The organism is Staphylococcus sp. GDY8P119P (assembly GCF_017892075.1).
Taxonomy (GTDB): Bacteria; Bacillota; Bacilli; order Staphylococcales; family Staphylococcaceae; genus Staphylococcus; species Staphylococcus ureilyticus.
The window spans coordinates 1-115,343 of record NZ_JAESKJ010000007.1; the positions used below are offsets into that span (position 1 = coordinate 1).

At 32.2% G+C, this 115,343-nt stretch carries 96 protein-coding genes and 1 riboswitch (1 of these 97 running past the window's edge); of the genes, 35 read left to right on the forward strand and 61 right to left on the reverse strand.

The genetic code is table 11. From position 1 onward, the window contains the following. The 3 genes from KA830_RS13850 to KA830_RS09615 all read right to left on the reverse strand — a co-directional run. A partial coding sequence (locus KA830_RS13850; protein WP_210134243.1) for an Ig-like domain-containing protein occupies positions 1–232 on the reverse strand: 232 nt, incomplete at its 3' end. Next, positions 120–431, reverse strand: coding sequence for an Ig-like domain-containing protein (locus KA830_RS09610; RefSeq protein ID WP_210134207.1), 312 nt, complete (start codon positions 429–431; stop codon positions 120–122). The genes KA830_RS09610 and KA830_RS13850, both read right to left, overlap by 113 nt. A 7-nt stretch (positions 432–438) precedes the next feature. Then, positions 439–5,094 (reverse strand): Ig-like domain-containing protein, encoded by a 4,656-nt coding sequence (locus KA830_RS09615; protein WP_210134209.1) that lies wholly within the window; start codon positions 5,092–5,094, stop codon positions 439–441. 375 nt (positions 5,095–5,469) lie between these two features. Between KA830_RS09615 and KA830_RS09620 the strand changes: the two genes are divergently transcribed. Further along, a complete protein-coding gene (locus KA830_RS09620; protein WP_105873956.1) occupies positions 5,470–5,883 on the forward strand; it encodes a DUF2871 domain-containing protein in 414 nt (137 codons plus the stop codon). A 65-nt stretch (positions 5,884–5,948) separates the two neighbouring features. Here KA830_RS09620 and KA830_RS09625 read toward each other — a convergent pair whose 3' ends face one another. Further along, the gene (locus KA830_RS09625) at positions 5,949–6,689 is read right to left on the reverse strand and encodes a sulfite exporter TauE/SafE family protein (protein WP_046206959.1); all 741 of its coding nucleotides are present in this window, start codon (positions 6,687–6,689) and stop codon (positions 5,949–5,951) included. Between the two features lie 370 nt (positions 6,690–7,059). Between KA830_RS09625 and KA830_RS09630 the strand changes: the two genes are divergently transcribed. From KA830_RS09630 to KA830_RS09640, 3 genes are read left to right on the forward strand one after another with little or no spacing between them, the layout of a single operon-like run. Continuing rightward, positions 7,060–7,986, forward strand: a complete 927-nt coding sequence (locus KA830_RS09630; protein ID WP_210123098.1) for a VOC family protein — start codon at positions 7,060–7,062, stop codon at positions 7,984–7,986. A 12-nt stretch (positions 7,987–7,998) separates the two neighbouring features. Then, complete coding sequence (locus tag KA830_RS09635) at positions 7,999–9,060, forward strand: LLM class flavin-dependent oxidoreductase (RefSeq protein WP_046206957.1); 1,062 nt, start codon at positions 7,999–8,001, stop codon at positions 9,058–9,060. Between the two features lie 12 nt (positions 9,061–9,072). Continuing rightward, the gene (locus KA830_RS09640) at positions 9,073–9,639 is read left to right on the forward strand and encodes an NADPH-dependent FMN reductase (protein ID WP_046206956.1); all 567 of its coding nucleotides are present in this window, start codon (positions 9,073–9,075) and stop codon (positions 9,637–9,639) included. 201 nt (positions 9,640–9,840) lie between these two features. On the opposite strand, the gene KA830_RS09645 is transcribed toward KA830_RS09640, so the two are convergent. The 12 genes from KA830_RS09645 to KA830_RS09700 form a co-directional block, all read right to left on the reverse strand. Next, positions 9,841–14,541, reverse strand: a complete 4,701-nt coding sequence (locus KA830_RS09645) for a GA-like domain-containing protein (RefSeq protein WP_210134211.1) — start codon at positions 14,539–14,541, stop codon at positions 9,841–9,843. Beyond that, complete coding sequence (locus tag KA830_RS09650) at positions 14,541–19,985, reverse strand: GA-like domain-containing protein (protein ID WP_210134213.1); 5,445 nt, start codon at positions 19,983–19,985, stop codon at positions 14,541–14,543. Before KA830_RS09650 ends, KA830_RS09645 begins: the two co-directional genes overlap by 1 nt. Positions 19,986–20,297: 312 nt before the next feature. Next, positions 20,298–21,284, reverse strand: coding sequence for a choloylglycine hydrolase family protein (locus KA830_RS09655; RefSeq protein ID WP_064209980.1), 987 nt, complete (start codon positions 21,282–21,284; stop codon positions 20,298–20,300). A 125-nt stretch (positions 21,285–21,409) separates the two neighbouring features. Then, the gene (gene nrdG, locus KA830_RS09660; RefSeq protein ID WP_046206953.1) at positions 21,410–21,943 is read right to left on the reverse strand and encodes an anaerobic ribonucleoside-triphosphate reductase activating protein; all 534 of its coding nucleotides are present in this window, start codon (positions 21,941–21,943) and stop codon (positions 21,410–21,412) included. Further along, entirely contained in the window at positions 21,940–23,790 is a 1,851-nt protein-coding gene (gene nrdD, locus KA830_RS09665; protein ID WP_064209978.1) for an anaerobic ribonucleoside-triphosphate reductase, read from the reverse strand. Before nrdD ends, nrdG begins: the two co-directional genes overlap by 4 nt. Positions 23,791–23,955: 165 nt before the next feature. Then, positions 23,956–24,954 (reverse strand): HesA/MoeB/ThiF family protein, encoded by a 999-nt coding sequence (locus KA830_RS09670; RefSeq protein WP_204180471.1) that lies wholly within the window; start codon positions 24,952–24,954, stop codon positions 23,956–23,958. Then, entirely contained in the window at positions 24,954–25,721 is a 768-nt protein-coding gene (locus KA830_RS09675) for a thiazole synthase (RefSeq protein WP_046206951.1), read from the reverse strand. Before KA830_RS09675 ends, KA830_RS09670 begins: the two co-directional genes overlap by 1 nt. A gap of 1 nt (position 25,722) precedes the next feature. Further along, the gene (gene thiS / locus KA830_RS09680; RefSeq protein WP_204180472.1) at positions 25,723–25,923 is read right to left on the reverse strand and encodes a sulfur carrier protein ThiS; all 201 of its coding nucleotides are present in this window, start codon (positions 25,921–25,923) and stop codon (positions 25,723–25,725) included. Between the two features lie 39 nt (positions 25,924–25,962). Then, entirely contained in the window at positions 25,963–26,556 is a 594-nt protein-coding gene (locus tag KA830_RS09685; RefSeq protein WP_052722082.1) for a thiamine phosphate synthase, read from the reverse strand. A 75-nt stretch (positions 26,557–26,631) separates the two neighbouring features. Continuing rightward, positions 26,632–26,744, reverse strand: a riboswitch (TPP riboswitch). Positions 26,745–26,899: 155 nt separating this feature from the next. Beyond that, positions 26,900–28,387, reverse strand: a complete 1,488-nt coding sequence (gene xylB, locus KA830_RS09690) for a xylulokinase (protein ID WP_046206949.1) — start codon at positions 28,385–28,387, stop codon at positions 26,900–26,902. A gap of 339 nt (positions 28,388–28,726) precedes the next feature. Further along, on the reverse strand, positions 28,727–29,650 hold the full coding sequence (locus KA830_RS09695; RefSeq protein WP_046206948.1) for an AEC family transporter: 924 nt from the start codon (positions 29,648–29,650) through the stop codon (positions 28,727–28,729). A 285-nt stretch (positions 29,651–29,935) separates the two neighbouring features. Further along, positions 29,936–30,106, reverse strand: coding sequence for a hypothetical protein (locus KA830_RS09700; RefSeq protein ID WP_155390634.1), 171 nt, complete (start codon positions 30,104–30,106; stop codon positions 29,936–29,938). A 633-nt stretch (positions 30,107–30,739) separates the two neighbouring features. Between KA830_RS09700 and KA830_RS09705 the strand changes: the two genes are divergently transcribed. Beyond that, positions 30,740–31,561, forward strand: a complete 822-nt coding sequence (locus KA830_RS09705) for a helix-turn-helix domain-containing protein (protein WP_064209976.1) — start codon at positions 30,740–30,742, stop codon at positions 31,559–31,561. 49 nt (positions 31,562–31,610) lie between these two features. On the opposite strand, the gene KA830_RS09710 is transcribed toward KA830_RS09705, so the two are convergent. The 4 genes from KA830_RS09710 to KA830_RS09725 all read right to left on the reverse strand — a co-directional run bounded on the left by KA830_RS09710 (position 31,611) and on the right by KA830_RS09725 (position 34,944). After that, positions 31,611–32,177 (reverse strand): DUF4064 domain-containing protein, encoded by a 567-nt coding sequence (locus KA830_RS09710; protein ID WP_046206947.1) that lies wholly within the window; start codon positions 32,175–32,177, stop codon positions 31,611–31,613. Between the two features lie 121 nt (positions 32,178–32,298). Continuing rightward, the gene (locus KA830_RS09715) at positions 32,299–32,751 is read right to left on the reverse strand and encodes a MarR family winged helix-turn-helix transcriptional regulator (protein ID WP_046206946.1); all 453 of its coding nucleotides are present in this window, start codon (positions 32,749–32,751) and stop codon (positions 32,299–32,301) included. Positions 32,752–32,772: 21 nt separating this feature from the next. After that, positions 32,773–34,206, reverse strand: a complete 1,434-nt coding sequence (locus tag KA830_RS09720) for a YhgE/Pip domain-containing protein (RefSeq protein WP_046206945.1) — start codon at positions 34,204–34,206, stop codon at positions 32,773–32,775. Between the two features lie 264 nt (positions 34,207–34,470). Then, a complete protein-coding gene (locus KA830_RS09725) occupies positions 34,471–34,944 on the reverse strand; it encodes a peptide-methionine (S)-S-oxide reductase (protein WP_204179800.1) in 474 nt (157 codons plus the stop codon). Positions 34,945–35,079: 135 nt separating this feature from the next. On the opposite strand from KA830_RS09725, the gene KA830_RS09730 reads away from it, so the two are divergent. The 4 genes from KA830_RS09730 (at position 35,080) to KA830_RS09740 (ending at position 38,113) form a co-directional block, all read left to right on the forward strand. Then, on the forward strand, positions 35,080–35,298 hold the full coding sequence (locus KA830_RS09730) for a hypothetical protein (RefSeq protein WP_046206943.1): 219 nt from the start codon (positions 35,080–35,082) through the stop codon (positions 35,296–35,298). Between the two features lie 289 nt (positions 35,299–35,587). Beyond that, on the forward strand, positions 35,588–36,535 hold the full coding sequence (gene trhO / locus KA830_RS09735) for an oxygen-dependent tRNA uridine(34) hydroxylase TrhO (protein ID WP_204179801.1): 948 nt from the start codon (positions 35,588–35,590) through the stop codon (positions 36,533–36,535). Positions 36,536–36,798: 263 nt separating this feature from the next. Next, complete coding sequence (locus tag KA830_RS13805; RefSeq protein ID WP_256324342.1) at positions 36,799–36,921, forward strand: hypothetical protein; 123 nt, start codon at positions 36,799–36,801, stop codon at positions 36,919–36,921. A gap of 274 nt (positions 36,922–37,195) precedes the next feature. After that, positions 37,196–38,113, forward strand: coding sequence for an AEC family transporter (locus KA830_RS09740; protein ID WP_204179802.1), 918 nt, complete (start codon positions 37,196–37,198; stop codon positions 38,111–38,113). Positions 38,114–38,243: 130 nt separating this feature from the next. Here the strand turns inward: KA830_RS09740 and KA830_RS09745 are convergent, their stop codons facing one another. The 3 genes from KA830_RS09745 to KA830_RS09755 form a co-directional block, all read right to left on the reverse strand. Beyond that, entirely contained in the window at positions 38,244–39,083 is an 840-nt protein-coding gene (locus tag KA830_RS09745; protein ID WP_046206940.1) for a YitT family protein, read from the reverse strand. A 371-nt stretch (positions 39,084–39,454) separates the two neighbouring features. Further along, positions 39,455–40,171, reverse strand: a complete 717-nt coding sequence (locus tag KA830_RS09750; RefSeq protein WP_070038833.1) for a transglycosylase family protein — start codon at positions 40,169–40,171, stop codon at positions 39,455–39,457. A 568-nt stretch (positions 40,172–40,739) separates the two neighbouring features. Beyond that, complete coding sequence (locus KA830_RS09755) at positions 40,740–41,450, reverse strand: transglycosylase family protein (RefSeq protein WP_210123910.1); 711 nt, start codon at positions 41,448–41,450, stop codon at positions 40,740–40,742. A 441-nt stretch (positions 41,451–41,891) separates the two neighbouring features. Here KA830_RS09755 and KA830_RS09760 point away from each other — a divergent pair, with 441 nt between their 5' ends. Then, positions 41,892–42,560, forward strand: coding sequence for an RluA family pseudouridine synthase (locus KA830_RS09760; protein WP_064209903.1), 669 nt, complete (start codon positions 41,892–41,894; stop codon positions 42,558–42,560). Positions 42,561–42,689: 129 nt separating this feature from the next. On the opposite strand, the gene KA830_RS09765 is transcribed toward KA830_RS09760, so the two are convergent. Both KA830_RS09765 and KA830_RS09770 read right to left on the reverse strand, forming a co-directional pair. After that, on the reverse strand, positions 42,690–43,352 hold the full coding sequence (locus KA830_RS09765) for a transglycosylase family protein (protein ID WP_064209904.1): 663 nt from the start codon (positions 43,350–43,352) through the stop codon (positions 42,690–42,692). Positions 43,353–43,737: 385 nt separating this feature from the next. Further along, the gene (locus tag KA830_RS09770; RefSeq protein ID WP_204179803.1) at positions 43,738–44,244 is read right to left on the reverse strand and encodes a YfiT family bacillithiol transferase; all 507 of its coding nucleotides are present in this window, start codon (positions 44,242–44,244) and stop codon (positions 43,738–43,740) included. Positions 44,245–44,541: 297 nt separating this feature from the next. Between KA830_RS09770 and KA830_RS09775 the strand changes: the two genes are divergently transcribed. Next, complete coding sequence (locus tag KA830_RS09775; RefSeq protein WP_210123093.1) at positions 44,542–46,068, forward strand: SLC13 family permease; 1,527 nt, start codon at positions 44,542–44,544, stop codon at positions 46,066–46,068. Positions 46,069–46,199: 131 nt separating this feature from the next. Here the strand turns inward: KA830_RS09775 and fadH are convergent, their stop codons facing one another. Continuing rightward, positions 46,200–46,964, reverse strand: coding sequence for a 2,4-dienoyl-CoA reductase (gene fadH / locus KA830_RS09780; RefSeq protein WP_046206934.1), 765 nt, complete (start codon positions 46,962–46,964; stop codon positions 46,200–46,202). Positions 46,965–47,481: 517 nt separating this feature from the next. On the opposite strand from fadH, the gene lqo reads away from it, so the two are divergent. The 5 genes from lqo to KA830_RS09805 all read left to right on the forward strand — a co-directional run bounded on the left by lqo (position 47,482) and on the right by KA830_RS09805 (position 51,231). Next, a complete protein-coding gene (lqo, locus tag KA830_RS09785) occupies positions 47,482–48,972 on the forward strand; it encodes an L-lactate dehydrogenase (quinone) (protein WP_204179804.1) in 1,491 nt (496 codons plus the stop codon). Positions 48,973–49,199: 227 nt separating this feature from the next. After that, on the forward strand, positions 49,200–49,301 hold the full coding sequence (locus tag KA830_RS09790) for an SE2200 family small protein (protein WP_064499651.1): 102 nt from the start codon (positions 49,200–49,202) through the stop codon (positions 49,299–49,301). Between the two features lie 187 nt (positions 49,302–49,488). Further along, positions 49,489–49,965, forward strand: coding sequence for an IS200/IS605 family transposase (tnpA, locus tag KA830_RS09795; protein WP_204179805.1), 477 nt, complete (start codon positions 49,489–49,491; stop codon positions 49,963–49,965). A gap of 399 nt (positions 49,966–50,364) precedes the next feature. Beyond that, the gene (locus KA830_RS09800) at positions 50,365–51,009 is read left to right on the forward strand and encodes a DUF2975 domain-containing protein (protein ID WP_064209908.1); all 645 of its coding nucleotides are present in this window, start codon (positions 50,365–50,367) and stop codon (positions 51,007–51,009) included. A gap of 12 nt (positions 51,010–51,021) precedes the next feature. Next, positions 51,022–51,231: a helix-turn-helix domain-containing protein gene (locus KA830_RS09805; RefSeq protein ID WP_046206931.1), complete on the forward strand. Its 210-nt coding sequence runs from the start codon at positions 51,022–51,024 to the stop codon at positions 51,229–51,231. 223 nt (positions 51,232–51,454) lie between these two features. Here KA830_RS09805 and KA830_RS09810 read toward each other — a convergent pair whose 3' ends face one another. The 3 genes from KA830_RS09810 to melB all read right to left on the reverse strand — a co-directional run bounded on the left by KA830_RS09810 (position 51,455) and on the right by melB (position 57,730). Beyond that, positions 51,455–53,164 (reverse strand): ABC-ATPase domain-containing protein, encoded by a 1,710-nt coding sequence (locus tag KA830_RS09810; protein ID WP_046206930.1) that lies wholly within the window; start codon positions 53,162–53,164, stop codon positions 51,455–51,457. A 182-nt stretch (positions 53,165–53,346) separates the two neighbouring features. Further along, positions 53,347–56,325 carry a glycoside hydrolase family 2 TIM barrel-domain containing protein gene (locus KA830_RS09815; protein ID WP_204179806.1) on the reverse strand — a complete coding sequence of 993 codons (2,979 nt, stop codon included), beginning with the start codon at positions 56,323–56,325 and terminating at the stop codon, positions 53,347–53,349. A 13-nt stretch (positions 56,326–56,338) separates the two neighbouring features. After that, on the reverse strand, positions 56,339–57,730 hold the full coding sequence (gene melB, locus KA830_RS09820) for a melibiose:sodium transporter MelB (RefSeq protein WP_046206928.1): 1,392 nt from the start codon (positions 57,728–57,730) through the stop codon (positions 56,339–56,341). 180 nt (positions 57,731–57,910) lie between these two features. Here melB and KA830_RS09825 point away from each other — a divergent pair, with 180 nt between their 5' ends. Beyond that, positions 57,911–58,741: an AraC family transcriptional regulator gene (locus tag KA830_RS09825; RefSeq protein ID WP_210134214.1), complete on the forward strand. Its 831-nt coding sequence runs from the start codon at positions 57,911–57,913 to the stop codon at positions 58,739–58,741. Positions 58,742–58,950: 209 nt separating this feature from the next. Here the strand turns inward: KA830_RS09825 and KA830_RS09830 are convergent, their stop codons facing one another. Beyond that, positions 58,951–60,240, reverse strand: coding sequence for a YhgE/Pip domain-containing protein (locus KA830_RS09830; protein WP_204179808.1), 1,290 nt, complete (start codon positions 60,238–60,240; stop codon positions 58,951–58,953). A 160-nt stretch (positions 60,241–60,400) separates the two neighbouring features. On the opposite strand from KA830_RS09830, the gene KA830_RS09835 reads away from it, so the two are divergent. The 3 genes from KA830_RS09835 to KA830_RS09845 all read left to right on the forward strand — a co-directional run bounded on the left by KA830_RS09835 (position 60,401) and on the right by KA830_RS09845 (position 64,163). Further along, positions 60,401–61,018, forward strand: coding sequence for a TetR/AcrR family transcriptional regulator (locus KA830_RS09835; RefSeq protein ID WP_064209913.1), 618 nt, complete (start codon positions 60,401–60,403; stop codon positions 61,016–61,018). Positions 61,019–61,417: 399 nt separating this feature from the next. Further along, entirely contained in the window at positions 61,418–61,762 is a 345-nt protein-coding gene (locus KA830_RS09840; protein WP_073344805.1) for an ArsR/SmtB family transcription factor, read from the forward strand. After that, the gene (locus tag KA830_RS09845; protein WP_204179809.1) at positions 61,755–64,163 is read left to right on the forward strand and encodes a heavy metal translocating P-type ATPase; all 2,409 of its coding nucleotides are present in this window, start codon (positions 61,755–61,757) and stop codon (positions 64,161–64,163) included. The genes KA830_RS09840 and KA830_RS09845 overlap by 8 nt, the downstream gene beginning before the upstream one ends. Positions 64,164–64,362: 199 nt before the next feature. Here KA830_RS09845 and KA830_RS09850 read toward each other — a convergent pair whose 3' ends face one another. The 4 genes from KA830_RS09850 to KA830_RS09865 form a co-directional block, all read right to left on the reverse strand. Further along, positions 64,363–65,634 carry an amidohydrolase family protein gene (locus KA830_RS09850; protein WP_046206918.1) on the reverse strand — a complete coding sequence of 424 codons (1,272 nt, stop codon included), beginning with the start codon at positions 65,632–65,634 and terminating at the stop codon, positions 64,363–64,365. 207 nt (positions 65,635–65,841) lie between these two features. Further along, on the reverse strand, positions 65,842–67,026 hold the full coding sequence (gene pbp4, locus KA830_RS09855; RefSeq protein WP_204179810.1) for a penicillin-binding protein PBP4: 1,185 nt from the start codon (positions 67,024–67,026) through the stop codon (positions 65,842–65,844). Positions 67,027–67,086: 60 nt separating this feature from the next. Next, a complete protein-coding gene (locus tag KA830_RS09860; RefSeq protein WP_046206916.1) occupies positions 67,087–67,767 on the reverse strand; it encodes a M15 family metallopeptidase in 681 nt (226 codons plus the stop codon). Between the two features lie 301 nt (positions 67,768–68,068). Continuing rightward, positions 68,069–69,565, reverse strand: a complete 1,497-nt coding sequence (locus KA830_RS09865) for a glycosyltransferase (RefSeq protein ID WP_204179811.1) — start codon at positions 69,563–69,565, stop codon at positions 68,069–68,071. Between the two features lie 288 nt (positions 69,566–69,853). Between KA830_RS09865 and panB the strand changes: the two genes are divergently transcribed. Beyond that, positions 69,854–70,666, forward strand: a complete 813-nt coding sequence (gene panB, locus KA830_RS09870) for a 3-methyl-2-oxobutanoate hydroxymethyltransferase (RefSeq protein WP_204179812.1) — start codon at positions 69,854–69,856, stop codon at positions 70,664–70,666. Beyond that, complete coding sequence (gene panC / locus KA830_RS09875; protein ID WP_210123909.1) at positions 70,663–71,511, forward strand: pantoate--beta-alanine ligase; 849 nt, start codon at positions 70,663–70,665, stop codon at positions 71,509–71,511. The genes panB and panC overlap by 4 nt, the downstream gene beginning before the upstream one ends. 85 nt (positions 71,512–71,596) lie before the next feature. On the opposite strand, the gene ptsG is transcribed toward panC, so the two are convergent. The 3 genes from ptsG to KA830_RS09890 all read right to left on the reverse strand — a co-directional run bounded on the left by ptsG (position 71,597) and on the right by KA830_RS09890 (position 75,803). Further along, positions 71,597–73,612 carry a glucose-specific PTS transporter subunit IIBC gene (ptsG, locus tag KA830_RS09880; RefSeq protein WP_204179814.1) on the reverse strand — a complete coding sequence of 672 codons (2,016 nt, stop codon included), beginning with the start codon at positions 73,610–73,612 and terminating at the stop codon, positions 71,597–71,599. 181 nt (positions 73,613–73,793) lie between these two features. Further along, on the reverse strand, positions 73,794–74,630 hold the full coding sequence (glcT, locus tag KA830_RS09885) for a glucose PTS transporter transcription antiterminator GlcT (RefSeq protein WP_204179815.1): 837 nt from the start codon (positions 74,628–74,630) through the stop codon (positions 73,794–73,796). Between the two features lie 213 nt (positions 74,631–74,843). Next, entirely contained in the window at positions 74,844–75,803 is a 960-nt protein-coding gene (locus tag KA830_RS09890; protein WP_107365520.1) for a cation diffusion facilitator family transporter, read from the reverse strand. 201 nt (positions 75,804–76,004) lie between these two features. On the opposite strand from KA830_RS09890, the gene KA830_RS09895 reads away from it, so the two are divergent. Next, positions 76,005–76,781 (forward strand): 3-hydroxybutyrate dehydrogenase, encoded by a 777-nt coding sequence (locus tag KA830_RS09895; RefSeq protein WP_210123908.1) that lies wholly within the window; start codon positions 76,005–76,007, stop codon positions 76,779–76,781. Between the two features lie 342 nt (positions 76,782–77,123). After that, complete coding sequence (locus KA830_RS09900; protein WP_046206908.1) at positions 77,124–78,542, forward strand: anion permease; 1,419 nt, start codon at positions 77,124–77,126, stop codon at positions 78,540–78,542. 96 nt (positions 78,543–78,638) lie between these two features. Here KA830_RS09900 and KA830_RS09905 read toward each other — a convergent pair whose 3' ends face one another. Together KA830_RS09905 and ahlS are read right to left on the reverse strand one after the other, a co-directional pair. Further along, positions 78,639–79,766 carry a zinc-dependent alcohol dehydrogenase family protein gene (locus KA830_RS09905; RefSeq protein WP_204179817.1) on the reverse strand — a complete coding sequence of 376 codons (1,128 nt, stop codon included), beginning with the start codon at positions 79,764–79,766 and terminating at the stop codon, positions 78,639–78,641. 15 nt (positions 79,767–79,781) lie between these two features. Next, a complete protein-coding gene (gene ahlS / locus KA830_RS09910; protein WP_210134216.1) occupies positions 79,782–80,630 on the reverse strand; it encodes an AhlS family quorum-quenching N-acyl homoserine lactonase in 849 nt (282 codons plus the stop codon). A 277-nt stretch (positions 80,631–80,907) separates the two neighbouring features. Between ahlS and KA830_RS09915 the strand changes: the two genes are divergently transcribed. The 3 genes from KA830_RS09915 to KA830_RS09925 all read left to right on the forward strand — a co-directional run bounded on the left by KA830_RS09915 (position 80,908) and on the right by KA830_RS09925 (position 82,682). Beyond that, entirely contained in the window at positions 80,908–81,861 is a 954-nt protein-coding gene (locus tag KA830_RS09915) for an NAD(P)-dependent oxidoreductase (protein ID WP_204179819.1), read from the forward strand. Between the two features lie 14 nt (positions 81,862–81,875). Continuing rightward, positions 81,876–82,241: a cupin domain-containing protein gene (locus KA830_RS09920; RefSeq protein WP_046206904.1), complete on the forward strand. Its 366-nt coding sequence runs from the start codon at positions 81,876–81,878 to the stop codon at positions 82,239–82,241. A 345-nt stretch (positions 82,242–82,586) separates the two neighbouring features. Beyond that, positions 82,587–82,682, forward strand: coding sequence for a type I toxin-antitoxin system Fst family toxin (locus KA830_RS09925; RefSeq protein WP_107526155.1), 96 nt, complete (start codon positions 82,587–82,589; stop codon positions 82,680–82,682). A 156-nt stretch (positions 82,683–82,838) separates the two neighbouring features. Here the strand turns inward: KA830_RS09925 and KA830_RS09930 are convergent, their stop codons facing one another. Further along, positions 82,839–83,516: an SDR family NAD(P)-dependent oxidoreductase gene (locus tag KA830_RS09930; RefSeq protein ID WP_105873926.1), complete on the reverse strand. Its 678-nt coding sequence runs from the start codon at positions 83,514–83,516 to the stop codon at positions 82,839–82,841. 150 nt (positions 83,517–83,666) lie between these two features. Between KA830_RS09930 and KA830_RS09935 the strand changes: the two genes are divergently transcribed. Continuing rightward, the gene (locus KA830_RS09935) at positions 83,667–84,221 is read left to right on the forward strand and encodes a TetR/AcrR family transcriptional regulator (RefSeq protein WP_204179820.1); all 555 of its coding nucleotides are present in this window, start codon (positions 83,667–83,669) and stop codon (positions 84,219–84,221) included. A 191-nt stretch (positions 84,222–84,412) separates the two neighbouring features. Here the strand turns inward: KA830_RS09935 and KA830_RS09940 are convergent, their stop codons facing one another. The 3 genes from KA830_RS09940 to KA830_RS09950 form a co-directional block, all read right to left on the reverse strand. Then, positions 84,413–84,754: a preprotein translocase subunit SecY gene (locus KA830_RS09940; protein WP_204179883.1), complete on the reverse strand. Its 342-nt coding sequence runs from the start codon at positions 84,752–84,754 to the stop codon at positions 84,413–84,415. Between the two features lie 199 nt (positions 84,755–84,953). Then, positions 84,954–85,868 carry a low temperature requirement protein A gene (locus tag KA830_RS09945; protein WP_204179821.1) on the reverse strand — a complete coding sequence of 305 codons (915 nt, stop codon included), beginning with the start codon at positions 85,866–85,868 and terminating at the stop codon, positions 84,954–84,956. Between the two features lie 703 nt (positions 85,869–86,571). Further along, on the reverse strand, positions 86,572–86,805 hold the full coding sequence (locus KA830_RS09950; protein WP_187345541.1) for a YrhK family protein: 234 nt from the start codon (positions 86,803–86,805) through the stop codon (positions 86,572–86,574). 337 nt (positions 86,806–87,142) lie between these two features. Between KA830_RS09950 and KA830_RS09955 the strand changes: the two genes are divergently transcribed. Then, positions 87,143–87,238: a type I toxin-antitoxin system Fst family toxin gene (locus tag KA830_RS09955; RefSeq protein WP_107523788.1), complete on the forward strand. Its 96-nt coding sequence runs from the start codon at positions 87,143–87,145 to the stop codon at positions 87,236–87,238. A 1,151-nt stretch (positions 87,239–88,389) separates the two neighbouring features. Here KA830_RS09955 and KA830_RS13855 read toward each other — a convergent pair. Then, positions 88,390–89,730: a CDP-glycerol glycerophosphotransferase family protein gene (locus tag KA830_RS13855; protein WP_348634551.1), complete on the reverse strand. Its 1,341-nt coding sequence runs from the start codon at positions 89,728–89,730 to the stop codon at positions 88,390–88,392. 30 nt (positions 89,731–89,760) lie between these two features. Further along, positions 89,761–91,578, reverse strand: a complete 1,818-nt coding sequence (locus KA830_RS13860; RefSeq protein WP_348634552.1) for a CDP-glycerol glycerophosphotransferase family protein — start codon at positions 91,576–91,578, stop codon at positions 89,761–89,763. A 198-nt stretch (positions 91,579–91,776) separates the two neighbouring features. Here KA830_RS13860 and KA830_RS09965 point away from each other — a divergent pair, with 198 nt between their 5' ends. Continuing rightward, positions 91,777–93,267 (forward strand): glycosyltransferase, encoded by a 1,491-nt coding sequence (locus KA830_RS09965; RefSeq protein WP_210134218.1) that lies wholly within the window; start codon positions 91,777–91,779, stop codon positions 93,265–93,267. A gap of 268 nt (positions 93,268–93,535) precedes the next feature. On the opposite strand, the gene KA830_RS09970 is transcribed toward KA830_RS09965, so the two are convergent. The 9 genes from KA830_RS09970 to KA830_RS10010 all read right to left on the reverse strand — a co-directional run bounded on the left by KA830_RS09970 (position 93,536) and on the right by KA830_RS10010 (position 101,235). Next, entirely contained in the window at positions 93,536–94,543 is a 1,008-nt protein-coding gene (locus KA830_RS09970; RefSeq protein WP_204179824.1) for a zinc-dependent alcohol dehydrogenase family protein, read from the reverse strand. A gap of 503 nt (positions 94,544–95,046) precedes the next feature. Beyond that, complete coding sequence (locus KA830_RS09975) at positions 95,047–96,135, reverse strand: DUF871 domain-containing protein (protein WP_204179825.1); 1,089 nt, start codon at positions 96,133–96,135, stop codon at positions 95,047–95,049. Positions 96,136–96,141: 6 nt separating this feature from the next. Beyond that, positions 96,142–96,429, reverse strand: coding sequence for a hypothetical protein (locus KA830_RS09980; RefSeq protein ID WP_080937846.1), 288 nt, complete (start codon positions 96,427–96,429; stop codon positions 96,142–96,144). A gap of 1 nt (position 96,430) precedes the next feature. Beyond that, positions 96,431–96,751: a PTS lactose/cellobiose transporter subunit IIA gene (locus tag KA830_RS09985; RefSeq protein ID WP_210134220.1), complete on the reverse strand. Its 321-nt coding sequence runs from the start codon at positions 96,749–96,751 to the stop codon at positions 96,431–96,433. 18 nt (positions 96,752–96,769) lie between these two features. Then, positions 96,770–98,065 carry a PTS sugar transporter subunit IIC gene (locus KA830_RS09990; protein ID WP_204179826.1) on the reverse strand — a complete coding sequence of 432 codons (1,296 nt, stop codon included), beginning with the start codon at positions 98,063–98,065 and terminating at the stop codon, positions 96,770–96,772. A 36-nt stretch (positions 98,066–98,101) separates the two neighbouring features. Further along, on the reverse strand, positions 98,102–98,401 hold the full coding sequence (locus KA830_RS09995; RefSeq protein ID WP_204179827.1) for a PTS sugar transporter subunit IIB: 300 nt from the start codon (positions 98,399–98,401) through the stop codon (positions 98,102–98,104). A gap of 14 nt (positions 98,402–98,415) precedes the next feature. Further along, the gene (locus KA830_RS13865; RefSeq protein ID WP_343283702.1) at positions 98,416–99,279 is read right to left on the reverse strand and encodes a MurR/RpiR family transcriptional regulator; all 864 of its coding nucleotides are present in this window, start codon (positions 99,277–99,279) and stop codon (positions 98,416–98,418) included. Positions 99,280–99,497: 218 nt separating this feature from the next. Next, positions 99,498–100,646 carry an FAD-dependent oxidoreductase gene (locus KA830_RS10005; protein ID WP_204179879.1) on the reverse strand — a complete coding sequence of 383 codons (1,149 nt, stop codon included), beginning with the start codon at positions 100,644–100,646 and terminating at the stop codon, positions 99,498–99,500. Positions 100,647–100,668: 22 nt separating this feature from the next. After that, the gene (locus KA830_RS10010; RefSeq protein ID WP_052722081.1) at positions 100,669–101,235 is read right to left on the reverse strand and encodes a PadR family transcriptional regulator; all 567 of its coding nucleotides are present in this window, start codon (positions 101,233–101,235) and stop codon (positions 100,669–100,671) included. 213 nt (positions 101,236–101,448) lie between these two features. On the opposite strand from KA830_RS10010, the gene KA830_RS10015 reads away from it, so the two are divergent. After that, the gene (locus KA830_RS10015; RefSeq protein WP_046206883.1) at positions 101,449–102,183 is read left to right on the forward strand and encodes an NAD-dependent protein deacylase; all 735 of its coding nucleotides are present in this window, start codon (positions 101,449–101,451) and stop codon (positions 102,181–102,183) included. A gap of 102 nt (positions 102,184–102,285) precedes the next feature. Here KA830_RS10015 and KA830_RS10020 read toward each other — a convergent pair whose 3' ends face one another. Beyond that, positions 102,286–103,167 carry a mechanosensitive ion channel family protein gene (locus tag KA830_RS10020; protein ID WP_046206882.1) on the reverse strand — a complete coding sequence of 294 codons (882 nt, stop codon included), beginning with the start codon at positions 103,165–103,167 and terminating at the stop codon, positions 102,286–102,288. Positions 103,168–103,605: 438 nt separating this feature from the next. Between KA830_RS10020 and KA830_RS13820 the strand changes: the two genes are divergently transcribed. Next, positions 103,606–105,510, forward strand: a complete 1,905-nt coding sequence (locus KA830_RS13820) for an LPXTG cell wall anchor domain-containing protein (protein WP_210134228.1) — start codon at positions 103,606–103,608, stop codon at positions 105,508–105,510. Between the two features lie 175 nt (positions 105,511–105,685). Here KA830_RS13820 and KA830_RS10030 read toward each other — a convergent pair whose 3' ends face one another. Continuing rightward, positions 105,686–106,867, reverse strand: coding sequence for an MFS transporter (locus KA830_RS10030; RefSeq protein WP_204179831.1), 1,182 nt, complete (start codon positions 106,865–106,867; stop codon positions 105,686–105,688). A gap of 107 nt (positions 106,868–106,974) precedes the next feature. Further along, positions 106,975–107,793 carry an NAD(P)-dependent oxidoreductase gene (locus KA830_RS10035; RefSeq protein WP_210123906.1) on the reverse strand — a complete coding sequence of 273 codons (819 nt, stop codon included), beginning with the start codon at positions 107,791–107,793 and terminating at the stop codon, positions 106,975–106,977. Positions 107,794–107,927: 134 nt separating this feature from the next. Between KA830_RS10035 and KA830_RS10040 the strand changes: the two genes are divergently transcribed. Together KA830_RS10040 and KA830_RS10045 are read left to right on the forward strand one after the other, a co-directional pair. Further along, entirely contained in the window at positions 107,928–108,818 is an 891-nt protein-coding gene (locus tag KA830_RS10040; protein ID WP_070657038.1) for a LysR family transcriptional regulator, read from the forward strand. Between the two features lie 90 nt (positions 108,819–108,908). Beyond that, positions 108,909–109,316: a carboxymuconolactone decarboxylase family protein gene (locus KA830_RS10045; protein ID WP_064210020.1), complete on the forward strand. Its 408-nt coding sequence runs from the start codon at positions 108,909–108,911 to the stop codon at positions 109,314–109,316. A gap of 114 nt (positions 109,317–109,430) precedes the next feature. Here KA830_RS10045 and KA830_RS10050 read toward each other — a convergent pair whose 3' ends face one another. Next, on the reverse strand, positions 109,431–109,586 hold the full coding sequence (locus KA830_RS10050; RefSeq protein ID WP_204179833.1) for a hypothetical protein: 156 nt from the start codon (positions 109,584–109,586) through the stop codon (positions 109,431–109,433). Between the two features lie 58 nt (positions 109,587–109,644). On the opposite strand from KA830_RS10050, the gene KA830_RS10055 reads away from it, so the two are divergent. Next, positions 109,645–110,730 carry an acyltransferase family protein gene (locus tag KA830_RS10055; protein WP_204179834.1) on the forward strand — a complete coding sequence of 362 codons (1,086 nt, stop codon included), beginning with the start codon at positions 109,645–109,647 and terminating at the stop codon, positions 110,728–110,730. A gap of 80 nt (positions 110,731–110,810) precedes the next feature. On the opposite strand, the gene KA830_RS10060 is transcribed toward KA830_RS10055, so the two are convergent. From KA830_RS10060 to KA830_RS10070, 3 genes are all read right to left on the reverse strand, one after another. Beyond that, entirely contained in the window at positions 110,811–112,688 is a 1,878-nt protein-coding gene (locus KA830_RS10060; protein ID WP_210134229.1) for a glycosyltransferase family 2 protein, read from the reverse strand. 15 nt (positions 112,689–112,703) lie between these two features. Further along, the gene (locus KA830_RS10065) at positions 112,704–113,771 is read right to left on the reverse strand and encodes an acyltransferase family protein (protein WP_204179880.1); all 1,068 of its coding nucleotides are present in this window, start codon (positions 113,769–113,771) and stop codon (positions 112,704–112,706) included. A gap of 399 nt (positions 113,772–114,170) precedes the next feature. Continuing rightward, positions 114,171–115,343: the 3' portion of a poly-gamma-glutamate hydrolase family protein gene (locus KA830_RS10070; RefSeq protein WP_210134230.1), read on the reverse strand. The gene runs 459 nt beyond the window's last position; the window shows 1,173 of its 1,632 coding nt (coding positions 460–1,632); the start codon falls outside the window, past its right edge — the gene reads right to left on this strand; its stop codon occupies positions 114,171–114,173.

Here is a 115,343-nt window from a genome sequence, read left to right on the forward strand (position 1 = left end):
ATGGAATTTCAACTGTGTAGTTACCTTCTTCATCTGCTGTTCCTGTTGCCGTTGTTCCATCTGGGAACGTCACGGTTACTGTTGAGCCTGGCTCTGCTGTGCCACTTACCGTTGTAGCTTCACTTGTCACTCCGTTCACCGTCGGTGCTGCTGGTGCTGTCGTGTCTACTACTGTTGTCGTTGTCTGTTGATGTGTTTTTATCTTTAGCTGTAACTTTGATTTGTTCTCCACCTTCTAAATCTACATTTGATGGAATTTCAACTGTATAGTTACCTTCACTGTCTGCTGTTCCTGTTGCCGTTGTTCCATCTGGGAACGTTACGGTAACTGTTGAGCCTGGTTCTGCCGTTCCACTTACTGTTGTAGCTTCACTTGTCACTTCTTTCACCGTTGGTGCTGATGGTGCCGTCGTATCTACTACTATTGTCATTGTCTCTTCAGATGACTTTATCTTTAGAAGTAACTTTAATATCTTCTCCACCTTCTAAATCTACATTTGATGGAATTTCAACTGTATAGTTGCCTTCACTGTCTGCAGTACCTGTTGCCGTTGTTCCGTCTGGGAACGTTACTGTAACCGTTGAGCCTGGCTCTGCCGTGCCACCAATTGTTGTATCTTCGCTTGTTACTCCGTTCACCGTCGGTGCTGATGGCGCCGTTGTGTCTTTAACTGTTGTCATTGTCTCTTCAGATGTATTGCCAACTTTATCTTTAGAAGTAACTTTGATATCTTCTCCACCTTCTAAATCTACATTTGATGGAATTTCAACTGTGTAGTTACCTTCTTCATCTGCTGTTCCTGTTGCCGTTGTTCCATCTGGGAACGTCACGGTTACTGTTGAGCCTGGCTCTGCTGTGCCACTTACCGTTGTAGCTTCACTTGTCACTTCTTTCACCGTTGGTGCTGATGGTGCCGTCGTATCTACTACTGTTGTCATTGTCTCTTCAGATGTATTGCCAACTTTATCTTTAGAAGTAACTTTAATATCTTCTCCACCTTCTAAATCTACATTTGATGGAATATCAACTGTATAGTTGCCTTGATCATCAGCTGTGCCTGTTGCCGTTGTTCCATCTGGGAACGTCACGGTAACCGTTGAGCCTGGTTCGGCAGTGCCACTTACTGTTGTAGCTTCACTTGTCACTTCTTTCACCGTTGGTGCGTCTGGTGCTGTTGTGTCTTTAACCGTTGTTTTAACTGGTTCTGTTTCATTACCAGCATCGTCTGTAGATGTAACTTGTATTTCTTCGCCGCCTTCTAAACTAACTTCATTCGGAATTGCTATTGTATAATTTCCTGTTTCATCTGTTGCACCAGTAGCTGTTTCACCATTTGGAAATTTGATTGTTATTGTAGAATTTGGTTCTGCTGTCCCACTAATATTTTTATCTTGGCTAGTTACACTGTTAACCGTTGGTGGTGCAGGTGCTGTTGCATCTGTTACTGTTGTTGATCCAGCATGAGAAACATTACCAGCACTATCTTTTGATGTAGCACTGATCGTTTCTTTACCTTGTAACCCTTCATTTTCTGGGATAGTTACAGTGAAATTCCCATCTTGATCAGCTTTAGTTTCCACAACTTTGCCACTTGGGAATGTCACACTAACTGTCGAATTTGCTTCTGCTGTGCCTTTAACCTCTGTACTTACACTTGTCACATGGCTTATTTGTGGTGCATCTGGCGCTGTTGCATCTATGACTTGAGTGCTACCTTTTTGAGAAACGTTACCTGCTTTGTCCTTCGACGTAGCTACTATCGTTTCCCCACCTTGTAATCCTTCGTTTTCTGGAATATCTACTGTGAAGTTTCCATCTTGATCTGCTACTGCATCTACAACTTCGCCACTCGGGAATGTCACACTAACTGTTGAATTTGCTTCTGCTTGCCCATTCAATTGCTTACTATTACTATTGACGTCATTTAATGTAGGAGCATCTGGAGCTGTTATGTCTGTTACTATACGCGTCACAACAGGTGATTCATTACCTGCTTTATCTGTTGCTATAGCTTTAAATACTTCGCCACCTTGAAGAGTGACACCACTCGGTATATCTACTGCATATTTACCCTGACTGTCAGCAGTTGTTGAAACTTTACCACCACCTGGGAAAGCAACAGTTACTGTTGAATTAGGTTCTGCTGTACCAGTTACTTGTGTGGCTTTACTTGTTATTGGATTTATCACTGGTGCGTCTGGTGCTGTCGCATCTGTTACTGTAATTTGATCTGAAACTTCACTTGTTTTTCCACCTTTACTAGCTGTTGCAGTTAAAATAGTTCCAGCTTTCAATGGTTGATTCAATGTTAAAGAGGCTGCTGAACCATCATTGGGAATTTGAACTTTTCCAATTTCAACATTGTTATTATCTTTAACCGTAACAGTTGCACCCGCTGCACCATTAACTTTAATTACTGTATCATTGTCATCAACTGGATTAATTGATGGTGTTGGTACCTTGGAAATATCAATAACTTCGAATGTATTCACTTCATCATTTTCATAATTAGGTGAATCGATTGCGATAGTGTAGGTGCCCTCAGGTGATTGTGGTATAGATACTGAGAAAGTGCCATCAGGATTGACTGTTGATGTACCAATGACTTTTCCAGTTGCATCTAACACTTTTGCAGTTTGAGTTGCTGCACCTTCTTTTAATGGAACTGACCCAGTTACAACTCTAGCCTCATTTGTAATATCAGCCGCATCAGGTTTACCAACTAATGGTGACGTTTTATAATTGATAACTTCATCACCATCATTTTTACCATCTCCATCTGTATCTTCGTTTTCAGGATCTGAAAGTGATACTTGTCGTTCATATCGATCTAGTAAACCATCTTTATCATAATCTTGTAGTGCTAAAGTTGAAGTCCCTAACGTATTATTTATTAAAAGATTATTACTATCAGTTAAATAACCTGCGAAAGTAAAATCTTCTTTTTGTTTTGTTGTTTCTCGAATAAGATTACCTTCAGAATCATATTCCGCATCTTTAGTTAATATATTATTTACACTTTGATTTAATTTAATTACAATACGAACGCCTACTGTTTCAGGTAAAGTATTGTTAAACTCGATTAATTTATTTAAGTCATTACTAGTAATTGTGCCATTACCGATACTATCAAGCTGTAAATCAGCTACTTTGTCTCCAGCATGATAGGTCTTGTCAAAGCCTGAAAGACCTTTGTAGTCATATGTGTGTAGTTCTACTCCTTCAATATAAGGTAATAAATCTTTATCTATTTGATAGTTATATGACCATTGTTTTCCTTTAGTTTTAGAATATGCGAAAATACCATTTTTCATTATTTGTTGATCAATCAGTATTCCTCCGTGTTCTCCCACAGAACCATCATATGTAGCAGAGCCGCTACTTGCTTTAAATGCATTACTATTTTCTGGAGAAAGGTTATTTTCTAATTGACTTAAATCTTTGTCAGCTGTAGTTAAGAAATAACCGCTACTTTCAGAAGTCTTAACAATTTTATTAGATAGTGAATCTCTAACAAACATTTGATAATTCAACTTATTATTACTTAATTCTCCAGATGCATTCAAAATGTTACCCACTGTATCATCTAATTCTATTTTACCGTTAGTCGCTGTATACTGTGATAGTATTTCAGCGCCTCCGAACAAACCATCATTTGCTCTGATAAAATTAATTTCCCAAGTATTAGTGAAATCACCGTTTTCATCTTTTAATCTTATAAATTCAACAGGGGTATTTCTACCACTAGGATTAGCAGATATTTTTGTGACATGACTTGCTATTTTCGGATCCAATTTCAAATCAATTTTATAGCGATCCCCTGAATTTGAGCCTGACATGTAACTATGAATATCAAAAGGAATGACATTGCTGTCTAGAATCTTTTGTGAATCTAACTTACTTGGATCAAAAATCAATGATGCAAATGTATAGTTGTCCATATAGCCCAGTGATTTTTCAACTTTTTCATTTTGTTCTACTGCTGCTCGTAATGCAGTTGGCGTAGCCATTGAACGCAACAAAGTACGTTTTGGAGTGGCTAACGTTTTCGCTTTATCTTGTTCATTCGAAAGTTGAATAATTGAAGCCTTTAAAATTTCAATATTTATTGCTTCATCAGTTGTATTTTTATAATCAATATCAGCGTTTTCTAAAATTGCTTTAGTGTCTTCTGTTGAAAGCTGACTATTTAAATAATCTTCAACTGCCTTTTGTTTATTCTCTGTTTCTGACAGTTGTTTTGTTAATTTTGATTGTGTGTGATTACTCGTTTCAGGATTTTTCGTCATTTCTGTAGTTTTTTCATCATCAGAAGATGGTTCAGTTGATGGTTGTTTATCATTTTGCCCATCTAAATTTTCTGTTCTAGTGCCTTCTTTTGTATTATTAGAAGTGTCAGGATTTTTTTCTAGTGATTTTTCAGTTGGCGCTTCATTGCTAGATACATCTGTATCTTTTGTTGTTTCTGTTGTTGTTTCTGTTGACGTCTCATTTGTTGAATCTTTTACTTTATTGTTATCCGTTGTTGTTTCATTACTTTCAGTTGCTCTTTCTTGATCAGATTCTTCTTTGTTCGTACTATCTTCATCTAAATGTGAAGTATCACTGTTTTCATCTTGTTTTGTTTCAGATGTATCTGCTTTTTCTGTTGTTTGTTTATTCAAAACCTCATTTGTAGATTCATTCTCGTTTGTAGACTCATTAGTGTTATTATATTCTTCTTGTTGACCTAAGGTTGCGTCGTTATTATCTGGCTCTTTTTGATTCTTACTTAGATCATTATCAGTTTCTTCTTTTTGTAATCCATTTTCAGAATTTTCTGTCTTTTCTTCAGTAACATTGTTTTCACTGCGACTTAACGTTGTGTCATTTTCTTCTACACTTTTTATGTCTTGCACATCAAGTGCTTCACCTTTATCTGAATCATTAGCCTTATTATCATTCGTAATTGAGTCTAATTCAGCAGCTTTTGCTTCACTACTTACTCCAAATACAAGTGTCGCCCCAATCAATAATGATGCTGTTCCAACTGTAAACTTTCTAATAGAGTATTTATTTAACCTATTAGGTAAAAATCCTTGTTTGTTTTTCATCTTTTCCCACCTCAAAATAAACTTTATCACAATTTAATTCTACTCAATTAATTCGAAAAATCAAGATATTTCTTAAAGGTAAGTTATTAATATGAAAAAATGTCGCAAATTACAGTTGTTCGCCATTTTAAATTTATATGTTTTAGCATGCCACAATCAAGATATTTTCAATATTGTTAATTTCTATATAGTTTCAGAAATTCTGTTTTACGAACAATTTTCTCCATTAAGCATGATAAAAAAATTGTTTTAAATTGTAAAATTAATTAAACAATGAAATGCCATACAAAAATAAAGAAGTTTTCAATCGTTCATATAGAGTTCACAATCTTACATTATATTTAAATTAAACATTCATTACAGGAGGTCGTTAAAATGAAAAGATTAATGTTCAGTTCAGCATTTTATACATTATTAGGCATGCTAAGTGGTTTATTTTATAGAGAGATGTCAAAAGCAGAAAACTTTAGTGGTTATTCGCAATTAAATGTAACACATACACATTTACTTGTTTTAGGTACAATTATGTTTTTAATATTTATGGTGATAGAACATCAATTAAAACTTACTCAACACCACACTTTATTTAACTATTTCTTTTATGTCTATCATATCGGTGTATTATTAACGGTTGCTATGCAATTTGTTAATGGTATAGCAACTATGAAAGGTTTTGAAGTGAGCCCTGCTATTGCTGGTATTTCAGGATTAGGTCACATTGCTATTTCTATCGCTTTCATTTTATTCTTTGTATTATTAAATAAAAGTATTAATGTCAATTCTAAATAAACGTAGATATAATTAAAGGTCGAATCACATTTCTAAACATAGAAATCGATTCGACCTTTTGACTTTCATATTAACAATAGTAAAAAACCTAAAATTATAATAAACAAGTAAATCCATTTTTCAAAATTATGATAAGTCGTATGGTTTATAAGATACTTTCCAACAACAACTGAAATAATCAAACAAGGTATGCTCAATAAAAATAATGATACCGTTTGACTGGTCCATATTCCTCCAGATGCTTGACCGATCACTACGAATATCGCTGTAATTAAAAAATGGGCTTGTATTGTACTTCTAAAATCTTTAATATGCCAAGGCGCCATTGTGCCATAAATGACAACTGGTACACCATGTGAATTATACAAACTTCCTAATACACCTGAAATCATACCTGTTAGGCTTGGCCATATGTTAGATTTTAATATGATATTATATCTATTTTTAAAAAAGGTAATTTTTCCAAACGCATATATACCATATAATATTAAAAATAACCCAAGCATAATTTGTATAAATGAAGTTGCAATATGCTGTAAAATCAAAATACCAAGTGGAACACCTAATAAACTCCCCAACAACATTAATAATAGTACTTTAATTTTTATATTTCTATAATCTAAAAATATATTTAAACTCGCTACTGTTAGTCCAGCCAACCCCACCAGTGAAATAGATGTATGTAGGTTTAATCCTATCAATGCTAAAAGTGGCATACTCACGAGTGCTTCCCCAAAACCAAAATATGTTCTGACTAATCCACCTAAAAATATAGAAATCAAAATGTAAACTAAAAATAAATCCATGCTTTAACTCCTGATTCAATGCGTCATCAATAACAGCCATATCTCTTCTATTAATATTATGTTACTTATTAATTTATTTTGTTAACACTTACTAACGCTTATAATAATAACATTTCATAAACTATCAAATTGATTATATCAAACTTTCATTATAATATTTTAAAAATCAGAGCACGCTTTATTCTACTATCATTCATAAACGCTCAAACTTGCTTTTTTTCTATAAAGGAAATATATTATACAAAATTAGTATATTTTTTATACTGTTAGTGTTTAATCTACACGATAGTGGTTATGAGTATTGAGAAGTTTTATTACTATCATACTTAAAACACAAGCAACTAGAAAGTTTATTACGAGGAGGTATTATATGAATATCGTTGGTCACCATCACATTTCAATGTATACAAAAAACGCTCAAAAAAACAAAGATTTTTATACTCAAATTTTAGGACTAAGACTGGTTGAAAAGTCAGTTAACCAAGATAATCCTAAAATGTACCATTTGTTTTTTGGAGATGAAATTGGTTCGGCTGGGACACTATTAAGTTTTTTTGAAATACCACTTTTAGGAAAAAACCGTCCAGGAACTGATTCTATATATCGCTTATCATTACTTATACCTGACGAAAGTGCTTTGAATTTTTTTAAAGAAAGATTAAGTCAATTCAATATTACATGGACACCGTTAGTTTATTTAAATCAGCCTGCCATTACCTTTAAAGATATAGATGGTTTGGAGATCATTTTATTAGTTAATGACAATTATTATACACCGAATGCTTGGAGAAAAAATCCATATACTGAGATACCTGAGCAATACCAAATTTTAGGAATGGGTCCTGTAGAACTAAGAGTTAAAAATGCTCAAGCTACACTCGATTTTTTAAAAAATAGCTTATCATATACACTTAGAAGTGATTTAAACGAAACCGTGATGACTTTAGATCATAACGGATTATATACTGATTTTGTTATTGTAGAACAACAAGGTGAACGTGCTCGACCTGGCCAAGGTTATGTGCACCATATTGCTGTTAATACACCAAAAGATAGTGATTTAAATTCAATTCATAAAATAATAGAGCAACAACCTGAAAATAACTCAGGAATTATAGACCGATATTTTTTCAAATCTTTATATTTTAGACAAAACCATATTTTATACGAATTTGCCACGGATGAACCTGGGTTTACAGTAGATACAAAAATAGAAGATTTGGGTAAACATTTAAATTTACCAGACTTTATGGAACCACAACGTACAGAAATTGAAAATAATCTACATGAATTATAGAAAGGTGATTATATGGCACAGTTAAAAATGAATGAAAATACTCCATTAGAATTTGGACTCTACTCATTGGGTGACCATTTATTAAATCCACATAATGGAGAAAAAGTGAGTTATGAACAAAGAATTAATGAACTTATTGAAGCTAGTCAATTAGCTGAACAGGCTGGTATAGATGTATTTGGTATCGGTGAAAGCCATCAAGAACATTTTACAACACAAGCACATACAGTAGTTTTAGGTGCCATAGCACAAGCCACTAAAACAATAAAAATTTCCAGTTCTTCTAGTATTATAAGTGCTGCAGATCCTGTAAGGGTATTTGAAGATTTTGCTACTTTAGACTTAATTTCACATGGCCGAGCTGAAATTGTAGCAGGTCGTGCTTCACGAACAGGTATATTTGATTTATTTGGATTAGATTTGAATAATTATGATGAACTTTATGAAGAAAAACTTAATTTATTAATGGAATTAAATAAAACAGATAAAATTACTTGGTCAGGCAAATTCAGACCTGATTTAAATAATATGAAGATTTTCCCACGTCCAATTGATGACACATTACCTATTTGGCGTGCAGTCGGAGGACCTCCAGCAAGTGCTATCAAAGCAGGTAGGCAAGGAATACCAATGATGATTACAACACTCGGTGGTCCAGCAATGACTTTTCAAGATTCTATAGAACAGTACAGATTAGCTGCAAAAGAAAATGGTTATGATAATTCACCTGAATCTTTACCAGTATCAACAGCAAGTTTATTTTATACTGCTGACACTACTCAAGATGCTTTAAAAGAATTCTACCCGCATCTAAATGTTGGAATGTCATTTATCAGAGGTGCAGGTTATCCAAAACAACAATTTGCAAAGGCCCCTGACTATAGAGATGCCTTAATGGTTGGTAGCCCACAACAAATCATTGAAAAAATTCTATATCAACATGAGTTATATAATCACCAACGATTTATGGCACAAATTGATTTTGGCGGTGTTCCATTTAATAAAATCATGAAAAATATAGACCTTATAGGCAATGAAATTATTCCAACAGTAAAAAAACATTTAAGAAAGTAGGTCAATGATACTATGAATATTGTATTACTATCTGGCTCTAGCGTTGGTTCAAAAACGCGTACTGCTATGACATATTTGAATCAAGCACTTATGAATCAAGATGATACACACCATATTAATTTTATTGATTTAAAAGAATTAGAACTAGTGTTTAGTGATGGCAGAAATTATTTAGATTACAATGGCGATACATTATATCTTACGCAAACTTTGATGAATGCTGATGTCATTTTTATCGGATTCCCAATTTTCCAAGCTTCTATTCCCGGTACATTAAAAAATGTATTTGATTTACTACCAGTTAATGCATTTAAAGATAAAATAGTAAGTATACTTGCAACTGCAGGATCGCCAAAACATTATCTCATCCCAGAAACACAACTAAAACCAATATTAGGTTATATGAAGGCACATATTATGCAAACTTATGTATTTATAGAAGAACGCGATTTTTCAAATAATGAGATTGTAAACGATGATATTTTATTTAGGATAGATGATTTAGTTTCATCTACATTACGTACTTCAAAAGCATATGCACAAGTTTTGAAAGAAGAAGAAGATCAATATGATTTCTAATTAATGATCATCAATATATTAAAATTCACGGTTGCTAAGTTTTAAGACTTATTTTGTTTACATGATTAGGAACAAAATAAGTCTTTTTTAATTACTATATACCATTAATTTTATTAAAAAAAAAGCACTTTGGAGATTAGACTTTTAATCTAATCATTCCAAAGTGCTTATAAATCCAATGAAACTTTTTAAGTTTTAAACTTAATGTTCTGTGTTTTTATCACTTTTTAAGTATCTTCTATAAACAATCATTAATCCTAAAATTCCAAATAGAATTTCGAATGCATAAGGGTTATTTTTGTCTAATCCACTATACGGTAAATTCATATTTAAATTATTTTCTTTGTTTGGATTTACAAATAAGTTTTTGTTTAATCCTTCAAGATTGTGATGATTATTTTGAACATTAAATTGACGTGAATGCATGTCTAGCAACTTATTATTTTTAGTCGCTTTTTCGTCATTTTCAAAATGACTTGAATTATATTTGTCATTTATTTTATCCATACCTAATGACTGTTTCTTATCTAATATACCATTACTATCTATATCTTTTACTTTTGATATTATTTCAGATGTGACTTTATCTAAGTTAGTCTGTAATTCAGCAATATTTGATGTACCGTTTGGCAAGTTACTTATTTTTTCTTTTGCAATACTTCTTAATGAATCTAATTTTTCAATTAGTTTGTCTAAGTCAGCTTGTTCACTTGGCGTAATCAAACCATCTTTTCTAATTTCTTTTATTTTATTAATCACTTTTGTTTGTGCTGCTTTAGCATCAGCAATTGCTTTTTTAGCTTCCGATACTTGTTTTGTATCTTGAACACCATTACTATCTTCGTCGTTCACTCTTGGTGATGTCACTGATGGAATTTCATTTAATTTTCTTTGTAACTCTGCTTTTCCTGCTGTGCCGTTTGGTACTTTGGCTAACTTGTCTTTCACTGCTTGTTTTTCTTTATCTAATTTTTGAATCAACTGATCAATTTCTGCTTTCTCTTTTGGATTTACTAGTCCATCGGATTGAATCTCTGCTAGTTTCTTATCTACTGCTGCTTTTGTTGATTCTGTTGCTTTAATCGCTTTACTTACCTCTGATACTTGTTTTGTATCTTGAACACCATTACTATCTGCATCATTCACTTCTGGTGATGTTACGGATGGTATTTGATTTAGTTTTCTTTGTAACTCTGCTTTTCCTGCTGTGCCGTTTGGTACTTTAGCTAACTTAGCTTTCGCTGCTTGTTTTTCTTTATCTAATTTTTGAATCAACTTATCAATTTCTGCTTTTTCTTTTGGATTTACTAGTCCATCGGATTGAATCTCTGCTAGTTTCTTATCTACTGATGCTTTTGTTGATTCTGTTGCTTTAATCGCTTTACTTACCTCTGATACTTGTTTTGTATCTTGAACACCATTACTATCTGCATCATTCACTTCTGGTGATGTTATCGATACAATATTATCCAATCTTCTTTGTAACGTATCTTTACCCGCAGTTCCGTTTGGTACATTCTCTAATTTCTCTTTCGCTACTTGTTTCGCAGTTTCTAATGTTTGAATCAACTGGTCTATTGCTGATTTTTCCTCTGGAGCCACTAAGCCGTCGGATGTGATTTCAGTTAATTTTTTATCCACTGCTGTTTTTGCTATTTCAGCTGCTTCTATCGCTTTTTCCGCCTCTGATAATTGTTCTATATCCAAGATACCGTTACTATCTGCATCATTTACTTCTGGTAATGTTACTGATGTGATATTGTCTAATCTTCTTTGTAACACATCTTTACCTGGTATGCCATCCGGTATAGTATTCAATTTATTTTTCGCTGATTGTTTGATTACTTTCAATCCAAAGATTAGTCTATCAATTTCGGCTGCTTCACTTGGAGTTACTAAACCATCGAATGTTATCTCAGACAATTTTTTATCCACTGATGCTTTTGCTTTTTCCACATCTGCTATGATATGAGTCATTTCTAACAATTGGTCTGTATCTAAAACGCCATTACTATCTGCATCGTTTATCTCTGGTGACGTTACTGATGTGATGTTATCCAATCTTGTTTGTAAATCATCTTTACCCGCAGTGCCGCTTGGTACACTATTTAGCTTTTCTTTTGCAGTTTGTTTTGCGCTTTCTAATGTTTGAATTAACGCATCTACTTCAGATTTTTCATCTGGCGTTACTAGACCATCGGATGTTATTTGTGTTAACTTGTTGTCCACTGTCGTTTTGGCATGTTCCGCATTCACTACTGCTTGAGACGCTTCGGATAATTGCTCAGTATCTAGCACACCATTGTTATCTGCATCGTTCACTTCTGGTGATGTTACTGATGTGATATTGTCCAATCTTGTTTGTAACTCGGCTTTCCCTGCGGTACTATTTGGCACACTACCTAATTTCTCTTTCGCTGCTTGTTTCGCGCTTTCTAATGCTTGGATTAACGCATCTACGCTCGCTTTTTCATCTGGAGTCACTAATCCATCTGCTGTTACCTCAGACAATTTTGTATCTATTGCTGCTTTTGCCTGTTCCACATTCACTACTGCTTTTCCTGCTTCAGAAATGTGTTGATTATCTCCATTACCATCACTATCTACATCATTTACTTCTGGTGATGTTACGGATTTAATGTTATCCAATCTTGTTTGGAGCTCATCTTTCCCTATGGTACCGCTCGGTACGCTATTTATTTTCTCTTTTGCAGTTTGTTTCGCGCTTTCTAATGCTTGAATTAACGCATCTACTTCTGCCTTTTCGTTTGGAGTCACCAATCCATCTGCTGTGATTTCAGTCAATTTCGTATCCACTGTCACTTTCGCTTTTTCCGCACTTACTACTGCTTGCGTTGCTTCAAACAATTGGTCTGTATCTAATTTACCATTACTATCCGCATCGTTTACTTCTGGTGATGTTACTGAAGCGATGCTGTCTAATCTTGTTTGGAGGTCACCTTTACCTGCAGTACCATTCGGCACACTTTCTAGTTTCTCTTTTGCAGTTTGTTTCGCGCTTTCTAATGCTTGGATTAACGCATCTACTTCTGCCTTTTCATCTGGTGTTAATAGTCCATCTGAAGTTATATCTGACAACTTAGTATCTACTACGGTTTTCGCTTGTTCTGCATTCACTACTGCTTGAGACGCTTCGGATAATTGTTCAGTATCCAAGACTCCATTACTATCTGCATCATTTACTTCTGGTGACGTTACTGATGTGATATTATCCAATCTTGTTTGTAAATCATCTTTACCTTCTGTACTGTCCGGTATATTATCTAATTTCTCTTTCGCTACTTGTTTCTCAGTTTCTAATGCTTGAATTAATACATCTACTTCTGATTTCTCATCTGGTGTTACTAAGCCATCGGATGTTACATCTGTTAACTTCGTATCCACTGCGGTTTTCGCTTTCTCGGCATTCGTTATTGCTTGCGTTGCTTCAGACAATTTCTCTGAATCTAACTTACCATTACTATTCGCATCATTTACTTCTGGTGACGTTACTGATGTGATATTATCCAATCTTGCTTGTAAATCATCTTTACCCGCAGTACCATTCGGTACATTGTTTATCTTCTCTTTCGCCGTTTGTTTCACTGTTTCTAATGTTTGAATTAACGCGTCTACTGAAGTTTTTTCGTCTAGAGTCACTAAACCATCTGCTGTGATTTCGGCCAATTTCATATCCACTGCGATTTTTGCTTGTTCGGCTTTCGTCACTGCTTGCGATGCTTCTGATAATTGCTCTGTATCCAACACGCCATTACTATCTGCATCATTTATTTCTGGTGATGTTACTGATGTGATATTGTCTAATCTTCTTTGTAATACATCTTTACCTGGTGTGCCATCCGGTACAGTATTCAATTTATTTTTCGCTGATTGTTTGATTACTTTCAATCCAAAGATTAGTCTATCAATTTCGGCTGCTTCATTCGGAGTCACTAATCCATCTGCTGTTATCTCAGACAATTTTGTATCCACTGCTACTTTTGCCTTTTCCACATCTGCTATGATATGAGAAATTTCTAACAATTGGTCTGTATCTAAAACGCCATTACTATCTGCATCGTTTATCTCTGGTGACGTTACTGATGTGATGTTATCCAATCTTGTTTGTAAATCATCTTTACCCGCAGTGCCGCTTGGTACGCTATTTAGCTTTTCTTTTGCCGTTTGTTTTGCACTTTCTAATGTTTGGATTAACGCATCTACTTCGGCTTTCTCATCTGGAGTCACTAATCCATCTGATGTTACTTCTGCTAGCTTATTGTCCACTGCTGTTTTCGCTTGTTCGGCTTTCGCTACTGCTTTTCCTGCTTCAGAAATGTGTTGATTATCTACAATACCATCACTATCTACATCATTCACTTCTGGTGATGTTACCGATGTAATGTTGTCCAATCTTGTTTGTAGATCGTCTTTACCTACGGTTCCGCTCGGTACAGTGTTTAGTTTTTCTGTTGCCGTTTGTTTTGCGCTTTCTAATGTTTGGATCAATGCATCTACTTCAGATTTTTCATCTGGTGTTACTAATCCGTCTGATGTTACTTCTGCCAACTTCTTATCCACTACTGTTTTCGCTTGTTCCGCATTCACTACGGCTTGAGATGCTTCGGATAATTGCTCAGTATCCAAGACTCCGTTACCATCCACATCATTTACTTCTGGTGATGTTACAGAGGCGATGTTATCCAATCTTGTTTGTAAATCATCTTTACCTGCAGTACCATTCGGTACATTGTTTATCTTCTCTTGGGCTGTTTGTTTCGATGCTTCCAATGTTTGAATCAACGCATCTACTTCAGCTTTTTCATCTGTCGTCACTAATCCGTCTGCTATTACATCTGACAATTTAGTATCCACTGCGGTTTTCGTTTGTTCTGTATTCACTACTGTTGCGTTGCTTCGGACAATTGATCTGTATCCAAGACTCCGTTACCATCTGCATCGTTTACTTCTGGTGATGTTACTGATGCAATGTTATCCAATCTTCTTTGTAAATCATCTTTACCTGCAGTACCACTCGGTACATTGTTTAGCTTCTCTTGGGCTGTTTGTTTCGCTGCTTCTAATGTTTGAACCAACGTATCTACTGCTGATTTCTCATCTGGCGTCACTAAGCCGTCTGATGTTACTTCTGCTAATTTATTATCTACTGCGGTTTTCGTTTGTTCTGCATTCACTACGGCTTGAGATGCCTCAGTCAATTGGTCTGTATCTAACATGCCATTACTATCCGCATCATTCACTTCTGGTGACGTTACAGATGAGATACTATCCAATCTTGTTTGGAGATCAGCCTTACCTTCGGTACTAGACGGTACACTATTTACCTTTTCTTGTGCTGTTTGCTTCGTTGCTTCTAATGTTTGAACCAACGCATCTACTTCAGATTTTTCATCTGGTGTTACTAGACCATCAGATGTTACTTCTGCCAACTTCGTATCTACTGATCTTTTTGCTTGCTCTGCATTCGCTACTGCTTGCGTTGCTTCGGATAATTGCTCAGTATCCAAGACTCCGTTACTATCTACATCATTTACTTCTGGTGATGTTACCGATGTAATGTTGTCCAATCTTGTTTGTAGCGCATTTTTACCTGTAGTGCCATTCGGTACATTGTTTAGCTTCTCTTGGGCTGTTTGTTTCGATGCTTCCAATGTTTGAATTAGCGCATCTACTTCAGATTTTTCATCAGGTGTCACTAATCCATCTACTGTTACTTCTGCTAGCTTATTGTCCACTGCGGTTTTTGCTTGTTCTGCATTCACTACTGCTTGCGTTGCTTCAGACAATTGATCTGTATCTAACACGCCATTATTATCCGCATCATTTACTTCTGGTGACGTTACTGAAGTGATATTATCCAGTCTTGTTTGTAAATATTCTTTACCAGCAGTACCGTTCGGTACGCTATTTACTTTCTCTTGGGCTGTTTGTTTTGCGCTTTCTAATGTTTGGATTAACGCATCTACTTCAGCTTTTTCATCTGGTGTTACTAGGCCGTCTGATGTTACTTCTGCCAATTTCGTATCCACTGCGGTTTTTGCTTGTTCCGCATTAGTCACTGCTTGCGTTGCTTCGGATAATTGATCCGTATCCAAGACTCCGTTACCATCTGCATCGTTCACTTCTGGTGATGTTACGGATTTAATGTTATCCAATCTTGTTTGAAGATCAGCCTTACCTTCGGTACTAGACGGTACACTATTTACCTTCTCTTTCGCCGTTTGTTTTGCATTTTCTAATGTTTGAATTAATGTATCTACTGCGGCTTTTTCGTCTGGTGTTACTAGACCATCTGTTGTGATTTCAGTCAATTTCGTATCCACTACGGTTTTCGCTTGTTCGGCATTCGCTACTGCTTGAGATGCTTCGGACAATTGATCTGTATCCAAGACTCCGTTACCATCCACATCATTTACTTCTGGTGACGTTACTGAAGTGATATTATCCAGTCTTGTTTGTAAATCTGTCTTACCTGCGGTACTAGATGGCACACTATTTACCTTTTCTTGGGCTGTTTGCTTCGATGCTTCTAATGTTTGGATTAACGCATCTACTTCGGCTTTTTCATCTGGTGTTACTAATCCGTCTGATGTTACTTCTGTCAGCTTATTGTCCACTACTGTTTTCGCTTGTTCGGCATTCACTACAGCTTGGTCTGCTTCTGATAATTGATCCGTATCCAAGACTCCATTACTGTCTACATCGTTTACTTCTGGTGACGTTACAGATGAAATGTTATCTAATCTTGTTTGGAGTTCACCTTTGCCTGCGGTACCGTTCGGTACGCTATTTACCTTCTCTTTCGCCGTTTCCTTCGCTGTTTCTAATGTTTGAACCAATGCATCTACTGCTGATTTCTCATCTGGAGTTACTAAACCATCTGATGTAATCTCAGATAACTTCGTATCCACTGCTGCTTTTGTCTGTTCCGCATTCACTACTGCTTGTGTTGCTTCAGACAATTGTTCAGTATCCAAAACTCCATTACTGTCTACATCATTTACTTCTGGTGACGTTACTGAAGTGATATTATCCAGTCTTGTTTGTAAATCTGTCTTACCTGCGGTACTAGATGGCACACTATTTACCTTTTCTTGGGCTGTTTGCTTCGATGCTTCTAATGCTTGGATTAACGCATCTACTTCAGCTTTTTCATCTGGTGTTACTAAACCGTCTGATGTTACTTCTGTCAGCTTATTGTCCACTACTGTTTTCGCTTGTTCTGCATTCGCTACGGCTTGCGTTGCTTCAGACAATTGCTCAGTATCTAAAACACCATTACTGTCTACATCGTTTACTTCTGGTGACGTTACTGATGCAATGTTATCTAATCTTGTTTGTAGCTCACCTTTGCCTGCAGTACCGTTCGGTACGCTATTTATCTTCTCTTTCGCCGTTTCCTTCGCTGTTTCTAATGTTTGAACCAATGCATCTACTGCTGATTTCTCATCTGGAGTTACTAAACCATCTGATGTAATCTCAGATAACTTCGTATCCACTGCTGTTTTTGCTTGTTCTGCATTCGCTACGGCTTGAGATGCTTCGGATAATTGATCTGTGTCCAAGACTCCATTACTATCTGCATCGTTCACTTCTGGTGATGTTACTGACGCGATGTTATCTAATCTTGTTTGAAGATCAGACTTACCTTCGGTACTAGACGGTACGCTATTTACTTTCTCTTGGGCTGTTTGTTTTGCGCTTTCTAATGTTTGGATTAACGCATCTACTTCAGCTTTTTCATCTGGTGTCACTAAGCCGTCTGATGTTACTTCTTTTAGCTTATTGTCCACTGCTGTTTTTGCTTGTTCCGCATTAGTCACTGCTTGAGACGCTTCGGATAATTGATCCGTATCCAAAACACCATTACTATCCGCATCGTTTACTTCTGGTGACGTTACTGACGCGATGTTATCTAGTCTTGTTTGTAAATCTTCTTTACCCGCAGTACCGTTCGGTACACTATTTACTTTCTTTTGTGCTGTTTGTTTTGCACTTTCTAATGTTTGAATTAATGTATCTACTTCGGCTTTTTCGTCCGGAGTCACTAAGCCATCTGCTGTAATCTCAGATAACTTCGTATCTACTGCGGTTTTCGCTTGTTCTGCATTCGCTACGGCTTGAGACGCTTCGGATAATTGATCTGCATCTAGCACACCATTACTGTCTACATCATTTACTTCTGGTGATGTTACTGACGCGATGTTATCTAGTCTTGTTTGTAAATCTTCTTTACCCGCAGTACCGTTCGGTACGCTATTTACTTTCTCTTGGGCTGTTTGTTTCGCACTTTCTAATGTTTGTATTAACGCATCTACTGCTGATTTCTCATCTGGAGTCACTAAACCATCTGCTGTTACTTCTGCCAACTTCGTATCTACTGCTGCTTTTGTCTGTTCCGCATTCACTACTGCTTGTGTTGCTTCAGACAATTGTTCAGTATCTAGCACACCATTACTATCTGCATCGTTTACTTCTGGTGATGTTACGGATGTAATATCATTTATTCTTTTTCGTAATAAATCTTTATTAGTGAGGCCATTCGGTAGAGCGTCTAATACTTGTATTGCTGATGATTTGGCCTTTTCAATTTCTACATTCATTTTATCTATTTCGGCTTTTTCATCTGGTGTTACTAATTGGTCTTGCGTCACTTCACCTAGCTTTATTTTGGCTTGTTTTTGCACTTGTGTTGCTGCTTCTATAGCATCTTCTACTTTTTTGATTTTTGCTTTTTTCAAAGCTTCATTGATTGTTTCTGCCACTTCTTGGATATTAACAGCTTTATTAGTAATATTTACGCCTCTTAATACATTAGTATCTGTAGTATCACTCAAGATATAACCAAATAATTTATCTTTATTCACATCAATATATTGATTAGCGTCAAAAGAAATGTAAAATTTTACTGATCCGCCTGATCCACCACCTCTATCAGGGTCACCATTTCCGCCACTGTTTGGACGTGTATATGAATAATAACCTAAATGATCTTGTCGTAGTACAACTCTTTGTCTACCTTCATAAACTGCTACGACCTGTTTAATTTTTTTATTGAGACTATCATTTGGTCTTATCGCATAGTTTTCAAATCTATACGTTCCTCTACCTTTTTCTTTTGACAATTCCATTGTTGCTATTAAAGCTTCACCATCATGTAACACTTCATCTTTTACTATACCAAAATCATTTTTAGTTACATCATTTTGATTTGTAAATGTATATATACCTTGATAATTCGGACTGTCACGATTAACTGTTAAATCTTTCATTTTTGACAGTAGTGTGTTTATATTATTCGCTTGACTCCCTGTGATTTTTCTATTTCTTGCTACAGAATAATCCCTATTAAAAATTCTGTCATAAGCCGCTTTATTATTTTTTAATGAAGTTTGTCTAATAATATTTCTTAAAAACAGCTTTCTTTCTTCTTCCGTTAGTTCTCCTCTGTTTCTTTCTACTTCATTAAGTGCCGTCGCAATATAATCTCCGGCTCTTAATGAATTATAAGATAATCTAGGTCCAAAGTAATGGTGATTATAGCTTATTCCATTATAGTATCGATTTCGGTCGATACTTCTAGCTACTCGAGTTTTTGGAATATATTGCTTTTCTGGTTGTTTTTCATTTTTGACGTCTTTTTCGTTCGTGCTCAAACCTTTTTCTGATTCATTTTTCTCTATATTATTATTAGACACTTCAACTTTCGTTTCAGTAACTCTATTTTCCATCGAAATCAAATTTTGAGTGACTGGTTGCTCTTTTTCGTTCAATTTCGAATTACTATTTATTTTAGTATCTGTATTTTCGGCAGTTGATGATTGTTTTTTATCTATATCTGGCTTTTCAGTATCTAATGCCTTTATTTCCTCATCGTTTTTTATTGTTTCAGGTGTTTTTTCTTGTTTATCATTTTGTATATCTTGTTCTTTTACATCTGAATGGTCTGGTTGTTCTTTATTTTCAATAATAGTATCGGCATTTGACTCGAATTGTTGCGACGTTATCTCAGTACCTTCCTCAACTGATTTTGTATCTTTTGAAGCACTTTTGTTTTCTGTTTTATTATCAATTTCAGCTTGGATGGGTTGTTGTACTGTGTCATTGTTACTCTCTTTTTCTAATATATTATTAAAATTTGAATCATTGTTAGTGTTCTCTTTATCTACTTTAGGAGGTATTTCTTTCACTTCTTGTTGTTCTTTTTGTAAAGTATCAGCTTGGGCTTCTTCACTATGATGAAAAATTAATAAACTTCCTAAAAGTACTGAAGCAGTTCCAATCGTAAATTTACGTATGGAATATCTATTATTTCTCCTAGCCATATACTCTCTAAATATCCTCATTGTTATCTAACTCTCCTTTTCGATAGTAAAATCATTTTAGATGTTATTAAATTTAATGCAATTTATCTTTCTTTAATCATTATAATTTTAATTTTAATGACCAACAGTACTTATAATGCGTCAGTAAAAAAGTTGAATTTTTAAGTAAAATAGTGAGATAAAAACTTTTTTCCATCAAAAATGATTGTTATTAAACATAAAAAGACACATAAAAAACGATCGTTTTTTATGTGTCTCATATTAGTTATTGATTGTTTAAAATTCATTCTAATTAAGTGCTCGCTTTAAATCTTAATTCAAGCGATTTATCGCTAATCCATCAGTTGGCTCAAAAATAGTCATTTCTTTTTTATTCAGTAGATCTTCTGATAAATGTAGTTCAGTAATTTTATTAGAGTTATACCATTTAATATAAAATGTACGTGTCGTTAAATTTAAGACCGTCTGATATAACGTATAATGTAAATCATTTTGTTCATCTCTAACTGCGCCTTTAGGTATACTCATAATTTCCAATAATTTAAAAGCGTTAAGTATGTCTTGTTCAGGACTGTTTGCTGCTTCTTCTAAATAATTTTTCAAGTAAGCAATACGAACAAATCTTTCTGATGATGTGTATCCACCTGGTAAGCCATAGGTGCCACCTTCATTGCCTAATGATTTTAAATTAATATTAGCAAAATTTCTTTCATTTGGTTTATGTGGTGAAATGTTTATATAATTTCTTAAATTTTCATAATGCCAATTCAAATCAGGATTGTTAGTCAAAACGGCAACTGGATTGTCATTAACGACTATTTGACCTTTATCAAAAGTGAGTTCTACCGTTCTACCCGTATCATCAGAAATATGATAATGTAACGGTGGAACTTCAGAGAGATCGTTCAAAGTATGTGCCACGACATTAACATTTTGTGCGTTTTTAATTAAATCAGCTATGTTTTTGTTATAACCTAGTATCCAATTTATCACTTCATTTTGAGCAATATTCATATAGCCTGCTTTAGTTTCATTTGCATAAGAAGCATATCCTCTGAAATATTGTACTGAAACACCAACGCCATGCTCGTTAACACCATCTCCAAATAAAAATCCTTCCATATCGCTGCCAGAACCTACGAAGCCATACAATGTTTCACCTTTATACTCTACACGCGATTCCCAGTAATAGTGGCGTGGTTGAACCGCTGGATTACCTTTTAATTGATAAACAAAATCCATTGTTCGACCTAATATAGCTTGATGATTTTCAGACATAAATGAAAAACCTGTACACATTGCTCATACGCTCCTTTATTAGCAATTTGCTAAATCTATTTTTGTCTTAATTATGATTGTAATTAACTTTATATCATATTAATAGCAATTCGCCTCAATTTCAGGACACAGATATAACCACAATGTTAAATTATATACTCATGGATTCTACCATCGACTAATGATTTTTGCACATCGATCACACGTTGATTTAATGAACCTTTATAAGGTAAATTGGGTTTATATAAGTGATGCATGAAAGGACCGTCGACGAGTACATCTATAATTTTCAATAATTCATTTCTCTGAGATTGATCATTCCTTAAGTATTCAAATAAAAATCCAGTCCATACCCATAAGGTTTTGCTATGACCAAAACGTTGTCTAAATGCATGAGCACAATTGAGTGTTATATCTAAGTTACAAAATGGTTCCCCACCTAAAATACTTAAACCTTCTATATAATCAGGTTCGCAATTTTCTAATATTTCATTTAAAGTTTCAATATTAAATTTCTCACCATACTTAAAATTTTGAGCTGCTTTGTTATAACAATTTAAACATGCAAATGGACACCCTGAAACATATAAACTACATCTCACGCCTTCGCCATCTACGAAACTTTGTGACTCTATTTTGGCAATGTAACCTTGTCCATTAATGATATTTAGTATTGTCATATCGACTGGTCTTTCATGTGTTTTACTCTTGCACAAATTTCTTTATGTCTACCTTCGATTGTAGGACGTTGCACTGGATTACCTAAATAGCCACATGTTCGTTTTACTACATCTACGGTTTTAGGGTCGCTATTTCCACATTCTGGACATTGATATCCTGATGCAGTTGTTTTAAAATCACCTTTAAAATCACATAAACGACAATGATCTATAGGAATATTTGTTCCTAGATAACTAACTTTGTCATATGAATAATCCCAAACCGCTTCTAATGCTTTAATGTTATGGTCTAATTTTGGATATTCACAATAATGTATGTAACCACCACTAGCATAAAATGGATAATCTTTCTCAAAATCTATCTTTTCAAATGGTGTAATATCTTTTCGCACATCGTAGTGGAACGAATTTTGATAATACCCCTTGCTTGTAATATCTAATATATCGCCGAATTTTTCTCTATCTAATCTGCAAAAACGATCTGTTAATGATTCACTTGGTGTACTATATATACTAAACCAAATGTCGTAGCGTTCAGTCCATTCCAATTGATAAACTTTCATAGCTTTTAAAATTTGTAAGGTGAAGGCTTTACCTCTTGCAGTTTTTTCCCACTCAGGGCCATAAAAAACAGTAGCTGCCTCATACAGACCAATATAACCTATCGATAACGTAGCACGTTTGTTTTTAAATAATGACATAACACTCTCTTCATCACTTAAACGATGTTTAAACGCACCATTTTTATATAAAATTGGAGCGTTATCAGGTGTAGCTTGTTCCATACGTTTAATGCGATAAACTAATGCGTCGTGCATAATTTGCATTCGTTCATGAAAGATTTCCCAAAACTTTTCCATATCACCATCTGATTCTATAGCTATTCTCGGCACATTAAGCGTTACTACACCTAAATTACATCTTCCATTATTTTCTGCTTCACCTTGCTCATTTTTCCATACTGGTAAAAAAGAACGACAACCCATTGGCGCTTTAAAATCACCTAAAATTTCTACAGTTTTATCATAATTTAATATATCTGGATACATTCTTTTTGTAGAACACTCTAATGCTAATTTTTTAATATCATAATTAGGGTCATCTTCACTAAAATTCACACCTTTTTTAATAGAAAAAACTAATTTAGGAAATATAGCTGTTATACGGTCTTTTCCAAGTCCTTTTATTCGTGTTTTCAATATCGCTTGTTGAATTTTTCTACTATATTCATCTATACCTAGACCAAAACCAAGAGTGACAAATGGCGTTTGTCCATTTGAAGTATAAAGTGTATTTATTTCGTATTCTAGACTTTCAATTGCGTCATTAATATCTTGGGTGATTTGATAATCAACATATGCATCAATATGTGTATCATCAACAAATTGTTGTGCCAATTTTCTATGTTTTGCTTCGTTATATTTTACGTAATCACTTAATAATTCGTCTACTCGATCAATGGTACAACCCCCGTATTGACTACTAGAGACGTTGGCAATAATTTGTACAAGCTGAGCAGAAGCTGTTTGAATTGATTTTGGCGATGTCACAGATGCATTGCCAATTCGAAATCCATGTTTCAACATATTTTTAGCATCAATTAAACAACAGTTAGTGAGTGGTTGAAATGGGTGATAATCTAAGTCATGGAAATGTATATCTCCACTTTTATGTGCTTCAGCTATATGTTTAGGTAATAAGTAATCCAAAGCATATGATTTAGATACAACACCTGCTGTTAAATCTCTCATTGTAGAAAAAGTGGCACTATCTTTATTAGCATTTTCGTTAATAACTGTTGGATCTTTTGTAATAAGTTTCGTTAAATTTTGTTCTAATTTATTCATTTTACCCCTTCTTTTCTATATATTGTATATAAACATAATTTATACCACAATATATAGTGTTTCAATGTTGAGAAGAGCTGTTAACAAATATGTCACAGATTTGTTACGATTTAAGAAACTTTAATTTTTATTCTAAAATTTTTGCTTTTGAGAAATGTAAATGTCCTATTTTATGCTTTTAGCAAAATGTGTATATAATGCTTGCGCCTGTCCTTCATCTTCCAAGCCATAAACATTCATACGACCATCTTTAAATAAAGTAATATCGATTTCGTTATAAGAAAGTAATTTAGCAAAGCTATTGGTCTTTTTAATTTTGGCAGGTAGGTAATGTGCATATTCAAAAATATTTTCATCGAAACGAAGCAAAAATGTATTGCCACATTGAGATTCTATGTTTGTATGTTGAGGTTGGTTCAGTAAATCATATCTCTGATGTACACAAATGCTACAATCGTCATTTTTAAGTTGGTTGATATTCACTGTATGGTACTGGATTGAAAAAGTATCTAGCGTTATTAATTTTTGAGAGAATCCAGATGCTGTTATCCAACGTAATAATTCTGAAACTTCCATGCTAGCTACTTGGTATATAACTGTAGGTAACACACCATTAATAGAACAACTTTCTGCAGATTCTGGCATCTTATCGAGCACACATTTTAAACATGGGCCTTTATAATCAATACCATAAACGGTACCTTGACTTCCGATTGCTGCCCCATAAATCCAAGGTATCGAAAATTTATGGCATACTTCGTTAATCAAGTATCTAATTTTAAAATGATCCATGCCATCCATGACGATATCAGGATTTGATTTTCTTAAAATGTGTTCAATGTTGGTGCAAGTTATTTCTTTGTATAATGTGTTGATTTTAATATTAGAATTTATATCTAACAAATGCTTTTTTAGTGCTTCCACTTTAGGCATCATCATTTGTGCATCGTTTTCAGTATAAGTGGCTTGTCTATGCAAATTTGATAATTCTACAATATCCATATCAATAATCGTAAGCTCGCCAATCCCCATACGTGTTAATATTTCTGCACAATGACTTCCTAACGCTCCTGCTCCTACAATCATCACATGTGTTTGCGCTAGTTTACGCTGGCCTTGTTCACCAAAATTTTTATAGCGTATTTGACGAGAATATCTTTCCATCATAAAAATCCGATGCCTTCTGTTGGACTTGAAGCTTGAGCTGTGTACTTAACTGGTATTCTCCCTGCTTGATAACTCATTCTTCCTGCTTGAATACCCAATTTCATGGCTTCTGCCATTTTCCCTGGATCTTTCGCACTAGAAATTGCTGTGTTTAATAAAATGGCGTCGGCCCCTAATTCCATAGCATGACATGCATCTTTTGGTGATCCAACCCCTGCATCCACAATTACGGGTACATTGGCGCGTTCAATAATATAACGTAGATTTAAAGGGTTGTTTATTCCTCTTCCTGTACCAATAGGTGAAGCTAGTGGCATAATCGCGTGTACTCCTAATTCTTCTAAACGCTTAGCAAGTACAACATCATTTGAAATGTAAGGACACACTGTATAACCTTTTTCTAGTAAAACCTTGCACGCCTCATATGTTTCTAGCGGATCAGGTAGTAAGGTTTCCTGATCACCTATCACTTCTACTTTAATCATGTCACAAAGATTGGCATGATTAGCAATTTCTGCAATTCTTATCGCTTCCTCAGCTGAAGTTGCTCCAGCAGTATTAGGAAAAGTAACAAAATTTGATAAGTCAACTTTTGCTAAAGGATTAGGAAATTTCTCATCATATAAGTTCATTCGACGTACTGCAAAAGTTAAAACCTCTGTTTCAGATGCATTTATTGCCTCTTTTTGAATGGCTTCTGTTTCAAATTTACCAGTACCTAATAACAATCTTGAATTAAATTCAAATTTTCCTATTTTAAACATCTTATCCGCCTCCTACAAATTCTAATAATTCTAAACAATCTTTATCATTAACGACATGATTCTGAAATTGGTTTTGCTTAATTAATTTTTTATTATGTTCAACAATCACTCTTTTTTCGTCTAAACCAAGTGTTTGCAATACCTCTTGTATATTTAAAGGATTTTCAAATGTGAAATTATCACCATTAATAATGCAATGCATCATGATTCATTCCTTTCTCGCTTATTGATTAGTAAATCATTAATTTTGTGTTGTTTCATAATGTAACCATGCTCTGTGTAACGCTTGTACTGTTTTTATTGAGTGATTAAAAATAGAAATACCTGCGATACCTTGAAATCCCTTAGGCAAATGAGGCATAGTTGTTAAATTAATGCCACCTAATGCGATTACGGGAATATCACTTTTCAATGCTTCATTGACCTCACTAAATGATCTAGGGGTTAACCCCTTTTTAGACTTTGTTTCAAATACGTGCCCATAAAGTACAAAATCTAAATTTAAATCTTCTGCATATTGAATTGCATGGCTACTGTGTGTAGACATACTTATTTTTATGTCTGAACAATGTTGTTTTAAAGCACGGATTTGCTCATCATTTTCTCTAAAATGTATGCGTGATAAGCCGCAAGATTGGAGTACACGATAATCACTGTGAATAATAATTTTATCTTTTGGAAAATGTTGTTGCTTTAGTTGGTTAATCCATTCAATCTTCTCAGAAGTACACATCGGTGACCTGACGATGAGATAATCAATATAAGGTTCAACTTCACAATAATTCGCGCTATCTTTCTTGGTTAATTTATGATAATTGGTAATCGCAATAATCACTATAATCACTCCTAAAAATAAAAAAACGTTACTTTTCCAAATAGGAAAAATAACGTTAATATGAACGGACTAATACGGTTTATAACGCCACTTTTCCTACGCCAGTACAAACTGGATCAGGTTCAAGGAATTCTAGCGTATCACGCTCGTCTCAGCCTTTTGTCATAAAGGCACTTCCAGTGGTCTAAACTTATCTCTATTTAATTGATATGCATTTTATGTTTATTTCATATTTAATTTAACGTAAAAACTGTATTTTTTCAACCGTCTATATTTTTTAAGCTTTTTATTTTCCAGGAAATATCATAAGAAATAGCGACATAATTGCACCGATATTATAATTTTATTGCGATAACTTTAATAATTCTTTTGTTATTTTTTTGGTATCACCATAGATTTTTTTATATATTGCAAAATACTGCTTATATTGCATATGGTTTTCTATACATGGTTCAAATACTTTATCATATTGTATAAATTGTCTTACCATCTCAGCGGTATCATGAAACCACCCTACACCTTTTGCTGCTATCATCGCTGCACCCATACTTGGTCCCTCTTCATGCTTTAATTTATATACTTTAGCGTTGAAGATATCAGCTTGTAATTGAAGCCAAAAATCACTTTTAGCTCCACCACCAATAGAAGTCATTTCTTTAATTTTTTTATCATTTTCACGTAAATAATAGATAGATTCATATAATGCAAAAGTAATACCTTCAATAACCGCGCGAGCCATATCTTTAATCGAATGCATACGGCTTAAGCCAATAAAACTTCCTCTAATTTGACTATCCCCATGAGGTGTACGTTCTCCTGATAAATATGGTGCATATATTAAACCATTACTCCCTATAGAAGACTGTTTTGCTTCATCCAAAATTTGACTATAAGTTAAATTTGGAGCGATGTTTTTTTGAAACCATTTCAAACTATCTCCTGCAGCTAATATTACTCCCATCGCATAAGATTTTTCAGGGAGTACATGATTAAAATGATGTATATTGTGATAATAAGTACCCGTATGCTCAGAATCACACGCTAGTATCACTCCAGAAGTGCCGATACTGCATAATGTATCGCCATCGTTAATAACACCTGCACCTAATGCACCACAGGCATTATCTCCACCCCCAGCAAATACTGCCACATCATCACCCATACCTAATTCATCTGCGATTGAAGTATTGATGTATCCTACAAATTTTTGTGATTCAATTAAATTGGGACATAGTTGATATACACCATAATACTCACAAATTTTTTTATTCCAACACTTATATGCTATATCCATTAACAACGTGCTTGAGCCATCAGAATACTCCATATTTATCGTATCTGTGAATTTAAATCTCACATAATCTTTAGGCAATAAGAACACATTTGCTTTGGACCAAATCAATGGTTCGTTTTCTTTTACCCATAACAACTTAGTTAATGTAAATCCTTCTAACACAGGATTATCCATTACATATTCACCAAATTGCTGTTTTATTTGTTCGCATTGAAAAGTGGATCTTGTATCATTCCATAAAATGGCATTTCTAAGTGGTTGAAATTGATGATCAAGCAGTACTAAACTGTGCATTTGGCCAGAAAATGAAATACCTTTGATCTTCATATTTGCTAACTTTACAGAATTTAATAAGTACTTAATGCAATCTTTAGAAGCTTTAAACCAGTCATCTGGATTTTGTTCACTAAAACCTGTTTGTTGATTAATAACATCGATGGGTTCGCTGACGCTATCTAAAACGTCACCTCTTTTATTAATAGCAATGGCTTTAACAGAACTTGTACCGATATCTATGCCTAATACAATCTCTTTCACATATACCATCCTTCAATTTATAGTTATTTTCAAACTATTTATTTTAAATGTCGTTCACGCTATATTTATAGCACAATAAATTTGAAAATAAAAATTATTTTTACAAACAAAATATTTTCGATTCAATTTTTATACAATAGACAAACAAGGATATTACATGGTTTAAGTTTGATATAGCAAGAAAAGTGGCATTAAAATTTTCAGCACTTTAAATACATCAGTGATTTTTTAATTCATAAAAATTTGCTAAAAACTGAAATAAAAAACGCCAAGATTTAATTTTTATATCTCAGCGCTTAAACGTATTGGTAATGATAATTCATATAACTTTTTATTTATCTAAAATAATAATTTAGAAGCATAAATAACAATTACCACAGTAATTGAACTTAATAAAGTTGATAAAAAGACAAGTTCTGCTGCAAGTTCAGGATGATTGTCATACTCTTGCGCTATCACAGAACTATTTACTGATGTTGGCATTGCTGAAGCGATAAAAAGTGTTTGTGCAATCACTCCTTCAATACCCATGATTTTTATAATGATTAATGCGATAGCTGGTCCAATGACTAAACGTACAAATATAAAAATATATGATAGTGACCACTTGAAAGTAAAGTTTATATTCGCAATTTGTGCTCCTAGCATGATTAAAGCAATTGCAATCATCGCATCTGCCACATAATTAGCTGGCGTCCAAATAAATTCCGGTATGGGGATATCCGCATAATTTAAAATAATTGCAAGTAACAAAGCGTATAGCACTGGCATTTTAAAATACCCTAACATCGCTTTTAACTTTCCAATTTGTGCAGACTGTATTGCAAAAATGCCATACGAAAAAGTGAAAATATTTTGTAATGATAAAACGATGACTTGAACAGACATCGCGAGTGGATCTCCCTTAAACACTAAGTCATTAACTGGTACGCCATAATTTCCAGAATTAAAAAATAATACACTATTGGTTAACGTCGTAGCTTCCCCTTTATCCCTCTTGTTTATTAAAGTTAAAGCTTTGCCCACGATATATAAACAAATTATGTATATTATAAAGAAAACTACAATATATAATAATAAATGTAATTCAAAATTTGTCTTATAAAACTTTACAAAAATAAATCCTGGTACAAACACATATATATTTAATTTCGCTAAAGTTTTTAAATCTAGTGTGAACTTTTTCTGTAAGATAAATCCCAATACAATCATTATGAAAATAGGTAATAATACACTTTGTAATATATATATCATTTCACTCATTATATAACACTTCCTTGTAAGAAAATTTAACACTAGACATATTTCATTTGTGTTTAAGTTAAATTTAGATATCTGACCATTAAAATTATGTCGTTGATATACTTTGAAAATATAAAAATTAGGAGTGAAATAAAAATTGATAAATTAGAAATCAATTTTATATTTCAACTCCTATATCGTATCAATAAAATGCTAAACTTTGCTTTGTTCATACTATTTTAATATGTGCATGATTTAATGGAGCACTTTACTATTTAAAGAGGTTTATAACAATAAAATAATGAATTATTCATCTTTACGGTTATCCTCATTGCTATTAGTCGTATTATTTATGTGCTTTTGATCATCGTTATTATTTTCTTGCTCTCTTTTGTTTCGTTTTTTTTCTTCCAAAATTGACATAACTATAAAGCCAATAACCAATAGCGGTGTAAGTATACCAATCATCATCATCATTTAGCTCACCTCATTCGTTAATTTCAATTTAATGTCTATATTAACCTTTACTATCAATTTACATGTTTTTATTATCTTCCTCAATAGAACAACTTATTTTATTGCATTTTAATTTAGTTTAATAACAATCCAATTTATGCTACTTGATTTGATATTACCCCAATTTGTTTACAGCATTCTATTTTTTGGACGCTAAACTCACTAAAATGCTACTTTTATGATTCTCATTTTATGGAAATCAATACCCTATGACATCTTGCTAATTAGCTGGAATACTGACTTAATACAACGCTGAAAATATTTTCAATTATTCAGTACTTCAAAATTATTCACGAATTGTTCGAATTTATCACTATTTTTACGCTCAATAATAGAATATATTATAAACAGATGTAAAAATTATCCATTTTTTTAGTTTTAGAATTTTATTTTATTATAATTACGCAACATTAATTGACGTATTAATTTTAAAAAGAGTACTATTTAAATAAATGAAATTAAATTTAAGTATATCTACATTTCCAAAACAAATTTATTGCTCTCACTCCCAATACCTTAATACTTAATCTGATTCTCATTTTACATAAATTGATGCTAACTTTTCTAGCAACATTTAAGGAATGGAGGGTTTCAATGGATTATAATCACATCATTTATGATGAAGGTGATCAATTAGAACATTTAAATACACCTAACTTTTCCAATATATATTTGGTTATTTCAGGTATGATTCATTTCCAAAAAGTAAAATCAAATTTTATATTTCATCGAGGCGATGTATTTGTGGTATACGATTTCGAAGAAAATCTCATTGTACATCGAGAAGGTATGCTTGCTTGTATTTCAGTAAATAATTTAAGTTATCATCGTTTCACCTTAATCAATCGAGAAAATCTTCTAGAAAAATATAAATTAAGTAAGTTGATTACCGAAACTTATATTACAACTTTAAAAAATATTTTAGAAAATAATTTATTTAATGGAGACATCGGAGTTATTAAATTAATTAATTACCTCAATTCATCTCAAGCAAATATATATGGTCAGTTGACTTACTCGAATAAATTAATTAAAAACGTTGTAGAATATATTAACCAACATTACAAGCAACCATTAACGCTTAATTTACTAGCTAAAACATTTTACGTAAATAGTAGTTATTTATCTAGAGAATTTTCAAAAAAAATGAATATTTCATTAATCAAATACATTAAAAAAGTTAAAATCTATAGTTTATCTAGGGATTTATTAACAAATGGCAATAGCGAATCAATTTGGGTAGATTATGGGTTCCGTTCATACAATACTTATTTGAGAGATTTCAAAAATGTGATGCATATGACACCAAAAGATTTTATAAAACAACATAATTCTAAAAATACAAATACGAAGATAGAACCACATCAATTATATAACCAACTCCAATTAATTTTAGATACAATCAAATCTGAATAATATATAAAAAATCCAAGTTTACCTATCAAAGGCAAACTTGGATTAAAAATTAATATTTATATTTATTATCCTCGTCAGTATCGGAATAATTTTCTTTGATTTTTTCTTGTTCGTTCTCTTTTTGATTTTCAGATAATACATATGAGTTATTATGTTCATTTACTTGTGACCCATCTTTGATAAAGGGATTAGCATCATCTTCTTCATCTCTGCTATAAATAGGTTTTTGAGGTTTTCTTACTAGCAACATGATACCGGCTACTAACCATAAAATGGCAGTAATCCAGTTACCGATTAATGAAATAACACCCACAATGATTAATAAAATGCCGGCAGCTTTGGCTTTTTTACCAATTAACACTGCACCAATAATCGCCACTATAAGTAGCACAATAGATAATACTAGTCCTGCAGTTACCAAGGCACTTAACATATTAATAACCGCTTCTCCATTTTCATATGTGATTGAACTATCATCTTCCATCATTGCTTGTATCATTGCATTTTTATTGTCACCATTTCCAATTAATGGTAAGAATATTGCCAGAACAATTACACCTAATAGCTGTAAACCAATACCAATCCAGGCAAGTATACGTTCAGCTGTTCTTTTCATTATGTTTCACCCCTAATCAAAAATTTATGTTTTTCAGTTAGTATACGCTTGAAATTATATCATTTAGTATACTAATCCTGTAGCTACAAGTCCATGTATAACTCATTTAATTGCTTAGTAATTATTTACTTTTTCTAAACGCTTCATCGATTCGTTCCAATTGATTTACAAAATCTTCTATTTCTTCAAGTGAAAATTGGTTACCTAAGCGATTTTTCACTGATTCACTCATTGCTGAAGTCGCTTGTTTTAAGAAACTTTCACCTTCTAAACTTAATTGGACTAATTTAATTCTTTTATTGTTTGAGTGTGCCCTTTGCACATAACCCATTTCTTCAAGTTTACCGATTCTTTTTGAAGCAGCTGTTTTAAATATATTTTGTAGCCCAGCTAACTCATTAATCGTAACTTGACCTTTTGTTTGAATAATTCTCATCGCTTCAATTTGTTCTCTTGAAAGTAGGTTTGTGAGAGATGATTCATTCACCATTTCAATAATTTCTTTGTTTAAATACAGCATCACGATTTGAAATTTGGTTATCGCTTTCTCAATCGATGCATCTACATCATTCATCACTTTATCCCCCTTTATAAGTTACTTGAATTCGATAGAAAGTGGTAATTTTTCACGTTTATTAAACCATAATAAAACTAAATATTGTAAAATCATCATTACGATAATGATTCCGATAAGTAGAGCTACAACAAATCCAAAGTCGAAGTGACCTGCATTAGTGAATATTGCTTCTCTATATCCTTGAATAGCATAGGACATTGGTGAAAATGGATGTATCCATCTATAGAACGTTGCAGAAAGCTCTATTGGGAACATACCTTCACTTGCACTCAATTGTAAGATTAAAAGAATCATTGATATAAAGAGTCCTATTCTATCTAAGAATAATGTTAGGAATGATGTGATTGTAATTGCTGCAATAGCCCATAATAACCCTACTAATATAAATTTCCAGACATTACCAACTGACATATTAAATACAAATAATACCCAACTACTCATGAACAATGCAGATAACGCACCTTGAACAATATATAACGCAAATTTTCCTAAAGTTTGTCTTATTGAAGTTGTAGATTTATCAATCGTTTTTCTCAATGGATAAATCGCACTAAACGATAGCGCACCAACAAATAAACTTACACTTGCCATATAAGGAACAATTGTTGCACCATATTCATCAGCATTCGTCGGATTATTTTCTTTTACTTTAGTAACATCATTAAGCGCTTTTTCATTTTCGGATTCAAATGAAACATTGTTTTGCTGACTCACTGCGTCGTCTATTTTTGATTTTAATTCGTCATTATTAGCCTGAAGCTCTTTCAACCCATCTGTTACTTGCTGATTTCCTGATAATAACTTTTGAGCTGGTTGACCTACCATCGGCGCCATTTGTTGAATACCATCTGTCACTTCTTGATTACCATCAATAAGTTGTGTTTCTGCATCAGACATTTGCCCTAATGCATCAGATGTATCTTGATAACCTGATTGTGATTTTTTAGCACTAGCGAATAATTCATTCAAATAATTTGATCTAATATTATCTTTTATAGATTCAGTCACTGTATTGATAGCTGAATTTGCAGATTGACTGCCCGTATAGCTAGAGCCTGGGTTCACCTTAGTTTCCAGATTTATTTTTTTAGGATTTTCATCTAAAATTGTCGTTGCATTGGATGAAGCATTCTTGGGAACGATAATTGTTCCTACACTTTCACCTCTATTCAATTGCTTATCTGCTTCTTTTTCAGAAACAACTTGAAAATCAAACTTATCATTATCTTTTAATTTGTCTACTAAATCATCACCGATAGTAATATCTTTATTATTAAGCGTTGCTTTTTCATCATGGTTGACAACAGATATTTTTAGATTTTCTGTCTTGTCGTATGGATCCCACATTGAACCAACAAACAAAGCTACATATAGCAATGAAATAAGCGATATAGCAATTAAAGAGACCACTAACATTTTATTTTTAAAAATAAATTTAAATTCATTCAACATTTTCCAACTACCTTCCTTTAATCGTACATCCCGTGTACTATAAGATAAAAAAAGACTAAAACAAAAATATTTGTCTTAGTATAATGCGTATGACTAAGTATTTAAAGGGATGAAAATACATTAGTACACCCCATGTACTTTTAGTATATTACGCGCCTTAAATTTAAATGTCAAACCCTTTTTTCAAAAATTTTATGGTTATTTTTTATGAAAATGTTTTCAAAATATACAAAGAAGTTTTACTTTAAAATCTATATTGTTTCATCACTTTTTATACTTATTAATAAGTCCTTTAGGTATATGACAGTAGTCATTTGGAAATTTTGATAATCTGTCTTGATGTGCTTCTGCACTTTTAACATAATTCGTCAGTGGCAATACCTCTGTGGCTATATGATGATGATCTTCAATTGCATCTATGTATGCCTGTGCTTCTTTTAAATGTTTTGCGTCTTCACTATATAAGCCAGTTCTATATTTTAATCCTATATCTTGACCTTGTTGATTTACACTATAAGGGTCAATAATTTCAAAAAGATACCCCATTAAATCAGAAACAGATACTTTTTCCGGTTCAAAACTCGTTTTAATTACTTCTACATAACCATCATATTCTCCATCAAGTGTATGCGTAATACCATTTGCCCTACCAGCTTCTGTTTGAATGACACCTGGTAATGTCTTAACGAATGCCTGAACACCCCAAAGGCATCCACCTGCTAAATATACAGTTTCCATTCTATCCTCTCCTGCTTTATTTCATTGATTAATAAAAGTATAGCCACCTCAAGCATATGATGCAAACGCCTATATATTGATGGTTTATTTTTTGTTAATAGGGAAAAATTATAATAGAGAATAAGGAGGTATAACATGCCTAAAGTTAAAGAAAGATTATTAGAAGATATTGAAGAAAAGCCTTCAAGAGCTGACAGTGATTTTAATTCAGAGAAAGAAATGCAACAAAATGCTTTTGAACGATTAGGCAAAGATGTAGTGATTATAGAAACACTTTCTATTATGAATATTATCTTTGCTATCAGTACAATTAGTTTAGTAGTTGCACTTATCTTTACAAATAAAAATAAGTAAATTTATATACATGTTCTTTTCATTGATAATAAATTTGAAAAGAACATGTTTTTTATCATAATTCAAATGCTCTTCAAAAAATTTTTGACAATATTTAGTTTTACAAAATTTTTAAATTGAATATTGTTCCTTTTTTGTTACAATATAGTGAGGAGAATTTCGTCCTTTTATAAAAGCATATAGCAAACATTCATAATATCATTATGAATGATAGCCGCACGACATCACTAAACTATTAATTTTATATAAAACTATTATAAACAGAAATAAATTAGAGGAGAATAGAATTATGGATTACAGAGTATTATTGTATTATAAATATACAACGATTGAAGACCCAGAAACATTTGCTACAGAGCATTTAGATTTTTGTAAAGATTTGGAGCTTAAAGGACGTATCTTAGTATCAACTGAAGGTATTAATGGTACTGTATCAGGAACAGTTGAAGCAACAGAAAAATATATGAACGCATTACAATCAGATGAAAGATTCAAAGGAATTACTTTCAAAATTGATGAAGCAGATGGTCACGCGTTTAAAAAAATGCACGTGCGTCCTAGAAAAGAAATTGTAGCATTAGATTTAGAGCAAGATATTAACCCTAAAGAACTTACTGGTAATTATTTATCACCTAAAGAATTTAAAGAAGCATTATTTGATGATGACACAATTGTTATCGATGCGCGTAATGATTATGAATATGATTTAGGACATTTCCGTGGTGCGATTCGACCTAATATTACTCGTTTTAGAGATTTACCAGACTGGATTAAAGAAAATAAAGATCAATTTATGGATAAAAAAATCGTCACTTATTGTACTGGCGGTATTCGCTGTGAGAAATTCTCCGGTTATCTATTAAGAGAAGGTTTTAAAGACGTAAGCCAACTTGAAGGTGGTATCGCCACTTATGGAAAAGATCCAGAAACAAAAGGTGAGTATTGGGACGGCAAAATGTACGTATTTGACGAACGTATCAGTGTAGATGTCAATCAAGTTGAAAAAACTGTTGTAGGTAAGGAATGGTTTGATGGGACACCTTGTGAACGTTACATCAATTGCTCTAATCCTGAATGTAACCGTCAAATTTTAGTATCTGAAGAAAATGAAGCACGTTATTTAGGCGCTTGTTGCCATGAATGTGCTGAACACGAAAATAATCGCTATGTTAAAAAACATGGTATTAGTGATGAAGAAAAAGCAAAACGCCTAGAAAACTTTAAACAACTTGTCTAGTAAATGATGCTTTGAAACACTGTATGAACATATGATAATGTCATACAAAATATTAGACATATCTATCAAGTTAATTAAAAAATAGTCTGGGACATAAAGTTCTTGGACAAGTGAAAAAGGCAATTTCTATATTATTTCAATAGAAATTGCCTTTTTCAATACTGTTTTAATTATAGTTAGCTCATTGAGTTACTACTTGGATTGATATAGTGTCTTATTTTTTAAAGTATTTAACGTAAAAGTACATATGAATACATTGTATTTTGGCGAGACGTTTGCTGGAACAAGACAATCTGAAGACGAGACAGACTGAATCTGTCCCTAAGAAATCGAGCCAACAATATGCTGCAGTATTGAATAATCAAAGAAACACTCAGATGGATTGAATTAAATCATATGAGTGTTATTTTTCTAGGGTTTATGTTTCAGTACCTTGTCTTTTTAAAATTACTTTTTTTACATAATTAGCTACCGCACGCTTTATATTTATTGAGATTTTTACATTTCACTTACTATTTGAGCAACATAATGATAACCTTTACTTATCAATTCTAATTATTAAGATTTATTTTACTTATAATAAATATGTGCTAACGTAAAAGTAAATGAATATTGCATTATTTTTCATCACATAAAATATTTAGAGATAGAAGGTTGCTTATGTTTATTTTTATTCTTTCAGAAGTTATTTTGCCTATTTTACTTCTGATATTGTTGGGTTTAATACTTCAAATAAAATTTTCTTTTAATCTTAAACACTTTTCCACTTTAATAACATACTGCTTAATGCCGGCATCAGTATTTGTAAACATTTACCAAATTAACATTGATATACCTTTATTACTAAACATAATATATTATATTATCATTTTCAGCGTTATTTTAATTTTACTTGGCAATTTAATTTCTAAATGTCTACATTTAGAAAAAGGAGAAAGTGCTGCTCTAAAAAATAGTATTTCGTTAATGAATTCAGGAAATTACGGGTTACCAGTCAGTCAACTCGTATTTAGTCATAATCCAATCGGTGTCTCAGTCCAAATTTTCATTTTAGTATTTCAAAATTTACTCACATATTCTTATGGTATGTATAATCTATTATCAGCTAGTAAATCAATGGCAGATATCACACGCGGATTTTTACGTCTACCAGTTTTTCATGCACTTCTGCTAGGAATTATCTGCCAAGTTTTTACTGTTAAGCTTCCCAAAACGATTTTAATTCCCCTCGATCAACTCTCTGATGGATTTGTAGCTATAGCACTGATTTTGTTAGGAGCACAACTTGCCAGAATTAAAATCAACTTTTTCCATCGCGTTATTTCATGGTCACTTATTGGTCGTTTAATAATAAGTCCAATACTTTCTTTAGCAGTTATCTATTTATTAAGTTTAGACGGTGTTGTCGCACAATCACTTTTTATTGCTAGTTCTTTTCCTACTTCAAGAAATACTTCTACGATTGCCATGGAATATCAAATTGAACCGGAATTACATGCACAAATTGTATTATTTTCTACATTATTTAGTATTTTTACAGTTACCACTGTTATCTTTTTATCTCGTATCTTATTTTAAAAATTGGTAATGATAACATATTTATCCCATAACAAATGCGCATATAAAAATACCAGCCATCCAATATATAAATGAAAGACTGGTATTTTCAAATTTTTGTAGTTAATTTGAAGATATTGCTTTTCTATGCTTATTGTAATTTCATAAACCCATTTCCTAGGACATCTCGTACATCATGGATTACTAAAAAGGCATTTTCATCATGACGATTTACAATTTTTTTAATTCTAGCTAACTGATTTTGAGGAACGACTACGTAAAGTACATTCGTCTCTTTTTGTTGATATCCTCCTACACCATTTAGCAGTGTTGAGCCACGACCTGTTTCTTCATTAATTTGTTTACTAATGTCTGCATTAAAATCTGAAATAATAGTAATCGCTTTTTTAGGATTAAATCCTTCTATTACAAAAGACATGCTTTTTTCAACGATAAACAACATGACAATAGTATAAAGTACATTTTGTATAGGTAAGACAAGTAAGAATGATAAAACTATCAATGAATCAAGTATAAATAATGCTTGTGACGTTTTAATTTCGCTGTATTTGTTTATAATTTTTGCAATAACTGAAGTACCGCCCAATGTACTACGGGCAGATATCACAAATCCTGTACCGATACCAATGAGCACGCCTGAAAAAATAGTATTGATAAAATCAGACTCTAAATTTAAATTAAAAGATTCAGTAATACCCAAGAAGAATGAACTTGCAACCACAGTAATCAAAGTATAAAGTGCAGTTGTTTTACTTAGATATTTCCAACCAACACCAATTAATATGATGTTAATGATAAGTGTCGTCAACGCTGGAGAAAGACCTAAAGTATATTTTAGATTCAAAGAAATACCGACTGTACCACCTTCTCCTAAATTTGAAGCTAAAACAAAAGAATTGACGCCTATTGCAATTAAAAAAGTACCTAAAAGACAAAAACAAATATTTTTCAGATGAATTTTATATACCATTGAACCAACACCTCTTTCTATAGATTAATCTATTTTTTGAACAACCATTTTCTTAACTATACTTCGTCCATTTTGCTTTCAACACAAAAAGAAACTTTTCAGCAATAGCTAAAAAGTTTCAGAATTACAATTTCAAATTATAATTTTTTTAATACAGAAAACATAATAATAAAAATACGTATGTTTTTCAATGTATGCGGGTTATGTTGAATTATAAGTATATAATGTTTACTTCAATTTATTATAAGCTGTTTAATATTATGCTCTAATTTAATCATTTTCATGTTCCGCTAAAAAATGAAAAATCCCTAGATTCTATAAAAGAACCTAGGGACTGATGATACAATATTTCAAAATTAAATATTATTTTATTATGCAGTAACCCACTGTGAAGCACCTTCAGATTCATATAAATCCATTGCTGCTTGGTCTTGTACTGATTCTGGTGCTTCCGTTGGTGATACACCTTTATATTCATCTGGTGCTACTGAATCCCATGTACTTTGTAGGAATTGATATTTACCTGCTGCACCTGAAGATGGATTAACTGCTTTTAAGTCGCCACCTGATTCACGTTGCGCGATTTGTTTCAAGTGATCGTTCACGTCTACAGATGAACCACTTGATGCTTCACTTGAACTACCTGTTGATTGTTGTGATGAAGCTGCTTCTTGTTGTGGTTGTTGCGTTTGCTCAGTTTGAGGTGCTTGCTCTTGTGCTGGTTGTTCTGATGAATCTTGTTGTGGTTGTGTTTGGTCTTGAGTTTGCGGTGCTTGTTCTTGTTGTCCTGCATTAGTTGTTGATTGTGTTGATGCATCGCTTGATCCGTTTGAACCTTCACCATAGCTCCATGACCAATTTGTGCCATCAGATTCAAAGTTATAATTTAAATTATCTTGATTAAAGTTATAGTTATAAGCACCTTCATGTACTGGCTTAGCATTTAATTGTTCAGGGTTGTTTTGTGCTTGTTGAGCTAGTTGTGCTTGATCGATACCTTGTTCAGACGCATCTGCTGAATTTCCTGCTGCAATTCCTGTTACGCCAAGTCCTACTGCTAACGTTGAAGCTAATACTGTTTTTTTCATTATTAATAAATCCTCCCAAGAGATAATACTTTTAAATTTGCTTTTTAAATTTGTGTTTCGTTTTTTGCAAAATTACTTTTATCAAATTTGCTAGTTCCCACTGTAACATCTAGAAAAAGCTTGTGGGTTACAGTGAAGTTAAAAAAACATCTAGATTTTTTACGTCCTAATGACATAAAAGTTAAATATTACACTCATCAAAAAACCTTAGAACGCCATCATCATCGTTTTAGGGTTAGTTATATTTTCAATTTTATTGTAATGATGTTGTAATAAAAGCACTTTTTATTCTATTATTGCAAGATTTAGTTCATTAATTAATAAGTCAGCAGTTTTAAATTAAGTATTATTTTTAGTATATTATTTAAATATCTTTTTTAAAATTAACTTTTCTATTAATTTTCTACAATTAATTCTATAACTTTCGAAAATATATGTCTTTCCCTCAATGTAAAAAGGACTAATCCATGTTGTTGCTAACGGATTAGTCCTTTATTTTTAGCATGAGCTTTATATGTCACTCACTCTATACATTTATATTCATATTTTAAAATTGCATATTATCTTATTATGCAGTAACCCATTGTGAAGCACCTTCAGATTCATATAAATCCATTGCTGCTTGATCTTGTACTGATTCTGGTGCTTCTGTTGGTGATTGACCTTTATATTCATCTGGCGCTACTGAATCCCATGTACTTTGTAAGAATTGATATTTACCTGCTGCACCTGAAGATGGATTAACTGCTTTTAAGTCGCCACCTGATTCACGTTGCGCGATTTGTTTCAAGTGATCGTTTACTTCTACTGATGAACCACTTGATGCTTCACTTGAATTATCTGTTGATTGTTGTGATGAAGCTGCTTCTTGTTGTGGTTGTTGCGTTTGCTCAGTTTGAGGTGCTTGCTCTTGTGCTGGTTGTTCTGATGAAGCTTGTTGTGGTTGGTCTTGAGTTTGCGGTGCTTGTTCTTGTTGTCCTACATTAGTTGTTGATTGTGTTGATGCATCGCTTGATCCGTTTGAACCTTCACCATAGCTCCATGACCAATATGTGCCATCAGATTCAAAGTTATAATTTAAATTATCTTGATTAAAGTTATAGTTATAAGCACCTTCATGTACTGGCTTAGCATTTAATTGTTCAGGGTTGTTTTGTGCTTGTTGAGCTAGTTGTGCTTGATCGATACCTTGTTCAGACGCATCTGCTGAATTTCCTGCTGCGATCCCTGTTACGCCGAGTCCTACTGCTAACGTTGAAGCTAATACTGTTTTTTTCATTATTAATAAATCCTCCTAAGAGATAATACTTTTAAATTTGTGTTTAAATTTGTGTTTTCGATTTTGCAAAATTACTTTTATCAAATTTGCTAGTTCCCACTGTAACATCTAGAAAAAGCTTGTGGGTTACAGTGAAGTTAAAAAATATCTAGAATTTTTACGCCTCAATTACATTGATCACGTACCTCAATTCCATTCAAAAAACCAACACATCAATCAGGAACTATTATTCTACTTTTACAAATATGTAATGACAATGTAATTAGTGTGAAAATAATATTCACTTTCACCTTAATAAATAATTACTTTTTATGATTTTTAGATATAAGGAAGATTGAATTTATATCTAACTACTGATAATATCTTAATTTGGTTTAATTTTAATAATTTTATTTTAAAATTTACGAAAACTAATAATGTATATTATGTTGGAGGAATTAAATGTTCGACAATATTCTTTATGAAGATAACCATTTATTAATGGTAGAGAAACCTATCAATGTTCCTGTACAAGAAGATAACTCAAGAGATCAAGATTTGTTGTCTATTTTAAAAAATTACATAAAAGTCCAATACAATAAACCAGGAAATGTATATCTTGGTCTCGTACATCGCCTTGATCGGCCTGTTGGAGGCGCAATCGTATTCGCTAAAACATCCAAAGCGGCCTCTAGGTTATCTAATGAACTTAGAAAACAAAAATTATATAGAACATATCTAGCGATTATTCACGGTGTACCTTCAAAAAAAGAAGGTGAACTTCGTGATTATTTATGGAAAGATAGAAATAAAAACATTGTATATGTGGTTAATTCCAAGAAAAAAGAAGCTAAAGAGGCAATTTTGAATTATAAAGTTATCAAAACCATTAATCGTAAAACTTTGGTTCAAATCCAATTAAAAACAGGTCGTTCACATCAGATTAGAGTTCAATTCGCAAATCAAAACTTACCCTTATACGGAGATCAAAAATACGGCCAAAAATTTAATAAACCCGGTCAACAAATCGCACTTTGGGCATATAAACTCAGTGTCAAACATCCAACTAAAGATGAAATTATTTCTGTAACTTCTACTCCAAATGAAGGTGTTTGGAATGACTTTTTATAACTTTATGCTTAAATACACGTAACTTTATCCAATTGTTAAATAAAAAAGCTATGAAAGCTTCTCTACTGAAAGATGCTTTCATAGCTTTTATTAGTATTTTTTGATTTTAATTAAGAATTATAATTCAGATTATGCAGTAACCCATTGTGAAGCGCCAACTTCATTGTAAAGTTTTACAGCTGCAGCATCTTGTACTGATTCTGGTGCTTCTGTTGGAGATACACCTTTATATTGTGCTGGTGCTACTGAATCCCAAGTGCTTTGTAAGAATTGGTATTTACCTGCTGCACCTGAAGATGGGTTAACAGCTTTTAAGTCGCCGCCTGATTCACGTTGCGCGATTGCTTGTAAATGTGAATTAACGTTTACTGAAGAACCACTTGAAGCTTCATTTGAGCTTGATGATTGAGTTGAAGCTTTCGTAGTTGCTTCTTGTTGAGGTTGTTGTGTTTGTTCAGTTTGTGGTGCAGTTTGTTGAGCTGGTTGCTCAGTTTGTGCTTGTTGTGGTTGTTCTACAGTTGAAGCGTTAGCGCTTGAACCTTCACCATAACTCCATGACCAAGTTTGTCCATTTGATTCAAAGTTATAGTTTAAACCATTATAATTAAAGTTATAGCTATATGAACCTTCTTGTACTGGTGATGCATTTAATTGTTCTGGGTTAGATTGTGCTAAGTTTGCTAATTCTGCTTTGTCAATACCTTGTTCAGCCGCGTCAGCTGAATTTCCTGCTGCAAATCCTGTTACACCTAATCCTACTGCTAATGTTGAAGCTAATACTGTTTTTTTCATTTTTGAGTAAATCCTCCTACAAGTTTGTTTTTATATTTTTAAGAATTAATTTTATCTGTGATATTGAAACCAATTGTTATTTTTGAAAAATCCAATGCTGTTTCAACCAATTTCCAGTAAATACTATAACATCCATAAAAACCTTGTAGGTTACAGCGAAATTAAAAAAATCCTGTGCATTTTACATAATAATTACATTAAATCGAATATAAATTCGAAGATAATTTGTAAAAAAACCTATTCCTAAAGTATATAAACTAATTTTCAAACTAATTTTTCTGTAACACAATTGTAATTAGTGTGACAACTATCGTAGTTAGTTTGTTATTTATACATGAAAAAAACCGTTCAATGATTAAAATTGAACGGTCTCAACATATATTTATTATGATAATGCAATTTTAATATGCGCTAAATGATGTTCTTCATGCCAAGCTAATTTAGCAACTTTAGTAGCAACAGATATTTCTCCGCTTCCTCTTAATGTAAATGTACGATTCAAATCATTTTCTGTTAAATGATTACCAATTGCTATAATACGTTCATTTATACCTTCTAACATTTTAAGGGAACATTCTATAGGAAGTTGACTATCAGCAAGTTTAGCCCACTCATCTTGAATAAAAGGATCAACAACTGGATTCGTATCTGTTAATGCCAATTTTAAGCGTTGAAACATATTTAATTGAGAATCTGCTATATGATGAACAAGTTGTCGTACATTCCAACTTTTCTCCCGATATTGTTTGTTTAACGCTTCTTCATTTAAATGATCTACAGTTTGTCTTAATCTATATGCATACGTCTCAATTTCACTAAGCCACCGTTGGATATCTTTTAGTGTCACATAATCTGGTACTTCTAATTCACCAATTGGAAATCTAACATCCATATTAATCACCTTTTTTATTTATTAAATGTTTAATGGCATTCTTATATTTTCCATTAGTATTGCTATTACCTATTTATTATTAATTAAACTTGCAAACGATTTAATGTCGCAGTGTTGAACGCCTCTCCCATATTCATATCAAAAGTATCTTCTCATAATTACTATAAAATTTTTAAAATTAACGATTTATCATATACATAATTAGTAACTTTTTATGAACTTTCTTAAATTATAATGATACAACTTAATAAAATTTGTAATATTATTGTGAAAGATATAACAAGGGAGTGGAAATATATGCGCAAAGATTCATCTACTAAATCTACATCTCATTTTAAACCGTTTTGGTTACTCACAAGCATCACTGTCTTAATCGCTTTGTTGTTATTGCCTACACCAGAAAGTTTACCGCTTATGGCTAAAAGCGCATTAGCAATATTATTATTTGCAGTCATATTATGGGTTACTGAAGCAGTGACTTATCCAGTTTCTGCGGTCATGATTGTTGGACTCATTATTTTATTGATAGGGTTCAGTCCAGTACAAAATTTATCTGAATCACTAGGGCATCCTCAGTCAAATGGTGAAATATTGAAGGGAAATTCACTTTTCGGAACAGGTAATGCTTTAAAACTTGCTTTTAGTGGGTTTTCTACGAGTGCATTAGCTTTAGTTGCGGCTGCTCTTTTTTTAGCAACCGCAATGCAAATCACACAACTTCATAAAAGGCTTGCACTCATTGTACTATCTGTAGCAGGCAATAAGACAAGTCGCATCGTCATAGGTACAATATTAGTAGCAATATTTTTAGCATTCTTCGTTCCATCAGCAACTGCACGAGCAGGTGCTGTGATTCCTATATTATTAGGAATGATTACAGCATTCGGTGTTGCTAAACAAAGTAAATTAGCTGGACTTTTAGTTATCACAGCTGTACAAGCAGTTTCTATTTGGAATATTGGTATAAAAACTGCAGCTGCACAAAACATTGTCGCAATTAACTTTATAAATGATCAATTAAATACTGATATATCATGGGGGCAGTGGTTATTATATGCAGGACCTTGGTCTGTATTGATGTCAATTGCGCTTTATTTTATCATGCTTAAAGTGATGCCTCCTGAAGAAAAAGAACTTTCAGGCGGTAAATCTTTAATTCAACAACAGTTAAAAGCGATGGGGCCCGTAACTTCTAAAGAGTGCCGTCTTATTGGAATATCTATCATTTTATTAATACTTTGGTCTACCGAAAAAATATTACATCCTATTGATTCATCTTCAATCATTTTATTAGCACTGGCTGTCATGCTAACTCCTAAAATTGGCGTCATGTCTTGGAAAGAAGCTGAAAGTCGTATACCTTGGGGAACTATTATTGTTTTTGGCGTTGGTATATCTTTAGGAAATGTACTTTTAAAAACAACAGCTGCGCAATGGTTGAGTGATCAAACGTTTGGCATCATGGGTTTAAATCATTATCCTCTTGTAGTAACCATTGCATTAATTGCACTTTTCAATATTTTAATACATTTAGGTTTTGCAAGTGCAACAAGTTTAGCATCAGCGTTAATTCCTGTATTTATTTCACTAACCACTACCTTGGATTTAGGCAATCAGTCTGTGGGATTTGTGCTTATACAACAATTCGTTATCAGCTTTGGTTTCTTACTACCTGTAAGCTCACCACAATCAATGTTGGCCTATGGCACAGAAACATTTACTGTTAAAGATTTTTTAAAAACAGGGATTCCTATAACGGTTATTGGTTATTTACTTATGATTTTATTTAGCGCCACTTATTGGCATTGGCTCGGTTTAATTTAATGTGAAAATTATCCTTATCCATAACAAAATCGACTTGCTAAAAAACTATTATCATCAATAACAGGCTGTAACAATTAGTGTGTCACAGCCTGTTATTATTTCTATTATCTTCATAAAGTTACGCTATGATGTTAAAATGCGTTTTGGTTAAGCCATTGACCACCATCCATTGTCATACAAGCACCATTAATGTAATTTGCCTCTTCAGAAAATAAAAACTTAGCTAATCCTGCAATTTCTTCTGGTTGGCCCATGCGTCCTAAAGGCACACTGTCCAATGTTTGTTGACGTGCGTCTTCCGATAAACTAAGTTTTCCAGAGCCTCCTGTATGATCTATAGGGCCTGGCGCAATTGCATTTACGGTAATGCCATACTTTGAACCCCACTCTACAGCGAGCGTTCTGGTCATGGCTAACACACCCGCTTTTGCACTAGCAGAGTGTACAACACCTGGCCCTGAACGCCATGCATAAGTTGCCACCATATTGATAATACGTCCACGATGTCCTTGTTCAATCCATTTTTTTCCAACAGCTTGTGTACAATGCCAAGTTCCATTTAAGACAATATCTACGACAGAATTCCAACCATTAGTTGTTAGTTCTTCAGCAGCACATATAAAGTTACCAGCTGCGTTATTAACCAAACCATCTATTTTACCAAAAGTATTAATGGCTTCATCCACTGTATATTGTACGCGTTCCGTATCACGAACATCCATATCAACACATAAAATTTGTCCTTCTCGGTGTTCAATTTCCTTTTTCGTTGCTTCTAACCGTTCTAACGATCTACCTGTTATAACGACATTCGCACCTTCTTCAGCAAAACGTTTCGCCATTGCTTTTCCCATACCACTACTTCCACCAGTAACCATTATCACTTTATCTTTCATATAGAGTCTCCTTTATCAATTAAATTAGTAAGCGCTTACATTTTATTAATCAGTATAACAAAGTTTTGCCAATTTTTCTCATTAAAAGATAACCCGCAATTATTGAGAGACATCATTTTATATCTATGTTTCATATGAAACATTTTGCTTATTTAATTGTTATGTATTTAATAAGTGGTTGATAAAAACAATTGCTTAAATATAAATTCACACGTCTAAATTTTTACTTCTATACCCTTTATAATTAATTAAGACATATATAATTGAAATTTATAGATACTATAATGTAATATTACTATGTAGCAGTTATTGTCACTTATTTTAATGATTTATACTTGAAATATAGGGTAAATTATTATAAGTATGGTCACATATTCCAAATAGGAATGTGTTATATGATTAATATGTATTTTCACATGTGTGAATCGCGTAATATAATAGTAAATAAAGACATAAGATGAGTGACAATGTATGACAATTTGTTACTGATGTTATTAAGAATGAAAGGTGAGGAACTATGGCTAAAACTGAGTCAAAAGACGTCATTCTTATTGGCGCCGGTGTATTAAGTACTACTTTTGGTTCTATGCTTAATGAACTTGAACCAAATTGGAACATTAAATTATACGAACGTTTAGATCGTCCTGGTGACGAAAGCTCAAACGAACGTCATAACGCAGGTACAGGACATGCTGCACTTTGTGAATTGAACTATACAGTGCAACAACCTGATGGTTCAATTGATATTGAAAAAGCAAAAGAGATTAATGAGCAGTTTGAAATCTCTAAACAATTCTGGGGCTATTTAGTTAAAAATAACTATATCGAAAACCCTAGAGAATTCATTCATCCTTTACCACACATTAGTTTCGTAAGAGGTAAAAATAACGTTAAGTTTTTAAAAGACCGTTATGAAGCAATGAAAAACTTCCCTATGTTCGATAATATCGAATATACTGAAGATATCGAAGAGATGAGAAAATGGATTCCATTAATGATGCAAGGTCATAGCGCAAACGACATTATGGCTGCCAGCAAAATTAATGAAGGTACTGACGTAAACTTTGGTGAATTAACTCGTAAAATGGCGAGAAACCTTGAAAAAAGCCCACAAGTAGAAGTTCAATACCATCATGAAGTACTTGATTTCAATCAACGTAACGATGGTAAATGGGAAGTTCAAATCCGCAATGTAAATACTGGTGAAACACAAACACAATTAGTTGATTATGTATTTATCGGTGCTGGCGGTGCTGCTATTCCATTACTACAAAAAACAGGCATCCCTGAAAGTAAACATTTAGGTGGATTCCCTATTACAGGCCAATTCTTAACATGTACAAATCCAAATGTGATTGAAGAACATGATGCCAAAGTGTATGGTAAAGAACCACCAGGCACACCACCAATGACTGTGCCACATTTAGACACACGTTTCATTAATGGTCAAAAAACATTATTATTTGGACCGTTTGCAAGTATTGGTCCTAAATTCTTAAAATATGGTTCAAACTTAGATTTATTTAAATCTGTTAAACCAAGTAACATCACAACATTATTATCAGCGGCAGCGAAAAACTTACCGCTACTTAAATATTCATTTGACCAAATTTTAATGACAAAAGAAGGTTGCATGAACCACTTACGTACTTTCTATCCAGAAGCACGCGATGAAGATTGGCAATTATATACTGCCGGCAAACGTGTTCAAGTGATTAAAGATACTGAAGAATATGGTAAAGGCTTCATCCAATTCGGAACAGAAGTTGTAAACTCAGAAGACCATTCTGTCATTGCATTACTTGGTGAATCACCAGGAGCATCAACTTCTGTATCTGTAGCATTAGAAGTATTAGAGAAAAACTTCTCTGAATACAAAAATGATTGGGAACCTAAAATCCAAAAAATGATTCCTTCTTATGGCAAATCATTAATTGAAGATGTTGATTTAATGAGAAAAACACGTCAACAAACTTCAAAAGATCTTGAATTAAATTATTACGAATAAATTTTTGATTGCTTAAGTGTAAAAACTAAAATGAACTGAGATTAAGATTGTGTGAAACACCTATTTATGAACCTACAACCGTATATTATTTTCTGCTCGCATCTTAAGAGATGTGTCTCGATATATTTTATCGTTACTGAATGCCTGTTGGTTCCTTAATCTTTGTTGTTCATTGGTATTTTTAAAAATACTTTGTTATCAATGATTCACTTAAAGGAGCGAAATGTATGAAAAAATTATTAGTAGTTGTGGCTATAGGCGCATTAGCATTTGTAGGCCTTAAACGTTACCAACAACATGTAAACAAAGCACCAAACATTGAATATTAATAAATGACAAAAGCCATCATAGGTAAGACTTACCTATGATGGCTTTTTGTTTTTATTGGATAAAAAAACCATACGCTATGCGTATGGTGCAGTATGGTTATACCGTTGTATTAAAAATTGCATCTCTACGTGCTAAAATAATATTTGGTCAGCCAACCAAAATAAACAACACGAGGAGATGCAACTTATGTCATCAGACACAAATAGTTTAGCACATACAAAATGGAATTGTAAGTATCACATTGTCTTCGCTCCTAAATATAGAAGACAAATTATATACGGAAAAATAAAGAAAGATATTGGAATAATATTGCGACAGCTGTGTGAAAGAAAAGGCGTAGAAATTATTGAAGCTGAAGCATGTAAAGATCACATTCATATGTTAGTTAGTATTCCACCCAAATTAAGCGTTTCGCAATTTGTAGGATATTTAAAAGGAAAGAGTAGTTTGTTGATTTTTGATAGACATGCACATTTAAAATATAGATATGGTAACAGAAAATTTTGGTGTAAAGGTTTTTACGTTGATACAGTTGGAAGAAATAAAAAAGTTATAGAAAATTATATTCGTAATCAATTACAAGAGGATATCGTTGCGGAGCAATTAACACTTGTTGAATATATAGCTCCTTTTACTGGCGAAGAAACTAAGAAGAAAAAATAAAACAACCCTTTTAAGGGTTGCTGGGAAAGTAGTACATATGGCTGATCTTCTCAGAGCCCTTATCAGGGCTGGTCAGTAACAAAGGCTTATAGCCGAAGAACAAACCACCCGTTATACGGGTGGTTTTGATTATATAACACGCAAGTATAAAGCGTTGATCATCCTGAGATATTTATACTTATATCTCTTTGTATAAACTGTTGTATTAATGGCTGCACTATATCTCCATTTACTCAACCCACTCATGTTCATTGTATAATAGCATTATTATATTTCCTTTTTGTATTATCTAATGATTCAATTCGTCCTCCGATTATTTTATCGTTATTCGATAAAAAAGTATTGATTATCGATATATTTAAGTTATAATGAAATTAATCAATTAAAAGGAGCGTCAATATGTCTACAATTAAAAGCAAACGTTTTAATATTTTAATCAAAACACTAACTATTTTAGCAACCATCGCTTTAGTTTTAACTTCTCTTAGTATATTACCAATTATTATCGCAATTATAGCATTGTTAATCATTCCTTCTTCATTTATTAACACCCAATTAGACAAAGCCAATAAACCTTTTTGGGTTGATTCATTAGGACTAAAATCACATGATATTACCAAGCATGACCTAAATAGTATTACTTTTCCTAAACCATCTGTTATATTAATACTATTATTAATAATTGTATTAATTGCAATTTATATTCTGGTTATTGCCTATGTCAGAAAATGGCTTAAAAATGTTAGCAAAGGACAAGTTTTTACAAATAAAAACGCAAGCATCATAATTTTAATTTCTTACTGCTTTATTGGATTGGGTGTATTTGAAGCATTTTTTGAATTGGCAAATAATTTTATGATTTATAATTTTTTAGGACAAAATGCTAAATTGTATGCACTAATGGACAAAGATATCGAAACCTTTGCAGATTTCTTTTTTAATTTTAATTTCACACTTATTTTAGCGGGTATCGTTATTTGGATTATAGGAAATGTTTTTAAATATGGTGCATTCTTACAAGATGAGTTTGATTATACCGTTTAGGAGATTATATAAATGATTGTAGTTAGATTAGATCGAATATTAGCAGACAGAAAAATGAAACTCAGTGAATTAGCTAATGAAATTGATATTACTGTAGCAAATTTATCAAATTTGAAAACAGGCAAAGCAAAGGCGATACGTTTTTCAACATTAGATGCCATATGTAAAGCACTTGATTGTCAGCCTGCAGATATTATAGAATACACAGAATCTGAAGATTAAATCTTCATCTTTACTAATAACTTTTCTAGTTCAACAACGCTACATTAAAATTCATAGACTAGCTTATATTTATCATAGCTATACTTTTGCCGTAACTCCTGCTTAGTGGTTAGGCTCACGCTTGTGTTAGCTCAGACTAACCGGATGTCTAAAAATTTATTTAAATAGAAAACAGGAGTGGAACAAAGTAATACGTAAGTTCCACTCCCGTTTTTTGTATGTTTTAATATGTTTTAATATTCAAACCTCTATAGCGATTGAGTGCGCCACAGAATTCTTGTTTTCTCGGCAATGCAAGATTACCAGGGTGTCCTTGATGCGGTGAAATAATATCTAACCCTTTATCACTAATCAAATTAAAAATTTTATCAGCTGCTTGTGATATCGTATCTTGTTCATTTAACAAATGACTTTGATAATAATCTATCATGGTAGCTATACAGTTCGTTTGGCTAGCATCAACAAGTTGTTCTAATCCCGAAATATTTATTCGTTCTTTACCGTATAAAATTGTCTGCATGCCTTTTACTTTAAAACGTTGATCTTTGCCTTTATGTGAAAAACTAGATTTCAATGGTATTCTTTGCGAAATTTTTCCAAAGTGGCATTGTGATGCTTCATCTTTCAAGTGACTATCTTCACTAGCAATTGCTTTCGCTTTATGAGTGACGTCTTTTAATACATATTCATCCATCATTAATACTTGATCAGCCACTTCAAAGTAATCGCCAGAACCTCCTACGATGAGAATTGTTGAAACATGATAATCTTGGTATAAAGACTTTACTTTCATAGCAAAAGGTGTGATTGGTTCTTTTTCGGGTGCGATTAATTTTTGCATTCTCCCGTCTCTAATCATAAAATTTGTTGCAGATGTATCTTCATCTATTAATAATAACGACGTTTGAGATTCTAAGGCTTCCATAACATTTGCTGCTTGTGATGTACTACCGCTCGCATTTTCAGTAGAAAATTGAGTAGTATCTTTTTTACCTGGTAAATTATTTATAAATGGTTCAATATTTACTTTTTCGATACTTCTTCCATCTTCCGCACGGATTTTCATCGCATCTTCACAGGTAATAATAAGTTCACGTCCATCACCCGGAATATGGTGATATACACCACGCTCTAAAGCTTCTAGTAGTGTTGATTTACCGTGGAATCCACCACCAACAATGAGCGTAATCCCCTTCGGAATACCCATACCACTAACTGTCTTTCCACTAGGTAAATTCAATTGAATTTCAAATTCCTGTGGACTTTGGAATGTTACAGCACCAGCTAAAGGCATATCAGACACACCACTTTTTCTAGGCAATATAGAACCATTCGCAACAAATGCAACTAAATTTTGTCGTGACAGTGCCTCGCGTATAAATACCTGATCTATCATCGTAGTCACTTGATCATTTAATGCAGTTCTATTGATATGTTTATACATTAATGATTTTTCTACTATTTCAGGTAATAAATCTATAAAAATATGATGAGCAACTTTTCCTAAAATTTTTCTTCCTGCTGCTGGTAAACCTACCTCAAAGCGAACCTCAATTTCACTTTGATTAATCACTACAGAAGTACGTTGTAATATTTCTTGGCCACAGCGATCTATAAAAATATCAGGTCTCTTTTTAGAGGTTTTATCAGCTTTAAGTACATCACTAATACGCTTACTAAATGACCTTGCTAAAAAATCAGATACAGCAATCTTTTTATCTTCTGAATCTAATAATTCATCTGGTATATTGGCAATATGACGCTGCATTTTAGCACGCACTTTAGATGGTGGTGCGTAAGGATCTGCTTGTATATGATCTATAATTAAGTGAAATTTATCAAAAGCATATTCACCTTTAAGTCGTTTATATGCACCATATTTTTGTCCGTCTAATGATTTTAATAACTTCCCGAATTCCAATGTATTTTTCAAACGGAACACTCCTTCAAAATAGGTTAATACTCTTTTATTTCATACCCAAACTCCCGAACCTGTGAAACTCACTCTAATAATAAATGTTAGTTCCCTGATAAAAAGACCAAATTCCAACGAAAAGAGCCCACAAAAAGTTAGTTTTTAATCACTACTTTTTGTGGACGTTTTTAAAAATTTAATTATTCAAAATTTAACTTAAATTGAAATTGGATATGCTTGTCGTTTAATTGGTACATTTCACTTAATTCTGGTCCACAACTATTGGATCCTATACCACTTTGACCATAATCGATATATATATAAGTCTCTTCTTCTACTAATTGATCTTCATGCATCGTGTGTGTAAGTTGTTCCAATGAGTAATGTGTCGTATTAAAACTGAATGGTTGATCACTGGTTACTGTAATTTGATGTTCATCATTAGAAACCTTCGCATATGTGGTCCCATTATGACTACCTGATTCTTGTGGCTTAATATGATTACCACCATTTTGTGTGACTGTTGTATCGAAGTAGTCTAAATACGTTGCTACACCTTTATCAGAATAACTACTGAATGGGCCATTGCCATAGTATTTCACCACTTCAAATGTATGTGGTAATGTTATCTCCAAGCCAAATCTAGGCAGAAACGGCCCTGCAATATCTTTTTCCAAATCATATGTTATATTTATTGAACCATCGCTTTGAACAGTCCACGTCATTTCTCCTTGTAAAATAGGAGGAACCACATCATGAACAATCACTATTTCGAAATTAATACTGACTGCAGTGTTATTTTCTTCAACTTTATAATTTTGTACACGTGTATAAGCTTCCGCATAACCCATATATTCCCAATCTTTTCTAACATTAATATCGTTATCTATAGGTGCACGCCAAATCTTATTTTTTGTAGGATGATTGACTATGGTATGGCCTTCGTAAACAACAGAAATCAAACTACCATTTTCTTTATTAAAGGTATAAGCATAACCGTTTGCTAACACTATTAGAGAATGACTATTTTCTTTATAACTGACTGGCCCTTCCTGTACGTCTAATTCGTGTTGGTTAGTAGATTGACGTTGGTAGACGATTTGATCTTGTCCTAATTCAAAATTAATGTAACGTAAAGGCTCTTCATTTTTCAATTTATAGCGTAATAGTATATCGCTTAATTCAGCTATTTTAATATGATTGCTTAAATCTATATCTTGTGTACTATGTGGTTCAAAATTATCAACCGTAATATCAAACGATGTTTTATCACCGTTTAAAAATGTTGCTGTCGCTTCGATAGTTAAATAATTTTCTACATGACTGAAATCTAGTTGATTACGTAATTTTAATATACCGTTCGCTTCTTCTATTACTCTAACAGGTCTGTGTTCATGTTTAAATTCATAGTAACCTTCATGTGGTGTACGATCAGGGGAAACGATGCCATCCACACAGAAATTCCCATCATGAAGTTCTTCTCCAAAGTCCCCACCATATCTAAAAATAGGCTTACCATTTTGTTGACCAACTTGAATACCATGGTCACACCATTCCCATACAAAACCACCAATAAAACTATCATATTGTTCCACTAGCATTTGATATGCATGTAAATCACCTGGTGAATTTCCCATAGCATGTGCATATTCACAAAGTATAAATGGTTTATCTAAATCAGGGTCTGTAAGATACTTTTGTTCAACTTCTTCTGGTGATGCATACATTCTACTTATCATTTCCACATTGGATAAATCATATGATTTTGATTTATCTCTATGGAATGTTCCCTCATAATGAATAGGACGTGTGTCATCTAATGTTTTTACTCGTGACATAGCTGTTACAATATTCACACCAAATCCTGACTCGTTTCCCATAGACCAGGTAACAATAGAGCTGTAATTTTTAAATGGAATGATGGACGCTTCAATACGTTCTACAATTGGTTTTTCATATTGCGGATTATCTGTAATAAGATTAAAATAATCTGTATTTTCTTCGCCATAAAGCCTCACTACACCATGCGTTTCTAAATCTGCTTCACTCATTACATAAAATCCATATTGATCAGCAAGTTCATAAAACAAAGGCGACTTAGGATAATGTGCTGTACGAATAGCGTTAAAGTTACCTTGCTTCATTAGTGTTAAATCTTTCATAAATTGTGCTTCACTCATTACATATCCTGTTTGAGGATCGCTATCATGATAATTGGTTCCACGAAATTTAATTGATTGACCATTGATATAAAACTGATTATCTTGTATACGTATTTCTCTAATTCCTACTTTTTGAGTAATTACCTCTGATTTCGTAGTAAGCGTAATAGTATAAAGTGTTGGTTTTTCTGTTGACCACAATTGTGGTGTTTCAATTATAAAACGATGGCGGTTTGAAATTTCCGCTTCCTGCAACAACGCACCATCAGGACCATATAATTGTGCCTGTACACTATCCAAGCCCTGTTTATCTTCTAATTTTACGTCGACTATCCCTTGGTTTTGCAATTCATTAACACGTGTTTCAATTCTAAAATCATTAATTCGTGATTTCGCACGTTTTAAAATATAAACATCTCTGAAAATACCTGAATGGCGAAACATGTCTTGATCTTCAAAATAAGTACCATCCGAATATTTTAAAACAAGTACTTGAATCGTATTAGTTCCTGAATGTACATAGCTAGTGATATCAAATTCAGAAATTGAATGTGATATCTGACTATAACCAACAAATTGATTATTAATCCATAGATAAAAGGCACTATCGACACCTTCAAAATTCAAATGATAATCACTTTTTTCGTCGTATTCAGTCACTTCAAATGAACGGATATAACGTCCACAGGGATTAGATTTGGGTACATACGGTGGATCAAATGGAATTGGATATTGTGTGTTTAAATATTGTATTTGGTCATATCCATGTATATTCCAAACTGATGGTACTGGAATGATCTGTGACTTATCTATTTCAAGACTACTTAAGTAATCTTCTATTGAATTAAAATATTTAAAATACCAGTTTCCATTTAATAATGTGACATTATTAGTCTGATATCGCGTTTCTAGGTGGTAAGCAGACTCCTTTAGTTGATAAGGAATATAAAATGCACGTCGTGGCAAAGTGTTTACATGTTGAATATCTATATTTTCGTGAAATTGTTGTTCTAACATAAAAAGTTCCCCCTTATTTACTCATACGTTCTCTATGCTCTTTTTGACGTTTGTATTGTAGTGTTTTTTCAATATCTGTTAAAAAATCACCTTTTAAATGGAAGGCTTTATGATATAAAAATGCTGCTAAGATGACGAAAATAATTGGCAACACAATAATAAGTATGCGTAATCCATTGATGGTTAGTGCTGTTTGTTCTTCATTGGGTGTGTAGCCAAATATTGATAAACCTACACCTACAATTAATGCAGCTACTGCTTGTGAAGTTTTCGTTAAAAATGTGTTCGTAGAAGTAATAACACTTTCGTTACGTTGGCCAAATTTCACTTCTCCGTAATCAATAACATCTGCCAAAGATACTGTTGTAATACCAATCATAAATCCAGAACCAATGCGTAATAACCCTGCTCCCACAATAACGGTAATAACACTTTGTGGTACGATAAAACCTGAAATCAAAATAAATAGTAAGCCTATGATTATAAGTGATATTGCTGTATTAAAAGCCTTTGTTCTACCTACCCACTTGATAAAACGTGGCAAAGTAAGTAAACCAATCATCTCGCAAAGAATCATTGCATTAAAAATAGCAAATAAATGTTCTGCATTAACTACATATTTAAAGTAATAAATGATTGAGCCATTCAGCGTTTGTAAGCAAAGGTTAAAGGTCAGTAATACTCCCATAATTGCTAAGAGCTCTTTATTTTTAAATAAAATTCTACCAATATCTTTAAATTGTACTTTAATGCCTGTTTGTTGTTCCATTTCTTTATCTTCAGGTACTTTCCATACAGTGACACCTATTGTAAAAATAAAAACCATACTGCAAATAACCGCAAAAACAAAAATACCTACTGAATCACTACCTTTACCAAAAATATCCCCTAGTTTATGTATAAAAAATAAACCAAATGTACCTACTGTAAAGGCAGCTAAACTTGCAAAAAATCTCGGTATTACTGATACTTCTTCACGTTCTCTTGGATTATGTGTTAAATTTGGAAGCCAAGACCAATACGGAATATCCATCATCGTATAAGTCATACCCCAAGCAATATAGATAATCGATACATAGATATACATTGCCGTTTGTGGTAAATCTAAATTTGTGAATAATAAAATCGTTACAATTGCATTTATGATTGTCCCAATCACTAACCAAGTTTTAAATTTACCAAAGTTATTTCTTGTATTATCAACGATGACACCCATGATAGGATCATTAATCGCATCCCAAATTCGTGCAACAAATAACATTACACCGACAAACGCTGGACTCAAACCAACAATATCAGTAATGTAAAACATTAAAAATACGCCAACAATATTAAATATGGCATCCTTTCCAATAGCACCGAATCCAAATGAAAATTTTTGTATACCGGTCAAATGTCTGTCCATTTTCTTCACCTCTGAATTTATACAATTTAAAGCGCTTTCATAATTGTTACTACTATTTTATCAACAGCGTATACCAACTATGAATAGCATAATGATGACGATATATGGCAAAATGTTGCATTTCATAATTAAATTGTGTTTATATAAATTAAAGATTATTTATTTTAAGAGGTATGTTGGATGCAAATATTATGGAAAAAATTTCAAAAAAAGCATATTGATGCTAATTTAATAGAATGTGGTATTGAAATTGGTGTACCAAATGTTGGCTATAGATATACAGTAATAAGGGACGCTGTTTTGCATATTGTGACGAATGGAGAGGGCGTATTTGTATATAATGGTAAAGCACATACTTTAAAAGAAGGTGACATGTTTTTATTAGAGAAAGGTATGGATGTAGAATATAAACCTTCTTTTTCTAACCCATGGACGTATTACTGGATTGGCATAAGCGGAAAACAGATTTTAGATTACTTACAACGTTGCTACATTGTAGATCAACATGTTATTACAAATAAAGAAACATCTAGCATAAGACATATTATTCAACAAATATGCGACTTTTCTAAATCCATTGAAACAAATAATTCCAAAGATATTTTAATTATGCAGCACTTATATAGTTTAGTTTATCAATTACAAGAACAATTTCCTAAAGCATTTTCTGTTAATGTTGATATCATTAATGTAGATATTCAAAGAGCGGTTGCTTACATCAACTCAAACTATCAAAAAGACATTATGATTGTAGATGTAGCAAATCACGTCAATGTGACACGAAGTCATCTATTTAGACTATTCAAGAAAAACTTAAATTGTTCTCCAAAAGCATATTTAACTTATATCCGAATGTATCATGCTTCTCAATTATTAATCCATAGTAATACTTTAATAAATGAAATAGCACTTCAAGTTGGTTATAAAGACCCGCTTCTATTTTCTAAAACTTTTACAAAACATTTTAAAGTTAGCGCTACTGAATATCGTAACCAATTTTCTAACAGATAAATCTTAGCTCAACCACAAAAATGATCACTTTAACACATTCATTTCAACAGAAAAGCACAGCCACATATCGATGAAATAACTGATCACATATTTTTATTCCACGTTTTATAAATTCAACCATTACCTATTAAAAAAGCTCTAAAACGATTCATTAAAAATCGTTTTAGAGCGATGGTGTATTATATTTTATAAACTTCTGTTTTAAAAATTTAAGACGGAACTTCTGTACGTTTTGTACTGTGTTTTCTAATTATAGCTGCAATCAGTGCAGAAATAGCACCAAAAATCATGAATCCGATAAACATCCACATCGTTGTATCTAATTGAATGCTGCCATGTAAATATAAAATTTCTCTTAATGAGTTTGCATAATGTGCAAATGGATTCCAATCGACAATATATTTTTGATAAAAATCAGGCAACATTTGTTTTGGCAATGTTACTAATTGCATGCTGAAAAACATTAATAAGAAAAAGATTGGAACAGACTTCAAGCCTAACCAAGTCATCGTACCGAGTATAAGTCCGACAAATCCTATGATTGCTAATGCGATAAATGTAGCAGTTGTATTAGGCGCATTGAAATTAAAGTCTAATACTAGTTTCATAAAATACACATACGTGAAAGCTCCTACAAATGCTGTAACAATTGTCATGGCAATTTGTCCTAATGATGCAATAATACGATGTTGTATCGCTATGTTATTACTTGTTCTAAATGCAAAGAATAGTAATACAGAAATAATAATAGAACCCATCCAAACAGGCATAAACATTAAGAATGGACCATTGCCACCTGCTTGATGACTACCGATTTTATTTACTTTTTCACTATCCACTTTAACTGGGTGCGTTAAACTTTGAATATCTGATGCTTTTAAATCAATGTTTTGTTTCTCTAAAATATCTAAGCTTTGTTTAGTAATTTGTTGGTTCATTTTATCACCCATGCCTTTTAAAACTTGGGAAGACATTTGTGAAACTTGCGCGCCTGCACCATCATTAATAAATGTTTTAAAGCTTGCTTTTTGAGGTTTTATTTGTTGATTCTCGCCAGATTGTGACATTTTTTCTTGCATCATTTTAGCTTGTGCTGCTGGTATTTCTCCAGATTGAACTTTATCTTGCATTTCTTCTTTTTTAGAATCCATCACAACTTTTTGTGTTTTGCTTAAAGCATTTTTTGAAAAATCTTTTTCTATAACAGCTGCTCCAAAATATTTTTGTTCTTGCATCCCTTGTTTTAAATCTTTTTCATTATCAACTTGAATCCATTTTATTTTATTTGAATTACTATCTAGCAATTTATCTTCTAAATTTTTACCTATATTAATATTTTTACCTTGCATATCAACACCTTTATCGTTGTTAACAATTGCAATTGGAATATCTTTGGGTTTAGGGTTAAATGCTGGATAAAAAGCGACTGAAAATATTACAAATATTAGAATAGCTGCAATCGGTGCAAGCCATAATAATTTATTTTTAAAAATATTCATTTTTAATTCCCTCCTATTTAACGAACACAGTGTTGAATATTTATCACATTGTCTATTATAATAATTAGTAAGTAATATACAATATGCAATTATGTTCAAGACGTTCTTTAATGAACACTTTTAAGATAAATGTCTATTAAATAAAAAGGAGATTCAATATATGGCTGAAGACAGACGTGTTAGAAAAACACAAAATGCTATTAAACATGCATTTATACAATTATTAAATGAAAAAGACCTAGATAAAATAACGATTAGTGATATTACACACAAAGCTGATATTAATCGCGGTACTTTTTATCTCCATTATGAAGATAAATATATGCTATTAAATAAAATGGAAAATGATTATATTGAAGACTTGTCTAATACATTAAGCACAAAAGATAAATTTTATGTAGGCATGGATGCAGAAGCATTTGCTCGTATTTTTACTGAAGAAAAATTAAAAAAAATCATCCTCCATATCGATACAAACTTTGAATTCTATAAAACCATATTTATGTTAGAAAGAAGAAGCCAATTAGAAACAAAAATAAATCAAGTCATGTATGAAAATATGAAAAAACATTTAGTTACAAAAGATACGGTTGATGGCATTCCACTAGACTATTTTCACAGTTATGTAGCAGGTGCATCTATTTCTTTCATTAAATATTGGGTGAAAGATAATCGGAAAATTGATCCACAAACTTTAGTAGAAAGTTTATTTAAAATTGTATTTTATGGACCACTGCGTTTAATGGCAAAAGAACAATATAATATAAGCGAACAATAATATCTTTAATCTTGCAGTGTGGACAAGAATAACATTTTTCTATCAGTGTAATGTCCACTACTGCAAAATGAGTTGAATGTCTATATTTCACAATATCAAGCAAAAACATCAGCTTAAAAGTAAGAAATATATTCAATCCAACTCTTTTTTCATGTTTCTTTTTGTCGTTGCATGTTAACACATAATTATTGAACGCTCTTCTATATGTAATAATGGCATTATTGTATCCAACCCCATGCTTCTCTTAAACTCAACAAATATTTACTACTTTCACTTATTCCCTTCTAAAATTCAACAAATTTATATCATTTTCTTATTTTTAACGATAGTCCCTTCCATAACATATTAGAAAATGCTAATATGTTATATATTAAGTTTTACTAATATGAGGTGTTCAAAATGAATAGTAATGATTTTACATTACAGGCACGTTTTTTACATGGGCTTTCTAATAAAGTTAGATTAACTATTTTAGAATTATTAAAGGTCTCCGAAATGACTGTTAACGAAATTGTTTCAAGCTCAAAAATGAGCCAATCTAGTATTTCTCAACACTTATCTTGTCTAAAAGAATGTGGCTTAGTGACTGCTAGACAAGACGGTAAATATATTTATTACCAAATTAAAAATCCATATATTTTAGAATTATTGAGTTTGGTAGATCATATTGTAGAAGAAACAAAAGATGATATTATCACTTGTAAATACCATAATAACTTAAGAATGGATGATGCTGATGAATAAATCATCTGATGTTTGTTGCACTAACACTTGTCAAAATGCGAACAATGAAAAAGTGTCAAAAGATATAAAAAACGCTACTGACACATTACAGAAAGTTACTTTTCAAGTTAATGGTATCGATTGTAGTTCTTGTGCCACAACGATAGAAAAAGCACTCGTACCCTTAGATGCTGTTTACAATCCAAAAGTTAACTTCGCTACTGGTAAATTAACAGCCGAAGTGAGTACTGCAAATACGACAAACCAAATTATAAAAACTGTGGAAAAACTAGGTTATGATATTCAAAACACTCAACCACAATCAACACAAAACACAATATTTATGATTAAAGGCATGGACTGTGGAAATTGTGCTAAAACCGTTGAAAAACATGTTTTGAACCTTCCCTATGTAAAAGATGCTCAAGTTAACTTTTCTACAGGTAAACTTCAAGCCAATATCGATGGCCAAAATGAAAAAAATATTATAAAAGAAGTCGCTAAGATTGGCTATACTGCCACTTTACAAAACAATAAAAAAAATGATGAGCAGAAATTAAGATTATTTACTAAACCAATCATTTCTGCCATATTCATAATACTCGGGCTATTAATGTCAATAACATCTCTACCAATTGGATTTTCTTACATTTTATATACAATTGCCATATTGGTTAGCGGCATGAAACCATTTAAAAGTGCGTTTTATTCATTAAAATCCAAAAGTTTGGATATGAACGTCTTAATGACAGTTGCAGTTATTGGCGCTATGCTGATCGGTGAGTTTTTGGAAGGCGCTATTGTTATTTTCCTATTCACAATTGGTACTTTGTTACAAACAATTTCGATAGACAAAACAAGAAATTCCATTCAATCACTTATGGAATTAACGCCCAAAACAGCCAACTTATTTACCAAAGAAGGTATTATATCTAAAGATTTACATGAGATTCACGTTGGCGATATTATTCTTGTAAAGCCTGGAGAACGCATACCATTAGACGGCACTATTACTGAGGGAACGTCTAGCTTAAACCAATCACCTATTACCGGAGAATCTATACCTGTTGATAAAACAACGAATGATAACGTTTATGCTGGTTCTATTAATGAAAATGGTACATTGAAAATCAAAGTTACTACATTAGTAGCAGATACTACACTGTCAAAAATCATTAATATGGTAGAAGCAGCACAAGCAAACAAAGCACCTGCACAAGCATTTATAGACAAGTTTTCAGAAATTTATACACCTGTTGCTTTTGTATTAGCACTATTAGTAATGGCCATACCACCTATGCTTACATTAGGTTCCTGGGGTGAATGGTTCTATAAAGGACTAGAATTACTTGTTATCGCTTGTCCATGTGCGTTGGTCATTTCAACGCCTGTTGCTATAGTGACAGCGATTGGCAATGCGGCAAAAAATGGTGTACTTATTAAAGGTGGTAATTACTTAGAAGCATTAGGTTCTTTAAATGCATTAGCATTTGATAAAACAGGTACACTCACTGAAGGAAAACCTAAGGTAACAGCTGTTAAACATATGGAAAGTGATGAACAAACACTATTACAGCTTGCACTTAGCTTGGAAGCTTATTCAACACATCCTATAAGTAAAGCTATTGTGGACCACACCGCTAAATTAAATATTTCACCCAAACATGTTAAAGATTTTGAAAATATAACTGGTAAAGGTATCAAAGGTAAAATAGATAATCAAATCGTTTATGCAGGAAATCAAAGTTTGATTGAGTCCATTAATCCTAAAATAAAATCACATGCATCACTGTTTAGTCATTATGAAAAACAAGGTTACACAATCATTATCATATCCTCAACGACAACATTATATGGTTTGATCACGATTGAAGATCCATTAAGAGAAAATATAAAATCAACTATTCAACAGTTGCAGAAATACAACATTAAAAATACAGTTATGTTAACTGGCGATAATCAAGAGACCGCCAACAAAATTGCAACTCTTGCAGGTATTCGTGAAACTTATGCAAAATTAATGCCTAAAGATAAATTATCAGCAATTGAAGATTTACAAAAACGTGGTTATCGTGTTGGTATGATTGGTGATGGTATCAATGATGCACCTGCACTTGCTCAAAGTGATGTAGGAATTGCAATGGGAGGCGTAGGATCTGATACTGCAATGCAAACAGCAAATATTGTTTTGATGTCAGATAACTTGCAGCAACTTCCAAAATCTATCTCTATTAGTAAAAAAGCCAAAACAATTATCAAGCAAAATATTTACTTCTCAGTGATTATTAAACTGATTGCTTTCATATTAGTATTTCCTGGGTTATTAACTTTATGGTTAGCTGTCCTCAGCGATACTGGCGCTGCTATCCTAGTTATTTTAAATTCATTGAGATTATTAAATTTAAAAAAAGATAAACAATAAGCGAGCACAGTTCAAGTGCTCGCTTTTTATAATTTTTATATTTATATAAACTTTTTTACTACTAAAATATTATCTCAACGAATGGAGCGTCATTATAGTTTCATAAAATACACACTTCAATACACGCCATGAATACACAAAAAATGCTGGGACTTTCTATCGTCTCAGCATTTTATCTTATACGATGCAACTACACGTATTATTTTGTTTGGCGATCAATATCTAATGCAGTTGTATATTTCGGCTTTTCTTTTCTAAATAGATATTCACCATTACGTATCGAAGCAAGACAGTCAACACGTCGACGTTGTGCTTCAAATACATTTGGTGCGTCCAACACGATAAAGTTCGCTGGCTTACCTTCCGATAATCCATAATCCTCATCTAAATGCATTAATTTTGCACCGTTATAAGTAATTAAGTCGAAATTGCGTGGGAAATCTTCTTCTCGCATTAATTGTGTCGCATGCAAGCCATTATCTAAGATATTCATTAAATTGCCCGACCCTGCTGGGTACCATAAATCGACAATTGAGTCTTGACCAAAAGCCACATTAATATCATTATCTACAAACTCTTTAACACGTGTTAAACCTCTTCTTTTTGGATAACTATCTTGCCTACCTTGTAAATATAAATTTTCGGTTGGACAAGAGACAAAGTTTAAACCTGATTGACGAAATAGACCCATCATTCGAAATGCATAAGCATCATCTGCTGAACCAAATGAGCAAGTATGTGAAGCTGTCGTAGCATTTCCATAACCTTGTTTCATCACTTCAGCATTTAATATTTCTAAGAAACGCGCTTGTACATCATCTGTTTCATCACAGTGTACATCAATTAATTTATTATATTGAATCGCAAGTCTAACGATTTCTTTAATTGATTTCGTTCCTTCTTCTGGGCTCCATTCGTTATGTGGAATACCACCGACACAATCTGCACCTAATTTTAAGGCTTCTTCAGTTAAATCACGACCCGTTTTACCTTGCGCTTCAAAAGCGTACATACCATTTTGAGGAAACGCCACAACCTGAATTGTAATATTATCTTTCAATTCATCCCTTACTTCAAGTGCTGCTTTGATGCCCGTTAAATTGGGGTCAGTACAATCCGTCTGAGCACGTATATATTGTGTACCATAGCTTGCAACGTCTTTGACTGCTTGACGCATACGTGATTTCATCTCTTCTTTTGTAGTGCCTTTTTTATAATCATTCCATAAATCAATTGCTTCAAATAACGTCCCAGATGTGTTTTTGATTTGAGTGTCTTGTCCTGTAAAATAATAATCTAGATGAAGATGCGCATCTACATATGGTGGCAAGACCAAAGCGCCTCCTAAATCAATTACTTCATCCGCTTCACCAAGGTTCTTTCCAAATGTTTTAAACTTACCGTTTTCCACTAAAATTTCTGAAGCTTCATCATACTTATAAATTGATGCATTAATGAATTTTTTACGCATTCATAAAACCTCCTATACACTTCTACCATAAGCCTTAATACATGTATAAGCAATGATTACCCAGTGAATATGTTTGCAATGAATACCAACTTAATAGATTGAACTTAATTAACAACAAAAAATCTGCTGACACACGTCACACAATCGTGGTATCAGCAGATAAATCGAATGATTTAATTAGAAATATACAGATTATATTTGTGACATTTAATGCGCATCTTTGCTAAACAAATTTTTGAAAAATGCAGTAAATTTATTGTCTTCTTTTTTAACTGTAGCATCTACTTGGGGGGCATGCGAACCTTTCATAAATTGACGCTTATATGCCACATATACCTTGCCTTCTTTATTCACATTAAACTTTAAATGATCCATTTTTTTAGGAACTACATCATATAAATCCTGCTTAACTTGGTACGTTTTTCCGTTAATTTCGTGTTCGCCTTCACTTAATACTTTTCGGTATTCATATTTTTTAAATTGTTTATTAATAAGCGCATTGGCAATTTTATGGCGTTCATTTTTAGCTTTCATACTTGGATATGGCTTCACGTTGAGAATCGCTTCATTGAGACGTAAACCATTGCGTTTACCTGTTAACGCTAAACTATAACCTTCATCGCTTGTTCCAGTTTTCAATCCATCTGCACCTTTTAATTCAAATCGTTGTCCCTTTAAAGAAAGATTTTTTGTTTTTAAATTTGTTCCAAATTGTTTATCTGTCGTTTTAGAACTATATTTTAATATTTTAGGATGATCTTTTAATAAATGTTGCATTAGAATGGTCATATCATCTGCAGTAGTTTGTGTTTTACGTTCTTTTTGATATTGCTTGGGTGCATATTGTTGCAAAAGATGGTTGTCAGCACCTGTAGGATTCACAAAACGCGTATGATTCATACCGAGTTTTTTTGCCTTGTGGTTCATTTCATCTGTAAATTTTGATGTTGAACCACTCACCTTTTCCCCTAGAATTAGTGTCGCTGCATTGCTCGACTCTAAAGTAATTTGTCTAAGAAATTGATTAATAGAGTATGACTTTCCTCTCTCTAAAGGAACACTAGCCAAATCAGGTAATACAGACATTTTTTCATAATCAGAAGTGATTTTTATTTTGTCTGTAGGTTTTATATCTCCGTTTTCGATTGCATCCAATGTCAAATACATCGTCATCATTTTAGTCAACGAAGCCGGATCCGTTACTTTTTCAGCTTTATCTTGATATAAAATTTGACCTGTTTGTGCTGTCACACTAACACTTTCTGGTTTATATTGTGTACTTTGCTTAGAACTCGGTGATTTTTCTGTTTCAGCAGTTATTGTCGTTGTTGGTGCAATAACAGTTAAAGTGAGCAACCAACTTAGCATCACCACACTTAATTTCTTAAACAATGATGACCATTCCTCTCTAAAAATTTATATTAACTAATCAAGCACATTTCGAATTTGATCTTATTTTTTTGGATATAGATCTAAGTACTCTTCTAATGTTTCATTACTTTTATATAATTTTTTAGCTGTATCTTTTCCAACATACCTGATATGCCACGGTTCATATTGGTATCCCGTAATATGTGTTTTATTCTTGGGATATCTGATGATAAAACCGTACTTGTAAGCATTGTCTTTGAGCCACTGACCTTCCTCGGTCTTACCAAAAGAAGTTTTAAAGTTGGTGTCTGTATTCTCAGAAACAATGTCGTATGTCAGTCCAGTTTGATGTTCAGAATGTCCTGGTTTCGCACTATATTTATTGGCTGCTTTTTCTCCATCTCTTTGAACATATTGGTCAAATAACTGTTCTTGACTTTGATAACTTCTGAAACCACTAGCGTTTGATAATTGAAATCCTTGTTTATTACCATCATTTAAAAGTTTCTGTAATGCATGACGTGCTTTTTTATTTTCTCCAGGGTTAAAATGTTCTGGTAACGAAATATCTTTGTTCACAATTAAAATATCATCAATATACGTTACACCATGCTTCACTTCTTTGTGATGCTTATTTTCACTATTGCTACTTTGCTGTTTTTCATGATTTTTACTGTCTTTATGCTCAGCTTCATTTTCTTGAGCAGAACATCCAACTAAGACTAAACACAACATGATAATCAATAATTTAAATTTATTCATTGTTACTCCTTTTTAAAAAGTATAATCAAAACAAATATTGACGAACAATAAAATAGTTTAAAAAACAATTGCAATTAACATTAATATAACACGCTGTATATAAGAGACAAGTATTTTATTCAATTTATTAATATTTTAAATCACAACGACCAACCTTCAAATGGATAATAACAAAATAAAAACAGTGACACTGCTTTGATTAAGCAATGACAACTGTTTTTTCGTATATGTTTTATTTTGTAAAATATGCAGCAGAAACATACTGATTAATATATGATAAAGAGAGACGGAAAAAATTTTATTATTTAGTATACCCGATGTCTTGAAATAGTTTTTTATAATTTTCTACAGCTTTATCATGACTAAGTTCGGGTCTAGTCTGTACGTTATTAAATGGCTCATCGATGATTTTAGCCATACAGTCAGCAAACGCTTTAATATTATCTGGCTCAACGAGATAACCATTCACACCATGATTTATAATCTCTGACGGTCCATATCTCACATCATAAGCAATTACTGGACAACCAACTTCGATACTCTCCATGACAGTTAAACCAAATCCTTCAAATTTACTTGTTAAAAGTGAGGCTTTTGATTGTTGAAATTCTCTCAAAGGATTATTCGTAAAAGCGTTGATTTCTACTTGATCCTGAATGCCAAATTGCTCAATTAAATCCAACAACACTTTTTTCTGTCCATCTTCATCCATACCAAATATGGATAATTTCGTATCATAGCCATAATCTAAAAATTGCTTATACGCTTTAATTAAATGGTCTACTTGTTTTTGAAAACCTAATCTACCTATAAAAACAAAGCGATCTAAATTATTTTCGTTTGCAAGTGATTTATAAGTTTTAATCGAATGTGGTATTACTGATAATTGTCTTTCATCTAGTGGTACTTGGCTAAAAATATCTTCTTTTTGTTTTTCAGTTAATATTAAATATTTTTCTACTTTTTCAGAATGATTGAGCGCAAATTTATATGAACCTTTCATTTGTTGTCCATTCAAATGACTATTATGAAAAACTAAAATATTTTTAGTCGCATGTTTTTGATTTAATAATGGTTCATCTAAAAGTCTGGCATCATTAAATACCACATCATCTTCACTGAACCGATGGTCGAAATAATATTTAAATAATGCTTTTTCACTATTAAAGGATAAGTAAGGTCTATCATCTTTATAAAGTTGGATATAATCTAAACTTTCTCTCTTTGTATTAAAAAATTTTTTACAGTATATAGCTCCGTATGTATCAAAATAAACTTCACATAATTTTGAAAAAGGTTTATGCGTGTAATAAATCTTTCTATGCAATTGACCAAATTCATTATATTCCCAACGTTCTAACCGTTTTTTACTAATAGATGACATAAAATCTTCAAGTTGAACTATATTGCTATTGTCATAATATTTTCTGTACAATACATAATTATTATTTTTGTAATATCTCATAACATTTCCATCTTTAAAACTTTTACTTTCCAACCCTTCGAGTTCCCGGTCCATCGTTTGATACTTTGGTTGCTTTTTAAATTTAGTCTTTGGCGTTTCTAATAGTTTGAAACCACTCAGCCAATCATATAAATTTTCAAATTCTGTATGCTCTGTCACCTTTCCTTCATTTATAAACTTTTCATAAACAGATGGATAATTGGCATTATAATTCGTTGTTAAAATTTTACTTTTGATTCCCAATTCACTATCTATTAATTTTATTCGGCTTAGCAATGCTTTAGTTCTGCCTCCATGTACTGGTGGTAATGTGCTCGTTATTGTATAAATCATGATTTCCCCTCATTCTCATCCCTAAAATCTATTATTGATATCATTTGCTTTAATAAATTTTAAAACTAATAATTTATATTGTGATTTTACTTATTATTTACTATTTATTATAAACTAATATGTATTACACACCTAATATTATTTGCAATTTAGTCGATTTTTCTCGTAGAAAACATTTTAATTTATTTATCAAGTATAAAAGATGTATTAAATTAATTTTATTTTTTGAATACATTCGTTAATATATGATTAAATATAAAAATATTGAGACAACGGAGTTGAGTTTAATTGTTAACATTAAAACATTTAATTGATATGAAACAGCACGCAAATAAAATTTCAATGGTTACAGCTTATGACTATCCTAGTGCAAAACAAGCAGAATCTGCACAAATCGATACCCTTTTAGTTGGTGATTCTTTAGGTATGACTGTCTTAGGTTATGAAAGTACAGTTCAAGTAACAATGTCAGATATGATCCATCACGCGAAAGCTGTGCGACGTGGTGCCCCTAATACATTTATGGTTGTTGATGTTCCTTTTGGCGCTGTTGGCATCAGCGAACACTCTGATTTAGAAAATGCTATAGATTTATACAAACAAACTAATGCAAATGCAATCAAAGTTGAAGGTGCACATTTAATTGATTTTATAAAAAATTGTAATCACATTGGTCTACCAGTCGTTTCACATTTAGGACTTACACCACAAAGCGTTGGTATTACTGGGTACAAGATGCAAGCCAATACAAAAGAAACAGCACAGCAACTCATAAATGATGCTTACGCTGTACAACAAGCTGGCGCCATTATGCTCGTTTTAGAAGCTGTTCCGAGTGATTTAGCTGCACAAATCACCAAAAATTTAGACATCCCAGTGATTGGTATAGGAGCAGGTAAGGATACTGATGGACAAGTATTGGTTTATCATGATGTGCTGAACTATGAAGTGCCACACCAAGCTAAATTCGTCAAGCAATATGGAGACTTTTCCAGCGGCATAGCAGCTTTAATGCAGTATCATAAAGAAGTCAAAAACGAAATATTTCCTGATGAATCACATACGTATAAAAAACAAATTATGGATGAGGTATCAGAATGACAACATTAATTACATCTATTCAAGAAATGAGTAAACTAAGTGCAAATTTAATAGAAAATAATCAGTCCATCGGCTTTGTTCCAACCATGGGTGCTTTACACGAAGGCCATTTGGAAATGATGTCACAATCCGTAATGGAAAATGATGTTACAATCATCAGCATTTTTGTAAATCCACTACAGTTTGGACCAAATGAAGATTTTGATGCATATCCTAGGAATATAGACCAAGATAAAATTAAAGCAGCATCGGTTGGTGTAGACTATATCTTTTATCCTGAAGCAGAAGAGATGTACCCTGAAGAACCTACGATAAAGTTAAATGCTGGTAGGCTCGCCACTGTTTTAGAAGGTGCACAACGTCCTGGCCATTTCAATGGTGTCATCACAGTTGTTAACAAGTTATTTAACATTATTCGCCCACAACGTGCGTATTTCGGCAAAAAAGATGCACAGCAACTAGCTATCGTCGAAAAAATGGTCATGGATTTTAATCATCCAATAGACATCATTGGTGTTAATACAGTACGTGAATCTGATGGTCTCGCTAAAAGTTCACGCAACGTTTATTTGACGCATACAGAACGACAAGAAGCGCCTGCACTATATAAAAGCTTACAGTTAGCAAACGAACAATATCTTCAAGGAGAGCGTGATAGTGCCAAATTAATAGACACAGCTAAAACATATATTGAACAGCATACATCCGGTAACATAGAAACGGTAGCTATATATAGTTATCCAGAATTAGAAGCAATCACACACATTAAAGGGAAAATTTTCATTTCACTAGCTGTAAAATTCAGCAAAGCACGTTTAATAGATAATATGATTATCGGAGATTAATTGATTGAATGATAAGATTAATACTTTTTTTCTACAAAAAACCTCTTAATTACACGATATTGTGAATTAAGAGGTTTTATATATATTATAATTTAATTAATACTTCTCCTATATCAACTGCACCATTATGTGTTGTTTTAATCTCGTGTTCTCCTGAGTTAGTTACGATAATCGGCGTAATATCACTTTTCGCATGTGTTTTAATATAGTCTAAATCTACAGTCATAAGTGATTGACCTTTTACAATCGTGTCTCCAGAATCTACATGGACTGTAAAACCTTCTCCTTGCAATCCAACAGTTTCTAAACCAAAGTGAATTAACACTTCTACACCTGATTCAGATTTTAAACCTATCGCATGTTTGGTAGGGAAGACTAACTCTACTGTGCCATCAAACGGTGCCACAACCTCTCCATTAGCTGGATAAATCGCAAGACCATCACCCATTAATTTATCACTAAATACTTGGTCTGGTACTTCATCCAACGGTACTGTACGACCTTTAAGTGGTGCATAAATCGTTTCACCTTCAACTGTAACTGATTCATTCATCGCTTCACTTTCAATCGTTGTCTCTTCTGGTTTTGTGATATTACCAGCGATAATTTGTGCCATATCATGCTTAATTTGATCTGATTTCGGCCCAAAAATAGCCTGCATATTATTGCCTACTTCTAGTACGCCTGAAGCACCTAGTTGTTTCAAAATTTCAACATCTACTTGAGATTTTTCATTAACTTCTACTCTTAAACGTGTAATACATGCGTCAAGATGTTTAATATTTTCTTTTCCACCCATTGCATCTAAAACTTTAAATGGTAACTCACTTACTGATACAGAATTATTTTGCATTTCTTTATCTTCTCTACCAGGCGTTTTATAATTTAATTTTTTGATAATAAATCTAAATATAAAGTAATAAAGTATTGCATAGACTATGCCTACTGGAATAACAAGCCACCAAGCTGTCTTATTAGGTAAGATGTTCAACAGTAAGAAATCAATAAATCCACCTGAGAAAGTATAGCCTAAATGTACATTCAATAAGTACATAATTAAGAAGCCAAAGCCGTCTAGCACTGCATGAATAAAGAACAAGAGCGGTGCTACAAATAAGAACGAAAACTCTAACGGTTCTGTTATACCTGTAAGAAATGATGTTAAGGCACCTGATAACATCAGACCACCAACCACTTTACGATTTTCTTTCTTCGCTGAATGATAAATTGCTAGAGCAGCAGCAGGTAGTCCAAACATCATTACTGGGAACTCTCCACCCATGAATTTACCAGCTGTCAGTGGTACATTTTCAGTGATTTGAGCAATAAAAATTCGCTGATCTCCATGAATAATTTGTCCAGCCGCATTTTTAAAACTTCCAAATTCAAACCAGAACGGTGCATGAAAAATATGATGTAAACCAAATGGTATTAACAAACGTTTAATAAAGCCAAATAAGAATACGGCTATTCCTGTATTTGATTCTAAGAGACCTTCACTGAATGCATTTAAACCATATTGAATGGTTGGCCAAATCCATGCCATCGGAAATGCAAGAATGAAAGAACACGTTGCCATCATAATCGGTACAAAGCGTTTACCAGCGAAAAACCCTAAATAACTTGGCAATGAAATATTATAGAATTTGTTATAACACCATGCAGCCAACGCCCCAATGATAATCCCTCCAAACACACCTGTCTGTAAGGTAGGTATGCCTAGTACATTTGCATAACCACTAGCAGCATCACTGACATTATCTGATGTAATACCTAAAAATGCACCCATGGTTTTATTCATAATCATAAACCCTACAAATGCAGCAATCGCAGCAACACCATCTCCGCCAGCTAAGCCGATAGCCACGCCTAATGCAAAAATCATAGGTAAATTATCGAAAATGACAACCCCTGCGCCTTCCATCATTTGAGCAACATGTTGAAATCCATCTGCTTTAATAAATGGGAGATAAGATTGTAAAACGTCTCCTTGTAAAACTGTCCCAAAAGCTAATAACAAACCAGCTGCTGGTAGAATGGCCACAGGTAACATCAAAGCCTTACCTATACGTTGAAGCTGACCAAAAAATTTCTTCCACATAATATATCCTCCATTTTCAAGAAACTATGTAACGTTCATGTACAAAACATAATATATTATAAGTCTCTATATTTTTGCGTCAAAACAAGGTCAAAGGCACAAAAAAAGGCATGAGTAAATAAACTGAGCTTTTGCTCTGTCTAAGTACTCATGCCTGATCGAATCAGTTACACGTGCTTATTTATTGTTGTGTTAAGTGGTTGATATGTAACGTTAAATAAATAACTTCTGCTTCGTATACCGTGACACCTAACTGTTTTTGCATCATTTTCATTATTTTGACAGCAACATTATAGCACAGCGGATAATGCGCTTTCAACATCTTTTCAAATTCAGTTTGCGACTTGATCGTTTCCCCTATACTCAGTCTTCTAATTAAAAATTGAATATGTCTAATAAATCTTTGATATTGTACAGACGTCGTATCAATAGATTGGTGTAAATCATGCTCCACAATTTGAATACATTTACTGATTAAATCATTAATTTTATTCATTTCACTTATTGTTAGCTTTTCCATATTAGATGCAATATGTAATGCTATAAAACCAACCTCATCTTCTGGAAATTGAAGTGACAATACCGAATTGAGTTTATAGATAACTGAAGCAGCTATTTTATAAGCTTCAGGGTATAGATGTCTCGTTTCGATTGCAAAAGGGTTATTAATATATTGATTTTGCATGAGTCGTTTATATGCAAATATAATGTGATCCGTTAACGCTACAATTAAGCGATTATCATCAATTTCTAAATCTGTATTAGTAATCATATTAATCGCTTCAATAATCGCTTGAATGACAGAATCATCGGCATGTTCAATAAGTGCTTTATAATGTTCTTGTTGCTTTTTCTGTTCTAGCGCATAAACTTTTTCTATCATTGTCTCATCATCTACAACCATCCCTGGTCTCTTATTGAACCCGATTCCTTTGCCAATAAGTACCACTTCACGCTCTTGATGCATACAAATAATAACATTATTGTTTAATGGTTTTGTAATTTGATATTGACCCATCATATACACCTTTCTAAGTTATTGCTTAAAATTATATAGTGTATTTCAATAAATTAAAACTAAGAAGATGTAGCTCTTTCAAATTAATCATATTTTATAAAAAAGATGGTGTTTTTCTCTATCGTGATAATGAAAGCTTATTTAAATTTTATATTTCTCTCTGTCTATATAATCATACATTCAACAAATTAAATTTCTACAAACACTGAATAGTTATGATTTCAAATTTTCATAATATGTCTTAGAATGACTATTGATGCTAAGGTTTTCAATTTGTAACGTTGTGTGCTTGATATTGTATTTATTTTCCAATAATTTAGAAACATTATTTATGACATTAAATGATTCATCCTCAGACCGAGCACTTAGTACAACATGGGCACTTAAAGAAAAGTGTTCCGTGGTTATACTCCACAAATGAAATTCATGAACATCATCAATCCCTTTTATACTTTTCATATCAGCAATTAATTTATCAATATCGAACTTTTCAGGCACAGCTTCCATCAATACAAACCAAGCATTTTTAGCAATTTTCCATCCACCACGTAATATAATTAAGGAAATGATGATACTGATGATTGGATCTATCATCTGCCATCCTGTTATGTGGATTAACACGACAGCAACAATAACACCGATTGAGTTTAATAAATCCCCCATGAAGTGCCATAATGCGCTTTGAACATTGATATTGTCTTCCTGTTTTAAAGAACGTACAAGCACGATTGTCAAAACGATATTAACGAATAAACCAATCGTGGCTATGATAACCATAACACCACTTTCAATTGGTTGTTGATAAATCATACGCTTAACTGCTTCATACAGTATCCATAATGAAATAATCATTAATGCTAAACCATTTAAAAAAGCAGCTAATATTTCTAATCTCAGATAACCAAATGTAAAACGTGACGTAGGCTTTTTCGTTGCAAAATATATCGCAACCATAGACAAACTTAACGCGATAACATCACTTAACATATGAAACGAATCAGATAACAATGCTAAAGAATTTGAAAGTATGGCACCGACAAACTCTACTATGGTAAATATCAGTGTAATAATAAATGTTATCCACAGTGTTAATTTAGAGTTTTGTTGCTTTTTCCGATGATCAACGTGATGAAAATATTCTCTCCTACTCAATAACTTTAGCCTCCTATTCATTTTAACTATACTAAATTATACCTTCTTTCTAAAATGAATTATACTATTATTTTATATTAAAATATAAATATTATTAAATTGTTTGTCTTTCTATAATCGAACTCCCACAAAAAGAGCATATATAGTACAATTAAATCCTTTATTTTACTAATCCATTGAACAAATGTAAGCTAAATATGATATAAAAAGGGAGGCAAACATATGTTAAAAGACAAAATCGCAATTATTCCAGGTGCAGCGAGTGGCATTGGGTTGGAAATTGCTCAGGTGTTTTTAAATGAAGGTGCAAAAGTTGTATTTACCGATATTAATCAAGATGCATTAAATCGTACAGTTGAATCATTTAAATCAAACGGCTTTGATTGTATTGGTGTTACTGCGGATGTTTCTAATGAAAAAGATGTAGAAGCATTAGTGGATAAAACCGTAAAGCAGTATGGACAAATTGATATTTTAATTAACAACGCAGGTCTTCAAAACGTGGCAAATATTGAAGATTTTCCAACTGATAAATTCAAACAAATGATAGATATTATGCTAGTTGGTACTTTTATTATGACAAAGCATGTACTTCCGCTAATGAAGCAACAACAATACGGACGAATTTTAAACATGTCTTCTATCAACGGACTTGTAGGATTTTCTGGCAAATCTGCTTATAACAGTGCCAAACACGGCATCATCGGTCTAACAAAAGTTACAGCTTTAGAGGCAGCCGAAGATGGTGTGACAGTCAATGCGATCTGTCCTGGATACATTGATACACCACTCGTTCGAGGCCAAATGAATGACCTTGCCAAAACAAGAAATGTGAGTGTTGAACAAGTATTAGAAGACGTACTATTCCCATTAATTCCACAAAAACAACTTGTAAATATTCAAGAAGTTGCTGATTATGCTGTATTCATTGCTAGCGATAAAGCTCAAAGTGTCACTGGACAAGCAATCGTAATTGACGGCGGCTATACAGCACAATAATTTTTAACAATTACAAAGACAATTGCTTTATTTAAAATTTGTAAAGCAGTCGTCTTTTTATAATATATATGAGCATGCGCGCACAGTACGCGCAGACAAACCGAAGACTTCCTGAGTGTGTAAACCCCCATATTAGCTATGTTCCCATGATCAATTTTCGTATAAGTACATAAACTGATTTCTAGTTTTTCTAATATACCTCAAAACTTCGAATAATTTAATTCACAAAATGAATCATTCAGCATTTAATTGTCTATAACCTTTTTTCTTTACATATCTTTTTTATAAGTATAAATTGATAACTGTAGTAAGTAACCTGTATGGAAAGAAGGAAATTGTAGTATGCAAAACTCAATAAAGTACCGTAAATTCATTTTACCTTTAGTGATCGGTATACTTATTTGGCTGCTCACCCCTTTCAAACCAGATTCACTTAGTATACAAGCTTGGTATATGTTTGCTATTTTTGTGGCAACGATCATTGCTTGTATCACACAACCAATGCCTATTGGAGCTGTATCTATACTAGGTTTTACTGTCATGGTAATTACAGGCGTCTCTGATATAAAAAATGCCGTACAAGGTTTTGGCAATAATAGTATTTGGCTCATTGTCATAGCTTTTTTTATTTCAAGAGGCTTTGTGAAGACAGGCTTAGGACGACGTATCGCATTACAATTCGTTAATCTTTTTGGTAAAAAGACCTTGGGACTCGCGTACTCACTCGTAGGCGTAGATCTTATATTAGCACCGGCAACACCTAGTAATACTGCACGTGCAGGTGGTATTATGTTCCCAATTATTAAATCTTTATCTGAATCATTTGGCTCAGACCCAAAAAAAGGTACAGAAAGAAAAATGGGTGCTTTTCTAATTTTCACTGAATTTCAAGGTAATTTAATTACTGCTGCAATGTTTTTAACTGCGATGGCTGGTAATCCGCTCGCACAAAACCTTGCAGAAAGCACTGCGAATGTACATATAACATGGATGAACTGGTTCTTAGCTGCACTTGTGCCAGGCTTGATTTCTTTGATCATAGTACCGTTCATTATTTATAAAATATATCCACCCAGTATTAAAAAAACACCAAATGCTAAAAACTGGGCACATAAAGAATTAATGAAAATGGGTAAAATATCCATTCCAGAAAAATTTATGATTGCTATTTTTATCATAGCACTCGCTTTATGGATTACTGGAAGTGTCATTCAAATAGATGCTACATTAACAGCATTTATTGCACTTTCACTCTTACTCATTACAGGCGTTTTAAATTGGAAAGATATTTTAAATGAAACTGGCGCCTGGAACACATTAATTTGGTTTTCAGTGCTTGTATTAATGGCTGATCAACTTAATAAACTGGGCTTTATCCCTTGGTTAAGTAAGTTAATTGCATCCAGCTTAGGTAATTTTAGTTGGCCAATCGTGCTCATATTATTAATTGTTTTCTATTTTTATTCACACTATCTTTTTGCAAGCGCAACGGCACATGTTAGTGCGATGTATGCTGCACTATTAGGAGTCGCTGTCGCCGCTGGTGCACCGCCATTATTCAGCGCTTTAATATTAGGTTTCTTCGGTAACCTATTAGCTTCAACAACACATTATAGTAGCGGTCCTGCCCCGATACTATTTTCTGCTGATTATATAAGCCAAAAACGTTGGTGGACAATGAATTTTATTCTCGGTATTGTTTACTTTATCGTTTGGATTGGCATAGGATCAATTTGGATGAAAATGATTGGTATCATGTAATATGAACTCACAGCTTTTTTCTATTATAAAAAGGTTAAGTTGTTTGTTGATTTTACGCGCAACTTAACCTTTGTTTTATATATTTTGAATTATTAATTAAGACATTTTGATAATAATTCTACCGGCATCGCCATTTGCTAACTGATCAAAACCTTTATTAATCTGATCTAATGAGATGACATCACTGATTAATGGATCAATATTAAGTCTGTTTTGACGATATAAGCTCACGAATCTTGGTATATCACGATCAGGAACACAACTTCCAACATATGAACCTTTAATCGTCCTCTCTTCAGCAGCTAACGTTACTTGTGGAAATGAAAATTCTGCTTTTGGATCAGGTAAACCTGTGGTCACTGTTGAACCACCCCGTTTTGTTATCGCGTATGCTACTTGCATTGCAGGTACTACACCTGCTGTTTCAAACACGTATTCAGCGCCACCTGTTACATATGTTTTAACATCATCAATCACATTTTCATCACTTGAGTTAAACACTGCTGTTGCACCTAAAGTTTTAGCAATTTCAAATTTATCTTCGTTAATATCTAAAGCAATAATCTCATTAGCACCAGCCAGTCTCGCACCTATTATAGCATTGAGTCCAATGCCACCAAGACCCACTACCGCTACGTTACTCCCCGGTCTAATCTGAGCTGTATTTATAACAGCACCTATGCCTGTAATGACAGCACAACCAAACACTGCTGCTCTTTCATAAGGAATTTCTGGATCTATTTTAACTATTGAATTTTCTGAGACAACAGCATATTCTGAAAATCCAGAAACACCTAAATGATGATGTATGACATCTTTTTCTTTAGATAGTCGGAACCCACCTTCTATCATCTCACCTTTCTCATTGGAAGCTGCACCATTTTCACATAATGCAGGTCTTCCTTCACGACATGGTATACATTTACCGCAACTAGGGATAAAAGTACAGACAACGTGATCTCCAACTTCAAAATCACTAACACCTTCACCTAGTTCTATAATTTCACCTGCAGCTTCATGGCCAAGAGCCATAGGCATTGGTCTTGGACGACTACCATTAATCACTGACAAATCAGAGTGACATAAACCCGCGGCATGAATTTTAATTAGCACTTCATTTTGTTTAGGGGCATCAAGGTTTAAAGTTTCTATTTTTAAAGGCTTCTTTTTTTCATATGGCCCTTCAACACCCATTTCATATAATACTGCAGCTTTTGTTTTCATTGCTTCACACATCCTTTACTCATAATAACCATCCGTAGACTTTCTAAAAGATTCAAATTGGTTACCATCATGGCCAAACCAAATCTCTGCATTCTTTTCTTGAGCAAGGCGCTTAATATATTCCACTGAATTTGCCCAACCAACTGAATCATAAAGAATACCAGGTGGTTGTAATTTAGGTTCCATACTTTCTTGTGTGTAAATAGCATCAGAGGCTAAGATGAGTGTTCCTAACTCTTCAGTTTCAATTTCCAAACCAATCATTCCCCAGGCATGTCCACTACCAAAGTTAAGTACTTTCACACCATCTACAAGGTTTAGATGTGCTTGATCTCGCGCTATAGTTTGCCAAGTCAAATCACTTTTAATCCAAGCATCGATATCACTCCAAATGTACGCACCTTCTTGTTGATTACGCGCATAGCACTTCATTGCACCACTGAATTCATCATCGTGAACAATTACAGTCGCATTAGTAAAATACTCTAAACAACCAGCATGATCAAGATGTAAATGGGAAGCTACAACTATATCCACATCTTTAGGATCGACACCTAATTGCTCTAATCTATTTGGTAAGTGACATGATTCATCAGAAAAATAAGGGAACGCTTTTTGTGTTGCATTAATCCATCGTCCTTCCTCGCCCATTGAATTCGGATTACAAGCAGTATCAAATAATATCTTAGCATCAGGATGATCTATAAAAACGGTATAAATAGGAAATTCATGTAGTTCATTTTCTTTATTTGGACTATCTAATGTCGCTTGGTTTGAATTTGCAATCATTAAATTTTTATCCATTTTCATTCGCCTATTATCCAACACATATATTTTCATACGGTCTTTTTTTATATTCACCATACCAATCACCTCTTAGTATAATATTACACTAAAATGTAAGGGTTTTCCATAAATATACTAATACTTGCACTCAACACTTATATAAAAATGAATTATTATATTTTCACTTGAAATTCAATCAACTTTCGACACTTTTCTACGTACAAATGCAGTTTGTCCATATCTCACAAAATACACATCATACTTTGGCACTTTTTACATACCCAAAACACCAAATAATGCTAAACTTAAATTAAAAATTGTGAATGTTTTCACATAATAGGAGGAGACGATTTTTATGAAGAAGATTTTTATCGCAGGTGCTATCCCAGAAGCCGGGCTTAATCAACTAGAACAACATTTTGATGTAGATATGTACACTGGTGAAACGCTAATTTCCGAAGCATTATTAATAGAAAAAATTAAAGATGTTGATGCATTAATCACTTTATTATCTACTAACGTGAGCCGAAAAGTTATTGAAACTGCACCAAAATTAAAAATCATAGCTAACTATGGTGCTGGTTTTAATAATATTGATATTGAAGCTGCGCGTGAACACGATATCAATGTGACAAACACACCCATTGCTTCAACCAATTCAACTGCAGAGTTAACAATGGGTATTTTACTTGCTGTTGCAAGACGTATTCCTGAAGGAGATCAACTTTGCCGTAATGAAGGATTTAACGGTTGGTCACCGTTATTCTTTAGAGGACGTGAAGTATCTGGTAAAACAATTGGTATTATTGGATTAGGTGAAATTGGTACTGCCGTTGCAAGACGTGCTAAAGGTTTTGATATGAATGTGCTTTATTCAGGTCCTAAACGTTATGAAGATAAAGAAGCTGAATTAAATGCAGAATATGTTTCACAAGACGAACTTTTAAAACGTTCAGACTTTGTAACTTTAAACTGTGCATATAATGAAAAGTTAAAGCACATGATTGACTATAATGCGATCAAAAAAATGAAACCAACTTCATATTTAATCAACGCATCAAGAGGTCCAATTGTTTATGAAGAAGAATTAGTAAAAGCCCTAGAAGAAGGTATTATTGAAGGTGCAGCACTTGATGTGTTTGAGTTTGAACCGAAAATTACTGAAGCACTGAAATCAATGAAAAACGTAGTTATCACACCACATATTGGCAATGCAACATTTGAAGCAAGAGACATGATGGCTGATATTGCAGCATCTAACGTAGTTAAGCAACTGAGCGGTGAACAACCAAACTATATTGTAAACTGATAGGAGTGAGAAATATGTCACAAACATCCAATCGCTTTTTTAAAATAAATGAGTTACAACATTTTTCTGACGATGCAGCGAAAAAAACCATATTTTATGAAACGCGACATTCAGCTGGTGCGGTTTGGTGTCTTAAACCAGGACAATCATTACCTTGTCACACACATAAAGATGCAGATGATGTTTGGATTGTACTACAAGGCGAAGGAACATTTTTCACAAATGATAATGAACAAAAACCCATTAAAGCCGGAGATATATTCGTTTCATTCCCAGGAGATGCGCACGGCATGACTAACACCGGTGATGAAGACTTTGTCATGTTAGGTTTTGCTACACCAATGCCATTGGACTTCAACCCATATGAATGTGCACAATAAGCGCGATGTATTTTAATTATTATAAAATTAAAACCACCTGTTTCACGGGTGGTTTTCTTTTGGGCTATAAGTCTGCTTTAGTGGCTAGGGCTCTTAAGTGGTATTTGACTTACTTTAATAACACTTATATGCACCCTTATATTCTTTAACACTTGATTTATGTATTTTTATCATGTTTTTTCTTGCTCTTGTATATATATTTCTGTTATTGCTTCATTTATCCCTTACTTTACTAGCATCATTCAACTTGTGGGAAGTAGATGTGCTTACATATTTACCAATGATATAATAATGAAGTCGTCGTTCTACTTCTGTGTTTTAACTAACATGGAAGGAGGTGACACCATGTTTAACACTCTATTTGTAGTACTTATAGCGCCTATTATAGTAGGCGTTATAGTCACGTTGTTTTCACATTGGTTAAATAAGCGTGATAAATAATCCGACGGCGACATAACCAAATACACCAAAAAGAGCCCGATAACTATGTCCGTAGTTATCGGGCTCGATGTTCACCATGTAAACACTCTATTTGTTGTTTATATTATAACATCATAGTGAGTAGGAATGCAAAATGATTTAAGTGCGATACACTATTTAGGAAACATCAAATTTTTTTATGCCTTTTGGAAAGGTTTCTTCAAATTTCCCTTTTTCTTTGTATAAATCATACCAGGCCTCTGCAATAGAATCTGGATCACCTATTGTTCCAGGTTCTATCAATGTTCCTATTGCAAGATGTCTTACGATTATCTCTTTATCTTCCAGCTCATTGTAAAGATTTTCAGCATAATTACGCAATCCAGCTCCTATAATGCCAGCATTTCCAGCAAAGGGTAACGGGAATATTGTAGATACACCTGTTGTAAATAGGATTGATCCACTTCCTTTATTTATCATATCTGGTAAAACTTCGTTAACTAACTGAATTGATGGGAATAGATAAGTTTTTGACATTTCTGATATACTCTCTGGTGTAGTTTCTAATATATTTGTAAAGCTATCTTCTTTTGCATAAGGGCTAAACTCTATGACATCTATAGAACCGAATTCAACTTTAATTGCTTGGATAGATTGTTTTAATGCTTCCAAGTCTGTAATGTCAGCTGTAAAAGTTTTCACCTCAATGTTTAAGTTACTCAGGTTTTCTTGAATAACTTCTAATTTTTCAGTATTTCGAGATATAGCTGCTACTCTAAATCCTTCAGAACCAAACTTTTTAGCTAGTGATAGTCCTAAACCAGTACCTGCGCCTACAATAACAAACGTCTTCATTTAAGCAGCTCCTTGTTTGTGATATATTAAAGCAACAAAACGTTGCTATAAATAAAATATACAGTCAGTAAAATGATTTAACAATCAACAAACTATACTTAAATGTTGCTATAACAACAAAACTTTTAAATCATTGAGGAAGTGTTTCAAATGGCAGAAAAAGTAAAAAATTTGAGAATGACACATACGAAACAGTCATTAATTAATGCCTTTTTTAGTTTGGTTAATAAAAAAGATTTTGAGAAAATAACAATAGCAGATATCACAAAAGGTGCTCAAGTAAACAGAGCTACGTTTTATGCGCACTTTGAAGATAAATATGATCTAATAGACTATATTATGGAGGATTTTGCTACAGTTTCTATTAAAAACTATATCTCATTTGATATGACTTTTAATCAAGAAAATATAAGCCAACTCATTTTAGCAGTTCATGATTTTTATAAAGAACCTAATATTGAATGCAGAAGCAGCTATGCTGGGTTAGCATTACCTCAAATGAGAGAAAAAATATTAAGAGAATTGAAACTTGTTTTATCAGAGAGCCTGAACGACAATTATGCAGATAGAGAAAAAGTCATATTTGTTCCTATTTTTGCACAAATGATTCATGAAGGTGCATTACAGTTAGTTGATAGTAATAATACGGCAGAGAAGGAAACATTAGCTAAAAAAATTGCATTATTTATAATTGGGAAAGCTTAATCGTTTTTAGTTATTGAAAATAAAAAGTCGACAAGCATAAGTGATTCAAGTTGCGAAAAAATGTATGCATTAAGGACGTCCTTTGATTCAACAAATGTTAAAAAAATTATCTTGATTTAATATCTATGAATGCAAATAATGCTTCTCATAGCGTCTCAACTTTCATAAAATGTAATTGAATTAAAATTTTATCAAATGCGCAAGAAAAGAGTGTGCAAATGCACACTCTTTTTATAAAAGATATTCTTTTCAGTTTTCCGTCCATTTTCTTCAACTTCTGTTTTTGCTTTTTTAAAAAACATATCATAAATAAAAGATAAACCAGCTAATATGAAACCTAAAGATAACAAACCATTTAAATTTTTATTTTCATAGATATTTATTAACCCCAAATTACCAATCTTATTACCGAATTGATTAAGATGAATATTTAAATTCATATAGTCCAATAATGTAGTTATTAAAAGAATAATGAAAATAATAATCATAGCATCTTTAATTGCTTTAAAAAGTTTAGTTTTAATATTTATCACCCTATAATTCTCAATTTTATAAAATTGATTTTTCCAATACCTCTCACTAGAAAATAGTTTTCTTAGTATATACGTCTGCCCTGTTTTTTGTTGTAGGAAGGTTTCCAAAATAAAACCACTGCCATAAGTTGTAAAATAAATGACTCATATTTTTTCTATAAAGTTAAAGAACTATAACAAGAAAAATAAAAAGGATAATTTATGCTTTATGCTTATGCAAGCCTATATTTGTTAATATACTGGCTATAAATAAAACTAAGAATAGTATGAATCCATATATTTCAGATATATTCAGTTGTTCATTAGATAACTGTTTATTCATTATTAAAAACATCATATCTAATGAAAATATTAATAATAAATGTACATAAATTGTTGTAAATCCTGTTTTGTTTGTTGTGTTTTTATCTGTTGATTTATAATGATGAACATATATAACAAATAAGCACGTAATAAAGGCGAAACATAATACATATAAAATATTTAAATGGGCTAATTCAATATTTTGTATTAATAAAACTAGACCTTCACCAAATAATAAAATCACTAATAAGCTTAATCGTTCAGTCAAATGGTTAAAAAATATAGGGTTACGATATGAAGTTTTATAAAAGAGTAATGGAAAGACTGCTACGATAAAAATCCCTATAAAATACACGACAAAATTAATCGGTGCCGGCAACATTATAGATATTATAGAAAGAATAATTGTTAATAATAAACCAATCGTATACACTTTAACCAATTTCATATCTATTCGCGTATTGGTAAATTTATAATTAATAAAGTATTGTATAAAAACACTTAGATATACCAAGGCTGACATTAAAACAAATGGAAGAAATGTTTGTTGAAAATCGCTATTTATAGCTTTAGACAATATAACGATTAAATACATATCTATAAATACAAAGATGTATTGATACCATTTTTGATTGAAGAACCTATTAACTAAAAGAGTACGGTAAACCCATATAGAAAAAAAGACGAGAAAAAGCATGAAGCTTTTTCCTAGTTCTTCTAAAGACATTAAATTATGTGAAATGCCTTCTGCAGTCTGATTAATCGTAGATAAAATATAAACAAATATTAAATCAAAAAATAATTCTGTCATGCTGACTTCTTTTTTCCACTCCTAAACCTGATCTTTTAATTATTCAAAAAGAGTTCCCCTCAGTTCATCTGTTTGATTATCTATACCTTATAATCCATTACTAGTTAATAATTTTCTAATTTTATCATATACAACAACTGATTTTATAAAGATATTTTTTATTTTAACATTGAAATTATAAAAAATTAACTTCTGATTTACGTAATATTGTAATGGTGTCTTTTTATTTTAAGGTATCCCGATATTAACATGAGCAACTCACCTATTTTAGGTACTTTAGTTATATGGGCGCCTTCATATAATGATTTGTCATAATTATAGAATTTACCTTTATCATCAATTCTAAGTCTAGCAAACGTTAAAGCAATGGCTACAGGAGTGATGATTTTTTGTTTTGACGAATTGATTTAACAATTCTCTGGTTCACTTAATCGTTTTCCAACAATTTAAATTTTTCTTCTAATGTTTGAAGTCCGTGATCTATAATCTTTTGTTCAATTAAATTTTTTGATATTCTAAAAATGTATTTTTTCGCTTCATTTTTGTGTCACTTTCTTGATGATATAACTCCTCAATTTCTTTTAATCAATTTTCTAAATGAGCGTCCCTTTTAGGGATTCATCTTGCCAAAGATGAAATACAAGTACGTCACACCACTTTTGATTATCATCATAAATTCTTTGAAACTACATAACTATCATATTCACTCTTTCTCATTTTCCATTACTTTATTAATATGTATGTCATGTATTATAGAAATAATGGGACGTATTAACATTTGAATACTACCTATTACAAATAATATTGTGCCGTAAAAAGTTGTGCTCTCGTTAAAAAAGAAAAAACTACCAATCAAAAATATGATTCCTAATAAAAGATCATTTAATTGATAGAATAATTTATATATGGCACTGATTTTAATAGTCACATGTCTCATTTGTAAATCGACTTCATGTTGATTGTTAGAGCCTAGTTTTGATATCCGTTTCATAATTCATTACCACCTCATTAATAATTTTCAAAATTTAATTAATAATGTATTTTATATTATTATGACAGTTGTGTGAAACAAGATAAAATAGTTTTACTTAACAACCATGCTTTTGAGGAAAACTCAAAGAAATTAAAGAAAGTTCGAAATAAGGAGAATCACACATACATTTACATGCTGAAAACGGTGATATTGAAGGGTATGATTAGTAACTCAGATGATATAATAATGACGTCGCCTATCTCTCAGGCGTCTATTTGACGTAGAGAGGAGGTGCTAATCTATGCTAGAAATCCTTGTTCAGATCACGGGCACAGTCATCAGTGGTTGTATTATCGCGTTATTTACACGTTGGCTACGCAAGCGCGATGATAAATAGGCGACTAGCCACACCAAAAAATCCCCTCACTATTGCGAGTAGTGAGGGGATTGGTGTATCCATGCTAGTTTCCTTGTTAAGTGTATTATAACATCATAGCGTGGAGGAATGCAAAAAAACATAGTCTTAATGGACATAGTAAAACATAATAAAAATGATGTTTCATGATTTTAATAAAAGATTATCTATGAATTATAAAGGAATGATGTTTTTGAACAAATGCAGATTTCTTTTTATCAATATCCAACTATTACTAGTTTTTATAAAAAATTTGATTCAAAAAATGAATAATGTTTATATCATCCTCTAGAAAGCCAATCTATTTTAATATTTGTCATACCTAAAATGTATTATGGAAGACAAATAGAAACTATTAAAAATTTGGAATATGTGGTGATAACGACATACAAGTTATTCCTTATATATCTAAAAGCGAACCAAATAAAAAGGTGATTTCAAAACTATAATGAATACTTTGACATAGAAAGTACATTAAATTTGTTTAATTCTATCTAAGTCTGTTCTTGATTTTTTAAATCTTTATACTACTTAATGTCTTTTCTATGAGTCTTGAGAGAAAATAGATAATAATCTCCACTCAATTTATTGCGTGGGAATGTTTCGTAAGCGAAGATTCTAAAGATACTAATCAAAAAGAAGATAATGAACAGCCAATAGAAGTACAACACAAAGATACAGCTGAAGAGAAAAAGGATAACAGTATAAACCAAAAGTATTAGCAAAAGAGGATAACCTCTCTGAATAAACAAAGTGTTATTTTGATTATAGGAAAGAAAGACTGCTTAAAAGGGTTTGTACTGAACCCCAAAAATTGTACTTTGGTTTATTGTAATATTTCAAAGATTTGTTTCCTAAAATTTTTAAGAGACAAGCCTATGAATTTTGATTTTAAGAAGATATAAATGAAAAATAAAAAAAGTGTTATTAATAATTAAAAATTATTTGATGAGATACGAGGCTTAAAATAAACTAATTCTTATGATTCTATCAATATTGAATATGAAGAAGACTTATTAGAAAAATGGGAGTTAATTAAAAACATTGAAGGTATCGAAATAGAAAAATAAAAACAAGCATAAATCATCTTTAAGATGGTTTATGCTTGTTTTATTTAAAAGGGTACTTCTATACTATTTGAAAAATTTATGAACAATAATTTGAGCAGCTGTTCCATTTTCATATGAACAAAACTTATCATAAAATTTTTCATACCTCATTTGATATTTTTGCTGAATTTGTTCAATGTTTTTAATAGATTTTATTAATGATTCATTTGTTTTTATAAGAGGCCCAGGAGCTTCATTTTCAAAATCAAAATAAAATCCGCGTAAACTATTTTTATAGTGTTCTAAATCATAAGTAAAGAATAGCATAGGTTTTTTTGTATTAGCGAAATCAAACATTACGGAAGAATAATCAGTGATACAAATATCGGTTATTAAGAATAAATCACTGATATCATTATATTTATTGCCGTTAATCACAAAATCATCTAAAGAACTATCTAACTGTAAAGCGTTACTAATAATAATATGTGGTCTTAGAATTAAAATATAATCTTCACTAAGTTGTTCTTTCATCTGTTGTAAATCAATTTGTAAGTTAATGATATGTTTTTTAGCTTTATTAATTTCATCGTCACGGAAAGTTGGTGCGTATAGAATGATTTTACGTTCATCTTGAATACCTAAACGTTGTTTGATTTTTTCCTTTTTATTATTAATATATGCTATATCTTTATTGTAAAATATATCATTTCGTGGATAACCAACTTCTAATATTTCTTTGTGAAATTCAAAGGCTGATCTGAAACATCTAGATGCGTATGGGCTTGGTGAAACTAGATAATCCCAATGTTTAATTGCATTATTAACACGGTTTTTATAGTTAGCGTCTCTACCTTCAAAACTTTCAACATCATTTAGCATTTTCTTAAGTGGTGTGCCATGCCATGTCTGGATATATATTGTATCTTTAGGTTTTGTAATATAATGCGGAAAGTTCTGGTTATTCACCCAGTATTTTGCACGGGATAAATAATGAAAATATTCTGGTGATAAACGCTTTACCGTTGTAACATTAGGATCATTAAATGGAAATTGTTGATTACTCACCCATATAATTTGGTAAGCGTCACTATATTCTTTTAATTTATCGTAAATAGCTTTTGGGCTATCGCTTACAGACTTACCTACGTTACTTTCAAACACAATCAGGTCTTTTTTAACTGGAACTACCTTGGAAATAGCTGAGTTATATTTATCCATTACGTTAAAATATTTCTTACTCTTCCTAAAGCGTTTGAATAAATGTTGAGATAAAATATCATATTTTAATTTACTCTTTAATCGATTAGTTGTTTTGTAATTTTGAACAGCATCAAATATCCTTTGACTGTTGTATTGATCACGATATTTGATGAACTGATTTGCTTTCATTTCAACATTTTTATCGATTTGATAATTATTCATAATCATCTTTTTTAATTGTGCTTCTAAATCTTATTGATTATTAACTATAGTACCGGGCAATTCATTTTCTATATCAAGATGTGAAGGTTGCTTACCTAAAAATCTATCTTTATCAAATTGATAATAAATTACTGGTTTATTTAAAAAGCTAAAGTCAAAAGCAACACTTGAATAATCTGTTATCATTAATTTACTTTCTTGGATTAGTTTTTGAACATCGATGTCGCCCTGTTTAACGCTTGTAATATACGATGGAACATTAAACAATTGAATGAAAGGTTGCATATTAGGATGTAAGCAGAAAATAACTTCACTTCCATTATCCACGATATTTTTAATATTAGGGCTATTTAATAATTGATTTATTCTTTCTAGATATTCTGAATCTACTATCTGTTCCCAGTTGATTAACCAATCTCTCCATGTTGGAATGATTAAAATTTGATTTTTAATTGTAACTTTTGGATTAAAAAGATTGTCAAAACGAGCTAAACCTGTCACAGTAACTTGACCACTATCAAATTTCAAATCTCTAACAACAATCTGCTTTTCTCTCTCAGAACTTGTGATAAAAAGATCTACATTGAAATCTTTCAGTTGGTTACCATTGATATTTGATAAATTTTTAGCACCTAACACACCGTGTTGTAAAAACACTCTAGTAGCTTTAATTTTTTTTGTATAAACTGCACTATTGGTAGGAAATATTAATTCTGGATGGTGTGTTGTACATATATAATCGGCTTGTAACATAATGTTGAAATGTTCTGGGGATTTGTAATAAATGACATTACCAAAAGGAAGAACATTTTGGGCTTCGCTAGAATCTTCTTCTATAATATAATACACAGGTAATTCTGGATGATGTATCCGCATATATTTAAAAAAGTGAAAACCATTATCTTGAGCTTTATAAGATTTTTCCCCAATAACCCAAACTTTTGGACGATTTTTTTGGAAAGGCAATTTCATGTTAGTTTTTTTAAAATTTTCGATATAAGTTAGATAGCTATCTATTGTATATCTGTTAATTCTAAATGAAAGATTTCGACCTTTCATAGTAAAGTAAGGAGTAATAGATATAATATCATTTTGATAATCCGTAATAATTTCACCCTTTAGAAAACGTTCTATTAAAATTCTCGGATTTCCTATTTTTATTTTTAAAGGTACAAACGATTCTTGAATATCAATTTTTAAATAGATATCAATAACATCTCCAATGATAAATGAATGCTTCATGAATTTTATTAACTCGTTGTATATATCAACGGAGAAATTAAATGTAGAGGTATTGTTATTTTTACTATCTATAGTACTTGGTAAATAGACTTCTGATTCCCTATCAGTAAAACGTGTTGTCAAAACAAGACTAGTTTTTTGAATTGTAGAGTTAATAATAGAGAATTGACCTTTTATTAACGCCTGATGATTATTGAATTTCAGTTTATCAATATGTCGTCTTGAAAAAAATGCTTTTAACGGAGTGTAATTCGTCATAGTGAAATGTAAAAATCCATTTTTAGTAATATATGGATAAATTGTATTGACACCATCTGAAATTTTCTCCAAATTATAAATAGATGTATGCTCATTAGCAACTTCTATATTTTTTTGTTTCTTGCGCTTATTTTCCAACACTCCCAAAGTTAAGAAAATCTTAGTTTCATTAAATTCTTTAAAGATGTCTAATACTTCATTTAAATCAATTTTAAAATTAAAAGACTCATCAATTGATTTGTAAAAAATAGATTTAAAGCTGTTTTTTACATATAGTCCTGTAATGTTTTCGTTTTGTGAATCGAAAGAAATATAAAGTGTATTGCCTTCTTGTTTTATATATTGCAAGATAGTACTCCTCCCTAAATTATAGTATAATAAGTATATGAATAGAATATACTATTACATTCAAGTCTACAATCTAATTTTCTGAAATGTTATAAAATAATAATAATAAAAGAAACTATATATAAATAATAGTTGATACTTTAACACGGACAAAATAAAAGAAATTATATATGATGTTATTAAAAAAGAGGTGTGAATTTGAAAAAAATATACTTATTGATTAATTCTTTAGAACTAAATCGAGGAGGACTTACTAAGGCTAATTTACAACAAGCTAGCATGTTTAGTGAATTAGGTTACGAAACTTGTATACTGACATTTAATTATAATTCCGATTATAAGAATATTATAGAAGATATTTATGATGTATACGAGGTAAACAAAAAAGTTGAAATAATAAATATGTACGATTATTTTAGAAATGAAGATCAGATAGACCCAAAATTCAAGTCATATAAAAATCTAATAAATGATGATTCGATAATTGAAAAAAATGACAGTAAAGACATTGTTAAAATATATGAAAATGGGTTATATAAAAAAAATATATCTTACAGAAATGATGAATCTATTAAAAAAATAGATTACTTCAATAATGCAAATTATCGAAGTAAAGTAGAATTTTATGCTCCTGAGGGATACATAGGTAAAATATCATATATGGATTATAATTTAAATAGACCTAGACAAATGACTTTTTATAATAGTATTGGTAGCTGTTATTTACGTAAAACAGTAAATCCTGAAAACGGGTTAGCTACTAAAGTTGATTTAATAAAAAAAGGGCAAATAGTTCACTCTTTTAGAAGTGATAGACAATTAAAGTCTTATTTTGTAGAACAAATTGTCAGAAATAATGAAGACTCTGTCATTATTTCTGACGCACGAAATACAGATGAAATCTTAGTTAATACGAAAGGAAAAGGAATAAATAAATACATTAGATTACATTCTAATCATTTAGACACTAATGGGAATTTAGATAAGACAGTAAAATACTCAATAGAAAATATTAAACATATAGATTCATTAATAGTATTAACAAAACAGCAGAAAGAAGATATAGTTAATCGCTTTGGTCATTTTGAAAAGGTTAAAGTTATCCCTCATGGAATAAAAACTTTTCCATTATTAGAGTTACATAATAAATTGAATAGGGACAAAATAGTAGTAATTTCTAGGTTAGTTGGATTAAAACAAATTAACCATATAATAGAAGCTATCAAGTTAATTAAAAATAAGGTGCCAAAACTTACATTAGAGATTTATGGAAATGGAAAAGAATTAGAGAATTTAAAAAAATTAGTCGCTACTTATAAATTGGAAAAAAATATTTTATTTCAAGGATATACTAATAACCCAATAGAAGTTTATAAGAATTCTTTGTTTTCATTAACAACTTCTAAAAGAGAGGGCTTCTCGTTAGGGATTTTAGAAAGCATGTCTTGCGGAACACCTGTAATTTCATATAACTTTAAGTACGGCCCTGATGAAATAATAAATAACAATGAAAATGGGTTGCTTGTTAAAATGGGCGATATAGACGATCTTTCAAAAAAAATACTATATTTATATAGTAACCCAAACAAATTAGAAAGTATGAGCCAAAAAGCAAGAGAAAAGACAGAAAATTGTTTTTCAATCGGAAAAATTCAAAATGAATGGCGTCAACTTTTTGAAAAAGAATAAATGTACCATCTTTTTATAGCCTCCCCTAAATAAGCACTTGGACAGTCTTATAAAATGCAGTTTTTAATAATATGTTAAAAATAATTGTTATTTGAAACACATTTTGAAACGATTAAGAGACCCCTTTAAAAGGAGTCTCTTTCGATATATTTTTTGAACATTTTTAATACTGTTTATATTAATAAAAATAGATGAGGTGTAATTGCGCATAACTTTCACTTACATTAAACAAATTGAATCTTAAGATAATAAAATTATTCCTTCCATGTTATATTTTAATCACTACTTTTCCAAAAGTATTTTCATATAAATGTTGATATGCACCAACTACATTATTAAAATCAAAAGCTGAATCAATAACAGGGTTAAGATTTAAATGGTTTATATCTTCTATCATTTTGTTATATAAATCGTGATGGTTTGTATTAATACCAAAAGTTTGAGCTTGTTTTTCCGCTAACTGCATAAAATTAATTTCTGCTATAGCACTTTCTAGAAAACCTATAAAATATATTTTTCCTTTCTTAGCTAGTAATGATATAGATTTTTGAACGTTACTTCCACCTACAACTTCCAAAATATGATCTACACCCATATGATTTGTTATTTCTAACACTTTATTCTCCCAATCTGGATGGGTAGCGTAGTTTATAGCATGTGTCACTCCGTATGAATCCAGCTTACTTAATTTATCATTACTACTACTTGTTGCTATAATATTTGCCCCTATACTGGCTGCAATCTGAATACCAAATAGCGAAACGTCTCCAGTGCCTTGTATTAATACTGTTTCATTTGATTTTAAAGCTCCATAATGAACTAAAGATAGCCACGCAGTGAAGGCAGCTACAGGTAACGTCGCTGCTGTTTCATAAGATAAATTTCCAGGTAATAATACAACATCATCTTCGTCTAAAACAACGTACTCGGCAAGGCCACCATCCAATGGACCTCCTAATGTAAGTTTGTCATCACTTGAATTTAAAGTGCCTTTAGATGACTTAGCATAAAGTCTCGAAATCACTTTATCGTTCACTTTAAATTGCGTAACCTCTTTACCTACCTGCACTACTTTCCCTGAAAAATCTGAAGTAGGAATAAAAGGAAATGTTAATATATCTGGTGCATAATTTCCCTCAATAATGGCACGATCTCTATAGTTTAAAGAAATGGCTTTAACTTCAATTAAAACTTGGTTATTGCCAACTTCAGGCGTTGGAACGTCAACCATTTTTAAGTGTTCCAATCCAAAACCTTCTAATTGCCAAGCTCTCATAATTTTTCCTCCTTAAATATTTAAACTTAATATATATTCAATATCAATGTTAAACAAATAACCAACATTACTAAAAGAAATAGACTTATAACAATATATAGATATGATAATAAATCGTATATTGGTTGCTATTAATTGCGATATTTACAACAATAACCAATTACATAGAACCACCTAAAAGTTTTATGATAATTACGGCTTTTGATGTAATTTCAACGACAGAATAATTTGTGAATTGGATAAAAAACGCTGTACATAGAAAAACACCTCCGTACGATTCATTTATAATGAATTTAACGAAAGTGCCTTTATTCTAGTCTCACTGATTGGGTTTCAATTCAAAATTTTTCTATTGCTTAGTCTCTTTTCGTAAGTGCATGTCATGCTTTTTGTGAGAAACAACTACTTTTCACACTTATCGATTACTGCATAATCAATTTATTTTTTATAATCTTTCCACTTATACTTAAATAACCAAGCAGTCACGCACTATAAAACAAAGATTATGATATCACTTTTAATTCAAAAGACTGCCAAGGTTTTAATAAATTTAATAAGAAATGTTCTTCTTTTTTTACATGTCCGATAACATTTTTATAACCATGATTTTCCATATCTTGTAATGCGATTTGCAGCTCCCCTTTGTAGTGACCATATTGTTCATTACAAATCACAATATCACCTTTTTTAATTTGTTTTGTGTTATTTGGCGGGAATGGCTCATCCTTATAATGAACGCGACTCATCGTTGACCGTATAACATAATCTGAAATATCCCCCCGATTAAAATGAAATTCCTCTTTCACAATAGTTTCATCTAATCCAGTAATATCGTTATTTAAATAAACATCAAAACTAGGCATTGCTAAATTAATTTCTGAAAGTGATTGTAACTCAGATTCAGAAGCAAATGCATTACCAATAATAAAATCATCTACTAAATTCGTCATTAATAAATGCTTAACTTGTACTGTTATAGGTAAATTCCTATGACTTTCTAATGTCGGTAAGCCTTCCATAATTATCCAAGGCCCTACTGTTGCTTCTTGTGAAGTAACAAAAGCTGCAGTGTGAACATTATTTCTTTTATAAACTTCACTCGTATTTACAAAATGTTGATATGATAAACCAGTATAGGTTTGAGGATAAAAATTGTGACAACCTACAAGTTTGTCTAAATTAGGTTGATAACTTAACACATCTTCAATAAACGTATCACTTACACTGATGTTTAACTCTACATACATATGCTGTTTGTTATAACTCAGCTGCGCTATTTCTTGAGCTGAAAATCCTGCATCAACACGTACTCCTGATACACCTAGTGTTTTAAAAAAGGACAAATCATCACGTTTTAAATTCAATGCTTCAAAAACTTTATGGTTAATATCCGCAATCACTGTCATATCATTCTCTTTAGCAACGCTTACCACTGACTTAAATTTATTAAAAACCGCTTCTTCATCACTTTTAACCGAAAGTAAATTTGTGAAGATGCGCTTAAATCCGAATTTTGCACTCATTTTAATATAGTCACACATTTCTCCTAAATCTGATTGGGTCGGATAAACTGATATCCCTAAATTATGCATATATATTTACTCCTTATTTGATTTATATATAATGCCACGCATTTGACGTTGCTCAATCAATACACGAGATTTTTCAAAAAAGAGGATACTCGTAAATATTAATAAAAGTAATATTATTCCCCATCCAAACAAATTAATATTTTCAAATATAACTACAGGGACAACGACGATAAATGGTATACCTATCAGTAATAACCATCTATTAAAATGAAATTTATTGACTATAAAATGGGCTATTTTATAAAAGCAAAATATGAGTAAAAATAATACTATTAAATAAATCAATCGCATCATATTAACACTTCTCTTCTAATTTTTGATATAACTCAATCATTTTTTCAATTAAATTTTTCTCACTAATCGCTGTCATTAAATGGTCTTGTGCATGTATCATCAATAAAGATGTTTGTACTTTGTCACCATTTATTTCAGACTGTATTAATTCTGTTTGTATATTATGTGCTTTACTCATTTCTTGCTTCGACTCTGCCATCAGTTCATTCGCTTGTTCAAAATTAAATGCGGTAGCCGCATCCAAAGCTTCATATTCTAAACTTTTTGCATTACCACCATGTGAAATAATTTCAAAAATAATTTGTTCGTTTTGTTCACTCATCAAATCTCCCCATCTCAATTAATCGTCGGTATAATCATCATTCGTAGTGCCTTGTTCTTGCTCTAACATTTTACGCTCGTACATTTTAAAGAACGGATAATATATGATTACTGCAACTAAAAGATTAAATACGACTAACACCAGTGCTCTCCAGTCACCATTCGTTGCAAATAATGCCCCTAAAGGCCCCGGTAATGTCCATGGCGCAAGTATCGTGATTTTAGCTATCAAACCTAACTTAAATACAAAATAAGTAATCGTCGTTAAAATAAGTGGAATCCCTATAAACGGTAACGCAAGAATCGGATTCATAACTAACGGCGCACCAAATATAAGTGGTTCATTGATATTAAATATGCTCGGTATAATGGAAAAACGTCCTACTTTCTTCAAATATTCAGATTTTGAGAATATCATCAATATACACAAACTCAGTGTCGCTCCTGCACCGCCTATCCATACAAACCACTGGAAAAATGGTTCGACAATAATATGTGGTAATGGTTCCCCAGCAGCCTTAGCATCTATGTTTTGATCTAATAATGAAAACCAAATAGGTTGGAAGACTGCCCCCATTACTGCCACACCATGTATACCTGCTGACCATAAAAGTACAATGAAAAACACAGGAATCAAAGCACCTAATAAACTATCACCAGCAAAATTACCTAAAGGTTCAAAGATTTTATTAATAATGGCATTTAAATCTATGTTTAATATCACTCTTACAAACCAAGAAATAACGATAATGACAATTGCAGGTACCAAAGATTCAAACGAACGTGCAACAGATCCCGGAACTTGATCCGGCATTTTAATCGTAAACCCTGACTTCACTACGAGTCTCATCATCTCAACAGCAAATATCATTGAAATGATTGCTACAAATAAACCAGAACCACCTAAATCTGCCATAGGCAACACATAACCCACAGCATCGCTTTTAGGTAATTTATCATCTAAGTTGAGCGGTAACGTCATCATTAAAAATGTTGCTAGTGAAAGTAATCCACCTGCTTGGCCATCCATTTTATATGATTTTGCTAAACTATATCCCATTGAAAATGCAGCGTAAACTGCCATCAGTCCCAACGTCATTCTATTAGCGATCATTATCTTCTCAGCATGCGGTTCTACTAATTTTTCTAAAGCTGGTATGGGAGGAGACGCAAATAAAGTAAAGAACGATCCAACTATGATAAGTGGTAGTGTTGCAATAATACCATCACGAATAGAAGTTAAATGTCGTTGCTCAGAAGCTTTGGCCATGGGTGGCATTAATACCTTTTCAATCCATTTCAAAAATTTCTGCATAACATACACCCTCTGTTTACTTATTTAATTTAGTACTTATACATACGCTTTTATTTGCTTTAAAATTTTAGGTGCGCCAATCGGTGTATAGCCCATTGGATCTATGACATCTACAGGTTTATTAACTGCTTCACCGACTTTTTTAAATTTATCTAATCGATGTCTCACTTGAGGTGCTACTAAACCTAAGTCATAGTCACCAATTTCATTTTCAAATGCTTCGGTACCAACTGCTACGATTTCCAAATCAAAATTTTCTTTTGCCGCCTCTTTCTTCACAGCATCAACAATCATAGAACTAGACATGCCACCTGAACAAACCATTATTACTTTCATAAAACAACACCCTTTCAATATTTTCTTTTTTTAACTTTAACTGCTTGCCGTGTACGCTCTAATAATTTCGTATGTCGTTCATAATCTCTACTGGCTAATGATACAAATAAAATATCTATGACATTGAGCATAGCTATACGTGAACTCATTGCTGCACTTCTCACTGGCTTTTCTGAAGAGCTATAAAATAAGTTAATATTGGCTAAGTCTGCCACATCATTATTGCTATATTTAGTTATGGAAATAATTTGAGCCCCCGCTTTATGCGCTAACGCTAATGACTGCAAAATATCTTCTGTTTGGCCAGTGTTAGAAATAGCAATAATAACATCATTTTTTGTCACATTGGCACTCAATGTCGCTTGCTCATCATAGCTCTTGCCAACCTCACACCACTTATCAATGCGTGTGAGCTTTTGCTTTAAATCTTCTGCAATAATTGCTGAAGCACCAATACCAAACACACAAATTTTCCTAGCCTGATGTATCATTAAAGCCGCTTTTTCTAACGCTACTGGTGATAAAATTTGAGCTGTATTCCTTATCGCTTTAGCATTACTTTGAGAAATACTGTTAATCACGCTTTCATTGGAATCAGTAATATTGAGTTCTTCATAATCATCTTCAATTTCATTATGTCTATTTAACGCCATAGCAATTTCCATCTTTAAATCTTGAAAGCCCTTACATTTTATTTTTTTAGATAACCTAACAATCGTCGCTTCACTGACATTTGTTAGGTCTGCTAAATGTTGTATTGAACTGTTGATCGTTCTATGCGGATAATCGATGATATACTGTGCCACTCTATATTCCGAGGGATTCAATGTCGCTAATGATGATTCCAATAATATTAAAATATTACGAATGACTATCACCCCTTTTTAAATATTGTTTCACCTTAGCTACAATTTACAAAACATTATTTCGTGTGTCAAATTATATTTTGTTTGTAAAATGATACTTTTGGAAATATTGCTTTTCACAAGCTGAATTTAGATCTATGTATGTTTAAAGGTTTACCTCCATTTTGATTTAGAGATAAACCTTTGATATTACGCAACTGATATTAAGTTAAATATATGATATGAATAATTTATGATTCACTGAGTTGTGCTTCCATATCTATAAAGAAGTTTGCCATCTTTTCTGCGCCATCGTTTGAAAACATTAGCTCTAAATTATCTTGAGACGCTTGAGCATGAACTTCTGAAACTTCAAACATTTTCTTTTCATAAGCCTTCAATATATCAATAACATTTTCTTTATTTTTGAATGATTGTGCTAACAAATATGCATCATATAATGCCATATTGACACCTTCTCCTGCAAACGGACTCATTAAGTGTGCAGCGTCACCAATAAGTGTGATATTAGGCTGTGTTATCCATTTCAAACCAATTGGCAACTGATAGATACGACGAAATTTAATATCATCATAACTATATGCAATATATTTTTTTAATTCTGTACCCCAATCACTAAATTCAACTAATAGTCTTTCTTTTAATTTTTCTAGTGATAAAGCACGATATTCATCTAGCATTTCATATGTTGTCTTAAGACTTACATAGGCCATAATACGACCATCGCCATTACGTTGTCCTAGTATCGCTTGATCTCCTCCTAGTCCCATAACCTTTCCATTTTTATTAAATGCCAAAAGGTCTGGATGTTCTTTTTCATTCGAGTTCATTTCTATCATAGATATACCAGTGTACGTTGGTTTAGCATCTGTTAAATACGGGCGAATTTTAGAAAAGGCTCCATCTGCCCCTATTACTAATCCTGTCATCACTGTCTTCCCATTTTCAAAAACGAGTTCAATTTCCCTATTATCATGTTGTATTAACTTTTCGTATTTATAACCATATTTAATATTTGTAGGGTTAATTTGCGCAATGATGATATCGCATAACTTACCTCTATCAATTTCGGGTCTACTACCTTCTTTTCCTGCGTCTTCGTCGAACAAAATCGTGCCATCTTTACGCACAATTCGTGTATCCTCTCCTTCAAAGCGCGCATGCATTAGAAAATCTTCAAAAATATTAGCTTCTTTCAATGGTAACTGACCACTGTCTTCATGAATATCTAATGAACCACCTCGGTCAGCATGCATATTAGGGTAACCACGTTCATAGATTGTAAATGGTAAGCCTTGTTGTTGTAGAAGTAATCCTAACATTAAGCCTCCTGGCCCCCCACCAATAATCGCAATATGATTTAAATTTTCTTTTTTCATTTTTACACCTTTTTCATTATTTTTATTTTTCTTCAATAAAATTCATTAGCTTTGTTTCAGTTTCTTTGATTAATTGTTGAAACTGCTCATATTTCTCTTCATTTTTCATTGCACTTTGTCCTGCTAACATAAATGATTGGAAAAGTGCTTGTAACTCATCACGTGATTTTTTCATCTTGTCAATATCCATATTTTTGAATTGTTCCATACGTTTTGTAAATTCATCATTATCAATATTGTCCTCTAAAAATGCCTTACCTTCTTTTGTTACTGTATAGATTTTTTTCTTTCCTTCTTTTGATACAGAAACAAATCCACGATCTTCTAACATTTGAAGAATAGGATAAACACTGCCTGGACTTGGCGAATAAAATCCTTTAAATTGTGCCTCAAGATCTTTAATAATTTGATAACCGTGTTTGGGTTCGGTTAACAATAATCGTAAAATGCTATATTGCAAATTTCCTTTTTTAAAAAAGCGGTCCCTGCCGCGTGCGGCTGCAAACATCTTTTCAAACCCTTGTCCAAATCCACCTTCTCCGTGTTGCATCATGATATGTCTTCTATTGTGAAATGATCTATTAAACATTTATTATCATCCTTCCATTTCGATATATCGAAATATTAAACGATATATCGTTACTCGTCAAGAGATATATCGAAAAATAATAACCGTTGCTAGTTAGATATATTCATAATCCTAAATTTGCTAAAATCAATACTTCATTTTAAAATTGGTTTGAATGTAATATTGAAATTTCAAAATTACAATAAGTGCTAAATATTTTAATGGAGTGATCTTATGAATCATAATATTGAATCATTAAAAAATATCATCGATACTTCTAATAGCATTACATTTTTTACAGGAGCAGGTATATCTGTCGCAAGTGGTATTCCTGACTTTCGTTCTATTGGCGGTTTATATGAAGAAATTTCAAAAAATGGTTACTCACCTGAGTATTTATTAAGTGAAACCTATTTCCAAAATGACCCTGAAGGCTTTATTAATTTTTGTCATGATTATTTACTGTTTGCTGATAAAAAACCAAATATCGTTCATCAGTGGATTGCACAACTTGAAAAGCATCAACAATCCCTTGGTGTCATTACTCAAAACATTGACGGTCTACATTCAGATGCTGGGAGTTCACACACAGATGAACTACATGGTACACTAAACCGATTTTATTGTATTAACTGCGACCAAAAATATTCTAAACAATACGTGATTCACCACAACTTACGTTATTGTGAAACTTGTGGCAGTCCCATCAGACCGGATATCGTACTTTATGGAGAAATGCTAAACCAAGACACGATCTTTGACGCCTTGCATAAAATCAAATCTGCTGACACGCTCGTTGTTTTAGGTTCTTCACTGGTCGTTCAGCCTGCCGCCGGTCTTATTTCAAACTTTGAGGGTCAAAACTTAGTTATTATTAACAGAGACCCTACACCTTATGATAGTGATGCAAATTTAGTAATTCACGATGATATGGTCTCAGTCATTAATGAACTGTTTGCGATATCGTAAAATTCCAAATAAATTAGTGTGCTCGCATAGTTTAAAAAATAAAAAGCGTACCTACATGCACGATTAACATGTAGATACGCTTCTTTATTTATAATTACATTATTATTCAACTTCTGGTTCTTCAAATTTTGCCAGCGTTGGTTTTGGTGTAGAAATACCTTCTTCATTAAAGTAATGTAAAACTTCTTTACGCAACAATCTTTGACCCGGAAAATGCATGCCTGGCTTCACATGAGCTAATAATTTAATAATCATTTGATTGCCATCGATGCTGTCTAATCCTAATAAATCAGGTGCTGCGACAAACATATCATATTTATCTTTTAATGTTGGTAAAAAGTCTAATAATTTTTTCTCAATCATTTCATAATCCTCTGATGGCGAAACGGGTATCATCACAAGTGGTGATACATCTGTTGCAGAATAATTGACGATTTCACTTATTGTTCCATTGGGTAAAGTATATATTTCACCTGTATCTGATTGTATACGTGTGGATCTTAAACCAATCGTTTTAACTGTACCTTCCGCAATCGTTACACCAGAAGCATTAATTTGCACATAATCACTCACATCAAATTGTCCTTCAAATATAATAAAGAAACCAGTGATAATATCTTTGACAATTGTTTGTGCACCGAAGCCGACCGCTAGACCGACTACACCGGCACCGGCTAAAATCGCCGATACACTTATCCCAAAGCGTGACAATATTGAGGTGAGCACGATAAACCATACAACATAGCTAACTAAATTTTGAACTAGTGTAGATAATGTCTCACTTCGCTTAATTTTATAATGTGTTTTTTTCTTTGCATTCGCTTTGAAGAATTTCGTCACTAATTTCTTCGCAATGGCAATCACTATAATACCCATCAAAATATATGCCGCGATAATTAATATATTGACTAAGAGTGATTGATAAAATTCTACCTGTGTAAGTGGTTCAATCAACTTCATAAAAAATTGCTTCAATTGATTCATATTGTATTTCCTCCATTCTTAGCTCGTTATACGGTTGTGTTACAATACATCAAATAGTAGTGATTTATTAAGAAATTGCTTTTCCCATTACAAAAGTTATCATACTTTAATAGTTATCTAAACCCTTTACGGTTTCGGACAACTTGCTTTAACATAAAGTGACACTTTTATTTCAATATGAAGTCTAAAAGCAGGATAGATATTCACTATCCTGCTTTATTTTGTGTAAATATAAATTATAAAAAATCTTTAATGATTGATTACTTTATCTGTCATTCTTAATAAAAAATAACATTATAGCAGTCTTTAATATTTAGACGTTTAACAACTTTTGTATTTTTTAATAAACTTTGCAAAATTATATTGCTTTATAATAGATTGTACTGTATAAATAGTAAAGAATGATGTAATTTTATAAATTGGGATGGGAATGATTTTATGAAAAATGGTAGTTTTCAACGATTTTCTTTAAGAAAGTTTAAAATTGGTACTGGATCCATATTACTGGGTACATTTTTAATGGTAGGTATGCACAATGAAGCAAATGCTAGCGAACTAGATTCAACACAAACAGCTCATCAAACATTCGTCGAGGATAACAATAAGATAACCACTAAACCTAATGAATCAACTAATCAAAATGATAATAAAACAGAAATAACAGAATCAGAGTCCTCAGCAAGTACGAATGATATGACTGAATCTACAAATACGACAGAAGAAGTCACAACACTAAACACTAATGAAAATACATCCGATGTAAATCAACCCGAAGTAACAAACAATACGCCAACTTCTTATGCTGAAAATCAATATCCTACCCAAGAAACGACTTCAAAGACAGTTGAAACTACGTCAGATATAAATAAAGATGCTGATAAAGATGGCAATTTAACATATTTCCAAGAACAAAACGGCTATATACCACAACGTACTCAAACTGTTCAAAATGGTGTCAAAACAGGTAAAAATTGTACTGCGGACGAAGTAACTACGTCATATACAAATAATGTTGATTTAAATGCAAAAAGTATCATGGATACAAATTTAGATGACTATTCGAATAATGGATACCAAGAAAAAGTTAAAAATCCAAATAATCATCCAAATGCGGTAGATACAGAAAATTATGGTCCTGGTAATTTAGAAATTCAACATTGGCAAGATGGTCCAAATGAAGCTACTAAAACACAGTATTGGAGAGCCGTTTTCGCTACTGATTATGCAATAGACAACGCCGAGATGAGAGTTACACTACCATATGAAAATGTAACCACAACAGACGTATCAAACTGGGTAGTAAATCGATATTACCCTGCAGTTTCAACTAACGGTATGAGTAAGTATCAACATATACTAACTCCGGTAAGCGTAACATTTAATGGTAATGTAGCAATTGTCAATTTTGGTAACATCGAAGCCAATAGTGCTTATGGCATAATGTTTACTAAACAATTTGATACACCGCAAAATTTGAGTAATGGATTACTTTCTACAAGTGCAAATGTAGGTGGAACGTGGAACGAAGATGACCTCCAAAGACAGTTAGAATTAAAAAAAGAAAACATGCGAACGCAAGGTTTTACCGAAGATGAAATTAATAATGCGCAATTAGATTATCTAAAAAGTAACCTAAGTCCGAAGCAAATTGAGTATATAAACGAAGTCTGCGAAATCCCGGATAATCCTAGTAACCCAGATAATCCTAGCAACCCGGAGAATCCTAACAACCCGGAGAACCCTAGCAATCCGGAGAATCCTAGCAACCCGGAGAATCCTAGCAACCCGGAGAACCCTAGCAACCCGGAGAACCCTAGCAACCCGGAGAATCCTAGTAACCCGGAGAACCCTAGCAACCCGGATAACCCTATTAACCCGAATAATCCGGAAAATACTCACAACCCAGACAACTCAGATAATCTGGACAATCCTAGCAATCTGGATAACCTAAACAATTCGGATAACCCAGGTAACCTAGATTATTTAAATAATACAGATAGATCTGAATTAATGAATAACTCAAACATTTCCAATAATACAAAAGGCTTAGCCACTTTCAACAACAGTGATTTAATAGGTAATCCGGAAAAATTCCATAATTCGAACTACAATTCTATTTCAAATATGGTTTATAACTCAAATAATCACGTAACATCTAAATTTATGTATCCCACTTTAGAAACAGATGTGACTAAAAAAAGTACCGATTATTCTGATAAAAATCAACTACCAAATACTGGACAATTACAAGATAAAGCAAATCCATTATTAGGCGCAGTCGCAGCAATTTTTGGTGTTATATTCATCCTATTCAGACGTAAAAGCATACGAAAAGAACGCTAACTTTAATCCATAAAACAAAGCCTAATCTAACATGCTAACCTTCAGAAAATTATAAGTGAAAAATTTCTATTATAGTAAAAACGAATTAAAAAGCAACGTACAATGTCTTATTGTACGTTGCTTTTTATAAATAGTAATTCAATTAACAAAAAAGTTATACTTTAAAAATGTTTGACTAAAAGTATTTATAATCATAGCGTCCATAAAATAAATAGTATGGAATGATTAACAATAACATCAATATGCCCAATGCAATATATAAACCTGCATAATTTAAAAATGGCACGATTAATCCTAAGAAATAAGGACCAAATCCGAGGCCTAAATCAAAGAAAATAAAGAATGTTGAGATTGCTAAACCTATATTTTGAGGCTCTGCAACTTTAACAGCAATCGTTTGATGTGCTGAAAATAAATTACCATAACCTAAGCCAATAAATACCGCAGCAATTAATAAAAGATATCCTGATGCTGAAAATCCAAGTAAAACCATACCGATAAAATATAAAATAATGCATGGGTATACAATGATATTTGCACTTTTATAGTCCATTGCTTTTCCTGTAATTGGTCTAGTTATCAGAACAACGATTGAATACACAATGAAAAATACACTTGCATAGCTTACAATATCTCGTTGCTCTGCAAAGAAACTTAGAAAAGAAATCAAACTACTATAGCCTAAAGCAAACAGTAAAATTAAAATACCAATAGGTAGCGTTTTTAAATCAATAAAATTTGAAATATGCCATTTATTTAATTTAGTTGATTCTGGCTCTGAATTTTTTTGATTCGGGATAGACGTCATACTTGCAATTAAAAGGGAAATAACAGCTAAAATAAAACATAAAATGAAGATTACAGAATAGGAGAAATTTTGATTTAAAATTAATCCTAAAAAGGGACCGATGGCTGTAGCAATTGATAAGCTCATACTAAAGTAACCAATGCCCTCACTTTTACGTGAATTGGGTGTAATTTGTGCAACGATTGTTCCTACAGCGTTTGCTGCAATACCCACCGCAAAACCATTTACAAATCTACTAAATAGTAATAATCCGATATTTAAACTTACAAAATACAATAACGTAGTCAGCACAAATGCGATTAAACCGATAATTAATATTTTTTTCGAGCCTACTTTATTGATGATATTACCTGTTAATAATCTACCACCCACAGTTCCTATAATATAAATACCTGAAACTAAACCAGCAATTGATGCTGAAGCATTAAATTTTTCTGCAGCAAATGATGCCATGGTAACTATCAATAAATAAAAAATTGACATTAGTAAAAAATTGACACACAACATCATAGTATAGTCCTTCGACCATATTCGTTCTTTTGTTTTCATTATTTATTTGACTCCTTACTTTTAACTACTTAACTTTGTTATTATTTTCACATGAAGCATTAAAAAATAAAGACTATTGAATTTAGTCTTTATTTTGAAATACAATATTAATTTTCATTATCCATAGAATTGTGCAATACATTTAGTACAAGTCCACTTACTGGTACAAAAGTTTTACGTTTAGTCGATTCTGAAATCACAGAAGTTAAATCTTTATAAATTGCATCTAAAGTACCGTTATTTTTATATTCTTTTATTTCACCCCAGTTGTTAGCCGCCCAACTGTTGCCTGTACTAACTTCTACTATTTTAAGAATATCGGACTCTTCTAAACCATAGCTATCACCAAATTTAACCGCTTCAGAAATACCCACCATATTAATACCTAATAAAAGGTTGTTCGCAAGTTTAGCAGCCTGCCCTGCACCAATTTCTTCTCCTAAATCAAAAATATGTTTACCCATAGCTTCAAAATATGGATGTAATGTTTTTCTAAGTTCATTTTTACCTGAAGCAAATATGGCTAAACTACCATTGTCTGCTCCTGATAAACTACCACTTACTGGAGCATCGATAATATTGAACCCTGCGTCTAATACATCTTTTTCAAGTTCAGACATAATCGTTGGATTTAAAGTACTCATAACTACGACAGTAACACCTTTTTTATCTGCAGAAGTTACGCCATCTTCACCAAATATTACACTTTCTGTCTGTTCTCTATTTCTTACCATAGTTATAATTGCATCATCTACTTGATCTACTACTTCTTTGATTGAATCACAACCAACAATACCTTCGTTTTCTAGTTCTTTTATTTTGTCTTTATTTAAATCATAAGCTAATACTTGATAACCAGCTTTTTGTAAGTTGATTGCCATTCCAGCCCCCATATTACCTAAACCAACAAAACCTATTCTTTTCATAAAAAATGCCTCCGCTTTATTTATTGATCTTTAGTATACTTCTATTGTAATATGACCACCGATATGCGTAAAATATATAAAAGGAATTATATATATGAATAAAATTCATAACTTTGTGTGAAGGAGTGATGTTTTTGGATATAAGACAACTCAAATATTTTATAGCTGTCATTGATCATCAAGGGTTTTCTCGAGCTGCAGAATCACTATATTTATCTCAGTCAACGTTAAGTAAAGTGGTGAAAAATTTAGAAGATGAGTTAAACACCACGCTAATTGATCGTTCTAATCAAAAAATAGAGCTTACAGAATCAGGAAAAGTTGTATATCAACAAGGTTTACAAGTGTTATTATCTTTAGAAAATATATCTAATGAACTATTTGATATTGAAAATTTAAAAAAGGGTCATATCAATATTGGTATACCACCGATTACAGGTACGTTATATTTCCCTAAAATAATCAAATCTTTTAATAGTTTGTATCCTAATATTGAAATCAACATTACAGAAGCTGGTGCACATAAAATTAAAAATGAATTACTTGATGGTTCAATCGATATAGCAGTATCTATGAAATTAGATAATGACGAAAATTTAGAAATACTGCCTTTAGTTAGCGATCCTCTAGTACTTTATGTAAACGACCAACATCCATTTGCGCAAAAAGAATCAATTGAAATATCTGAGCTTAGAAATGAAAAAATAATTTCACTTGATTCTGATTTTGAACTACGCAAAATGTTCATATATGAATGTTACAAAAACGATTTTAAACCAAACATTATTTTTGAAAGCGCACAATGGGATTTTATGCTGTCTATGGTTAATGAAGATTTAGGTGTAGCAATCATGCCCTATTCTCTTTTGAAATTATTGAATTTAAAGCATATTCAAACTATACCTATCATAAATGATGCATTAACTATGGATGTGAATTTCTTAATTAAAAAACAAAAGCCCATATCACCACCATTGCAAGCATTTATAGAATTTAGCCAATCACAACTTAGCGACATGAAATAAAGTAATGGTCATTATTCATATTATGAACTTAACGAATAGAACGTACGTCCTTATAATAAAGATATAAATAATCATTGGAGGTCGTATCAATTGGAACAAAATCGTAATGAAATTGGTCAAAAAATTATGGATGATTTAACAGCAACAGATAACGCTAATATACCAACGCATGCAAATATTGAAGAAGAATTAGGAGATGTAGCCCCAGGTTTAGGGAAATATGTTACTGAATTTGCGTTTGGAGATATTTATTCTCGAGAAGGATTAGATTATAGACAACGTGCAATTAGTACAATATCCGCACTTGTTACGCTAGGTACAGAACCACAACTGGAACTGCACATTAATGTAGCACTAACAGTTGGTTTAACGCCTCAAGAAATTTCAGAAACTATTATGCATTTATTACCATATGTAGGTTTTCCAAAAGTGTTAAACGCCTTGAAAATTGTTAAACGTGTATATAAAGAACGCGGTGTTTCATATAGTTCAAAATAAAATTTTAATTTAATGATTACTCCAAAAAGTAAACCTCCCTGTTATAAGGTGGTTTACTTTTTATTTTTAGCGTTACTAACTATAGCTATATACTCATATAATTTGAGTCCATTTTCAATACTTTGCTTTAAAGTTAAATAATCCATTTTCTCTTACGCTAATCATTCTTACTCCATCATAAATTGCTTTAGCTTTCAACCCATATTTCGTTTTATATGATACGTCATAACCTAGTGATAATCTTTCGTATACACCTTCTAGATTAAACAAACAGTATGCTATATAATAAATGGATGTGTGTATTTTTATTTTTTGAGGGGGGAGCATTTTGAAGTATATTGAAGAAATACCTATTATTAGGTCTATCGCAACACTATTTATTGTATTTGTTCATCTATCTATTTCGTACATAAATAACGAAAACAGTCAGATTATGGCAATTACTGCAGGATACATTAGTCAAATTGGACGACTCGGCACTCCTGTTTTCGCAGTTGTTAGTGCTTTTTTACTAACGCACTCTGTCTTGAAACGTGGTTTTGATTTAAACTATTTTGTAAAATCACGATTCACTAAAATATTTGTACCATACATAATTTGGACAACTGTTTATTTATATTACTTAGGAGTTGTTGAAGTAAACTTAGATAGCAATAAAAACTTTATAGGATATTATTTATTTGGAACTGGAAATTACCATTTATATTTTATACTTACCGTTCTTCAGTTTTATGTTTTATTTCCAGTCTTACAAAAAATTAAAAAAGGCTTACCATTATTACTAACATACGCTTTCTCTACAATACTCACTGTATTCTGGCAGTTAAACTACGAACAATTTTCAATTGATATACCAGTTATAGGTACTTTTGTTATGAGTAGAGCGTTTATTTTCAATTGGATTTCTTATTTTATTTTAGGAATCATTTTCGCTAAATACTATGAAGAGATAAATATGGGGATTAGAAAGTATAAAACCTTATTATTACCTTCTATTTTAGTCATTTTTATTTCATTTTTAATCTTTATTGATTTAGATCATTTTGTGACATCATCCCATCCAATGTTTTTATTATATACACCATTTTTCTTAGCATTTTTAATTTATTTTTACCTTATTGTCAGAAAAAGTAAATTAATCATGCAGATACTAACATTAATCGGTAATTACTCTATGGGGATTTATTTAGTTCATCCTTTAGTAAAATGGGTCGTAATGAAAATACCTGTTTTTGATAATAGAGACAGCCTATTACTATACAGTTTTTCATTTATTATTATAGTTGCTATATCCGTGATAATTATTAATTTACTTATTAAAATTCCTAATGGAAACTACATTGTCCCAGTACCTAAAAAATCAAAATTTGTAAGTAATCACACTAATTACTTGAATCGTGAAGCAACGCATTAACTTGACCAACGCCTATACTTTTCTTAACAAAAAAGGCTACTAAAACCAGTACTTCCGGTTATTTAGTAGCCTTTTAAATATTATTTTATAACTTCAACAAAATCTTTATTTGCTGTTAAGTAATTTCCTTCTTGTGTAACTAATCGTGGTGTTGATTTATTCGTATAAGCAATATTAGCGATACTAATTGTGTCTCCAACTTTAAGTGTTTCCAATGGCTCACTTTTGAATATTCTAGAATGATATAACTTACAAACTTTTTTAATTTTAATCTCATTAGGAACATCTGTAATATATTTATGATGGTTGTCCATGTTAATCTGTGCCACAAAATCTTTATTTGCTGTGATCACACTATCATCTTCAAGAATTAATCTAGGTGTACCATTTGATGTTAACTGAACATCTTTAGGCACTACTTTCATACCTGGATTTAAACTCATGAGCTTCGTTTCAAATTCAATATCACGATATACATTTGTTTTTTTAAGCGTCATCAATGGTTGTTCTGATGCCGTTAGGAAATATTTTCCTTGGTATTTTTCCCTCAACTTATTGACGAACTCTAACTTGAAGCTTTGTCGTTTCATTTTATAAATGTCATTATTACTCGGGTAAGAAGCGTAAACTAAGGCGATATCATTCGTTTCACCAAATTCGACACCGAGGTTAACATCTATCTCTTTCGATTGCTTAAATTGTTCCTGGGGTATATAAATGCTTTTATCTTTATACACATAATCAACATGATACACGTTCATTGCGTTATTAATTTCAATTAATTTCACACCATTGATTTGAACGTTTTCTGGTTTCAATACTTTAATCACTTCATATAATTCACCATTTAGCATTTGTGTACCTTCATACACTGGATAACAACGCACTGGTGTTGGTTCTAAAATAGCGCAATTACTGTCAACTTCCATGTAAATTGCATCTTTTTTCATATAATAACGCCAATAACCATAAACAAGTGCTTCTGTAAAATTTAAAAAAGCTCCCTTATCTTCTTGATGATAAAGTGTATACATAGCTATAAAGTTTTTGTTACTAATAAATTCCTTCATATCATAACCATATTCATTTATCATCTGTTCTACATCATCAAAAATAGCATAGAACGTTTGCTTATTATCAGACTTTAAAAACGTCTTTGTATGCAACAACCTTCTAAAGAAGTCTACTTCCACCATTCTTGATAACATCATTTTTTTCAGAGACTCAGATATATTCATCTTACAAATACGTTTGGTTATATCCACATTCAAATAAGCTTTATCTACCACTGAGGTCTCTTTCACAAGTGATTGATTTTCATCGTATCTGTTCACATGATAAACAGGTATCGTAGACATCGTAATGTTTTGAATCTTAGAAATAAGATCGATGAAAAATAATTTATCTTCACCAAATTTCATATGTTCAAATTGAATCTGATTATTAATTACAATATCACGTTTAAATACTTTACCCGGTGGCCCTACTGCTCTAAAAATCTTTTCAATATCTTGTGGCATCAAATTTGATGCATCTTTATAGGATGTGAATTTAGCATGATACGTAATACTTTTATTCGTATGTTTGTAGCTTTGTCCTAAGCCTAACTCTGCATCATCACTATTAACTTTTTCCATAAATCTTGGAAACCCTTCAGTATCTAACCAATCATCTGCATCCAATAAGGCAATATATTTTCCTTTTGCCGCTTTAATACCTATATTTCTTGGTTCTGACGGACTACCTGTATTCGTTGATAACTGAATTAATCGGATAAAATCATACTGGTTAGCATAACTATCAATCATTGCTACTGAGTTATCTGTAGAACAATCATCAACAAAGATTGCCTCCAATTTTGATTGTTCCATATTTAAATTGATTAAAGATTCAATACATTTTTTTAAGAATGGTTCTTTATTATAGACAGATATAATAACCGAGACTAATTTATCCATTCAATTCTCCCCTTTTTAATCTACTAGGTTATTTTTATAACTTTGATAAAACGTATCATACTTAACGTTCCCAATGCCTCCTACTATATATTTGCCTAGTTTAAACTGGTTAAACACATAAGCAATGCATATTGAGAACGTAATCGTTAATGTAAATGTAAATACGATATTGAATATAGGATGTTCATGTAATGTCCCTAACCTATGTACAATAAAGTAATGAATTAAATATATTGAAAAAGAATAATTACTGATTAAAATGAAAAATTTTGGTACATATTTAACATAAGATGATATTAGAAAGAATATTAAGATTATCATAGTAACATAGATTGGTGTATCAATACGCTTAGAGTCCACTAGCGTTAACCAGCCCGACAAGTAATTGATCAGCGTTATGACCGTCACTATAACAGTTCCTAACACAATGTATTTCGTATACTTTTGTATGTTGGCCATCAACGTTTCATAATAATAGCCCATATAAAAACCTAGTAAGAAATAACTAAGCCAACCTATGAATATCATCCAGCCCTCTCGTTGCCATAACCAATTTAAATACCAAGCCTCTGGTGCATCAACAAAAGTTCTCATATCCCAAAATAGCATCGTGATAACTAATGAATATACGATTAATTTTAATGGATTAAGTTTTACTAAGTGCTTCGCAAATAATACATGTAAAGCATAAAATTGAAAAATAATAACAATAAAATATGTCAGCGTGCCTCCATGAAACATCATAAATTGTACAGAATCTAAATATTCCATTAAATTATTAGGCTGCCCGTAGACATACGCTAAACCTAAGTTAATGATGATATATGGAATCCCTAATGTCAGCAACTTCTGTTTTACAAATCCTTCTTTAACCTGTGTCTTATATTGTTTCGCTAATAAAAACTCAGAAATAAAAACAAACATTGGTGTCGCGTATAATAACAGTAATTGAAAAACTCTTAATAAATAGCCATCATTCGGCATTTCAAATTTATAAAATGTTGTAGTAATTGTATGAATCATCACAATACTTAGACAAGCAATTGCTCTCATCCAAAAAATAATAGATGTATATACCTTCATCATTGTGCTCCTCTTTAGATTAATCTATGTATGTTCAAATTTTCGCAAATGTGAATTTATCATTTTGCATGAAATAACGTGAATTATATTACAATGTTTTTTTGAATTCAAACATTTCTTTGTTTTTGAAATCTATACTTAGAGATTTATTTATTAACGCTACATGCTATGTCCTTATACAATTTTATAAATATATGCGCAATTACAATTTTTGTTTTTCTACAGAAAATCGGAAGATTTAGACTTCCCTTAGACTACCCGAATATGAATCTCACTAAAATATATAAAAAACCCCAACACGTATATACATACGCATTGAGGTCATTAGCTTATTAAAAGAAATCTACTTATTAAAATTAAAAACTTGAAACGTGCTACTTTAGCAATAAATTCAATATATTATCCTTGATTTTCTGGATAGACTTGCTTGATTGCACCATTAAGCGCTTCAGCAAAATCATACATCGTAGTAGTCCAATTTTCTATTTTTTTACGTGATGCTGTGCTAGTGTCTTCATCTTTGAAAAACGCTTTTCTTAAAGCGGTCGTTAGTTCTAATTGAACACCTGTGCTTTCCTCTACTTTATTAATAAAATTAGCATTACTCAGCCCACCAAGGTATTCTGGCGGTATCTTCACTACAAATCCTTTAAGTTCAAGTTGACTTTGAATGGCGTCTCTAAGCGGTGATTGATAACCACCTAAGTATACGAGTTGTTCTTCACCTTGAGCACCATGTATTGAAATGGTAGCTGTTCGATCTTGAATCATCTCATGCAAAGTTGCATCATCATAATTTGTAGATGTTACATGTAATTGTGTGTTGTTGGATGGACGTATCGCTTCAAATGAAAAATAATCAAAATCACCATTATTCGCCACTAGTTTTGTTAATTCTGAAGTCCCTTGTTCAATGTTCCCACCATGTGGTGCCACTATCAACACTGATTTCCCGACATTTCGCGTATCTTTCTTCCAGTCGATACCTTCTGTCGTATCATTGTATAATTCTGTCATAGACTTATAATAATCTTGTTTACGCGTTGCACTAGCTGTCTTTGTTTCCGTTTCTGGAGTTGCTTTTATTGTTTCTTGTGACTGTAATGTCTTATCTTGAATGTTCGTATTTTCGAGTTTAGGAGATACTGTGTTTTGGGATGCTTCATTTGTCTTGACTGGTGCGTTTGCTATTGTACTGGGTTGTACTGGTGCAGATGGTGTAGGTACTGTCGATGGTGTGTTTGATTTTGTAGTCTGCGGCGTTGTTGTACTTGAAGCCTGAGTCTTTGTCGGTGTGCTCTGTGTCTTTACTGGAATTGTTTGCGTTTTTGTCGATGATATTGTCGTGCTTTTTATCGGTGTACTCGGTTTCTTCGCTGTCGTCGTCGGTGCTTTTGTTGTTGTGCTTGGTTTCTTCGTTGTTGTCGCCGGTACTTTTGTTGTTGTACTTGGTTTCTTCGCTGTTGTCGTCGGTACTTTTGTTGTTGTGCTTGGTTTCTTCGCCGTTGTCGCCGGTACTTTTGTTGTTGTGCTTGGTTTCTTCGCCGTTGTCGTCGGTACTTTTGTTGTTGT

Coding starts and splice junctions, on each gene's coding strand:
- KA830_RS09900 (WP_046206908.1), top strand. CDS start 77,124: ATGCAAAACTCAATAAAGTACCGTAAATTCATTTTACCTTTAGTGATC.
- KA830_RS09615 (WP_210134209.1), bottom strand. CDS start 5,094: ATGAAAAACAAACAAGGATTTTTACCTAATAGGTTAAATAAATACTCT.
- KA830_RS10030 (WP_204179831.1), bottom strand. CDS start 106,867: ATGAAAACAAAAGAACGAATATGGTCGAAGGACTATACTATGATGTTG.
- KA830_RS09985 (WP_210134220.1), bottom strand. CDS start 96,751: ATGAGTGAACAAAACGAACAAATTATTTTTGAAATTATTTCACATGGT.
- KA830_RS09630 (WP_210123098.1), top strand. CDS start 7,060: ATGAATATCGTTGGTCACCATCACATTTCAATGTATACAAAAAACGCT.
- KA830_RS09745 (WP_046206940.1), bottom strand. CDS start 39,083: ATGGTATATAAAATTCATCTGAAAAATATTTGTTTTTGTCTTTTAGGT.
- KA830_RS09770 (WP_204179803.1), bottom strand. CDS start 44,244: ATGGATGTTAGATTTCCAATTGGTGAATTAGAAGTACCAGATTATGTG.
- KA830_RS09860 (WP_046206916.1), bottom strand. CDS start 67,767: ATGAATAAATTTAAATTATTGATTATCATGTTGTGTTTAGTCTTAGTT.
- KA830_RS09845 (WP_204179809.1), top strand. CDS start 61,755: ATGAATAAATCATCTGATGTTTGTTGCACTAACACTTGTCAAAATGCG.
- KA830_RS09760 (WP_064209903.1), top strand. CDS start 41,892: ATGTTCGACAATATTCTTTATGAAGATAACCATTTATTAATGGTAGAG.
- glcT (WP_204179815.1), bottom strand. CDS start 74,630: ATGGGTCAATATCAAATTACAAAACCATTAAACAATAATGTTATTATT.
- KA830_RS09895 (WP_210123908.1), top strand. CDS start 76,005: ATGTTAAAAGACAAAATCGCAATTATTCCAGGTGCAGCGAGTGGCATT.
- KA830_RS09730 (WP_046206943.1), top strand. CDS start 35,080: ATGCCTAAAGTTAAAGAAAGATTATTAGAAGATATTGAAGAAAAGCCT.
- lqo (WP_204179804.1), top strand. CDS start 47,482: ATGGCTAAAACTGAGTCAAAAGACGTCATTCTTATTGGCGCCGGTGTA.
- KA830_RS09695 (WP_046206948.1), bottom strand. CDS start 29,650: ATGAGTGAAATGATATATATATTACAAAGTGTATTATTACCTATTTTC.
- thiS (WP_204180472.1), bottom strand. CDS start 25,923: ATGCATTGCATTATTAATGGTGATAATTTCACATTTGAAAATCCTTTA.
- ahlS (WP_210134216.1), bottom strand. CDS start 80,630: ATGGTGAATATAAAAAAAGACCGTATGAAAATATATGTGTTGGATAAT.
- KA830_RS09835 (WP_064209913.1), top strand. CDS start 60,401: ATGGCTGAAGACAGACGTGTTAGAAAAACACAAAATGCTATTAAACAT.
- KA830_RS09700 (WP_155390634.1), bottom strand. CDS start 30,106: ATGATGATGATGATTGGTATACTTACACCGCTATTGGTTATTGGCTTT.
- KA830_RS09625 (WP_046206959.1), bottom strand. CDS start 6,689: ATGGATTTATTTTTAGTTTACATTTTGATTTCTATATTTTTAGGTGGA.
- KA830_RS09890 (WP_107365520.1), bottom strand. CDS start 75,803: ATGAATAGGAGGCTAAAGTTATTGAGTAGGAGAGAATATTTTCATCAC.
- KA830_RS09930 (WP_105873926.1), bottom strand. CDS start 83,516: ATGAAGACGTTTGTTATTGTAGGCGCAGGTACTGGTTTAGGACTATCA.
- KA830_RS09790 (WP_064499651.1), top strand. CDS start 49,200: ATGAAAAAATTATTAGTAGTTGTGGCTATAGGCGCATTAGCATTTGTA.
- fadH (WP_046206934.1), bottom strand. CDS start 46,964: ATGAAAGATAAAGTGATAATGGTTACTGGTGGAAGTAGTGGTATGGGA.
- KA830_RS10065 (WP_204179880.1), bottom strand. CDS start 113,771: ATGAAGGTATATACATCTATTATTTTTTGGATGAGAGCAATTGCTTGT.
- KA830_RS09995 (WP_204179827.1), bottom strand. CDS start 98,401: ATGAAAGTAATAATGGTTTGTTCAGGTGGCATGTCTAGTTCTATGATT.
- KA830_RS09655 (WP_064209980.1), bottom strand. CDS start 21,284: ATGTGTACAGGTTTTTCATTTATGTCTGAAAATCATCAAGCTATATTA.
- panC (WP_210123909.1), top strand. CDS start 70,663: ATGACAACATTAATTACATCTATTCAAGAAATGAGTAAACTAAGTGCA.
- KA830_RS09650 (WP_210134213.1), bottom strand. CDS start 19,985: ATGGCTAGGAGAAATAATAGATATTCCATACGTAAATTTACGATTGGA.
- nrdG (WP_046206953.1), bottom strand. CDS start 21,943: ATGACAATACTAAATATCATTAATGGACAAGGTTACATTGCCAAAATA.
- KA830_RS09850 (WP_046206918.1), bottom strand. CDS start 65,634: ATGCGTAAAAAATTCATTAATGCATCAATTTATAAGTATGATGAAGCT.
- ptsG (WP_204179814.1), bottom strand. CDS start 73,612: ATGTGGAAGAAATTTTTTGGTCAGCTTCAACGTATAGGTAAGGCTTTG.
- KA830_RS09710 (WP_046206947.1), bottom strand. CDS start 32,177: ATGAAAAGAACAGCTGAACGTATACTTGCCTGGATTGGTATTGGTTTA.
- KA830_RS09720 (WP_046206945.1), bottom strand. CDS start 34,206: ATGTTGAATGAATTTAAATTTATTTTTAAAAATAAAATGTTAGTGGTC.
- KA830_RS09840 (WP_073344805.1), top strand. CDS start 61,418: ATGAATAGTAATGATTTTACATTACAGGCACGTTTTTTACATGGGCTT.
- KA830_RS09825 (WP_210134214.1), top strand. CDS start 57,911: ATGCAAATATTATGGAAAAAATTTCAAAAAAAGCATATTGATGCTAAT.
- KA830_RS09640 (WP_046206956.1), top strand. CDS start 9,073: ATGAATATTGTATTACTATCTGGCTCTAGCGTTGGTTCAAAAACGCGT.
- KA830_RS09990 (WP_204179826.1), bottom strand. CDS start 98,065: ATGCAGAAATTTTTGAAATGGATTGAAAAGGTATTAATGCCACCCATG.
- KA830_RS09765 (WP_064209904.1), bottom strand. CDS start 43,352: ATGAAAAAAACAGTATTAGCTTCAACATTAGCAGTAGGATTAGGTGTA.
- tnpA (WP_204179805.1), top strand. CDS start 49,489: ATGTCATCAGACACAAATAGTTTAGCACATACAAAATGGAATTGTAAG.
- KA830_RS09920 (WP_046206904.1), top strand. CDS start 81,876: ATGTCACAAACATCCAATCGCTTTTTTAAAATAAATGAGTTACAACAT.
- KA830_RS09945 (WP_204179821.1), bottom strand. CDS start 85,868: ATGACAGAATTATTTTTTGATTTAATATTTGTTTATATTTTATCTACG.
- KA830_RS09800 (WP_064209908.1), top strand. CDS start 50,365: ATGTCTACAATTAAAAGCAAACGTTTTAATATTTTAATCAAAACACTA.
- KA830_RS10010 (WP_052722081.1), bottom strand. CDS start 101,235: ATGTTTAATAGATCATTTCACAATAGAAGACATATCATGATGCAACAC.
- trhO (WP_204179801.1), top strand. CDS start 35,588: ATGGATTACAGAGTATTATTGTATTATAAATATACAACGATTGAAGAC.
- KA830_RS09970 (WP_204179824.1), bottom strand. CDS start 94,543: ATGAGAGCTTGGCAATTAGAAGGTTTTGGATTGGAACACTTAAAAATG.
- KA830_RS09775 (WP_210123093.1), top strand. CDS start 44,542: ATGCGCAAAGATTCATCTACTAAATCTACATCTCATTTTAAACCGTTT.
- KA830_RS09950 (WP_187345541.1), bottom strand. CDS start 86,805: ATGAGACATGTGACTATTAAAATCAGTGCCATATATAAATTATTCTAT.
- KA830_RS09675 (WP_046206951.1), bottom strand. CDS start 25,721: ATGTTTAAAATAGGAAAATTTGAATTTAATTCAAGATTGTTATTAGGT.
- KA830_RS09635 (WP_046206957.1), top strand. CDS start 7,999: ATGGCACAGTTAAAAATGAATGAAAATACTCCATTAGAATTTGGACTC.
- KA830_RS09670 (WP_204180471.1), bottom strand. CDS start 24,954: ATGGAAAGATATTCTCGTCAAATACGCTATAAAAATTTTGGTGAACAA.
- KA830_RS09805 (WP_046206931.1), top strand. CDS start 51,022: ATGATTGTAGTTAGATTAGATCGAATATTAGCAGACAGAAAAATGAAA.
- KA830_RS09740 (WP_204179802.1), top strand. CDS start 37,196: ATGTTTATTTTTATTCTTTCAGAAGTTATTTTGCCTATTTTACTTCTG.
- KA830_RS09815 (WP_204179806.1), bottom strand. CDS start 56,325: ATGTTAGAACAACAATTTCACGAAAATATAGATATTCAACATGTAAAC.
- KA830_RS09915 (WP_204179819.1), top strand. CDS start 80,908: ATGAAGAAGATTTTTATCGCAGGTGCTATCCCAGAAGCCGGGCTTAAT.
- KA830_RS09955 (WP_107523788.1), top strand. CDS start 87,143: ATGCTAGAAATCCTTGTTCAGATCACGGGCACAGTCATCAGTGGTTGT.
- KA830_RS10015 (WP_046206883.1), top strand. CDS start 101,449: ATGAATCATAATATTGAATCATTAAAAAATATCATCGATACTTCTAAT.
- nrdD (WP_064209978.1), bottom strand. CDS start 23,790: ATGAATAAATTAGAACAAAATTTAACGAAACTTATTACAAAAGATCCA.
- KA830_RS09620 (WP_105873956.1), top strand. CDS start 5,470: ATGAAAAGATTAATGTTCAGTTCAGCATTTTATACATTATTAGGCATG.
- KA830_RS09610 (WP_210134207.1), bottom strand. CDS start 431: ATGACAATAGTAGTAGATACGACGGCACCATCAGCACCAACGGTGAAA.
- KA830_RS09715 (WP_046206946.1), bottom strand. CDS start 32,751: ATGAATGATGTAGATGCATCGATTGAGAAAGCGATAACCAAATTTCAA.
- KA830_RS09935 (WP_204179820.1), top strand. CDS start 83,667: ATGGCAGAAAAAGTAAAAAATTTGAGAATGACACATACGAAACAGTCA.
- KA830_RS09905 (WP_204179817.1), bottom strand. CDS start 79,766: ATGAAAACAAAAGCTGCAGTATTATATGAAATGGGTGTTGAAGGGCCA.
- KA830_RS09830 (WP_204179808.1), bottom strand. CDS start 60,240: ATGAATATTTTTAAAAATAAATTATTATGGCTTGCACCGATTGCAGCT.
- KA830_RS09925 (WP_107526155.1), top strand. CDS start 82,587: ATGTTTAACACTCTATTTGTAGTACTTATAGCGCCTATTATAGTAGGC.
- KA830_RS09750 (WP_070038833.1), bottom strand. CDS start 40,171: ATGAAAAAAACAGTATTAGCTTCAACGTTAGCAGTAGGACTTGGCGTA.
- KA830_RS09980 (WP_080937846.1), bottom strand. CDS start 96,429: ATGATGCGATTGATTTATTTAATAGTATTATTTTTACTCATATTTTGC.
- KA830_RS09865 (WP_204179811.1), bottom strand. CDS start 69,565: ATGATTTATACAATAACGAGCACATTACCACCAGTACATGGAGGCAGA.
- KA830_RS09755 (WP_210123910.1), bottom strand. CDS start 41,450: ATGAAAAAAACAGTATTAGCTTCAACGTTAGCAGTAGGACTCGGCGTA.
- KA830_RS09725 (WP_204179800.1), bottom strand. CDS start 34,944: ATGGAAACTGTATATTTAGCAGGTGGATGCCTTTGGGGTGTTCAGGCA.
- melB (WP_046206928.1), bottom strand. CDS start 57,730: ATGGACAGACATTTGACCGGTATACAAAAATTTTCATTTGGATTCGGT.
- KA830_RS10005 (WP_204179879.1), bottom strand. CDS start 100,646: ATGAAAAAAGAAAATTTAAATCATATTGCGATTATTGGTGGGGGGCCA.
- KA830_RS13855 (WP_348634551.1), bottom strand. CDS start 89,730: ATGAATAATTATCAAATCGATAAAAATGTTGAAATGAAAGCAAATCAG.
- KA830_RS09705 (WP_064209976.1), top strand. CDS start 30,740: ATGGATTATAATCACATCATTTATGATGAAGGTGATCAATTAGAACAT.
- KA830_RS13820 (WP_210134228.1), top strand. CDS start 103,606: ATGAAAAATGGTAGTTTTCAACGATTTTCTTTAAGAAAGTTTAAAATT.
- KA830_RS10020 (WP_046206882.1), bottom strand. CDS start 103,167: ATGAATCAATTGAAGCAATTTTTTATGAAGTTGATTGAACCACTTACA.
- KA830_RS10035 (WP_210123906.1), bottom strand. CDS start 107,793: ATGAAAAGAATAGGTTTTGTTGGTTTAGGTAATATGGGGGCTGGAATG.
- KA830_RS09975 (WP_204179825.1), bottom strand. CDS start 96,135: ATGCATAATTTAGGGATATCAGTTTATCCGACCCAATCAGATTTAGGA.
- KA830_RS10060 (WP_210134229.1), bottom strand. CDS start 112,688: ATGGATAAATTAGTCTCGGTTATTATATCTGTCTATAATAAAGAACCA.